The following is a 115,343-nucleotide window of genomic DNA, read 5'->3' as shown; positions in this document are numbered from 1 at the left end:
GAATAGAAAATTGCTGCGGCCCCACGGATCGGTGTAGGCCGGCTGCTGGTATTGCTTGATGGGCAACCCGAATTTTTTGCGGTATTTGTCGCTGGTCAGTTCGCCACCGGTATTGTACCCAAAGGTTGGAAAAATACCGGTATCGAAAAACGTGCCGTTGTAGACCAGTTCACGATTTAACCCGCTGTTGGTGAAGCCTTTGGGTTGCGCCATGATCGTGATTTCCATCCGGGCGGTATCGCCGGGTTGCAGCGTTCGGGGCAGTTTATAGATGTAATACCGGAAAACGGTATCTTTCGACAACACGGTCGGACTCTGGCCGTCGATCAGTAACGTCTGGGTTTTGGCGTGATTGTATTCCGGCGAACTGAACAGCAGGTGCAGCGAATCCAGCGGTCGGGCGGTTTTGTTGACCAGGGTAAAAATACCGTTGGCCGTCACTTTTCGCTCTTCCGGCACGAGATCGATTTTCAGCTTTACGTCCGTAATCTTCGGATGGTCGGTGCGTTCGTAGCGGCTGTATTTTTTCTCGTAATCGGCCTGCAATTTCCGCAGCTCGTCGGCGGTCTGGTAGTTGTTCAGGACGCTGACGTTGTAGTAAATCCAGGCACCGGAACCTGCCCAAATGAGCAGAAACAGGCCTAAAGCCAGGGCTGACAAGCGGTTGAACCGGAGTTTGGCCAGGCGCCAGCGGGTTTTGAGGTTACTTTCGCTGCCCCGGTTCCAGAAGAGGTTGCCGATGATGAGCAGTGCAAAACCGAAGGCGGTCCAGTAGAGATTGAACCAGGCCAGGGGTTTGAGAAAATGCCCGAACCCGTTCATGTCCGAAATCCGGTAGCCGGGCGTATAGCTGTAAAAAAACAGGTTATAATCCAGTTCGGCAAAATTCCGCAGGGCGATCAGCACCACCCAGATGCCAATCGTAATGATGTGCCCCGTAAACTTGCTGTTGACCATGATGTGAACAAAAAAGGCCAGCATCAGCAGTTGCAGATACTCGGGAAACTCGATCAGGTAGAGATCGGTAAAGTACTGGCCGAAATCGTACTGGAAATAGCCTTTCAGGGTCTGGTTCAGTACCCCGCTGACAATGACGAGGTTGACCAGAAAGAAGCAGATACCGGTCAGGGCCAGAAACTTGGAACCGTACGTAACCCAGTTCGGCACGGGCAGGGCATCGGCGATGTTGTCGAACCGCACGGCTTTGTCGCGGTGGACACTCTCGCCGGTGTAGAAAATGATGAGGATGAAGACGAACAGGATGTAATCGAAATCTTTCACCTCAATCATGTAATAGGTCGTTGGCAGCGAGCGGGTGCCCATAATCTGGTCGGCAAACCAGCCATCCAGGAACAGAAACAGGACGCCACCCATCAGAATGACCAGAAAATAAACGTCTTTGATGATGTTGCCGAATTCCAGTTTGGTCAACCGGATCATATGGCCGAAATACGCGCCGTTCGAATAGATTTTCTCGGCCACAGGCAGCGTCGTGAGCGGTTTGGCTTTTTCACCGACGACTTCAGCTTTCGATTTTTTACCCAGCTTGACGGCCAGAAACCGCTGGAAGTCAAAGCGGAACAAGGTGTATAACAGGGTGACCAGCCCGATTCCGCCCCACAACAACCGGTTCAGCAGCACATTGCCTTCCAGTCCGGCGTGGAGTTCGTTCTGTTCGGCGGGTGTCCAGTATTTGGTGGCGTTGGTGAAGGTATTGAGGGCAAACGGGTCGAGCAGATCGACAATGTCCTTGTTTTCGAGATCCGATGCCAGCGTGACGCCCACCAGGTAGCCGATAAACAGCAGCAAACTGCCGGCGTAGGTCACAAACACGTTGCGCGTCAGGGCGACCAGGCTAAAAAACAGACTTCCGGTGAAAAATACCGTCGGAATCACGAAGACCAGCATCGGCTGCACATAATCCCACAGGCGAATGGGACCATAGCGTTCGATATTGTCGGCCAGATTGAGCACCGGACCCAGCAGCGACCCCAGTACAATGCCTACACAGGCGCAGCTCATGATGACGATCAGGACGATAAACGACCCCAGATACCGCCCCATCAAATACCCTTTTTCACTGATGGGATAGGAGAAGAAATACGAGCGGGTGTTGTGCTCGATGTCGCGATAAACCGGAACGCCCATGATCGCCGAGCTCATCATGGTTGCGAAAATGCTCATCAGCACCAGCAGGTACGTAATGGCGTACGGTGAGTTGACATTGGCCTTTTCGGATGCCGGGCCGTTGCCGTAAATCAGAATCAAAAACGCGTATAAAAACAGAATCAGGCCGTATAGATACGTTGCCGGTCGTTTCAGGCGGTATTTCAATTCAAACGTAAAGATGTTCCAAAACATGATCTTCGTTAAGCGTTATGAGTTAGGAATGAAGCGTTAAGACGGGAGGCATCGGCTATCCGACGCTCGTGTGGTTATGCGTTAAGAATTGGGCTAATCAAGATTTCAAATCGCCGGGCGACCCCGCTTGATTCTGTCGGTTGAGGATTTCAAATCCGCAACCGTTTCGGCCGGAATTGCAAATCCCGACCAGCGGGGTTATCGTTTAATTCTTAACTCATACTTCTTAACTCACAACTCCCAATTCCTGGTGGCTGGTGATTTTGGAGAAGTAGACGTCTTCCAGATCGGCTTCTACCGGCTCAAACCCGAGTTGCGGGCTGTCACTGTAAATATGAATCTGGGTTTTGCCACCTTTAAGCTGGGTCGAAATGACCTGATGGTTGGCTTTGTAGTTGTCGAGTTCGGGTTTCTCGATGATTTTGCGCCAGATTTTTCCCTGAATACTGGCCACCAGATCGGCGGGGTGCCCGTGGGCGATGACGTTGCCGAGGCTGATGATCGCCATGTCGGAGCAAAGGTTGGTAACGTCTTCAACGATGTGAGTCGATAGAATGACGACGGTATTTTCACCGATTTCGGAGAGGAGGTTGTGGAAGCGGTTGCGTTCGGCGGGGTCCAGGCCGGCCGTGGGTTCGTCGACAATAATGAGGCTGGGGCTGCCAATCAGGGCCTGGGCGATGCCAAACCGCTGTTTCATTCCGCCCGAAAATGTTCCTAAATTCTTCTTCTTGACGTGGGCCAGATTCACTTTTTCGAGCAGCGCATCGACAATCAGTTTGCGTTCCCGGCTGTTGCTGATTCCTTTCAGGCTGGCAATGTGGTCGAGCATGGTTTCGGCCGACACTTTCGGATAAACACCGAATTCCTGGGGTAAATAGCCTAATACCCGGCGAATGGCGTCTTTCTGGCGAAGTACGTCGATGGTTCCGATTGGGGTATCTTCCAGCAGAATCTGGCCGCCATCGGCTTCCTGCAAGGTCGCAATGGTCCGCATGAGCGATGATTTGCCCGCGCCATTCGGGCCCAGAAGACCAAACATGCCCTGCGGAATCGTTAAGGCGACGTCCTGCAAGGCCCGGACACCGTTTGAGTAGGTTTTGTTCAAACCTTGAATGGTAAGTTTCATTTCAGGATAAATTGAGGTTAAGCACGGAGTGCCGTACGGTGAACCGGTATTTTTTATAAGTGTAAGTATATCAATTATTCAGCCTTTTTCTGCCTGGTGTGTTAAATCTTTCTACGCATTTTGGCCGGAAAACTACGTATTTCAAGGCTCCGATAGGTGTGAAGTAAGAAGTGTGATAATTAAGTTGTTTTTATGAAATTCATGTAATTTTTACAAAAACTGGTTTCTATTCAATGCAAATTTTTGGAATAATTACAAAAAGAATATGAATCTACTTTTATTAAGAAGTCAATTTAGAAATTTTGATTATTTTTGAAATAACAAAATTGGATTTGGCATTACTCGGAAATAATAAAATATCATCGTAGTTTAGTACAAAAAGACTACGAACTCTACAAAATCATGGACCATCCCATCTCTCGCCGAAATTTGTTACGTACCGGTGCTTTATTAACCGCCGGCTTATCCGTTAGTCGGGCTTCCCGGGCCGGAAGTTTCTGGAATCCGGTGGCTGCGAATGCCCTGCACGAACAGACGCTCGTTACTGAATTTGCTCAGTTGGGCCGGGAAATGCCCAAGTTAAAAGCCCGCATTGCGTTCAACGAAAACCCGCATGGAATTTCCCAAAAAGCGAAGGACGCTATTGTGAAAGCCGCCGAAACCGGTAATCGGTATGCCATGTTCGAGGGCCAGGAGTTGAAACAGCTGATTGCTGCCAAAGAAGGCGTCAAACCCGAAAACATCATGCTTTCGGCCGGATCGTCGGAATTGCTGACGGCCATGGCGGTTTTTTTTACCGGCAGCGCGGCTAAAGGCGCGGGTGGCACCATCCTGACCAGCCAGTTTACCTACGATGATTTTCTGGGATGTTCTAAAAAGTTCGGAGCGAAGATCGAAGCCGTTCCGCTGACGAAGGAATACCGCTATGATCTAGCGGCCATGAAGGCTAAAATAACGCCGGATACCAAGCTGGTGTATATCTGCAATCCCAACAACCCCACCGGCACGATCATTCCGGCCGCCGACTTGGTGGCTTTCTGCAAGGAGGTGTCGCCGAAAGTGCCGGTATTTGTTGACGAAGCGTATATCGATTTCCTGAAACCGGAGGATCGCCCGGCTTTGCCAAAACTGGTGGCCGAAGGGGCTAACGTCTTTCTGACCCGCACATTCTCCAAAATTCACGGCTTTGCCGGACTGCGACTCGGTTATGCCATCGGTCCTGAAAAATTCCTGACCGAACTTCAGAACTATTCACGGGGCGAATGGAACCCGAGTGTGACGACCCTGAAAGCCGGTATTGCCAGCTACCAGGACGAAGAATGGCAGAACTTCTGCCGCACCGAAAACGACAAAGCCCGCGAACTACTCTATAAAGGCCTGAAAGAGAAGGGCTACGAATACGTTCCGTCGTACGCCAACTTCGTGTTGTTCCCGATTCGGATGAAAACCAAGGTCTTCGAAAAGGAGATGTTTGGCAACGGCATTCTCACCTCCACGCGCGAATACAATGCCCAGCCCTACTGCCGCGTCAGCATCGGTACGGTCGACGAAATGGGAATGTTCATGGATGTATTTAAGAAAATTGCTTAGTAATTATGGATGATGAACGATGAACGATGAATGCTGTGCGTCAGCCCATTCATCGTTCATCGTTCATCACTCATCATTCATTAAATATGACCCGACGGAATTTTATTGAATCAACCGGAGCTACTTACGCCACCTTACTGGCGTGGGGATTACTGAAATCGGCCCCCGCCGAAGCGTTTGATTTATCGGCCAACGGCCTCAAAGACGGAAAAGCCCGCAAAGTGGTGATTCTGGGAGCGGGTTTGGCGGGCATGACCACCGCCTACGAGCTGGGTAAACTGGGGTACGACTGCACCGTTCTCGAAGCCCGCAGCCGGTCTGGTGGCCGGGTCTGGACCGTGCGTGGCGGCACGAAGGAAACCGAAATCGGCGGTACCGAACAGGTTTGTAAATTCGTTGACGGCCAGTACTTTAATGGTGGTGCGGCCCGGATTCCCCATAACCACCAACTGACTTTGCACTATTGCCGGGAACTGGGCGTACCGCTCGAAATCTTCAACGGCTCCAACGAATCGGCCTGGCTTTACAATGACGGCGGAACGGGGTCGCTGGCCAACAAACGCATGCGCATTCGGGAATACCACAGCGACATGCGCGGGTATACGAGTGAGTTGCTGGCAAAAGCCCTCGATCAGTCGGCGCTCGATCAGCAGCTGACCAAAGAAGATGTTGAAAAGCTGATCGATTACCTGAAAAATGAGGGCGATCTCAATACCGGTAAGCTTTACAAAGGCACCAACCGCCGGGGTTACAAAACGATGCCCGGCGCAGGCCCGGTTCCCGGGAATCTCGAAGACCCGTTCGGTCTGACGGAATACCTTCGTTCGGGATACATGCAGCCGGTTTTTTACAACAACGGCGATTATACGTTCGAACAACATTCGACGCTGCTGCAACCGGTCGGCGGTATGGATGCCATTCCGAAGGCGCTGGAGAAAAAACTGGCGGGAAAAATTCTGTTCAATGCGCCGGTGAAAGAACTGCGGAAAACAGAGAATGGCGTTCGGGTGGTTTATCAGAAAGACGGAAAACCGACCGAAATCACGGCTGAATTCTGCGTTTGCGCGCTGCCCTTGCCCATTCTGAAAAAAATCGATTCGGACCTGTCACCGATGGTCAAGCGGTCGGCCGACTTTATTCCGTACATGAAAACCGGCAAAATCGGCCTGCAATTCAAACGGCGGTTTTGGGAAGAAGACGATGCGATTTACGGCGGCATTTCCCGCACCAACCTGGATATCAACCAGATCTGGTATCCATCGTTCGGCCTGATGGGCCAGAAAGGCGTGTTGATCGGGTATTATAATTTCTACAACCGCGCGGGGGCAGTTGGGGATCTGTCGCTCCCGGCGCGCGAGAAAATGGCGCTCGAACAAGGCTATAAAATTCACCCGCAATACCCGCAGGAATTTGAAAACTCGTTTTCACTGGCCTGGCAGAAAATCCCTTACAACGAAGGCGGTTGGGCCTTGTACGACGATGCGGTACGGAAAAAATACTATCCGTCGCTGCTCGAACCGGACGGCAACATCTACTTTGCCGGCGAACACACAACGTACCTGACGGCCTGGATGGCGGGGGCGTTTACCTCGGCCCGGCGTGTAGTCGATTCACTGCACGCCCGCGTTGGCGAATACACAAAGAAGTAATACCCACGGTCGGACGGCCGCTGCCGCTTTGGGCCGTGAATCTGGGTACCCGAGTTTCCTGAATAGACTTCTAAATAAAAACACGGACTTCAGTCCGTGAGTACGTTAACCAATCACATCCATGAAAACTAGCCTACTCCGAAAATGTCTACTGGTATGTTGCGTGCTGGTTGCGCAACTGGTTTCTCAACGCGTATGGGCCCAAACGGCCACTGCCAGCATGTCGCTGGATCAGTTGAAAGCGGTCAAAGCCATCAAAATCGGTAATCTGGAGAAAGATACCTACTTCAAATCCGGTGATTTTATTCTGGACCGCTACGAAGAACGACCCGCCTACGTCTTCAATTACAGCGACGGTATTCCCCGCAAAATCTACCTGTATAAAATCTTCACAGCCGCTGATACCAAAGAACTGGGCTTGCTGGCGGTTTATGAAAATGGCAAAACGAAGGAAATCAAGCCGTTCGTCATTCCCGGTGCCAGCGCCGACCGCAAGGCGTGGGATGCCTACATCGACGATCTGAAGTACGTCGGTGAAAAAGAAGCCGGGCTGATGTCAGCGCTGGGGTTTGTCATTTCCCGCGAAATGTCTTTGCTGCTGGGCGGTGGTGGCGCGAAGGAAGAAGGCGGTGACAAGAAAAAAGAAGAATACAATTTCTGCTTCCCCGCCGACGCCGTGGTGACGCTGGCGGATCGGCAGACGAAAGCCATTCAGGCTATAAAAGCCGGGGATGATGTTCTGGCCTACGACGCCAAAACCAACCTTCTGGTTCCGGCGCGGGTTCGGGAAGTGACCACTCACGCCAAGCCGAATCTGGTCCTTGCGGGCGTCTGGATTACGCCGGTTCAGGAAATTTCGGCCAGCAACACCGCTTCTCTGACCCAGCCAATTTTGCTGGAAGCTACCGCCAACCATCCTGTTCAAACCGCCACCGGTTCGAAAAAGCTGGGGGATCTCCGTAACGGGGATGTCGTGTATCGGTACGACGGAGCTACCCGTGCGGTGTCGGCGTGGAAAGTGGCAGCGGTTCAGGCCAACGTCCGGACGGTTGACAAAGTCTTTAACCTGACGACGGAACGAGGAAGCTACCTGATCAACGACGTAGTTGTACTGGATAAATAAGTGGTAGGTTTACGGTTTTCAGTTTACGGTTTACGCCGGGCCGTCGCTACAGTGGCTGACGCGTTCCAAAACATGCGTCAGCCACTGTAAACCGTAAACTGAAAACCGTCACTACATGCCCCAGGCGGTCATTCCGCCATCTACGGCGATTGTCTGGCCGGTGATGTAACCGGCTCCGGGCAGACACAGGAAGGCGACGGTGGCGGCCACCTCTTCCACTTTTCCGACGCGTCCCAGGGGCGTCCGTTTCAGAATACCCTCCAGTTTTTCGGGATTATCCAGCACGGGTGCCGCCAGTGGTGTGTAAATGTACCAGGGCGCCACTACATTCGCCCGTATACCGTCCGGTGCCCATTCAACACCCAGATTACGAGCCAGTTGGTGGAGAGCGGCCTTGGTCATGCCGTAAATTGAACCGCTGCTGGTGTGCGTCAGCCCCGACACCGACGAAACGAATACGATACTGCCTCTTCCCGACGTCTTCAGCAGCGGATAAACCGACTTGCAGAGTTCATACCCGGCCCGCAGGTTGGTGTTCAGGAGCTGGTCGAACTCCGCCGTCGTGTAGTCGATCGTGGGTTTCCGAATGTTCGTGCCTGCGTTGTTGATCAGAATGTCCAAACTGCCCCAGCGGTTTCGGACAGCTTCCGCCACCAGTTGAGCGGCATCCGGCTGGCTAATGTCCGTTGCCAGTCCTTCCACCGAAAAACCGTCCTGGCGGTATTCGTTCAGTTGCTGCTGCAATAGATCGTTGTCACGGGCCACCATAAAGACTTCAGCACCCAGTTCCAGCAGTTGTTTGACAATCGCTTCGCCGATACCTTTGGTACCGCCGGTCACCAAAGCGCGGAAGCCGTTGAGTTTCCAGAGTGAAATCATGTTGGTCAATAGTTAAAACGGCACGGTTTTCTACCGTCGCAAGAAACGAACTACCTGTCGCATTTGCCAACGCAGAACGGATAAATCCGGCGGATGAATAGCGTCACAAGCCAGGCAGGAGCGACCGATTCCGGTATGCCGCAGTTTTTCCTGGTTTTAAAGCCCATCTGTTAACTTGTGTACGGCTTGATCCGTTGATCGTATTCAGGTGCGGAAAAGCAAAAAATTAAAAACCGGTATATTTTGAAATATTTTGAGATTTATTACAAATTTGGTAATAAATTCCCGTTTAAATGTCTCTGCACGTATTGACCGATACCGAATTGTTAAGTCTGCTTCGTCATGATGACGAGCAGGCTTTCAGGGAATTATATGAGCGGTATTGGTATAAAATGTACGTGGTCGCCCACCGCAAACTCCGGCGGAAAGAGGTGGCGGAGGAACTGGCGCAGGAGCTGTTCGTGCTGCTCTGGCAGAAACGGGAGTCGCTCAAAATCCTGAATTTGCCGGCTTTTCTGGGCGTTACGCTCAAAAACCTGATGGTGGATTACATTCGCCGGAACATCCTGGAGGAACACTACCTCGATCAACTGCGGCAGTTTTTCCCGGTCGAAACGTTTACGACCACCGAAACCGTTCAGCTGAATGAACTGACGGAAGCCATTCAGAACACCCTGGCGCAACTTCCCGAAAAAACCCGCGAAGTTTTCATCCTGCGTCGGTTTGAACAGCTTTCGATCCGCGAAATTGCCCAGCGGCTGGAGCTTTCCGAAAAAGCCATTGAATACCATCTTTCCCGCTCCACGGCATTTCTACGCCAGAACCTGCGCGATTTCGTTGCGGTTTGGGTGCTGTTTTTTCTCTCCTGAGCGGTTTTAGTCACCTCAAACAAAAAAAATAAAAAAAACCGGGTTTGGCCTTAGGGACTTTTCGGAGGTATTCGTCTATGCTTTTTGAACGAACCACTCCGCCCGATGGATAGCGCAAAATACCAGGAATTGCTGGCCAAATACCTGAACGGTGACTGCTCCGAGGAAGAGCGGGAACTGATCGATCAGTGGTATGCGTCGCTGGATACGGAGGTTGAGTTGCCGGCTACGGCCGAAGCAAAGAAGCAACTGCTGGCGCGAAACTGGCAGGGGCTGGCTAATCGCACGCTGAAAACCAAACCCGTCCGACGGATCGATTTCCGGCCCTACTGGGCAGTCGCTGCGGTAGTGGCGGTTCTGCTTGGAATTGGCTGGTACTTTCTAGTTGCGTCAACGGATCGTGTAGCGACGCCGTCAAACGTGATTTCCGCCGTCAAACCGCTCCTGATCGAGAAAATAAATACCACTTCAAAACCCGAACGGGTAATCCTGAGCGACCGCAGTGTGGTGACGCTGGAACCCGGTAGCAAAATCCGGTATCCGGCCACGTTTGCCGCCCGGAACCGGGAAGTGACCTTGACTGGCGAAGCTTTTTTTGAAGTCGAAAAGAACCCGAATCAGCCGTTTCTGGTGTATTCAAACGATCTGATTACCAAGGTTTTGGGAACCAGTTTTCGCATCAAAGCCAATCTGGCGAACCGCAACATCACGGTTTCGGTTCGAACGGGGCGCGTATCCGTTTATTCCCCCGTGCTGACTACCGCAGCCAAACCCAAATCCGATCCCGAAACCATTGGCGTGGTGCTGACCCCCAATCAGCAGGTAACGTACCTGAACCAGGAACACCGGCTGGTGAAAACGCTGGTCGAAAAACCGGCCATACTCGTTCAGAAGGCCGAACTTCCCGCGTTTACCTTTCAGAATACGCGGATTTCCGTGCTGATGACGGCCATCGAAAAAACGTACGGGGTCGATATTGTGTACGATGAAGAGGTGATGAGTAAGTGCTTCATCACAACCTCACTGGAGCAGGAAGATCTGTACGACAAACTCAACATCATTTGTAAACTGCTGGGAGCAAGTTATAAAGTGATCGATGCCCAGATCGTCATTTCCGGCCCCGGTTGTCCCTGATGAAAACAGGTGTTTGATTTGGGGGTAGGTAAACGGCTAATTTGCTGACGAACAGAGGCTTACTTTCTGAAAATTTACGCCTAATCCATAAGCTCGACGAACGATTCTTAACAGAAAACTTTAAACCATAACTTCTAAACCGTAAACTAAAAACCAAAAAAGAAGGTCGGCGATGGGTCCAAGCATCACCGACCGGATCAAGCCCCAGCCGCCGGATCGTGTTCCGACGCATCTTTTCAGATGTGCAGGGCTTCTTTGTCTTTGCCTAAATCCTCAAACAAAAACACCCAAAGGTATGAAATTACCTCGAATCTCTCACGCATTCGTCCTTACCCTTATGCGTATCACGTTTACCCAACTGATTTGCACGTTTCTGGTGGTGGGCGTAACCTACGCTAAAACCGTCAAAGCCCAGGCTCTGCTGGAACAGCCTATTACCTTGTCAATTGAAAATCAGGAAATTAGCGTTGTTCTGTCAAAAATAGAAAAGGTAGCGAAAGTTACTTTTTCGTACATTCCGCAGCAGATTCAGTCCGACCGGAGGGTATCGATCACCGTCGCAAACCAGCCGTTATCCACGGTGCTGGATCAGCTTTTCCGAAATGCGGCCGTTACGTATGAAGTTGTGGGGCGGAAGCAGATTTTGCTCAGCAAACCGCCGGTTTCTCCCCCTGTTCTGCCCGGTATTTCGCCGAAAAGTGCCCGTATTGACATTGAAAAATCACTGGACCGGACGATTACCGGCAGGGTTTCCGACGAAAAAGGCGAAGGCTTGCCGGGCGTCAGCGTGGTGGTCAAAAGCACGACGCGCGGCACCAGCACCGACGCCGACGGGCGGTTTAAACTCAATGTTCCGAATGAGGCCGCGACCCTGGTTTTTTCGTTCGTCGGCTACCTGAGTCAGGAAGTTGCGATTGGCAACCGCCCGGAGCTGGATGTTAGCCTGAAAGTGGATACCAAAAGCCTGGAAGAAGTGGTGGTGGTGGGCTACGGAACCGTCAAAAAAAGTGACCTGACAGGTGCGTTGTCGCAAGTGAAAGCCAAAGAATTAAATGCTTTTCCGAACGGAAATGTGTTGCAGGCGTTGTCGGGCCGGGCGGCCGGGGTCCAGGTTTTGCAGAATACGGGCGCGCCGGGGGGAGGAGTCAGCGTCCGGATTCGCGGAACCAATTCGATTCAGGGGAGCAACGAGCCGCTGTATGTCGTCGACGGTTTTCCGATTTCGGGCAGTAATCCAACCGCACTCAACAATGCCGATATTGAAAGCATCGAAATTCTGAAAGATGCGTCGGCCACCGCGATTTATGGTTCCAGAGGGGCCAATGGCGTCGTTATCATCACCACCAAACGGGGTAAAACCGGTCGAACCAGCGTCGATTTTGAGACCAGCTACACCAGCCAGAAACTGATCAAAAAGCTGGATCTGATGAATGCGAAAGAGTATGCGACGTTCTACAACGAGCAGGCTGTCAACGATAAGTTAGCCCCCTATTTTACCCCGGCGCAGATCGACAGTTTTGGCGACGGTTTCGACTGGCAGGATCTGGTTTTTCAGAAAGCCCCTATGGTCACCTCGGCGCTGAATATTAGCGGAGGAAACGAGAAAACGCAGTTTTCGGTGTCCGGGAGTGTTTTCAATCAGGCCGGAATCGTGAAGGGCAGCGATTACAAGCGGTATTCGCTGCGGGCCAATATCAATCATGAAATCAGTAAGAAGTTCAGTGTCAGCCTCTCCAGTACGCTGACCCGCCTGAATACGGGCCGCAAAGACAGCGGGGGCGGGAGCCGGGGAAATTCGATGATTTCGGGGGCCATTTCGGCTCCGCCGACGCTGACGCCCTACAAGGATGACGGTACGTACCGGGTGCTGGCAACTTCGTATCCGTTTGTGGCGACGGATTTGATCAATCCGCTGAATTTCATCAACGAGCAAACCGACGAAATTAAAGCCAACCTGGCGCTGGTGAATGCGGCTTTGATTTTCAGGCCCATTCCCGATCTGACCATCAAGATTGCGGGGGGAGTCGAAAACCGGGACGACCGGACCGACTCGTACCGCACCCGCAATTTTGTCAACTCAACCGGTGTGGCCAGCATCAGTACCAATCAGATTACCAGCCTGTTGAGCGAAAATACGATCAGCTACACCAAAAGCTTCCAAAAGCACTCGGTTTCGGCGGTAGCCGGTTTTACCTACCAGGATTTTGTGAACACCTCGCTGTTGGGGAGCGGCAACGGATTTCTGAGCGACATTTTTGGAACGTATGATCTGAGTGCCGCCATCACGCCGGGCATTCCCAATTCCGGCTATACCAAATCGGTTTTACTGTCGTATCTGGCGCGGGTCAATTACAGCTACGACAGCAAATACCTGGTAACGGCCAGTTTCCGGCGCGACGGTTCGTCGAAGTACAGCGAGGGCAACAAGTGGGGCGCTTTTCCGTCGGCGGCCCTGGCCTGGCGCGTCTCCAACGAGGATTTTTTGAAGGAAAACACGTTCATTTCGGATCTGAAACTCCGGGCCAGCTGGGGTTTGACGGGCAGCCAGGCCATTAACGCCTATGCGACCTTGAATCAACTTACGTCGGGCAAAACCGTGTATGACAACACCTTATACAACACTTTTTCGCCCGGCACGCGTCTGCCCGGAAATCTGAAATGGGAAACCACGGAACAGAAAGACATTGGCATCGATCTGGGTGTCCTGAAAAACCGGGTCAATCTGACGCTCGATTATTACGTGAAAAACACCCGCGATCTGCTCAATACCGTCGTGCTGCCGTCGTCGCTTGGCTTCACGAGTACGATTCAAAACGTGGGGCAGGTGCAGAATAAAGGGTTTGAAATCGGTCTGGATACCCGGTTGTTCACCGGCGATTTCAAGTGGGATCTGAATGCCAATGTTTCGTTCAACCGCAACAAAGTCGTGAAACTCCAGGGGGCCGAAGACATCCTGGGCGGAAACATCAACGTGGTGGCCATCAATGATGTAACGAATATCCTGCGCGAAGGTCAGCCCATCGGGCGGTATTGGGGCTACGTGGAGGCCGGTTACGACGATAAAGGCAAAATCAAGTACCAGGATATCGACGGCGACGGGGTCATCACCATCAAGGATAAAACCTACATCGGCAACCCGAATCCCACTTTTACGTTTGGCCTGAATTCGGCCATGAGTTATAAAAACTTCGATCTGACCATCTTCCTGCAGGGCGTTCAGGGCAATGATTTGTTCAACGCTAGTTCGATTGTCAACACGATGGACTACGGTTTTGGCCTCAACATGCCGAAGGAGGTTTTTTACAACCACTGGTCGCCCACCAACCCGAATGCGAAATACCCGATTATCAGCAACGCCAGCCGGACCAGTGTCTCAAACCGGTACATCGAGGATGGCTCGTATCTGCGGTTGAAAAACATTCAGCTGGCTTATAACCTGCCGCTTCAAACCTGGGGCGTCAACTGGATTCGGAGCGCCCAGATTTACGCCAGCGGACAGAATTTACTGACCCTCACCAACTATTCGTGGTGGGACCCGGAAGTGAACTCCAGCGGAGGACCCAATTCGACCAATCAGGGCTTTGATTTCAACACCTATCCGTCGTCTAAATCCATCACCGTCGGCGTTCGCGTTGGGTTTTAAAATTAATTAGTGATTGAGTGAATGAGTGAGCTGCCGGTGTGGTGGTTTGTCAGTATGGCGACCTCTTAACTCATTCAATGACTTCTTTTCACTCAATTGCCCATCACACAATCGCCATTGAAACTATGAAAAAGATACTTCTTCTCCTCACAATACCCCTGCTTCTGACAGCTTGCGAAGACGCGCTGGTGGAAGCGCCCAAATCCCTCGTTGTCGAGACGTTTTTTAATACGGCGAGTGATGTTGAAACGGCGGTCAATGCTATTTTTTCACCCTTGCGGAATTCCAATTACGCCGTTTACGAGGCCACGCTCGAATGCCAGGCCGATTATGCGTATGGCCGCGGAAGCTGGGCGCCGTTGCACGATTTCCAGGGTTTAAACGATGCCAATATCACGCGGGTGGCCGGTTTATGGAACGCGTTTTACCTCAGCATCCGGAATGCGAACCTGGTGATTAAAAATGCGCCCACCGGCAAGGCCATCAGCAAAGCCGATGTGGACCGGTATGTGGCCGAAGCCAAGTTTCTGCGGGCGTTCAACTATTTTCAGCTGGTGCGAAACTGGGCGGGCGTACCCCTGCGGACGGAAAGTAACATGACCGATATCAACCTGAAAAGAAGCTCGGCCGATGAGGTGTATGCCCTGATTCTGGCCGATTTAAAAGAAGCCGAAACGAACCTGCCCGAAAAACCGGCCCAGATTGGGCGACCCACCAAATGGGCGGCCAAAACGATGCTGGCGGACGTGTATTTACAGGTCGGTAAATTTGCGGAAGCCCGCGATAAAGCCGATGAAGTAATCAAATCAAACCAGTTTTCGCTGGTTCCGGCGACAACGAAAAGTGACTTTCAAAACAAGATTTATGGCCCGGATCTGGTGTCGACTACGGAGGAGATTTTTTACCTGAAATACGCCCGCCAGGTCAATCAGGGCAATTATATGCTCTGGATCAGCAACCACCCGGATACGAAATTATTCAACTTCGGGGGCGCGTATGTGATTTACGTCGATGTCACGAGTCCATACTATAAAACCTGGGATGCCGGTGATATCCGCAAGGGTCTATGGGACTTGATTAATTTCGGTCTGGGGGCCAATACGCTCGTGAGCTCGAAGTTTATCGACCAGGCCGCGGTGGGTCAGAACGGGGCCGGAAATGATGATCCGGTCTACGGGTATTCGGATGTGTTACTGATCTACGCCGAGGCTTCGGCCAGAGCCGGTAACGGCCCCACGGCCGCCGGTCTGGAAGCGCTGAATCAGGTGCATCGCCGGGCGTTCGGCAAAGCCCCCGCTGTTGCGTCAGCGGTCGATTTCAAACCGGGGGATTACAACGCCACCACCTTTGTGGACCTGGTTTTGAAAGAACGGAGCTACGAATTTCAACTGGAAGGCAAACGCTGGCTGGACCTCAAACGGACGGGAACCGCCAAAGCCGTGATTCTGGCGGCCAAAGGGAAAGTCGTCGCCGATAAACACCTCGTGTGGCCCATTCCGGTTTCGGAAATGAACTATAACAAAGCACTTAACCCCGCCACGGATCAGAATCCGGGGTATTAATGACCGGTTTCCGGTTTTCAGTTTACGGTTGCCGACGCACGAAATAAGAAGCGCAAAAGAACGCGTCAGCTACCGAAAACCGTAAACTGAAAACCGTAAACTGAATACCATAAACCCAAAACTGAAAAACCATGGAAAAAATAAAAAGAAGATCGGCTTTAACATCGCTCGGCGCACTGTCGCTGGGCATGGCCGCACCGACTTTGTCGAAAGGAGAAAGGCTGAGTGAGCCTTACCAATTGATTCAGCAAACCCTGAAAACCGACATTCTGGTGATCGGGGGCGGCACGGCGGGCGTGGTGGCCGCTATCCAGGCGGCCCGGGCCGGACGCAAAACCATCCTAGTTGAAAACGGGAGCCAGCTCGGAGGTACCACCACGACCGGCGGGGTGAATTATCCGGGCATCTTTTTTGCCTGGGGCAAGCAGGTGATCGGCGGCATTGGCTGGGAAATGGTACAGGAAGCCGTTGCGTTAAATGATGATACCCTGCCCGATTTCTCGATTCCCCACGGCAAAAACCACCCCCGGCATCAGGTTCGGGTAAACGGACAATTGTATGCCCTGTTGATCGAGGAAAAAGCCGTGGAAGCGGGCGTGCAGATCCGGTTTTATGAAACGCCAACCAGCGCGACGTTTCAGAAGGGAAACTGGACCGTTCAAACCGTAGGAAAAGGAACCAGTACGCAGATTGTCTGCAACCAGTTGATCGATTGTACGGGGAATGCCTATGCCGCTTCGCTCGCCGGTTTTGACCTGTTGCGGGAATCCGTGACGCAGCCGGGAACGCTGATGTTTAGGCTGGAAGGCTACGACTTTAATTCGCTCGATTTAAAGACCATTAAAAGCCGGTATGAAGAAGCCATCAAAAAAGGGGAGCTCGTAAAGTCTGATTTCCGGAATAATATTGTTGGGCTGTTAAAAAGCAAAGGCGATAACATTCAGCACGTTCTAGGTGCCGATTCGACAACTTCCGAAGCCCATACCGTTGCGAACTTAAAAGGCCGATCGTCCCTGTTGACTACCCTGCGGTTTTTGCGAACCCTGCCCGGGTGTGAGAAAATCCGGCTGGCTGACGTGCAGAACGAAACCGCCGTCCGCGAAACGTATCGCATTGACGGTCATTATAAAATCACGCACGAGGATTACGTTACGGGAAAAGTATTCGACGATGCGGTTTCGTATTCCTATTATCCCATCGATGTCCACGACGAAAATGGGGTGGTTCCCGATCATTTAAAAGAGGGCGTTGTGGCCACCGTTCCGCTTCGGGCGTTGATTCCGAAAAACAGCCGGAATTTTCTGGTCGCCGGGCGAATGGTGAGCAGCGACCGGCTGGCAAACTCCGCGCTTCGGGTGCAGGCATCGTGCATGGGCATGGGCCAGGCCGCCGGAGCCGCAGCGGTTTTGGCCAGTATGCAGAACAAAACACCGCTGGATGTATCGATGAAAGACCTTCGGAAACTGATTGAAGAACACGGCGGAATTGTGCCGGTTTCGAGTCAAAAAGGCTGACATTCCGGGTATGCGAAGTGGTCACAAAGTTGGTTTACTCAACGCGGTTTTTATCCTTCTACTCCTGCTTCCGGCGCATCGGAAGCAGGACCGAATTCGCTATTTTAATGCCCCAACCATTCCGCTAAAACCGGACACGGTTCAGGCTTTTGTGAGCCATTTTAAAGACGATGCGGGCAACGATACGCTGTTCCAGACTCGCTCGAAAGAAGGCTATCCGGTATCGTATTTCCGGAAAATTAAAACGAGTGTCTGCTTCGATAATAAGTGCCGGTTACTCGACATTGTGCTGTATTGGAATGTCACCGGGCGGTATCTGGGATTTGAATTGCCGGAAGGTGAATTTCTGAGTAAAACCGAACACGAACCGTTTAAACCGGAAGAATATGGGCGACTGAACGAGCTGCTGGCCGATCCGTTTTCGCCCCTGGCCAACTTTTCGTATGAAGAACTGGTGCCAAAAGCCGATCTGGCGGCTTCCGGATTGGATGCCGTTTCGTCGGCGACGTCGAAAAATGTGTTGGATTATGTGGTCGAAGGCGCGGTTTATACCACCTACAAAATGTGGCATTTTGTGTATGGAGCCACGCAAAAAGAAGTGGTGAGTTTAACGGAAAAACGGTTGTCGCCCGGTTTCGTATTAAAAATTCTGGAAAGCCCGGATTCCGGTGATAAAATCTGGGCGCTCAACCACATTCGGGGCCGGGTCGAGCTGACGTCCGGTCTGCGAAATACCCTCCTGAGTTTCATCGATAACAACCGGTTTAATCTCGCCGAACGCGCCATAAATGCCTTAAGTCCGGACGAACTCAAATCGGATTCATTGCAACTGCGCTTGTTTGAAAAATTTCCCCAGACGAATTACGCGCTTAAGAATCTGATCGTTACCAAATTCAAGGAAGCTCCGCATCTTAACCCTCAGGTAAAAACCGCGTTGGCCAGGGCTTTAAAATCGGCCAACGGCGAATTACTAAGCAACATTCTCGATCTCTTCAAACTGCACCGCGTTACGGATCGGGAAACCGGGCGGATCATCGCGGACCTCCTCCAGAGCCCGAATAATTTCCTCTCTCAAAAAGCGTTTATCTACCTGAAAAGTGCGAATATTGACGACAAAACCGTCGTGAAACAGCTCAATGACTACAAAGCGAAGCATACTTTATAGCCCAACAAACCCATGAAATGGCTGGTACTGCTAATCGTACTGGTTGCGTTTGGGAGAACACCAACCGAGTCGCACCCAGGGGCAGAAACGCCGGTGGTCAGCCTGGAAGGTGAAGCGCAGGGAACTACTTACCACATTAAGTACGTCGACGAACGCCAGCGAAATTTTAAAAAACCGGTCGATTCCCTGCTCACCGAAATCGATTTGTGCCTGTCAACCTACCGGCCTGATTCGGAGATCTCGCAGTTTAACCGATCCGACTCCCACCGGTTTCTGCGGCCTTATTTTTACCCGGTCCTCAAAAAATCCGAAGACGTATACCGGGCCACCAATGGAGCGTTCGACCCGACGGTAAAACCGCTGGTCGACGCCTACGAACTGGGTAAAAAATCCCGCGACCTCTGGTTGCCCAATGTCGATTCGCTGCTGCAATACGTTGGCTTTCAATATATTTCGTACGACGCGGTTTCGGTTAAAAAGCTAAAAAAGAACGTTCGGCTGGATTTTAATGCCCTGGCCCAGGGCTACACCGTCGATGTGCTGGCGGTTTTCCTGGAATCGAAGGGCATTGACCGCTATATGGTGGAAGTGGGCGGGGAGGTTCGCTGCCGGGGAGAACGGAGCCCCGGACAGTGGTGGAAGGTCGGAATTGAAAGCCCGGTTCGGCCCGGCGGACTTCAGACGTCGGTTCGGATGGCCAACCGGTCGATGGCGACGTCGGGAAATTACCGCAACTTTTACCGGCAAAATGGGGAAATCTTCGGGCATATCATCAATCCCAAAACCGGCTTTTCAAAACCGGATGCGTTGCTGAGTGCAACGGTTTTTGCCAGAGACGCCATGACTGCCGATGCCTATGCAACCGCTTTTCTGGTGATGGGTTTGCAGGAAACGCAACGCTTTCTGAGTAAACAACCTGATTTAGATGCTTATTTGATTTATAAAGCAGAGACAGGGAGCCTGCAAACCATGGCAACCGATGGGATCAGGGAATTTATTCGCTAAAATGGTAAAAAGCGAGGAGGGAGCGGATCCGAAATCTGCCCAATGAAACGCATCTGTTCGGGATTCGGTAAGGTAACATTTGGGTTTTCTTGCTACATTTACACGTTTTATTCCAACTCTTACAAACCTTACGGGTAGTTTATGAACTCAACTCGTTACTCTTCTCTTTTCCGGTTGTCAGGGCGGGCCTTAGCCTGGTCGGCAGCTGGTCTGATTGTCGGTGGTGTCCTGGTTGGCGCCTGGCAAAATGATAACCTGAATCAGGCTTCCCGCGCGTACCTCGATCGGCTGTTTGCCGGGCTTTCAGATGATGACAAGCATGATCCAAAATATGCCGTCGGCAGTCTGAATGTGGCACCGGGGCTGGAAGCGAAACTGTTTGCGGCCGAGCCGATGCTGACCAATCCGACCAACATCGATGTCGATGCCAGAGGCCGGGTTTGGGTTTGCGAAGCGTATAACTACCGGGCGGCTATCAACGGCAACCCCACCCGCCCCGAAGGTGACCGGATTCTGATTCTGGAAGACACCAACGGCGATGGGCAGGCCGATGTTACCAAAACGTTTTACCAGGGGCCGGAACTGGTTTCTCCGCTGGGCATCTGGGTGCAGGGGAACAAAGTGATTGTGTCGGATAGCCCGAACGTGTTCGTATTTACGGACGAAAACGGCGACGATAAAGCCGATAAAAAAGAACTGCTGTTCACCGGATTGAGCGGAGCCGACCACGACCACGGCATGCACTCGTTCGTTTTTGGTCCCGATGGCAAGTGGTATTTCAACTTTGGCAACGAAGGCAAGCAAATCCGCGATAAAAACGGCAAAGCGCTTTTCGACCGCAATACCGGCAAGGAGATCGATCTGAACAACTACCGCCAGGGGATGGTTTTTCGTTGCAATCCCGACGGCAGTGAGATGGAAGTACTGGGCCAGAATTTCCGGAATAACTACGAAGTGGCGCTGGATTCATACGGAACCATGTGGCAGTCGGACAATGACGACGACGGCAACAAGGGCGTTCGGATCAATTACGTGATGGAATACGGCAATTACGGTTATACCGACGAGATGACCGGCGCGGGCTGGCGGGCTAACCGCACCAACCTGGAAGCCACGATTCCGCAGCAACACTGGCACCTCAACGATCCCGGTGTGGTGCCGAACCTGTTGCAAACCGGCGCGGGTTCACCAACCGGTATTATCGTTTATGAAGGTAAATTATTGCCGCAGGTATTTCAGGGTCAGATTATTCACTGCGATGCGGGACCGAATATCGTTCGGTCGTATCCGGTAACGAACGACGGCGCGGGCTATAAAGCCACCATTGTGCCGGTGCTGGAAGGCGTTCGCGACCAGTGGTTCCGGCCTTCGGATGTGTGTGTGGCCCCCGACGGCTCATTGCTGGTTTCCGACTGGTACGATCCCGGCGTGGGTGGTCACCAGGCGGGTGATCAGAACCGGGGGCGCGTCTACCGGCTGGCTCCGCCGAATACGCCCTACAAAATGCCGAAAGTCGATCTGGCCACGCCAGCCGGCGCCGTTGAAGCGCTGCAAAGCCCGAATATGGCCATTCGGTATGCCGCCTGGAACAAACTGCACGACTGGGGTACCAAAGCCGAAAAAGACCTGGCCAAACTGTATAAAAGTTCGCCGGACCCCCGCATGAAAGCCCGCGCCCTGTGGCTGCTGAGCAAACTGGATGGGAAAGGCCGGAAATACATCGAAACCGCCCTGAAAGAGTCGGACCCGAATTTGCGGATTACGGGGTTGCGCGCGGCCCGTGAATTGAAAATGGACCTTATTCCGTATGTCAAGCAACTGGTGGCCGACGCCGATCCGCAGGTTCGCCGGGAGTGCGCCATTGCCTTGCGCCGGAATACGTCGCCGGAAGCGCCGGATTTGTGGGCGCAGTTGGCCGCCCGGCACGATGGCAAAGATCGCTGGTATCTGGAAGCCCTCGGGATTGGGGCGGATGGGCAGTGGGACGCCTATTATTCGGCCTGGCTGAAACGTTCGGGTGCCAATCCGATTGGAACCGACGGCGGTAAAGACATCGTCTGGCGGGCCCGCACCAAAGAGGCTGTTCCCTTGCTGGCGCGGCTGGCGGGTGATTCGCAGACCGATCTGGCGGGCCGGTTGCGGTATTTCCGGGCGTTCGATTTCAATCCGGGGGCTACCGAAAAATCCAGTGCGCTGCTGGGTATTCTGAAGAGTAATGCGAACGATGTCCAGATCACCAAACTGGCCCTGCGTCACCTGGACCCGAACTTTGTCAAAAATTCGCCGGAAGCCATGGCGTCTCTGACCAAACTCCTGAACGAAACGTACGGCAAGCCTGAATACGTTGAAATGGTGGCCCGGTATGAACCCGTCGCCGAGAATCCGCGCCTGCTCGCGTTGAGTCAAAAGCTGTTCAATGATCCGACAGGGCGTGATGCCACCCGGCAGTTACTCAAACAAGGAGGTGGTAAACTGGTGTGGGACGTCCTAAACGGAAGCAACCCGGAAGCCGCCGTCAATATGGCTTCGGCCCTGCGTTGGGTCGGCAACAAGGAATCCCTGGAGATGTTGAAAACCGTAGCCCTGGACGAAAACCGCCCGGCCCCGCTTCGGAAGGAGGCTACACGCGCCATTGGTGGCAGCAACGATGGGGAAGAAATGATTCTGTCGCTGCTCCGCTCCGGACAGATCAAGGATGACTACAAAAAGGCGGCTGTTCAGGGGGTAAGCAATTCGTGGCGCAAGAAAGTCCGGATGGAAGCGGCCAGTTACCTGGACGGAGCCAAAGGGGCTGAAGGCAAAAAAATGCCTGCTATTCCGGATTTATTGGCCATGACCGGCGACGCAGGCCGGGGGGTGAATGTCTTCAAGACGAATTGTTCAATTTGCCACCAGGTTAACAGTGATGGGATGGATTTTGGACCAAAACTATCCGAAATTGGCAGTAAACTCCCGAAAGAAGCGCAGTACCTTTCCATCCTTTACCCCGATGCCGGTATCAGCTTCGGGTATGAAGGCTTTGAAGTTAAGTTTAAAGACGGAAGTACCGTTTCGGGAATCGTTTCCAGCAAAACGGAAACCGATCTGCAAATGAAATTTCCGGGTGGTGTGGTGACCAACTACAAAATGAGCGACGTCGTTTCCATGAAGCAGATGGATGCATCGATGATGCCCGCAGGCTTGCAGGAAAATATGTCGACCCAGGAATTAGTGGATTTAGTAGACTACTTATCAAGTTTAAAGAAAAAATAAAAATCTTTCTCTGGCGGAGGTCAGCAGGGCACCTTTATTCTAGTCCTGCTGACCTCCGGTTAGACACTTTTAACCTTCCCTACTCATGATTCAAAGACGCGATTTCGTCAAATCAACTTTAGGCCTTGCCGGTGTCACCCTGGCTGGTAATGCACTGGCCGGTAAGGAGTCTTCACGACCTGCAACTGGGGCTAAAAACCAGTTCAAATTACAGTATGCACCCCACTTTGGCATGTTTACGAACAGTGCCGGAAAAGACGTCATCGACCAGTTGAAGTTCATGGCTGACAACGGTTTTACGGCCATCGAAGACAATGGAATGATGGGCCGGCCCGTTGAAGAGCAGGAGAAAATCGCGAAGGAAATGACCCGGCTGGGGATGAAAATGGGCGTTTTTGTCGTCGACAAAGGCGGCAATGGCCAAAATACGCTCGCGGCCGGGAAGCAGGAGTATATCGATATCTTTCTGGCGGGTTGCAAAAAAGCCGTCGAAGTGGCGAAACGCGTGAATGCGAAATTCATGACGGTGGTTCCCGGTGATTTCCAGCGGAATCTGCCAATCGGGATTCAAACCGGACACGTGATAGACGCCCTGCGCCGGGGTGCCGATATTCTGGCGCCCAACAACCTGACCATGGTGCTGGAACCGTTGAGCGATACGCCCAATCTGTTTTTACGTACTTCGGATCAGACCTACGAGATTTGCCGCGCGGTCAACAGCCCGGCCTGTAAAATCCTGTTCGATGTGTACCACATGCAGAAAAATGAGGGACACATCATTCCGCACATCGACTGGTGCTGGAGCGAAATCGGCTATTTTCAGATTGGCGACAATCCCGGCCGGAAAGAACCGACGACGGGCGAAATCAACTACAAAAACGTTTTCAAGCACGTTTACGAAAAAGGCAAAGCCGAAAATAAAGACTTTATCTGGGGCATGGAACACGGAAATTCGTTGCCGGGTAAAGAAGGCGAAATAGCGCTGATTAAAGCCTACGTCGAGTCGGATAGCTTTACGGTTTAACCTACCCACGGTGGGTACGAAGAAGCCCGGCCAACTGGTCGGGCTTTTTGTCGTTCGTATCACTTCTCTTTACCAGTTCGGGGTAAACGGTTACAAAACCACCACCGAGTTTTCATCCGCTGAAACCCCACTGGTAACAAACTTATCCGCTTCTTCATCGTTCAACCAGGTTGCCCCGTCGATGAGGTAGCGGAACTGCGTTTCCTGACCAACGGGTAGTTCAACCGTTGTTTTGTAAGAACCGTCTTTTTGTTTCTTCAGAGAAGTAGCCGAAGCATCCCAGCCGTTAAAATCACCAACCAGAGCAACCTCCTTCGCGCCATTAACGGCGTCGGCAGGCAGCGTAAACGTTACTTTGCAAATTGTAGGCTTGCTTTTTACATACTGTTTTGCAAGTGCCATATAGAGTAGAGTGTTTGGTTTACGGTTGTAAATTTATATGTAAAATTTAGTAATTCAATGGTTATCAAACCGTTAAATACAAGCTTTCTTCTAATCGTTCTATTCTTCGATGCAATAATTTAATAAAGCCGAATCCGGAAACGACTTTTTCAGATAAAACGGCATTACCGGTAAAATGTTTAGTAAGACGCTGGTGCGCATTTAACAGCAAGGACACGGTTTGCCAGACAATGGTTGCAATCCCGTTCCGCGTTATTTTCCACCGGAGAAACCGCACTAAAATCCGCGGGCTGGTTCGAGTGCCTGCCAGAATCCAACCGGATTGGCCCTCGTCATTCGGACTGAAAACCGTAAAATGCGGGTAATTTTTTGTCGGTAAACCGGCAATCAGTACCTTGCTCATTATAATAAGTTGGCAACTGAATTCGGGCGCAGTTGAGCACCACTGGCACTGAAATCTGACCGGCTTTATTTCGTGCCGGCTTCGTTTCACACGATCAGTATTTCAATCTTTTGTCCGGAAAACTAGTTACAACCGGTTTGATAACTTACATTTCTTGTTTATTAATTCTTAAATTCCTCTATTCTTTATGCGAAAAATTGCCATGCTGGGTTCCGGTTTTATCGGCCGGTTCTACGCCGAATCCATCCACGGACAACGGGGGCGCGACCGCGTAGTGGCCATCTACGCCCGTCGGGAAGAAAGTGCTAAAAAGTTTGCGGCCGATTACGGGTGTTCCATCTGGGGCACCGATATGGAGTCGGTAATTGCCAACCCGGAAGTTGATATGGTTTGTATTGCACTGCCCAATAATATTCACGAAACGGCCGTTCTGCTGTGTGCGAAATATAAAAAGGCGGTGGTCAGCACCAAACCGCTGGGACGCAATGCCGACGAGGCTCTGCGGATGATGAAAGCCGTGGAAGAAGCCGGTATTTTTGCCGGTTACCTGGAAGACCTCTGCTACACACCGAAATTTCTGAAAGCCCTGGAAAGTGTGAAAAATGGCGCGCTGGGCCGGATTCTGTGGGCCAAATCCCGCGAAACGCACCCGGGTCCACACAGCGACTGGTTTTGGGACAAAGAACAGGCCGGTGGCGGCTGTATGCTCGATCTGGGTTGCCATTGTGTCGAAATTTCCCGAAATTTCATCGGCAAAGACGTCCGGCCCGTCGAGGTGATGTGCTGGGCGGCCACGCAGGTGAAACCCATCGATGCGGAAGATCACGCCATTGCGCTCGTAAAGTATGAAAACGGCGCCATTGGACAGTTTGAAGTGAGCTGGACATTCCGCGGTGGGATGGACCTGCGCGACGAAGTGATGGGTACCGAAGGCACGATCTGGATCAATAACTTCCTGCGCACCGGTTTTGAGATGTTTACCACCGGCAAAGGGGCCGATTATGTGGCCGAAAAAGCGGAAAGCACGTCCGGCTGGCTGTTTCCAGTGGGCGACGAAGTGAACGATCTGGGCTACAATCACATGTTTACGGACATGTTCAACGCGGCTGATGAAGGACGCGAACCGGCCGAAACGTTTTATGATGGGTACGTCGTCAATGCGGTTCTGGACGCGGCATACCGCTCCGCCGAAACCAAGCAGTGGGAACCGGTGAACTTGCCCGTCTGGCGTGGCCGGGAAGGATTGACCCAGGAATCGACGCTGGTGGATTATGATGAGAATTTCTATCTGATCAAAGAAGAGGTGACGCACGATGGTCGGCACAAGGTGATTTTGAAAGACAAAGAAACCGGGCGGATTTCGGAGCGGGATTTGACTTGAAATACGTATAAACGAACTAGTTATACCGTCTTGGTAACGCCCGATAGCCCGGAAACCGGTTCCGAAGAACTGGCCTTTGCGTATTTACCCGGCTTTGCTCAATTCCTCCTGGATCACCACCTGGAGGAATTGACGGCCGAGTTCATCCGTTTATTCTATGAAGTGAAGCTTCCGATGCTGGCCTATTTTAAGTCCATGTCGGACGACCAGCTGTTCGAGCTTTCCAGAAAAGCGACCACCCAGCTTCTCACGGCTTTCGCCGAAAACCGGACCATTGAAAACATTGAGACCACCGTTGTCCGCTGGGCGCAGGATCTGCTGCCGGTTATCGGCCGGAATCAGGTGGCAACGAATGACATTGGCTTGATCAGCTACGTTCGAAAACAGGCCCTGATTGCTTTTTTGCCGCAGTACACGGTTGATCCGGCGGTTTTCCTACCCATTGTCCGGGAACTCGACCGGTATGCGCTCGAACTGGAAAACCGCATGGTGAAGCAGTACATCAGTCTGTTGAACCAGAATATAACCGATCAACTGTACTTTAATGAAAAAGTAACCGATACGTCGCCGGGTGTTATTTACGTATTCGATCTGCTCAACCAAAAAGAGCTATTTTCCAACCGGAAAGTCGAAACGATGCTGGGTTATACACACGATGAAATTCATGAGATGGGCGATTCGTACCTCATGATCATGCAGCATCCGGACGATATTCCCCGGGTAATTGCTCATTTTGAGGCCTTTGCATCGGCAGAAGACGGTGAGGTACGAACGTTGGAACACCGATTGAAAGATAAAAGCGGCCGGTATCGCTGGATCCGGAATTACGAGTCGGTTTTTCGGCGAACACCGGACGGTAAACCCTGGCAGATTATTGGTCTCGGACTGGACATCGACCTCGAAAAAAAGAGCATTCAACTCGTTGAGGAAAAACAGAATTTTATTCGAAAAATAACGGATGCCGCTCCGGCTATTATTGCCACCTACAACATTCATACGGGCCAGTATTTGTTCATCAGCCAGGGATTTGAATTATTGCTGGGCTATTCACCCCAGCGCGTACTGGATGAGGGCATCGGCTTCCTGCTGACGATTCTGCATCCCGACGATCTTGCCAACTTGATGGATGAAAATGCCCGGGCGCTGGAAAAGGCCAACCAGTCGCCCGGAAACAGGGACACTGAACCCATATCGGAGTTTAAATACCGGATGCGGCACCAGAATGGACAATACCGGTGGTTTCAGACCTACGGCACTATTTTCGACCGCAACGCTGACAATGCCGTGGAGCATATCCTGAATATCTCGCTGGATATTACCGACAAAGTAGATGCAGAGCTTCAGGCACAGGAAAAAAACCGGCGTCTGGAGCAGTCAAACGCCAGTTTGCAGGAATTTGCCTACATCGCCAGCCATGATTTGAAAGAGCCGCTACGGAAAATAACGACCTTCGGCGACCGGTTGCTGATGAGTCAACAGGGAAAACTGGATGAAGAAGGCCAGCTTTATCTATCGAAAATTATCGATGCCGCCCAGCGAATGCAGAACCTGATCGGTGATATTTTGTCCGTTTCGCTGATTTCGGCCAATCAGGCTTTTGAAAAACGGAGCTTAAAGCAGATTTTGGACGACGTTCTGCAATCCCTGGAATACGAGATTGAACAGAAAAAGGCGGTCATTCACGCCGACAATCTGCCGGCGCTATCGGTTATCGCTTCCCAGTTTCGGCAGGTTTTCCAGAATCTGCTGACGAATGCGATTAAATTTGCCCGGACAGACACGCCACCGGTTATTTGGGTCACGCACCGGTTTTTACCGGCGAGCGAGGTTTCCAGGCCCGGCCTGACGCCCGCCCGGCGGTATCTTGAGCTGAAGATTGCGGACAACGGCATCGGGTTCGACAACCGGTATGCCGGTAAAATTTTTGCTATTTTCCAGCGATTACACGCCAAAAAAGACTTTGAAGGCACCGGAATCGGTCTGGCAATCTGTAAAAAGATTGTTGAAAACCACGGCGGTATCATCACCGCGGAGGGAGTGCCCAATCAGGGTGCCACGTTTACCATCATCATTCCGGGCTGATCTTAAAACCGTCCGTGCAGAATGTACCGGTCTGTTTTTGCGTAGAGAGACGAGTAAAAACTGAAATCCGGCCGGTTGGTGTCGAGTCGCTTATCGAGCCGCAAAACCGGGCTGCCCATGGTAACACCCAATTGACGCGCCAGATCGCCGTCGGCGGCCACCGCCAGTACTTTCTGTTCCCCGCCCTTTACCAGCAAACCGTACTTCGTCCGCAGCAAATCGAAGAGCGAACGGTTTTCCAGCCGCTGGCGCGAAAAACCGGGTAAATACCGGTTGGGCAAGCTTACTTTTTCAAAAAAAACCGGTTCTTCATCCACCGCCCGCAGTCGTTCCAGATAATAAAATCCTGCTTTGGTGTCTTCTTCGGTTGGCGTAAATAAAAAATCTTCCGGAAAAGAATGCAGCCGCGGTTTGGTCAAAATGGTGGTCGACATCCGCTCGGCCCGGCTGGTATTGGCGGTATTGGCGAGCCGTCCGACAATCGACATCACGCCCAGACCGATGGGTAGGGGCTGAACAATGCTGCCTTTTCCCTGGTGTTTGCGGATATACCCGTCCTGCACCAGCAGCCCCAGCGCCTGACGAATGGTTGGTTGCGTGAGCCGGAACTGGTTTTGGAGGTCTTTTTCAGAAGGCAACAGATCCCCCGATTTGAAATCGCCCCGGATAATTTGCTGCCGTAAGGATTCGTACAGATACTGGTACTGTGGTATGCGGGTTGGCCGATCGTTCATAGAGATTGGTTGTTGATGAACAAGTATACGAAAATCTCTTTAATCCGAAACTTATTATAATAAGTTGTTGCAATACTAAATCCGGCTTTATACCTTCGTCTTTCGTAATTGAAATTTTCGTCTTACAACCCCTAAATCCCCTAAAGGGGACTTTCTGCATCCGGCATTTGCTGTGTCCAAGTCCCCTTTAGGGGATTTAGGGGTATAAAAGGATTTCAACAGACTATTTTTTCAGCATGGATCAACTCTGGTTAGCCAACAAACGGATCGTGGTCATTGGCGGTACAACGGGCCTGGGGCTGTCGGCAGCGCACGCGTTTGTCGGTCAGGGTGCGCGCGTGGTGGTGGTGGGTCGAAATGAGGAAAGCTGCAAAGCCGCCGAAGCCCAGCTGGGCGGTTTTGGCCTGGCATTAAACGGCGACGCCACCGATCCGGCCACGGCCATTTCGGCCATTGCGCTCTGTAAAGGCGAATTGGGCGGTTTCGACGGCCTCTATCACGTGGCGGGTGGCAGCGGTCGGCGGTTTGGCGACGGCCCCCTGCACGAGCTGACCCTGGAAGGCTGGAACCGAACGTTTGAACTGAACCTGACGTCGCTCATGCTGTCGAATCAGGCAGCCATCAATGCTTTTCTGGAGCAAAATACGGGCGGAACCATCCTGAACATGGGCTCGGTGCTGGGATATTCGCCCTCGCCGAAATATTTTGTGACCCATGCCTATGCCGCCACCAAATCCGCGATCATCGGGTTTACCAAATCCGTTGCGGCCTATTACGCCCGGAACGACATTCGGATCAATGTTCTGGCACCCGGTTTGGTGGAAACACCGATGGCGCAACGGGCGGCCAATGACGAGACCATTCTCAAGTTCGTTGCCACGAAACAACCGCTGGAAGGCGGTCGGATTGGTCAGCCTGCCGATCTGGACGGCGCAGCGGTCTATTTTATGTCCGATTATTCCCGCTTCACGACCGGCCAGATCCTGGCCGTCGATGGGGGCTGGACCGTGAGTGAAGGGCAATATTGAGAACGGTTTATGGTTTTCAGTTTACGGTTTTCGCCGGGCCGTAGTGGCAGCACGTTTAAACTAAAAACTATAAACCGAAAACCGTAAACTAGCTAGAAATGAACGCAATCGGCATCGACATTGGCGGCACCCGGATCAAAGGCGTGCTGATCGACCCGAAAACCGGCGAGGTTCTGCACCGGGTCGTTTGTCCGACCAATGACGGGCAGGACGGCCAGTGGAAGACAGCGGTATTCGATACGTTTCAGCAACTGCAAGCGGTTGCTCAGGGGAGCGTGTCGGGGGTCGGCTTGTCGGCACCGGGTTTGCCAACTCCCGCCAACGACGCCATTGCCTGTATGCCGGGCCGTTTGCCGGGGCTGGAAAATTTCAACTGGTCGGCGTTTCTGGGTGTGCCGGTTCGGGTTCTGAACGATGCCCATGCGGCTTTGATGGCCGAAGCCCGGTATGGAGCCGCCAAAGACTGCCGGAATGCCCTGATGCTGACGCTCGGTACGGGTGTGGGTGGCGGTTTGCTCATCAACGGGAATCTCTACCAGGGCTATTACCAGATGGCGGGTCATCTGGGCCATGTTTCCGTCAATGCTGACAGTAATCACCTGGGAATCACGAATATGCCGGGCAACCTGGAAGATGCCATCGGGAACGCCACGGTAGGCCGGCGGTCGTTCGGCAAATACCAGACCACCCAGGAACTGGTCGATCAGTATCGGCAGCAGGAACCGCTGGCCACGCTGGTCTGGCTGACGTCGGTGCGGCAACTGGCCGTCACGATTGCCGGTTTTGCCAATGCATTTTCGCCGGAAACCGTCGTGTTGGGCGGGGGCATCACGCAAGCCGGCGATTCGCTGTTCGGGCCGCTGGAATCGTTTCTGGAGGTGTTTGAATGGCGGCCGGCGGGAAAGAAAACGACTATACGAAAAGCCCATTTTGAAGATTGGGCCGGTGCCATCGGCGCTGCGGGTTTTATTGCAAACGAATCGAGTGAGATAGAAATAGTATGATACAGACCTATTTAGAAAAATGCCGGCAACTGATCGACACGGTCGAACAGCAAACGGAGCAATTGCAACAGGCCGCCCAATGGTTTGCCGACACGATTCTGGCGGGCCGGATGGTTCACGTTTTCGGCTCGGGCCACAGCCGGATCATGGTCGAAGAAATGTGGCCGCGCTACGGTTCGTTTCCGGGTTTCAACCCCATTGTCGAGTTGTCGCTCACGTTTCATAATCTGGTGGTGGGCGCCAATGGACAGCGCCAGGCCATGTTTCTGGAGAATGTCTCCGGGCTGGCCGAACGGATTCTGCGCAACTACGACCTTTCGGAGCAGGATACGGCTTTGATCATTTCGTCAAGCGGCTGCAACGTCGTGCCGGTTGAAATGGCGGAAGAATTTCAGAAACGGGGGGTGAAAGTGGTCGCTCTGATTACGAAGGAACATTCGGACCGAAGCACCAGCAAACGCAAAGACGGCTTGAAACTGAGCGACTTCGCCGATCTGATTCTGGACACCGGTGCGCCCGTCGGCGATGCGATGGTAACCGTTCCGGGTTTGGAAACCCCCGTATCGCCCGGCAGCACGGTCGGTGGCGCTTTGATTGTCAACAGCATCAAAGCCGAGCTGGCGCGCCTGCTGACCCAGGCCGGGCAACCACCCAAAGTGCTGACCGCCACCGCATTGGTGGGTTCCGAACGGGCCACTGAACTCTTTGAATCTGCCTACGATGAACATGCGCACAGGCTGGCGAAACTGTATGCCGAGGTCGGCAAAAAGACTTTCGTTAGCTAAAACCCCTGAATGACCATGAACCGTCGTGACTTTCTTGCTTCCAGCACCCTGACGCTGGCTATACCGGATGTTTTTTCGGCCGTCGATCGCAAACCCGTGGTCGGGCTGCACGTGTGGGTCTATTCATCGGATAAACCCGCTTATGATTGTTTTCCGGTTTTAGATCAGGTGTTTGCGGACGCAAAATACGCCGGAATTGAAGCCGTCGAGTTGATGGAAGTCAACGTGCGGCACGATGACGCCGTCGACCGGATTGGCGATAGTTCCCAAAAGAGCGGGGTAGCCGTCATCGGGGCCTCGTATAGCCAGCCGATGTGGGATAAAAGCAAACAGACGGAGATTCTCGATGATGCGGAAATGGTGGTCGGGCGCCTGAGTAAACTGGGTGGCCGAACGCTGGGCATTTCGGTCGGGAACACTCCGAAAAAGAAAACGCCCGAACAGTTCGATGTTCAGGCCGAAACCCTGAAACAAATTCAGGCCATTTGTCGTAAAAATAAGGTCGTTCCCAATCTGCACAACCACATTTACGAAGTAGCCGATGATTTGTACGACCTGCAAAACACCCTGCAGCGCGTACCCGACATCGCCCTTGGCCCCGATCTGGACTGGCTGTTTCAGGCCAAAGTGGACGTTCTGACTTTCCTGCAAAAATTTTCTGATAAAATCGTTTACCTCCACCTCCGTGACCACCTTTGGACGGGAACGCGGTCGGAGGCTCTGGGCGAAGGCATCGCCGACTGGGGCGCTGTGGCCCGGCAATTGAAGAAAAACCGGTTTGCGGGTGATATCACCGTTGAACTGGCGTTTCCCCCCGGTTTTAAACCAACGCGGCCCATTCGGGAAAGCCTGAAAATGAGCCGTGATGTAATTCGTCAGAAATTTGGAGTCTAATGAGTCGATGAGCCGTCAAATGCATCCATTCGTAAACCCTACCCAACTGCCGCTCCTGGCGGAAACAGACATCCTCGTCATCGGCGCGGGTTCGGCGGGCTGTGTCGCGGCATTATCGGCGGCTTCCCAAAAGCGGTATTCCGTGATGCTCGTGGAGCGGTACGGTTTTCCGGGCGGGACTTCGACGCAGATGCTGGATACGTTTTACGGTTTTTTTACACCTGGTCAAACGCCCCGCAAAGTTGTGGGTGGCTGGCCCGATCGGGTGGTCAATGAACTCGCTAAAACCGGTGCTATTTTTCTGCGGCCCAATACGTACGGAGCCGGAACGGGCGTCAACTACAATCCGGAACGGCTGAAACGCGTGTGGGATCAATTGATTCTGCAAAGCGACATCCGGTATTTGTTGCACACCACCTTAGTCGATGTCCATACGGAAGGCGAACGGTATGCGTGTATTTTCTGGAATAAAGCCGGTTTTTGCAAGGTAATTGCCAGACGGGTAATCGACGCGTCGGGGGATGCCGATTTTTGCCATCTGGCGGATTTTGCCTACGAAACCGCCGGTGAACGCGAACCTGCCCAGAGCATGACCACGACGTTTCGGATGAGCAACGTCGATCTGGACCGCTACGAACGCGAAGGCGGCAAGAAAATGCTGGCTGCCAAAATGCGGGTCGCCGTTGAAACCGGGCAACATCCTTTACCCAGAAAAGAAGGTTCGGCACACGAAATGAATGCGAAGGGCTGTATGTCGACGGTGGCCGTGAAAGTGACCGGTTTGTCGGCGCTGAACGTCGAGGAACTGACCCGGGCCGAGGTGGAAGGTCGTCGCCAGGCGTTTGTGTACGAAGATTTTTTTCGGGATGCCGTCCCCGGTTTCGACCAATCGAACATCATCGGGTTGTCCCACCAGATTGGCGTTCGCGAAACCCGGCGCGTATACGGCGAACACCGGTTGACCAAGGAAGAATGTCTTTCGGGAAACCTACCCGATGACCGGATTTTTCTCTGCGGAGCACCGATTGAAGATCACCGGCAGGGAAAAAACGGAGAAGACGAAACCTACTGGGAGTATATTCCCGGCGCGGGGGTATATGGCGTTCCTTACGGTACGATTGTTCCGAAAGGCAGTCAGTCGGTCTGGGCGGTTGGCCGGTGTTTTTCCGCTACCCACGATGCCCACGCGTCGTGCCGGTCGATGGCCCAAACCATGTCGATGGGGCAGGCTGCGGGGCTGGCCGCGGTGCAGTCCCTGGCGAACGATGAAGCAGCTAATGGGTTAGCTATAAGTCAATTGCAGGAAATTTTGTACGGAATCGGGGCGGTTTTGGAGCTGCCGGATGAGGTAGCCGATACGTCAAGAATGGGTTGGAAAAGATGAACTTCGTTAGAACCGTACTGGGCGATATTGACCCGGAGCAGATGGGAATTACGTATGCGCACGAGCATATTGTGATCGAGGAAAGTTTTCCGACGCGCAGCAATCCGGATTTTTTGCTGAATGATGTCGGTAAAATTTCGGACGAATTGCAGCGGGTTTATGACGCGGGCGGGCGAACGATGGTCGATACGATGCCCGCCAATTGTGGCCGGAACGTGCTGAAACTGGCCGAGGTATCCCGCCGAACCGGTATTCAGATCATCGTGCCGACCGGTATTCATTTGGAGAAATATTATCCGCCCGACCACTGGCGGTATCACTATTCGGAAGATCAACTGACGCGCCTGTTCATCGCCGACATTGAGGAGGGCATTGACGCGTATGATTACGGCGGTCCGCTTGTGGAACGGACCCCTCATAAAGCCGGATTGATTAAACTGGCAACGGGCGACGAACCGATTACCAAACACCAGGAGACGGTTTTTCGGGCGGTTGTCAATGCCCATCGGGCGACCGGTATTCCGATTCTGACGCATACGAACGAGGGGAAACACGCGCTCGAACAGGCGGAATGGTTCGCCAGATTGGGGGCCGATTTACAACATGTAGTCCTTTCGCACGTCGATCGGTTTAAAGACATAGCGTATAACCGGGCGGTTTTGCAGACGGGTGTCCGGGTCGAATACGACAGCGGTTTTCGGTGGAAACCGGACCAGCAAAACTGGACGTACACGCTCCTGCAAGCGTTGTTGCCCGAATTTCCGGATCAGATTACCGTCGGCATGGACGCGGCCCGTACGACCTACTGGCAGTCGTACGGCGGCAAACCCGGTTTGACCTGGCTTCTGACTACTTTTCGTGACGATCTGCGACGGCTGGATTTAGCGGACTATTTTCAAAATCTATTCATTGATACTCCTAAACGACTTTACACATGCAACCCAACCCCATCCGTACCACCGTCATCGGCAGCTACCCCTTCCCGGGCTGGCTAGAATTTGCGTCTCAAAACCTCGATCAGTTTGGGCAGGCCGACATTGAAGAAATGATTGAAGACGCCGTGGTGGCGGCTGTTCACGACCAGACCACCGCCGGACTGGACGTCATTACCGACGGCGAACAGACGCGGCTGGATTTCAATCTGTCGTTTTACGGATACATCAAAGGCTTGCAACCCAATCATTCCGAAACGCGGAAATTCGGCCCGCCCGCCCACGACCAGCGCGGAAAACACTCTATCGTGGAAGAACTGACCGCCCCCCAAGGCCTGGGTGCCGTCAAAGAATTCGAGCGGCTGAAAAGGCTGGCACCCGCCGGCCCAACTTTGAAAGCCTCCATTCCGGGGCCGTATACGCTCAGTGGCCGGATGTTGCCCAATGAGCGGTATAAGGACCGGTATGACATTACTGAAGCACTTCTGCCGTTTGTTCGCCAGGAGCTGGAAGATTTGGTCGCGGCTGGCTGTACGGAAATAACCGTCGATGAACCGTCGATGTCGTGCTATGCCTACAAAGAGGACACCAAGCGGTTTGTCGATATTTTTAACCGGACGGTAGCGCCGGTGGTGGGGAAATGCCGACTATCCACGCACCTTTGTTTTGGTAACTTTAAGGGACGCCCGGTCGGGTACCGTAAAATTCATCCAATGCTGCCGGATTTTCTGGATTTAGCGGTCGATGAAGTGCACGTCGAAATGGCCAACCGCGAGTTTGATGAGATTGAACTGATTGCCGAATTTGCCCAAAAAATGGACGTGGCCGTTGGTATTATCGACGTTAAAAATTATTACATCGAAACCGTCAAGGATGTGATTAAGCGGATTGAAAAGTGCCTCAAATACATCCCAGCCGAGAAGCTGGCCGTTGCGCCGGACTGTGGACTGAGTCAAACCGCCCGCTGGGCCGCACGTCAGAAACTGATCAATATGGTGGCCGGAGCCCGGCAGGTACGGTAATATTCCAAAACCTAAGCACCGGGTTGTTCGTTGTTGCTGAAAGAATCAACGCAACGTGGAGTATGGAAACGGCCTGTGGAGTAAGTTGTATAATTCCGTTTTCTAACGAAGGAGAACGCATTTTTTCAGTTTTACAACAAGTTACCAGTTTAGACGCATTTGAGCAGGTCATCTGCGTCGATGACGGTTCGGACGATGACACACTGGCCCGGATTCGTGCCCGCTGGCCCCGGCTTACAGTGATTCGATTGCCGGAAAATCAGGGAAAAACGGCCGCAGTCAAGCGGGGGTTGCAAGCGGTTGAGTCGCCGTATGTAATGCTGATGGACGCCGATTTGCGAAATCTGGAGCGGGATGAACTGGCCCGGATTGTTCAGCTGATGAGCACGTGTCCGGATGTCGACCTGCTAATTCTGCGTCGTCTGAATGCCGAATGGTTCGTTAAGATGAACCGCGCCGATATTCTGTTATCGAGCGAGCGTATTCTGCGAACCGACGATCTGCGGGCTATTCTTGAAAAACCGGTCGATGGTTTTCCGCTGGAAATGGCGATCAACGAATACATGTGGAAGCACCAGAAAGTGGTCCGCTGGGTGCCGTGGTCGGCTACGACTGCCTATAAAATGGCGAAACGCGGTCCGGTGGAAGGACTGCTGAAAGATTTTTTGCTGTATGCCAACCTTGTCCAGTATGTCGGCGTGGTCAACTTTGTGCGACAAGTAGCCGGTTTCGCCCGAAAACCGCTGCCGGGAAGGTAACTTTAAGGGCGTAACCTGTTTCAATCCTCTTTATGACCAATTTAATTCCTGCCTTTCAAAAAGACCAATCCTTCCTTTCGGATCTGGAAACCGCCCGTTTCCAGCCCGATCAGCTGCACATCTGGTGGTTGGGACAAAGCGGTTTTTTGTTGCAATGGCAGGGGCGTCATCTGCTGTTCGATCCGTATTTGTCGGATTCGCTGTCGGTTAAATACGCTAAAACGGATAAGCCCCACGTCCGCATGTCGGAGCGCGTGGTCGATCCGGCCCGTCTGACAATGATCGATGTGGTAACGTCGAGCCACAACCACACCGATCATCTGGATGCGGAAACGCTGATGCCGTTGTTTACTGCAAATCCGGTCCTTCAGTTTGTAATTCCCGAAGCCAACCGAACTTTCGTGGCTGATCGGATCAAGCGCGACCCGTCATTTGCCATCGGACTGAACGACGGAGAAACCGCTGAAGTGGCCGGATTTACGTTCCACGGCGTTCCTTCGGCTCATAATGATGTGGAGCGCGACGATCAGGGTCGGTGTAAATTCATGGGTTTCGTGGTACAGGCCGGGCCGTGGTCGATCTACCACAGTGGCGACACACTGTGGTATGAAGGAATGGTTGATACGTTGAAACCGTTTCAAATCGACATTGCGTTTTTACCGATCAATGGCAACAAACCGGAACGGCGCGTGGCCGGAAACCTCAATCCCGACGAAGCCGCGCGGTTGGGCAAGGCAATCGGTGCGCGTCTGGTTATTCCGCATCATTACCACCTGTTTGAATTCAACACCGAAGATCCCGCCAACTTTGTCCGCGAAGCCGAACGCCAGCAAATACCCTACAAAGTGTTGCAATTGGGTGAGCGGTGGAGCGGGAAAAAGGAATAAGCAGGAATTATTGACTATTGTAGAACGAATTGCGAATATTGAAGAAAGTCAATCCTGAACCCTCGCTTTCTTCTTCATGAAAAAAATAGCCGCCTTCCTTCTGCTCGCCGTTCCGCTCTACGCCCAGCAGCCCAACTTTAAGCTTCAGGTTGTTGATAATCAGATCGATATTGGGTACGGGCTCGCCATTGGTGACGTCGACGGTGACAAAAAGCCGGATATTCTGATGGCCGATCAGAAAGAAATTGTCTGGTACCGGAATCCGGGCAAACCGGCCGACGCCTGGCAGCGGTACGTGATGGCCCGGAATCTGACTCCGCAGGACAACGTCTGTCTGGCCGCCCGCGACATTGACGGCGATGGCAAAGTGGAGGTGGCCGTCGGCGCGGGCTGGAATCCCTCCGAAACCAGTGATACGACCAAATCGGGAGCGGTATTTTACCTCATTCGCCCGACAGATCCCACCCAAATCTGGGAAGCCGTTCGGCTTCACCACGAAATAACCACCCACCGGATGCGCTGGGCGCGGGTGTCACCTAATCGCTATCAACTTATTGTTGTTCCTTTGCACGGTTTGGGTAACAAAAACGGCGAAGGCCGGGGTGTACGAATTTTGGGCTACGAAAAACCGAAAAATCCGCGTGATCCGTGGCGCATGCAACTGGTCGACTCGACGATGCACATGACGCATAATTTTGAAATTTGGGAGGATGCCGCCGAAACCCGGATGCTGATTGGCAGCAAAGAAGGCGGTAAACTGGTAGCATACCGCAATCAGAAATGGAGTCCGGTTGACCGCTGGATTGGAGCCGGCAATGGAATGGGAGAGGTACGTCGCGGTTTTCAGACTGCTAAAATGCCGTTCGTAGCCGCTGTCGAGCCGATGCATGGTAACAAACTCGTGGTTTATAAAAATGGCCCCCTTGCCGATGCGCCGGATAAACTGATGTACGGTGTTCAGCAAACATTGACGGAGCAGCTGAGTCAGGGACATGCCCTAGCCTGCGGGGACTTCCTGAAACTTGGGTTTGACCAGATTGCCGTGGGCTGGCGAAATCCCAATGCCGATAAGAAAGTGGGCGTCCGGCTTTTCGTTCCCGACAAAACGCTGCATACCTGGCAGGAACACGCTCTCGACGACAGCGTCATGATGGCGGCCGAGGACCTGCAAGCTGCTGATTTAGACGGCGATGGCGATCTGGACCTGATAGCGTCCGGTCGGGCAACGTTGAATCTGTTGATCTACTGGAATCAGCGGTAGGAGTTGGATAGAAAGCGGAAATCCGTGTTAGCGATTCAATACAAAGCCGGATGCAAAACCGCTTAGCCTGATGACACGTAAAGCCGGAAATTTCCTATGCGTATTCCGGGCTGCTCATGTGCATCACCTTAACCCTGGAAGGGTTGCCTGTTAATAGATTTGCCGTTTTCGGTTTTTATAAGCTCCGGAGGAGCGTACTGGAAAAAGGTCGCTCCTCCGGAGCTTAATAAAAACTGAAAGCGGCAAACTATTAACAGGGTGCCCCTCCGGGGCAAATTGGAATTCCTGCACACTGATTAACTTAATCCGGCTTCTCACCATAAGACGCGGTAAGCCATCCTCCGAGGCAAATTGCAAGTTCTTCACGCTGATTAGCATATACCATGAGCCATTTTCGTATCCCCTTCAAACGGTTCATCGCGTCCTCATCCTAGAAAGGTTTCCTGTTAATAGGCATTTTGTTTTGCAATGGGAAACGTACGGTCGCCCACTGTGTCCTCAATCCTGCAAGGGTTTCCTGTTTATCGTCATTACCGGTTCAAACGGTTTATATCTTCCTAACTCTGAAAGAGTTACCCTATTTATAGTCATAACCGGTTTAAACGGTTCATTTCTTTATAAGCCTGCAAGGATTTCCTGTTCATAGCCATAACCGATTCAACTGGTTCATCTCATTATAACCCTGGAAGGGTTCCCTGTTAATAGCCACAACCGGCTATAAAAATTTAAGCTCCGGAGGAGCGTACTAAAAAATGGAATCTCCTCCGGAGCTTTGACAAACCTGAAAGCCTATTAGCGGTATGCCCCGCGGTGGCTAACTTCTCACCATTATTTATGCAAATTTTGCTAAAAAGTTGGTTGAAGAAAATTTGTTTCCTATACTTGCGTAAGTACTTACGTAAATTAAAACATAAAAGTTTGCCCGTATGGATTTAATGGCTCAGTTAGGCCCATTGGCGTTTGGAAGCCGCCTGCGACGTCTTAGTGATTTGATCACGAAACAGGCTTCAGCGGTGTATGAATCGTTCGGGCTCGATTTTGATCCCAAGTGGTTTACGCTTTTCTATTTGCTTTCGAGAAAGTCACCCCTGAGTGTAACCGAGATTGCGGATGAACTCGGTTTTTCGCATCCTGCCATTATTCAACTGGCACGAGAACTGGAGCAGGCCGGTTTGATCGTTTCAGAAAAATCCGGAAAAGACAGCCGTAAGCGGTTGCTATCGCTCAGTGATAAAGGGCAGGAATTGTTGCCGGAACTGGAGAAAATCTGGCAGGCCATCAACGAGCTAAATACCCAACTCATTACTAAACAGCGCCATAACCTCCTGTTTGCGATGGAAGAAATGGAGGAAACGCTGGCGCAGGAGCATTATCTCAGCCGTTTTAAAACCTATTTCAAAATGAAACAGCTCGACGAAGTGGAAATCATCGATTTTGACCCGGCCTACCGGGAACAGTTTAAGCAGCTGAATCTGGCCTGGATCGAGAAGTATTTCAAAGTAGAAGAGCCCGATATCCGCACCTTGAGCGACCCCGAAGGCTCTATCATTGCCAAAGGTGGACGGGTGTTTTTTGCCCGGTATCGCAATGAAATCGTTGGAACCTGCGCACTGCTTGCCGCTACGAATCAGGTTTTCGAACTGGTTAAAATGGCAGTAGCGCCGGAAGCCCAAGGCAAACAGATTGGTAAGAAACTTTGTGTTCACGCGATTGAAACGGCCCGGCAATTAGGTGCCAGACAGGTCTACCTGGAGTCGAACACCAGCCTGACTACGGCGCTCGCGCTTTATAAAAAAGTCGGTTTTTATAAAGTAGAATCCAGCCCGTCGCCTTACCAGCGTTCGAATATCAAGATGCAGATCGACCTGTAAAAACCCGTTTATGACAAGTGATCGCCGGTATTTCGCAAGGCCGCTGCCAGGCCCTGCAACTGCGAAGGAAGCTCGCCTTCTGGGCCAACCTGAGCGCTGAATTCGTCGGTCGCATCGGCAATTTCGTTCAGAATACGCTGAATGGTAGCCGTTTCAACAGAATCCTTCTGGATCGCATCACTGAGTTCCCGCAATTTACGGCTCAGGGGCTGGGTATTTTCGCTCTGGTTCAATACGTCAATCCATTTCTGAAGCAGGTTGGAACTATCATCGCCGGGTTGGGGAGTCGATTCGCTGCTTAAGATTTCAATCGTATCATCGAGCAGGTTGGTCGTATTTGCCAGGGTAGCCATATATTATAAGGAAGAAGCCAAGGTCTGAATTGCGTTCGACAGATTGCGCAGGGGCTCGTGAAAATCGGAACCGTCATTGGAGGCCAGCACACTAAGCTGCTCCGACATATCGATCATGATGGCTTTGACGGATGTCGGATCAGGATATTCACTTTCCAACTGGCTTTTCAGCTCGGTGAGTGAGGTAAGCACCTGCTGGGTGGAAGGCGAAGGCGAACGCTCCAGCGTTTCAATCCATTGGTCAATTAATTCAGGCCCATCGACGGGCACGATGCTCGTTATTCCGCCGTCGTTCAAAGCCGAAATGGTGGTGTTGATGAGTTCAGATGATTGCTCGGTTGTCATAAAGTGAAAGTTAAAGTACGAAGGTAAGGCTTCTGATCGTCCAGAGTAAACCTCACAACTGACTGCTGAAATTAAGTAAAGTATCGACAATTTGCTCGAGTTCGTTGACCCACGGGCCTTCATACGACTGGGCTAGTTGATGGGTGTTATCGGCCAGATCAACCAGCAGCCTTTTCAACAGGTCGGTATCCGGATTGGGCATCTGGAGCATCGAACGAAGTTGCATCAGCCCCTGAAATACCGGTTCACTTGGCTTGCTTTCCTGCAAAACTTTCAGCCAGTCGTCAATAACCGAAAGGCCGTCGCGGGGTGACAGATCGGTCGTATCCAACTCGCCGTCGGTGCCGCTCTTAAGGGTGTTGAGCGTCGATTTTATTACTTTTTGGGTGAGTGCGTTTGAAGGCATCTTTTTATCGGTTAGAAGACCGACAGGTTGAACGCGATCGCGTTCAACCTGTCGGTCCTGGGTTATTTTACGCTAATTGATTACCAAAATTTCGGAGGGCAACAGCCAGACTCTCCAGCCGAACCGGAAATTCGCCACCGGCTTGCGTGGCCCAGCGCTCGGCCTGATCGGCCAGTCCGAACAACAAATCCCGGACGTGGGCATTGTCGATCATGGGACTTTCCAATGCGGTTTTGAGCTTTTGCAAGGTATTGGCTACGTTGTCGGCTTCCGACGTTTTTAACGAGCGGATCCAGTCATTGATGAGCGAAATGCCCTCCTGAATCGATGTATTGAATGGTCCACCGTCGAACGATTCCACCGTTGAGTCAATCAGAGTGGTAGCGTTGGCGTGTGGCGCCTGTAAATGCTGACTTGCCATACGGGTCTAAAAATCTAAAGGTTTACGGTTTTGAGTTGCCCAAAACGGTTCTTTCAAAACTGAATAGATACGGGAAAGTTTAAATCTGGTGACTATTGCCACCACCTTCGCCGGTTGAGGTGCGGGTCGTGCGCGTGTCGGTTCCGGAATTACTACGCCCTGATTCGCCCGACGATCCGGTTCCGTAACCTGAGCCATAGGAGCCACCGCCCTGAACGTTGCCTTCATCGCCGGTACCCGCATTGCCGGAAACAGCCGGGTTCACGCCCGGATTTCCGGCCGCGCTGCCCGTTCCGGTTTGGGTAAAAATCTGCGCCCGACCGTGCTTTTCCTCAATAGACCCGCCTTCGCCGTTAATCACCCGACCAAAGTCCCGCAGCGTCTGAACCAGTTCATTCAGTTGCATCTTTTCCTTGTCGTCGGCCGATTGGGCCGCCTTTTCCGTCTGGTCAGCCAGGTCATTGAGGAGCGCTTTGATCTGACCGGAATCGGGGTCGCTTTCCTGCAATTGGGTCTTTAACTCACTGAGAGTGTGAGAAATAGGGTTGGTGGCTTGATCGGTTTCTCCACTGCGAAGCGCCGTCAGCCAGGTATCGATTAATGAAATACCGTCAAGGGTAGAAATCGACGTGGTATCCCCGTTGAAGGTTTCCATGGTCGAGTTAATCAAAGCATTTGCCTGTTGATTTGCCATTGGTTTTGTGGATAAAGGTGAACGATATGCTATTTGGCCATAGCCCGGCTGAAGTCTTTCAGATTCTCGACCAGCTGATCCAGGGCCTGGCGTTGTCCGCCCGTTGCATTCTGAGCCACCACGGCCGTCTGGCTGGCCAGGTCTTTCAAAAGCAACTGAACCGCCACCAGATCGTCGGCGTCCAACGCATCCCGAAGTTGTTCGAGCGTTGGAACCACCGTTGCCCATTCCGGTTGAGTGCGCAGAATGACGATCCAGTCTTCGGTTAAATTGACACCTTCCGCAGTGGTTGACGACGGAGAACCCCCGCCCAATACGGTATTGGTATCTTCGAGCATGGTTTCAATTTTTTCCCGATGTGCCATAGCGTTTATCTGGTTTATTTTCGAGTACAAGATTGAACAGCCGGTACGCGGGATTGTTTGTACCTTTGCTAAGTTTTGAGCTAAAATGGACCCAACGAGACTTTTTCCGGAATTACAATTTCAGTTTGCCCGCAGTGGCGGCAGTGGTGGACAGAACGTCAATAAAGTGGCAACGAAGGCCGAACTCTATTTCGATATCCCCAATTCGGCGGTATTATCGGACGAAGAAAAGGCGGTTTTGCTCGAAAAACTGGTTACTAAAGTGACCACCGAAGGCGTGTTGGTGCTCTATCACCAGACCGAGCGAACGCAGTTGGGTAACCGAGAAAAAGTAACCGAAAAATTCTACCAGCTCATTCGGAAAGCATTTGAGAAAGAAAAGCCCCGAAAAGCCACGCGGCCGACGAAGGCATCGCGGGAAGAGAAACTGGCTCAGAAAAAGAAGCGGGGAGCCGTGAAAGAACAAAGAAAAAGGGTTGATTTTGACTAAACGCCCATGGACCGTCTTCTCAAACAAACCGTTTCGGCGGAGCTGCGGAATCTTTTTGGCGACCGGGTGACCGAAAACACCGAAATCAGAAACGAACACGGCGCTGGCTACAGCTATCACGCCTGCATGCCGCCGGATTGGGTCGTTTTTCCGCGTTCGACGGAAGAAATTGCGGCCCTCGTTTCCATTTGCGGCACGCATCAGATTCCGATTATTCCATTCGGTGCCGGCACTTCGCTGGAAGGCCACATTCTGGCCCTGAAAGGCGGAGTCTGCGTCGATCTGCGGTTGATGAACCAGATCCTGGAGATCGACACCGCCAACATGTGCGCTACCGTTCAGGCGGGAGTAACCCGCAATCAACTGGACGAAAGGCTGGCGGGCAGCGGTTTCTTTTTTCCGATCGGCCCCGGCGTCAATGCCACCCTGGGCGGTATGGCCAGCACCCGGGCATCGGGCACGAACGCGGTGCGCTACGGCACGATGAAAGACAATGTGTTGTCGCTGACGGTGGTATTACCGGACGGAAAGGTCATAAAAACCGCCAGCAAAGCCCGCAAATCATCGTCCGGTTATGACCTGACCCGTTTGTTTATCGGGTCGGAGGGAACACTCGGTATTCTGGCCGACCTCACGATCAGATTGCACAGCTACCCGGAAGCGATTTATGCCGCCGTTTGCTCTTTTCAGAATGTGGAAGCTGCCGTGAATACCGCCATCAAAACGATTCAGGCGGGGGTGGCGATCGCAAAAATTGAGTTGCTGGATGATTTGCTGATGCACGCCGTCAATCGCTATTCCGGACTCGCTTATCCGGAAAAACCGACTTTGTTACTGGAATTTCAAGGTTCACCCGCCGAAATAGAAGCCCAGATCACGGCCGTACAGGCGTTCGCCCGCTCGTTTGGCGCAACCGATTTTATTTGGGAAAAGGAGGAAGTTGCGCGGATGAAACTGTGGCAGGCCCGGACGGATGCCGCTCCGGCGGCCCGGGCCATGGTGCCCGGTTCTAAACTGATGTCGACCGATGTGTGTGTGCCAATTTCGCGGCTGGCAGAATGCATTGTCGATACACAGGCCGACATTGCCGCAACCGGACTTTTTGCACCCATTCTCGGACACGTGGGCGACGGCAATTTTCACCTGTCGATCCCCATTGACCCTGCTGTTCCCGGCCAGTTCGAGAAAGCAAAAGCATTGAACGAGCGTCTGGTTCAGCGGGCGCTGGCCCTGGAAGGAACCTGTTCGGGTGAACACGGAATCGGCGTCGGAAAACTGGCGTATCTGGCTCAGGAACACGGCGAAGCCCTCGAGGTGATGCGGGCGATCAAGAAAGCGATCGACCCCACCAATCTCATGAATCCCGGAAAATTGTTGCCACCGGTTTTGTAATAATCTTGAAATCAGTTCTTTACTTGTGCTGCGATTTGTAATGCTCCGCCAGCACATCCTCGCCAAAATCACTGGTTAAATCCCGCACCACCGTGTGGGTATGGTTGGCCTGATTCTGCGCATTGTCATATTCGATCAGCAGCGTGGGGCCGTGAATGCGGTAATATTGGCCTTTGCCGGGACCATAACCGGGTTGCCGGTCGCCCGCCCAGGCAAACACCAGTTTGTCCAGACCCACTTTTTTCAGCTTGTCCATCTGCTGGTTTTTCAGCGTCACGTGGTAGTTGTTGAGGTAGGTATCCAGCAAGGACAAAAAGGTTTTCTGCTGACTTTCTGTTAGTTGCGGAAACGGAATGCCCTCCATTTTTTCGATGGATGCTTTCCGAACATTGGTGGTGAAGATTTCCTGCGGAGAGGTTTCGCTGATGAGGGCCATCTTCAACTGATCGCTGTTCAGCGAGTTAACCAGTGCCAGCCCCAACTCGGCTTCCTGCTTCAAAATTTGTTTGCCTTTTTGCGGCACATCGACCCGAACAATGTCCGGATTGCTCCCCAGAAAAGTAGGCGTCATTCCCGATATTTTGCCCGTCAGAGACGAAAATTGCCACAATAAATGGTGCCCATTGAGCCGCCAGCCCCAAGGTTCTTTGCTGTTGGGTTCGCCAAAAAACGTGAAAAAGTAGTTGATCGGATCCCGGTGGGTGTCGTTCGGTGGGCGGTTTTCCTGCACGCGCAACACATTTTCCATGTCCATGATGGCGGTTGTTTTCTCGTATCCCTGCTCACTCATGGCTAGTTTTACCAGCGCCATGGCGGCTTTTTGCTGGTCGGGATTCATTTTTTTCATGGATAACCCTTTGCGCGGCACCGGCGTGTAAAACCAGACAAACCGTTCATCGTCATTGAACGGATAGAGCGCCAGTTTGCGCTGTTCTTCGTCGAGGCTTTTCAGGAAAGACGTCACCGCTGAGGCCATTTCCTTGCCGAGGGGTTCGCGGGAAGGCGGGGTAAAGGCCAGCAAAAACCCGGTCAGGAGAATCAAATACTTTTTCATGTAGGCTTAGGAATTTTACGGGGAAGATACGGAATTTTGCGGGTTATGGAACAAATCCGGTAGAGACGCGATTCATCGCGTCTCCTTCTCCCAATCCCCAAATCCTATATCTGAATCCGGATGGCCATTCGTGGCACCCGGACATTTTTAAATTTAGACGCGATGAATCGCGTCTCTACAATTCGCGAATCCGGATGTTGCGGTACCAGACCACTTCTTTCGGGCTGTGGTTTTGCAGCGCAATCTTGCCTTTGGCGTGCGGTTTTACGTACGCCCAGTCCTTAAATTTGCTGGCGTTGGCCATCTTCTGCCACTCGTCACCGCCGTAGTGGTATTCCACCACTTTCTTGCCGTTGAGGTAGTGCTCGACGTGGTTGTTGTTCACCACAATCCGGCCTTTGTTCCACTCTCCGGCGGGTTTGTTGACGGTCAGGTCGCTGGGCGCAATCAGGTCGTAGTTAGCGCCGGTCAACTGGTTGCCTTTCAGCTTGGCACCGTCGCCCAACTGGTAGCCCGTGTCGTCGATCACCTGGTATTCGGGGCCGGACCAGTACGTCGATTTGTTCGCCGGATCTTCAATTACTTTGTAAACGACCCCGCTGTTGCTTTTGGGCGGCAGTTTGAACTCGAACTCCAGATCGAAATTTTCGTATTCCTTGTCCGTTACGAGGTCACCACCGGTACCGTCGGGCGTAAGGGTTCCGTTCTCAATGTTCCAGCCTACTACTTTGTCTTTCAGGTAACTATGCCAGCCGGTAACGGATTTTCCGTCGAAGAGTGTTACCCATTTGCCGGGTTTCGAGCCAATGGTAGAAAGGCTCATGAGGGTAACTAGACCGGCCAGCAGGCCGATGACGAGGGATGTTTTTTTCATGGTTTTGTAGGGTTTGTAGTTTTCGGTATACGGTTTTCCGTTTACGGTGGCTAACGCATGCGACTAAGAACGCGTCAGCCACCGTAAACCGTAAACTGTATACCGAAAACCTAGACTGCGTTCATAATTTTCATGGTATTCGGATCCCAGTTCACAATCTGCTTCTTGAACAGGCTGATATTGCCGCATTGGGTTGGTCCACAGGCGCGTAAGCCGAACGTGGCATCTTCAACCACCGGTTTCTGATTGCGAACCGAATCGAAGAAGTTGACAAAGTGTTCGTAACGATCACCTTTGTAATCCTTCGGCACTTTGTAGATCATTTCCCGCGGGCCTTCCATTTCGGGGCGCTCGGGATACATTTTCTTGTATTCCTTCAGATACGCTTCCTGCTGGTCTTTCGGGAAATTGCCGATTGACATACCCGGCGCTTTGGGTAGTTTGTGGTGCCGCACCGTCAGGCTATCCCAGCCAACCGAAAGATCCCCTTCTGTACCCACCAGCCGAACCAGATAACCGCCCCCGCCACCATCGACGAAATTGCTCCGCGTGGTCAGGTTAAACTCCGGATGCTCCGGCGTCTGGGGATAATCGAAAATCGCGAGGTGAATATCGGGAACATCGCGGCCATCTTTCCAGAACCGCAGTCCACCGCTGGCATACACCCGGTTGGGGCCTTTGGAACCGGTAATGGTATGCAGCGTCGTCAACAAGTGAACATAGAGATCACCGGCAACGCCCGTTCCGTAATCCTGGTAGTTTCTCCACCGGAAAAACCGCTTTGGGTCCCACTCGCGTTTCTTGGCGGTTCCTAAATAGGTATCCCAGTCAACGGTTTGGGGCGATGCATCCGGCGGAATGGAATATTGCCAGGCACCCATCGCGCTGTGCCGGTCGTATTGCGCTTCGGCAAAAACCAGCTCACCGATGTCGCCGGCTTTCAGGAGTTCTTTGGCTTTGGCAATGATGATTGAGCTGGCAAACTGGCTGCCCACCTGAAACACCTTGCCGGTTTCTTTCTGAACCTTGATCAGCGTATGGCCATCTTCCACTTTCTGCACCATCGGCTTTTCACAATACACGTGCTTGCCTTTGCGCATGGCATCGGTCGAGATTTTCTCGTGCCAGTGGTCGGTGGTGCCGTTGATAATCACATCGACATCCGAGCGTTCGAGCACCTGGCGGTAATCTTTGGTGGTGAACAAACCGTCGCCCCAGAGTTCTTTGGCCCGGCGCAAACGACCATCGTAAAGATCACAGGCGGCAATCACTTCGGTACCTTCGACCATCAACGCCGTTTCCGTATCGCCGATGCCCATACCGCCCGTACCGATCAGCCCGATGCGGACTTTGTCGTTCGCGGCTGTACTGCTATGACTTTTTACCAGATTAAGATACATCGGTGCCGTTCCGGCATTGGCAAGCGAAGAAGGAACAGCCGCAGCTGCGGTTCCGGCCAGTCCTAACGTTTTTAAAAAGGACCTCCGGGAAGGAACCTGTTCAGGGTTTTCCATACAGTTAAAATAGGAGTTTACAGGAGCCGTAATTTACGACTTTTTATAATAAGTAGATAAAAAAGACCCTGTGAAATGAGGTGATTGGGCGGTCGATGGTCTTATTAAGGAGAAAAGTAGTAGTATTGTAAAGCTTACCCGGAAGCCAGAATTAGGTGGTGTTTCCGGTTTTCCAGCCATTATTCAGTGTTCACTAGTATCATTCGATAGTGAAATAAATGATTGACACGAATGCAGTGTAACGAACCCTGCACAGCGAAATATAGAGAATGACGAAAGCTGTAATACAACCCGCTTCAACGAAATTGACGAGATGGAATTAAAAAAGATACCTTCAAGACGTACGTTTCTCAAAAACTCGCTGGGAACCCTGGCGGCTTTTACCATCGTTCCCCGCCATGTGTTGGGGAAAGGGTTTCTGGCACCCAGCGACCAGCTTTCCAAAGGCATTATCGGCGTTGGTGGCATGGGCCGGGGGCACATTCCGTACGCGGGGACGCGCGTCGCGGCCATTTGCGACGTCGATACCCGGCACCTGGAAATAGCCAAAGGCATCATCAAAGATCCGGGGCTGAAAACCTTCGGTGATTACCGGGAACTGATCCAACTGCCCGAAGTCGATATTGTCCACATTGCGACGCCACCCCACTGGCACGGAATTATGGCAGCCGAAGCAGCCCGCGCCGGGAAAGACATCTGGTGTGAAAAACCGATGACGGCCACCATCGGCGAAGGCAAGCGCGTCATGGAAGCCGTTCAGCAACACGGCCGGATTTTCAGGCTCAATACCTGGTTTCGGTTTGAAGACAATTTCTACGGCATGGGAACGCCCGTTAAACCCATCAAAAAGCTGGTAGACAGCGGTTTGTTGGGCTGGCCGCTGAAAGTGACGGTCAGCAAACACACCGGTTTTGACTGGAAATTTTACTGGGTCGGGAAAACGAATCTGGAGCCAATGCCGGTGCCGCCCGAACTGGATTACGAAACCTGGCTGGGTCCGGCACCCTACAAACCGTATAACGAACACCGCGTTCACAATACATTCCGGGGGTATTGGGACTATGACGGGGGCGGTCTGGGCGACATGGGCCAGCATTATTTAGATCCTATTCAGTATTTTCTGGGGAAAGACGACACCAGCCCGGTTTCGGTGGAAATCGACGCGCCCCAGCAACATCCCGACGCCGTCGGCACCTGGCGACGGATCGAATATACCTACGCCGATGGCTGTAAAATCATCCTGGATGGCGAGGGCAAAGACGTCAACATGCCGTATATCGAAGGCCCGAAAGGAAAGCTGTACCCCGGTTTTAAGTCGGACATTCCGGATTTGCAAAAGAAACTGGCGGCTTTTCCCGAGCCCCTGCCGCAGCAAACCGACTTTGTAGACGCCGTTCGGGGCCGCAAACGGTTTGCCCTGAACGAAGCCAACGGCTACCGCTCCTGCACCCTGATCAACATGGGAAAAGTGGCGTTGCAGTTGGGTCGTTCGCTGAAATTTGATCCGGTCAATCAGGTATTTGTTGCCGACGAAGGCGCTAATCGGCTGATTGATCAACCCATGCGTGCACCCTGGACAATTTGACGCTGGCCCTTCCATAACCTCTTTATCCTGTCATGAAACTACCCGAAGTTGCCTTTCTGGGCGCTCTTTTACTCAACACATCTACCTGGGCACAGCCCAAGCCCGATCAACGTCCGCTGCAAAACCGGGTGGCCGACGCCGTGGCTCAAATGCCCGCTTTGGACAGCAAACAGTTGATTACCAGCATGGATGCCATTGCCTCGCTTGGCCCAGGCGGTATTCAGGACCTGGTGATGCTGCTGGTGGCACCCGGCAAAGGGGATAACACGGCGGTGCACTACGCGTTGGGCGGTTTTTCGTATTACGTCACCAAACCCGGCAAAGAAGTGCAGCGGGCGATGGCCGTTCGTGCCTACGGGCAGGCGCTGGAAAAACTGACTGATCCGGAAAGCAAAGCCTTTATGATCAGTCAGTTGCAGATCGTGGGCAAGGACGATGCGGTAATTTTTCTGAAACCGCATCTGACGGACGAGCGGCTTTGCGCTCCGGCGGTTCGGGCGCTGGTCAAGATCAATACACCGTCGGCGCAGAAAGCGGTTTTGCAGGCGCTGACCGAGTCGCAGGGCGCGAGCCGACTATCTTTGGTGAAAGCCCTGGGCGACAGCCGCTATCAGCCCGCAGCATCGGCTTTGATTCCGCTGGTACAGCCAGACAACAAAAAACTGAGCAAAGTAACCTTGTATGCGCTGGCTCGTCTGGCGGCTCCGACTGCCGGACCGGTTCTGGCCAAAGCCGCCGAACAAAGTGGCTATACCTATGACCCAACGGAGGCCACCGCCAGTTACCTGGATTACATTAAACAACTTGCCGTTTCCGGGAAAAAACCGCAGGCCGACGCGCTGGCGCGGAAACTGCTGGAACAATGTATCGATGAGAAGCAGGTGCCTACCCGAACGGCGGCTCTGAAAATTCTGGTCGATGATAACCGGGAAAAAAGTTTACCCCTTCTCACGGCAGCGGTTCTGGATCAGTCTCGCTCTTATCGGGTTGCCGCCCTGAAACTGGCAACGGGTTTGAAAAGTAAAGCCGTCAACTTACAACTGGCTAAACTGATTGCAAAAGCCCCCGGCGAAGTGCAGGCGGATTTGATTACCCAGTTGGGTATAACCGGCGATGCGGCTTTGAAACCGGCCTTGTTGCCGGGCCTGAAAAGTGCGGATCAGGCGGTTCGGCTGGCGGCTGTTTCCGCCGTGGCCCGCACCGGTCAGCAAACCGCTTTGCCGGATTTGCTGGCGTTGATGAAGCGGGGAACTTCGCCGGAAATTACGGCGATTCGGGATGCGGTTTTGACCCTAAAAGGCCCGGAGGTCGTGGCCCAGATCACGCACGCGCTGCCCAGTATGCCCGCCGAGGCCCGGGTGGCTTTGCTGTCGGTGTTGGGTAGGCGGGCGGCTGAGGCCAGTGTGCAGCAGGTGCTGGCCCAGGCGCAGGACAGCGATACCACCATCAGCCAGGCGGCAGCCGCAGCCTTGCCTTTTATGGTCGGGCAGGACCAGCTTCCCCAGCTGGTGACGCTTTTGACCAACACGACGCAGCCCAAAACGATTCGTTCATTGCAACAGGCCCTTGCGGCCGCAACGGTTTCGGTTGGCGATTCCATTCAGCGGACTGATCTGTTAATTAGTACAATGCAACAGGCTGCGGCCGCAAGCCAGCCACGTTTTCTGGGGGCATTTGCCGGAATCGGCGGTCCGAAGGCGTTGCAGGTTGTTCAGGAAGCTTTTGGAAAAGGGGAGGGAATCGCACAGCCTGCCGCCGTTGCGGCTTTGTCGGACTGGCCGACGCCCGATGCCGCCCCGGCTTTGCTGACCATCGCCCGCCAGAACAGCGTAGTGGCCGAATCGGCCCTCAGCGGTTATATCAAGTTAATTGACCGGTCCGCTTATTCTGCCGACCAGCGGTTGTTGTTACTCCGGGATGGGATGGAAGTGGCCCGGAATCCGCAGCAGAAAATTGAAATCCTGAAAGCGGTGAGTCGGTGCCGGACGTTTTTAGCCCTTGTTTTTGCCGGCAATTACCTGGATGATCCGGCTTTGCAGCAACAGGCTGCGGCCACAGTGCTGGCAGTTGCCGCATCCAGCCGGGATTTTACGGGAGATGTCGTGCGGAAGTTGCTGGAAAAAGCCAGTCAGGTGATTACCGGCCCCGAAAGTGACGCCCAGCGTCAGGCCATTCAGCGACGGTTGCAAACGATGCCGGCCGGCGACGGTTTTGTTGCGCTATTCAACGGGAAAGACCTGGCGGGCTGGAAAGGCCTGGTCGATAATCCGGTCAAACGCGGCAAAATGAGCGCGGATTCGCTGGCGCTGAAACAGCAGAAAGCCGATGAAATCATGCGGAGCGGCTGGTCGGTCAAAGATGGTTTACTGGTATTTAACGGACACGGCAACAACATCTGCACCGCGAAACCGTATCAGGATTTTGAGATGCTAGTCGATTGGAAGATTACCAAAGAAGGCGATGCCGGTATTTACCTGAGAGGTACGCCACAGGTGCAGATTTGGGACCCGGCCCGCACGGATGTGGGGGCGCAGGTAGGTTCGGGCGGCCTGTATAACAACCAGAAATTTGCCAGCAAACCGCTGAAACGGGCCGATAATCCGGTGGGCGAATGGAACACCTTCCGCATCATCATGAAAGGCGAGCGGGTAACAGTTTATCTCAATGGTGAACTGGTGACGGACAATACCGTGCTGGAAAACTACTGGGATCGCAGCCAGCCGATTTTTCCGTCGGAACAGATTGAACTTCAGGCGCATGGAACCTACGTGGCCTACCGGAATATTTACATCCGGGAACTGCCCCAGCCCCAGCCGTATCAATTGTCCGAAGCCGAAAAACGCGACGGCTTTCAGTTGCTTTTCAATGGGACCGATTTCAGCCAGTGGACCGGCAATACGAAAGATTATGTCGCCGAAAATGGTGATATTGTCTGGTACAACAACGGTGGAAAAGGCAATCTGTATACGAAGAAAGAATACGCCGATTTCGTGTTCCGGTTTGAGTTTCAACTGACACCGGGCGCCAACAACGGGTTGGGCATTCGGGCCCCGCTGGAAGGTGACGCGGCTTATGTCGGCATGGAATTGCAGATATTGGACAACGACGCGGACATCTATAAAAAGCTGGAACCGTATCAATACCACGGTTCGGTATACGGCGTGATACCGGCGAAACGCGGGGCGTTAAAACCGCTCGGCGAGTGGAATTATGAGGAGGTAACCGTGAAAGGAAATCAGATCAAAGTGGTGCTGAATGACATTCAAATCCTGAACGGCGACATTGCCGAAGCCAGTAAAAACGGAACGATGGATCACAAAGAGCATCCCGGTTTGCAGCAGACTAAAGGCCACATCGGCTTTCTGGGGCATGGCTCGGTGCTGCGGTTTCGGAATATTCGGATTAAGGAGCTTTAAAAAGGAATGCTACCTGTAAACCGGGTTAAGATGCACCTGGCTCCTTAACCCGGTTTACAGGTAGCATTCTCTTCTTCGAAAGACTAAATCACATCTTCCCGGGCGGCATCCGGATCGTTGTATTTCCGGTCGAGCTGATCGGTCGATTTCATATCCGAAGTCGCCTGAGCCGTTGATTCCTGCATCGGGGCTTTTTTTATGGCACTTTCGTCCAGCGTTTCCTTTGGCTGATCGAGCATCTGGGCGGTTTCCTCCGGACGTTCGGCCGACTGATAGTCGTGCGTATCTTTGGCGTTGGCGTCATAAGGCCGGGCCGATGTGCCGGTATCCGGTTTTTCCTGCATGCCTTCTTCGGGATGCTGCAAACGGTCGGTGGTTACGGAATCACTGGTGTTTTTTTTTGTGGTAGTTCCCAGAAATTCGGGAAGTTCTTCATTTTTAGCCGGGTCCTGGCTCTGCGTCGGCACATCCGCGCCGGGCATCGTGTCCACAAGGCTGCTGGTTGGTGTATCCTTCGTCGTGCCCTGGCTGGAAACCTGATTGTCCGACTTGCCGCTGTTGTTCACTTCGTGCGAACGACCGGGTTCGCTGGGTTCCGTGATTTCGGGCGTACCCGGATGTGGAGTCGAAGGCAGGTCCGGAATTTCAGGTCCGGGCGTGTGTGGAGTTGGCGGATTAGGTGAATCGGGCGACGCCGGAATTGGATTGTTCGGGTCGGGTGTCGACGGTAATTCCGGAATCATATCGGCTTGCGGATGTTCCGACTGAATGTCGACTACATCATACGTCCGTTGATTGGGCGAATTCAACCCCCGTTCTTCGTCGTTGGCATACCGATCACTCAGATCGTCGGTAACTTCCGTTTCGAGATTGGCGGTAGAAACCAGCTTCCCATCGACCAGTTTAACCATATGCGTTTCGGCCTGATCCTGGCCGTATTTGGTATCAGCGTTTTCGTTGGATACTAAGTCCGCTTGTTGCGAATCATGAAACACATTCGATTCCATACTGTTTGTTACGAGTTAGTGAATAGATACAACTAATAACTGATGCTGCCGGAAAAGGTTTTTTGAGAAAACGGATATGGGCAGGAAAGTCAACGGTACTGGGAAAGGACTTTACTGATAAATCCGGCTGGATGGGGTGGAGGCTATGCGGAGCCAGAAATTGCAGAGATCTTCCACAACCGACTTATAATCGTTGAACGAAGACGGTTTTTTTACGTACGAATTGGCGCCGAGTTCATACGCCCGGTCGATGTCAGGTTGTTCGTTCGATGTGCTGAATATCAGGACGGGCATCAGGTTATACCGGGGATCAGCGCGCAATGTTGCCAACACCTCAAAACCGCTCATGAGCGGCATATTGAGATCAAGCAGCAAAAACGAAGGTAAAATTGGCAGGGTTTCTAGCCGTGACAGCAGATCCATTCCACTGGATGCAATTACCACTTTCTCCTCTTTCAAACACACCTTAAAAGCTTCCTGTATTAAAAATAGATCATCTTCGTCATCATCGACAACGGCTATGACAGGTCTGTTTCTCATACGTTAGTAACGAGAGAAACCGCCATCAGATTAGGGACTGATGTCCAAACTGAAACTCAGTAAGGGGTGCGATTGCTCAGATTCGAATAAGAGTTTGATGATGAAATATCCTCTGCTTTAATAGCCGGCAGGGCGACGTGTTTTTTCCAATAGGAACAAAAAGGAGCCATGGCTGCCTCCCAATTTGGCGGTTTGGGCATGTAACAGGTTGCGCCCAGACTATAAACCAGCTTGACTCGGTCGGGGTCGTTGCCATGTCCGAAAATAATAACCGGAATTCGGCGAAGCACCGGATGAGGTTTCAACAAGGCCAGAATTTTTTCCGGTTCGCAAGCGTCTATATCCAGCATAATCAGCGTTGGCACAAACATGGCGTCGGCCAGGCCCTGCTGGAAATAGAAATCGAGGGCTGCTTTTCCCTCCGCCGGTAAGTGCCGGTGCGGAACGCCATAGTTACGAAGTGACTGCTCCAACTCGTGAAGTTCAGGCGTTTCAGTGCTAACGATTAATACAGATAGTGGGCCGGTCATCGTTTCGAAAGATGATTTGTAAGGATACCAGTTTTCAGAAACAAAACTATCCTGTGGAGGAAAAGTTATACAAAACCAGTAGTTTTCCAGGCATCTTCGATTTTATGTTATCCTAACCTTCTTATAATCAAACTGTTTACTAAATCGTAAAAAGCTACCGGTTTGAGGGTGCGCCAGTTGTCGATCTCGTCCAGCGTGCCGCCAAAGTTCATGTAATAATCCAGCCGGTAGCGTTTCCATTCGCTCTCGACAAAGTCCCTGAAATTGACGGCGGCAATCCAGCCATCCTCCACATCTTCGAACCATTCTTCGTAGTAACTATCGTCGGACCCGTGAAAATTCAGGATGTTTTCGCCCACCAGAATGAACTTGTTGATGTTTTCATTCACCAGCGGATCGATCACCTGCCGTTTGAGGTACATGATGTCGTTGTGCAGCGTATCGTTCCACTCCCCGAAGAGTTCAATGACGACAAACCGGCGCTCGTAATCGGCAAAGAGAATCTTGCAATACAGCGTTTCCGAACCGATTTCATCCCAAAGCGGGTGAATGTAATAACCATATATGGTATTGGTATACTGGGTCATGTTATAGACGCGGCCAAAAAAAGGCGAATTGGGGTCATCCGACGCGGTATACCATTTTTCCCAATTGTAAAAAGGCTCAATCTCGTGCATAAAAATCCGGCTGTCTAGGAATAAACCGGCTCATACAAAGATAACGAAAGTATTTCGGCCGACCGTTTATAAACGGGGCCGTCTGATAACGAAAAAGTCCAGTAGCTGAGCCTCTGGACTTTCTGTCGGAAACGTGTATGGCTGATAAAGCGCACTACCTCCATAGTGCTCTTTACCGCGTGTTCAATACTTACGAACGAACCCGATGTTTAGATTGCGGAGGTTTTAAAAAAACTTGAAAAAATTATTCTGGATCTATTCCTTGTCTACAACTAGTTGATAATCAGAAAATAAATCAAGAAAAATATTTTTCACTGGTACTGAAAAAAAGCCGTCACCTCCGAATCTTTGTTGCATTTGAACCGAATCCAGCGGGCCTGGAAACTTTTCGGAAACGCATAGTTGAAGGGCTGGCCGGGTGCCACCGTCACTTCTTTATAAACCATCCACGGACCATTGCCCACCGGGTCCACTTCGATGGTGAAGGTAACGGGTGCGGTAGACGTGTGCGAAAGTCGCAGGCTCCGCCGGTCGTAGAAACCGATCAGAAACGGGTCGGAGAATTCGTTGGCTTTAACGGCGGTATTTTTCCAGGGACCGCCGTGGCCGGTGGGTTTTCCCAACTTCCACAGATCATCGATCGCACCGGCCCAGACGGCGGCTTTTTGGTCGTCCGACACCACAATATGCTCGTTCCGGGAAGCCAATTGGGGGTTAACGCCGGTCATGACCAGCAGCCCCCGGTACGAAGCGTAATCGTTGATGCGGAGGTTGTGGGACGAAACCGGCCGGATTTTGGCGTACCCATCCGCATTTTCGGCGGGCAATTCATAAAACGTTCCGTGGCAATTGAACAGGTCGCGCTCGGTGGCCACTTCCCGGCAAATCCGCAAAGCCGCCTGGTTGGTCAGACCCGTATAGGCGTCATGGCCGAGCGGGAGCCGCCAGCGCCGTCCCTTGTCATCCACCACCAGAACCGATGATTCTTCCACGGTAACCGCTTTTTGCGGAATAGCGAACTTGCTCTTAATGAACGACATGGCCTTATCATCTGCCTTGCGAATCAGCTTCATATCACCATCCAATTCGTAATACCCAACTTCGGACGGTTGTCCGCCGGTATACTCCTGTGCCGCCATGCCCAGCACGCGCCGGTTATCGCCCAGTCCGTAGATCAAACCGCCGGCTGTTTTGGTGGAAGTAATTGAACTTAAACCGGCAAAAATCGAATTGGGCGTGGCGGTCCGGGTGTCGTTCGCGGAATAGAAAAAGTGTGCGGAGGCCGTGGTGGCTTTGTCGGGCCTGATCCGAATCCACTCACCGGCTGCGTCGGCGGCAAATTCTACATTCAAGGCACTTTTGGGCGCAATTTTTACGGTTTTCAGCGCCGTCCAGGTGCCGTTACCGGTTTTGTCCACTTCAAACGAAAAGCTCACGTCCGCGTCGCCATTGTTCTGCACCCAGGCCGAGCGATTGGGCCAGCCCGCAAACAGGAAAGGCTCCGACGGCTCGGCGGCCCGAACGGTTTCGTTGAGCCAGACGGCTCCTTCGGCGGTATTGGGGCCCAACTGGTCCGGCAAACTGGTGGACGTAAACCACAGGTTGGAATTGGATTGGCCGGGGCCTTCAATGTTGCCTTTGGCCCCGCGTTTGTTCAAAAACTCCTTCTGTGCCGAGTCATCGCAGCCAAAAACCAGCTGATCGTTCCAGCGAGTATAGTCGCCGATGACTTTCAGGTAGGCCGACCGGGGCCGGATTCCGGCCGTATTGCTGGCCGAAAACTGACCGGGAAACCGCCAGAACAAACCGTGCATGGTCATGAGGTAATCGGGTTTTTGGGCGGTTCCCACGTCCCGGATGCGGGGCCATTCGGTGTTCCAGCCGTGGGCACCGTCGTAGCTGTGGCTCGCTTTCGGCAAGCGGAAAAAGCTCCATTTTCCGGCATCACGAACGCCCAGCAACACCGATTTATGATCCCAGCCCGTGGCCCAGATTGGATCGGTTGCCGGGTTTTTGTTGCCATAGATACCGCCCGGTCCGGTCACCTCCACAAACTGGTTCCGGCGGACCACCTTCCAATCCTTGCCGTTCCATTCCGACAGCGAACCAGCCTCGATGTCGAACTGCTTGAGCGCCTGGGGTCCCGGCTCTCCGTTGTTGGAATAAACCAGCACGCCCTGGCCCGAATACAGCCCTTTGCCGTGCGCACCGGGGAGCAGCGCACCGGCGTGGTTATTTGACTCGTCAGCGCCTTTTTTGGTTTTTACGTTCCCGTCTTCATACAGCAGGGTAGGCGTTAAGGTTTTGACATCCACCTCATAAAACCCTTCTTCCATCGTTCCGTAATAGATTTTTCCGGTCGGATCGGTCAGGTGCCGGGCGTTACCGGTATGGCGGCCCGGCATTGTTTTGTAGGGCATGACCCGCACGTTGCCCTGCGCATCGATGGCGTAGGGGCCGATGAAAAGCTGGTTGCTTTCCGGGTGAATCATCCGGTTGGCCGGGGTGCCGCCAATGCTTTCGGGGTGGACGATCTGTTTCAGATCCGGCGTTATCTCGTACAATTTATCCGACGAACCAAAGGGCAGGTGCGGACCGTACGTGACGGCCCAGAGCTTACCGGCCCAGGGCACCACCGCGCCCGTTCCGCATTCGCCCTCGTTGTTATACATGGCCAGGTGCGGATAAATACCGCTGTACGATTTTCCGGTTTTGGCCTGGGCGTTTGCCTGGTAATGGCTGATCGTTCCGGCGAGTAGCGTGCCAATGAGACAGGCAGAAAGAAAGTTTTTTCTCATCCTTGAAGGAGGAATAGATTAGTAAAGTAAGATTTTGGATAGGAACGCGGCCGGGCCGTGTTCCCATCAAGTGTCAATAACCGGGGTTTTGAACCAAACCGCTGGTCAGGACTTCTTTCGATGGAATGGGCCACAGGTATTGCCGGGTGGCGTCGAACTTCCGGATGGTCAGCTGCTTGATCAAACCGGCCGTGAACATCGGAGTGAAATCCGCCACGCCGTCGTCGTCGATCTCCGGTTTTTGCGGGAAAAACCAGAGGCCCGGTTTCACCACTTTAGCGCGCAAATCGGCGGGATCGAGCAAACCAAAATTGAGTTTATTCAGTACTTTTTCGGCGAGTTTCCAGCGGATCAGGTCCATGTAGCGAATCCCTTCCAGGGCAAACTCCATCCGTCGCTCGATGCGCAGCGCCTTGCGCAATACCGCCTGACTACCAGTTTTCACCGCCGGATACGTCGTTGCCGTCAAGCTTACGCCATACGCCCGCGCACGAACCGTGTTGATGGCGTCCACAACCGACTGATCGATTTCGTTGAGTTCAATTTTCGCTTCGGCATACATCAGCAAAACATCGGCGTAGCGGATGATGATTTTGTCGGGTTCGGTCGTCCACGAGTTCAGCAGCCAGTCGGCATCGATTCCCTTTTTCCAGATCAAGCCATTGAACGAAGCAAATTGGGCAATCGACCGCGTGTCGTTGTTGTTTACCAACGTATTGTTGCTGGTTCTCAGAACTTTGAGTGAGTCCGGGTGTGGCTGGAAAATAAAACCGACGTGGGGCGTCTGGAACTCGACAATCGTGGCGGTGCAACGCGGGTCCCGGTTCAGGAACGGTTTTCGGGGGTCGAAGAGTGGCGATTCGTCGATGGGCAAACCGTCTTTGCAGAGAAACGCGCAGAACAGATCCCACGAAGGATCTTTGGCCGCATAGCCCCCCGCATTCCGGGGAATGTAGTTCTGGGCGTCATCCTTCACCACTTTCAGCGCAATCGAACGGGGAAGACCGAAAATGGTTTCGGGCGAATTCTTGGTCTTCGATAAAAACAGATTGTCGAAGTTGTCGTGCAACTTGTAGATTTTCAGATCCATGCAGGCTTTGGCAGCATCGCGCACGGTTTTCCAGTCGCCCATATGCAGCGCAATCCGGGCCTTCATGGCGTAGGCGGCTCCGGCCGTCGCCCGTTTCAATTCCGCACTGCCGAAGGTGGTTTTCAGTTTGGATGCCGCAAAATCAAAGTCGGCATAAATCTTTTGCAGCACCTCTTCCTTCGGCGATTGCTTCAGCGCCAGAGCCTCTTCGATGCTCAGGGCGGTTTCGGTATAAACGATGTTGCCGTAATGCGAAAGCAGCCGCGAATACTGGCAGGCCCGAATAAACCGCGCTTCGGCGGCATACCGGTCAATCTGCTCCTTGGACAATACCGCAGCGGCCCGGTCGACACTCTGAACCACGATGTTTGCCCGGGCGATGGCTTTGTAGGTGTTTGTCCACCAGGTTCCGACAAAGTCGGTCTGGCCGTTGATCGTGGCTCCGGTAATGGCCGTGGTGGCATCCCGGTAGGTCCAGTCGTCGGTCCATTCGTCCGAGTCCTGCATCCAGAACGCATCTTTGTAAAGCCCGTTCAGCGACATTTCGATTTCCTCGGCATTGGAATTCCAGGTTTCGCTGGAGCCGTCAGACAAGGGATTCAAGTCCAGACTGCCGCAGGCGGTCAGGAAAAACAGCCCGAAAAGGAAGATGGAGATAGTCAGTTTCATAAGGAATCGGGTTAGAATTTAACGGAAGCGCCAAAGACAAAAGACGTGGTGATCGGATAGCCCAGGGAGGTCATCTCGGGGTCCCAGCCTTTGGGAAACCGGCTGATGGACAGCAGATCCGTGACGGAACTGTAGACGCGAATGCTCTGCATTTTCAGTTTCTGAGTTACGGTTTTGGGAATATTGTAGCCCAGGCTGATGTTTTTCAGCCGGAAATAACCGCCGTTGATCAGCCAATAGTCCGACATGGCGTAGTTGTTACCGGATGACGTGTTCGAATACCGGGGGTATTTCGCCTGCAGATTCTGCTCGGGCGTGTTGTAGGTACTCCAGGTCGCGCCGTCCAGAATGGTGGGAAATGTTCCGAAATTTTCGCGCAGCGGCTGAACGATGTCCAAACCGAGTCGGGAGTTCTGTTTAGCCACGCCCTGAAGCACCAGCGAAAAGTCCCAGTTTTTGTAGCCAACATTGAAATTGGCTCCGAAGGAAAGCCGGGGTAGCGATCCTCCCAGCAGCACGCGGTCGTACTCGGGCGAAATCTTTCCGTCGGGCACTCCATTGGGACCGCTGATGTCTTTATACCGAACATCGCCCGGTTTAACGTTAGCGTTCAGTTTGGGCGAGTTGGCCACCTCGTCGGCGGTCTGGTAAAGACCGTCGGAAACGTATCCGTACCATTCGTCGAACTGGCTTCCGCGAATTTTGATCTTGTCGCCAAAAAATACCGTACCGCCGAGGTCACCCATCGTTGATTTGAAGTCCGAGAGGTTAAACGACGCGCCGTAGCTGAGGTCGCCTTTGCGGTCGTTCCACGATGCCTGCGCTTCCCAGCCCGTGGTATACATCTTGCCGGTATTCTGGTAGGGATTATCGAAGCCGACATAATCCGGAATTTCAATCTGGAGTAGCATATCCCAGGTGGTTTTTTTATAGTAATCGCCCGACACCTGCAACCGGTCGCGGAAGAAGTTAACATCAAGTCCGAGGTCGAAAGAACTGGTGGTTTCCCAGGAAATATCGCGGATGGCGTACTGAAACTGGGCCGCAGCCTGGGCCGCCAGAACGGTATTTCCCTGGTAGAACAACGAGTTGTTTTCAAAATTCAGGATCGCCTGATACGGGTATAAGTTGCTGCCAATCCGCTCGTTCCCCAGCGAGCCCCACGACGCCCGGAGCTTCAGATACGACATCCAGGAGGCCACCGGTTTCATGAATGACTCTTCCGAAACGACCCAGCCGGCCGAAACCGACGGGAACGAACCCCAGCGGTAGGCCGAAGCAAACCGGGAGGATGCATCGGACCGGATGTTGGCCTGGAACAGATACTTGTCCTTGTAATTGTACATCACCCGCCCAAACCAGGAGCGGTACGCATTTTCGTTGGCACTGCCGCTGTTGTCGCGGAAGTCGAGCGGACCGAGGTTTAAGTACGGATACGAACTCAGGATGTATTGCCCGCGTGAGGCTCCCAGTGATTCATTGAAAGCGTAAAAATATTCGTAACCGCCGAGCAGGTTCAGGCTGTGGTGGCCAAACTGGCGGCTATAATTGGCCAGTGCCTGCGTGGTGTAGCGGTAACTGTCGTTGCGGCTTTCTTCCAGTTTGGTTTGCGATTGCCCTTCAATGTACCCGGCGACGGTATTTGGACTGTTCCACAGCGTATATGGCACTTTTTTCGTAAAGACTTTGACCTTGTCAAAATTGAAGAAAGGCGACAGAACCCCGGTGATTTTCAGCCCTTTGATCGGTGTAAAATCCAGACTGATCTTGCCGCCCACCTGATTGTACCAGGCATTGTTGAAGCCGCCGTTGATCAGCTTGGCGTAAATGTTGGCGCCATCTTTCCCGGAGCCAATGCGACCGTCCGAAAACGTAGCGGCATAAATTGGCGGCATGATGCCCATTTTGTAAAACGGAAACGACCCGTTTCGGTCGTCGGTAATGGGCTGGGGCGAATACGTTCGCCGGAAATTAAAATCGACGCTGGCCGATAAGTATTTCGTAATCGTGAGGTCGTTGTTGACCCGGGCGGTAATCCGTTCATAACTACGGCCAACGTAGAGCGCTTCGGATTTGTCATAGCCGAGTGAAACCCGCGAGCGCAGCGATTTACCGGATCCCGAAATACTCAGCATGTGGCTTCGGCGGGGGGCATAGTCTTTCAGCATCAGACCGCGCCAGTCGGTATTGGGATACTGGTCGGGGTCCTGGGCGTGCAGGTTGTCGTAATTATCGATCAGCTCTTTGGCGTAGGTCGGGTATTCGTTGGAGTTGTTGCCGTTGTCGTTCCAGCGCAGCTCGTTGGTGAGTTGCATATACCGCTTCGCATTGACGTAATCGGGCAGGCGGGTTGCTTTTTCAAAACCGTATTCCGCCGTATAATCGAGACTCAACTGACCGGCTTTGGCGCGTTTGGTCGTGATCAGAATAACGCCGGAAGCCGCCCGGGACCCGTAGATTGAAGAAGATGCGGCATCCTTCAACACCGAAATGTTATCGACATCGTTGGGGTTGATCGAATTGATGTCGTCGATCGGAACACCGTCGAGGATGTACAGCGGGTTGGATTCGCTGATCGACGTGACGCCCCGCACCCGGATGGTTGCCGTGGCACCCGGTGCGCTGTTGCTGCGCGTTACCGTCACGCCCGGAATGGCACCCTGCAAAGCCTGTGAAATCTGGGTGGTTTTGCGGGCGGTAATTGCATCGCCCTGCACCGAGCCAACGGCCCCGGTGAGGTCTTTTTTCTGGACGGTTCCGTAGCCAACGACAACCACTTCTTCCAGCGTTTTCAGGTCGGGGACTAGTTTTACCGTAAAATTCGACTGGTTGCCAACGGTAATTTCCTGGTTCAGATAGCCCACAAAGGAGAAAACCAGCGTCGTGCTCCCGTCGGGAATGGAAAGCCGGAATTTACCATCCATGTCGGTCGACGTGCCCCGCGTGGTATTTTTGATGACCACACTCACGCCCGGCAGCCCTTCGTCGTTTTCGGCGGTTACCTGGCCCGTGATGGTCCGATCGACGGGTTCCGGTACGACCAGGTTGAGGTAGGCATTCGACCCGTCGTTTGAAGACGCACCCGCGGGCGGCAACTGAATGACGATCTGCCCACTGATGACGTGGTAGGTCAGGCCCAGCGGTTTCAATAACGACTCCAGAACAGCGTCAAGCTTCTGATTATGAGCTTTGATGGAAACTTTTCGGGTGGCCGGAATCGTGTTGGGGCTATACACGAAATCGACGTTGGCGAGCCGCTCCAGCCGGGTAAGGATCGTTTGGAGCGTTACCTCGTTTGCCTTGATCGAAATCGGGCGTTGGAGGAGATCCTGCGCCTTTCCGTCGAGCGCCAATGACGATCCGGCCAGCAGCAGGCTGAGGAATACATGGAAAAAACTGATTTTCATGACGGTTAGGGTGTACAAACCGAGCATTCGACAAAATTTCATACTTTTGTATGTTTTGTTGGGAGAAAATGAATGAATGCGACAAAACAAATCCCGATTCATCCTGGCAGATGAATAATGATGCGCATCAGGGGTAATTCCGGCCGGCAGTGTGTCCGCATTGTCGGCCTTTTTTGAAGAAGTAACGGGTTAATCCATAGGCTCTCAGGTTGGTGAAAAGTAGTGAATTGGTTAAGGATTACAGCCTGAACCCGTGATCAGAATACGCGTACCTTCCACTTCATACTGCGCATTGATCGACCGGCAAATCAGTTCCAGTTTGCTGTAAAGCGGCTGATTGGCGATCTTCCCCGTAAACCGGCAGTTGTTCAGCGAATCATTTTCGATCTGCATCTCAATCCCATACTGCCGTTCGAGTTGTTTCAGCACCTCTGGCAAGGTGCTGTTGTCGAACACGAATGGACCCGGTTCCGGGCGAACGGGATTTTGAATCGGCTCCGGTTGATCGATCAATCCGCGGGTCAGGCGGTTTTCTGCCACAAAAAAGGTTACCTTCTGATTAGGTGTCAGCACCACCGACGCTTCATTCACATTCACGTCTTCGGCTTTGCTGGTTGATTGCAGCTCCTTTTTGAAAACCGCCACTTTGCCGGTATGAACCGCCACCTCGACCGTCGGCGCGTTGGCGGGGGCCGTAACCCAGAAACTCGTTCCCAGCACGCGCGTGACGATGGTGCCGCTGTAGACCAGAAACGGGCGGCTGGCATCTTTCTGCACCCGAAAGAAAGCCTTTCCTTTGAGCCAGATTTCCCGTTTGTGGGGTGCAGACCGGGTGGCGTACTGAATCGTGCTGTGCGGTTGCAGGTGAACCAGGCTGCCGTCTTCCAGCGTGATCACTTCGGGCTTCGCACCGGTATTCGTCCGTTCGATCAAGCCGTTGTCCGAGGCCATCTGATGGGGCTCAGTAGACAACGGAACCGACCCATACCGGTACAAGAGCCAGGAGCCAAATCCGATCAGCGTAACGACGGCTGCGGCCGCCACCCACCGCCGGAAAAGCGGCCGTTGAATTACGTTCGTTTCCGGTAGCCGACTCGGATCTTTGTAGTCACCCGTTTGTAAATCAATTTGTTGCCAAAGTTTTTTCTTCAAATTCTGCCGATCTTCTTCGTTCAACGCAAACGCGGTGTCAGTCCCCAGGCGATCGTACCATTGATCAATCAGCCTGATTTCCGCTTCGGTGCATTGCCCCTTGTTGTATTTGGTGAGCAGTCGGACGAATTCTTCTTTTTGCATTGGCTGTGGAACCGGTCGTTTGCTGTAGTGTCGACAAAGCCGCCCGTTTACCCTAAATGGTTTTATAAAATAGTGGATTGTTTATATAGATTGGCCAAAAAAGTTGTAAGATTATTATTTTTATGCAATTGCTAGTTTGTCTTTGCGAAGAGGCCGGTTTACAATCCTGGCACTTTTTTGTAAAAAAATAGTAATTTGGTGCTTATTTAATTCGACGCTGGTTAACGCATGGCGGCAGATGTACGACTTTCTTCGCTGAAAGAGTGGGACGATGATCAGGTACTGAGCGCGATGTCTGAAGGCAATCGGCTGGCGTTGGCGGAACTGTACGAACGGTATTGGTATGTCCTCTACCGGGTTGCTTTTCAGAAAACGAAATCGTCCGAAATGGCCGAGGAGCTGGTGCAGGATTTGTTCGTTCAGCTTTGGCAGAAACGGGCGTCATTGACCGTTCGCCGGGTCGATTCGTATTTATTCGGAGCGTTGAAATATTCGGTTATCGACTCCATCAAAAGCCGGATCGTCCACGAAAAATTTCAGGAATACCAGCAATTCTTTGCCCCGCAGGTCGATTCATCTACCGAAGATCAGCTGGCGTACAGCGACTTACTAGGAACGATCGAAACCGAGTTGCTGAAACTGCCTCCCAAAACGCAGGAAGTGTTCCGCATGAGCCGGTTTGAAGGCCAGACCATCCCGGAAATTTCGCAGAAGCTCGCCCTGACCGACAAAGCCGTTGAATACCACCTCTCAAAAGCCCTCAAACTGCTCCGTACGCAGTTGCGGGATTACAGTTTTGTGTGGTTGCTGATTTCATTTGGACAATTGTGAAAGGTAAATACCGATTCGTATGTTACCAGAATGCGAACCAGGACAGTATTCCTTGTCGACCATTTAAGTGCCAGCGGCACGTAATGTTACTAGCAAATCGGTATTCTCCGGGGTCGATAATCCCAAAGTTCATGACCCTTCTACGCTCAGAAATCAGGATCAACACGCCAATCTGGTTTTTGCCAATCCGGTTATTTTTGGCTATTTTTAGAAAAAGATTGAAATTATGACGCTGGTGTTGGACATACCGGAACAGAAAGTACGGCAAGCCGAAGCGGTTGCTCAAGCCGAAGGCAAAACACTTCAGCAGGTTTTGGAGGAGTTTGTAGACGGATTAGCGCAACAAGGTACGCAGTCCACTTGGGAAAATCTTTCGAATCGTTTGCCCGATATTGCTGAACTTAAAGAGAGTGATATTGAGGCCGAAATAAAAACCGTACGTGCTGATCGCCGGAAACACACCCAGGCGGAATGAGAATCGTTCTGGATACGAATATTTACATTAGTGCTTTAATCAATAAAAACTTCCGGCAAAGGCTTGCCCGGATTTTCGAAGATTCGTCAATTGCCGTTCTCACGGACGCCTTGCTATTGGCCGAGATAGACGACGTATCAGCCCGACCTAAAATTGCTAAGTATCTTACTCCTGATGAACGGGCGGATTTTTTGAAGTACTTGAAAAGCCGTTGTGAACTGGTTTTGGTTACGTCTACAGTCACCGTCAGCCCCGATCCAGATGATGATTTTCTGTTGGCATTGTCGAAAGATGGGCAGGCGGAGTTCTTAGTTACGGGCAATAAGCGTGATTTACTTGATCTGGTAGCGTTTGAGGGTACGAAAATTGTCACATTGAGCGATTTCTTAGCGTTGTTGGTTTAAAACGAATATTCGTCAGATTGCACGATCTTCCTCTCAATACGTCTTCGTCATATCCGACGGAATGTGCAAAATGAAGCTTGCCAGATTTTGGTTGGCTTTGTCCGGTTTAGCCACGTCCGGCACTTCGACCGACGCAATGGTTACAATTTTAAGGTCCGGCTGTTTCTGACGCAGATACCAGATAATTCCCTCAAAATTATTGGAATGATACGAACCGTTGAAATGCAGAAAGGTATTGCCGGGCTTGCGGTTTTGCAGGATAAAATACGCCATAGTCGCGTCTTTGATGGCTTGCGCCCGGGCAAAATTGGCTGCCTGGTCGGAAGGACCTTTGCCGGTCGAAGGCGCAGCCGCATCGCCGTGCATCATGTCCAGCATGGCTTTGTAACCCGGTAAGGTCAGATCGACGGTAATGGGCAAAGGCGCAATCCAGGCTTTCTGAGATGCCGGAACGGTGTCGAGCGACGCCAGACCCTGCCGGGCCACGGCGCTGGCATACCGGCGCGGCACATTGGTTGCAATCATCGCCAGCTTGTGTTCGCGGGCGAAATCGACCAGCGGGCGGTAGTCGGTCTTGTAATTGTTCCAGAGCCGGGCCTGTTTGGGAAATTCCTTGTCGGTGGTTTTTCCAGAAACATAATCGGATAAAGCCGTCTGATTATCCGCTTCAAACATCTCGGCGCCCAGAACTAACTGCTCTTTTTTCTGTTCGTGCAGATCCTTCGTCAGCTGCAATTCCAGCCAGTGGCAAATCGGATTGTTATGCAATTCCCCAAAAAAAACAATGTCGGCGTCAGCGGCTTCTTTCAGAACCTTCTGATAGCTAACGGTTTTTAGTTTCTGGGTGTAAAACTGATAAGCCGGTTTATCGCTGGTGAAGGCCAGGCAGGACAGTATGAACAGAAGCAGGTATTTCATAGAAACTGGTTATTTAGACGCAATATAAACAAGGAGTGGCAATAAAAAGGGTTATTTCGCCGAGTTTAGCGGAGAACGTCAGAGGTAACAGAGAAAAAACTCTGCGTAACTCTGATTTCCTCCGCTAAACTCGGCGAAATAACCCTTTGTTACTCCGTAATACCCTTACAGTTCCCGGATCCAGATATTCCGGTAACCCACCGGATTGCCGTGATCCTGCAACAGCAGCGGGCCTTTTCCGTGGGGTACGATTTTCGGATACCCGATGTATTCCGTTGTGCCTTTGATGTTGGTATTGTTCTGAACCAGAATTCCGTTCATTAACACCGTCACTTTACCTTGTTCCAGCATCATACCGTCTTTGTTGAAACGGGGAGCAAAATAGATGATGTCGTAGGTTTGCCACTCACCCGGTTTCCGGCTCGGATTGACCAGCGGAATCGCCTGTTTGTAGATGGAACCGACCATCCCGTTCGAGTACGTGGGGTTGTTGTAACCGTCCAGCACCTGCAATTCATACCGGCCCTGGAGGAAAATACCGCTGTTGCCGCGTCCCTGCCCGTTGCCTTCTACTTTGTCGGGTGTCCGGAACTCGATGTGGAGCTGAAAATCCTGGAATTCCTGCTTCGTCCGCAGGGAAGCGCCTTTGGCCGAAAACATCGCACCATCCCGGATTGGCCACGTATTGGAACCTTCCGTTACACCACTCCAGTTGTTGGGATTGTAGTCTTTAACAGACACCCACTTGCTGCCGTCTTTGCCATCGAACAAGACAATCGCATCAGAAGGCGCCGTTGTGCCGGAGGCCGTTGCGGGCGACAAAACACCCGGAGTGACCACCCGCGGAACCGGTTCCCAAATTTCGGAAGATTCCGGATTTTGTTTGGGTTTCTCCTGAGCGACTGCCAATTGGGCCAGTCCCAGAAGCAGGGAAAGGGCTAAAATACTTTTTTTCATTCGTAAAAATAGGATTGTGTGAACAATGGTTTGCACGAAATACCGCCTTCAAAGATAGCGAAATGTCAATGCATTGCCCGCTTTACCTCCATAACTTGCTTGCCATTGTTGTTGATCAGGAAGCGGGAGACTTTCTGGTTGGGATCTTTCACAAACTCCACCTGAAAAGGATATTCCCGCATAAAGAAGGTGGTCTCGGCCTGCGGATAAAGCGAAGCCGTTATAAAATCCTCTCCCGATAGCTTCAACACCTTGTTTTCCCGGGTGATCCGGACGTTTTTACCGTTGGGCAACACATACGTTCCAACGTAGGCATCAATGATCGCATCGGAGAGCTTGATGAGCCGGTAATCGAACGTGGGGTCCGGTTTTATTTCAAGCCCTTCCAAATCTTCCAGGCGGGCAATCGCACCCCAGCCAAAAAAATCATTGGCCAGGCCGATGAGGAGTTCGTTATGACCTTCTTTCAAGGGCAAAATAAAGGACGTATTTTCGATGGAGCAACGCCCTTCCGGCTTTTTTTCAATGGGGCGTCCCTGCAGGTTTTTGTCTACGTACGCAATCTGTCCATTTAAAAACACCCAAACGTCGTCGCCAAACCCGAAATCGACCCGCTTCTTCTGCGCAGTGACCGATTTGATTTTTACTTTCAGCCAGACCAGCCGCCGGGGGTCGCTCTTGCCAAAGGTGCGGGTCAGGTTGATCAAGCCCCGTCGCTCGGCTTCCAGAATTTGCCAGCCGGTTTCCGGTGTTGGTAAAAAATCATAACTAAAATCCACATTTTTTGGCGTGGTAATCGGTTCGCTCACGGCCCAGGTACGGATATACCGCGGGTCTTGCCGGGTGGGATCGACGCCGGGCCGGGCAGAAAGTTCTGCCACCTCGCCGGGCCTGATGGTGAGGTTCGAAATCAGCATATCGCCTTCAAACGCAACGGTACCACTGCCGGTGTTGCCCTCCAGCCGATCAATTTCCAGGGTGGGCTTATCGGGGCTATTGATATAGAGCCGCATCTGAACCCCGGAAATGACCAGCCTGACATGGTTCCAGTCATCTTTAAAGAAGGAGGCATTGGTCTGGTAATGACCGTACATATCCCACATGTTCACACCGTCGATATAAGGGGTATACTGCACGGCATCAATCGCTGTCGGATTTCCGGCCCGGCCCATCCGAAAGTAAAAACACTCGTTTTCACGGGCATCTTTGTATCGAAAATAAAACGACAGGTTGTTGGGTTTGGTGTCGAACTCGATGGTTCCGTCTGAGAAAGCAAGGTCTTTGGCAACCACCTTGCCGGCCCCAAGCGGGATTTTCATGACGGTTTTACCGTTTTCCTGCATAAACTCCACTTTCTGGGAGCCAGAGGTCCATTTTTCGGCCACTAACAGCTCCGGAGTAGGCTTTTTGGGCTGGGCATTTGCCAGGAGGCAGACCAGAAAAAAGGGCAGTAAGCAAAGGTGTTTTTTCATCGTCTTCACCAGTTTTGTCGGTACGGTTTGGTATTCGCTACCCCTTGAGCGGGCAGCGGGAACCGTTTGTCAAAGCTGGAAAAGGGAAGAAAAAACGACAACTCATCTCCTGTTCAAAATTGGGTCAAGTGTGTTCAAAATTGTAGGGAGGTCATTGTCACGGGTTTAGATTAAAAGCCGGTTTTGTTAAAATTGTGATCGATAGGTAAGGTATTGGTATTTTAAAATTGTATATTGAATAAATACTGTTTCACTGGGAGAGGAATCTATATTTTATAAAATTTTAAAAATATGGTACCTTTCCGATTCAAAACAAAAACCAATGAAGTCAACCTCTATGAACACAACGTTTGCCCGTTTGGTGATGGGTGTCGGGTGGGTTTTGGGTGGTGGTCTGGTGATGGCCCAACCGAAAGCCGACCAACCGGCCGCCCTTCCGCTGAACGATTTGAGTGCCTTTCAAAAACCGGGCAGCAACTGGCGGATTGTCGGTGACGTTTCCGCTGATCTCAACCAGAAGGATGTCCTGAAAAGTATGCTTGGAACCGGGATACTGGCCAATTTGCCCGCCAAAGACGGCAACATCGATCTGGTGTCGAACTTTCAGCACGGTGATGTGGACCTGGATCTGGATTTTCTGATCGCAAAAGGATCCAACTCCGGCATTTATTTGCAGGGTCGCTACGAAATTCAGCTGCTCGATAGCTGGGGAACCAAAAATCCCAAGGCGGGCGATAATGGCGGTATTTACGAACGCTGGGACGACAGCAAACCGGATGGACAGAAAGGCTATGAGGGCCACCCGCCCCGCCAGAACGCCAGCCGGGCTCCGGGTTTGTGGCAACACCTAAAGGTTTCGTTTCAGGCACCACGATTCGATGCCAGTGGCAAGAAAATTGAAAATGCCCGCATGCTGCTCGTGGAACTGAACGGCGTGGCGATTCACGAAAACGTGGAATTGTCGGGGCCAACCCGGGGCGCACTCGGCAACAACGAGGTAGCTAGCGGACCGCTCCGGATTCAGGGCGACCACGGCCCGGTGGCGATTCGCAACATCGTCATCAAGAATTACGACAAACCGCGTCCGGAACTGATGAATCTGAAGTATGCGGTTTACAAAGGGAAGTTTCAGAAAGAACCGGATTTTAGCAAACTGCCGCCCGAAGCCGAGGGTTCGTCGGTCTTGCTGACGGCCAATGTAACCCGGATTCCGAACGACTTTCTGATTCGCTATACCGGTACCCTGCGCGTTAAGGAAGCCGGGGATTATGCCTTCAATTTGGGCGCTGCCGGTGGGGGCGGGATGATGAAAATCAACAACAAAGCGGTCATTACGCCCGGCGACCGTCGACAACGCGGAAGCATCACGTTACCCGCGGGCGATGTACCGTTTGAATTGCTGTACGCCAAAATGGAGGACTGGGCCAAACCGTCGATTGGTCTGGCCGTAACCGGACCCGGTATTCGCGAGTACGTCATCAGCGACGCCAGCAGTGCGGCCAATGGCGATCCGACCGATCCGATTCTGGTCGATGCATCATCCAATACCATCCTGCGGAGTTTTATGGATATGCCCGGTTATAAAAACGCTCAGGGCCGGACGTTGCGCGTGGTTCATGCGGTTTCAGTAGGAAGCCCCGAGCAGGTTCACTACACCTATGATATGGACAACGGCGCACTGGTACAGGTCTGGCGGGGTCAGTTTTTAGACACCACGCCGATGTGGCACGAGCGGGGCGATGGTTCGTCGCGGCCGATGGGCATGGTGCAGCGGCTGGGTGCACCGGTATTGGGGCTGGCTAAATTGTCGTCTCCGACGGCGGCCTGGGCCACCGACACCACCGGCAGCGGGTACCGGCCGAGAGGCTATGTGCTCGACGAAAGCGACCGCCCAACCTTCCGGTATCAGACGTACGGTGCCACGGTTACGGATGCCGTCCGCGTGCTCGAAAACAGCCAGGGGATTCGCCGGGAACTGACGGTTCAGAATCCGGCCGGTGATCTCTACGCCCGTCTGGCCGAAGGCAGCACGATTGCCCCGATGGAAAATGGGATGTATATCGTTGACGGAAAGGCATATTACGTACGGATCGACGATGCCGGGGGCGCAACACCCGCCGTGCGGAAAGTGGGCGACCGGCAGGAATTGATTGTTCCGGTGAAGGGAAAATTGACTTATTCGATCTTGTTTTAAATCCAGATGAAACCATTCTATACATCCATTCTTCGCCGGGCGGTGGTTGGCACGATGCTGTCAACGGCTGCTTTTTCGGTAGGTTGGGCGCAGGAATCGCCCAAGGAAGAAGATTTTTATAAAATCCTGAAAGTGTCCGCACCGGAAGGGACGTTGCTGGAAGTGGGCGGTTTGGCCGTGCTTCCCAACGGTGATCTGGGCGTGGCAACCCGCCGGGGTGATATTTTTATTGTCGAAAACCCGACCAGCCGCCGTCCGTTTTTCCGCAAGTTTGCTTCCGGTCTGCACGAAGTGTTGGGACTGGCCTACAAAGACGGCGCTCTGTATTGCGCCCAGCGCGGTGAGCTTACCAAACTGGTCGATTCCAACAAAGACGGAAAAGCCGACATCATCGAGACAGTTACCAACATTCCGGTTTCGGGTCACTACCACGAATACACGTTTGGACCCAAGATTGCGCCCGACGGTTCGTATTTCATATCGGGCAACGTGGCTTTTGGCGACGAAAAATGGTGGGCGGGCGAAAGCCGCGTTCCGTGGCGCGGCTGGATTATGCACATCACCAAAGACGGTCAGATCGAGCCCTGGGCAACGGGCGTGCGGTCACCGGCCGGTTTGGGCATGATCGATGGTGAGTTGTTTTACGCTGATAATCAGGGCGACTGGATTGGTTCGGGTGGCGTTTGGCACGTGAAAAAAGGTGCCTTTATGGGCCACCCGGCGGGTTTACGCTGGAGCGGTGATCCGAAGTCGCCGGTCAAACTGACGCAGGAACAATTGTATGCCAGAATCAATCCGCGCGATAACCGCGACGAGCAGGGCCGGGCGATTAAACCGGAGAACGTCATCGACGAGAAGTATTTCACTCTCTTCGAAATGAAAAAAGAATTTCCGGAAATTCAGTTGCCTGTCGTCTGGTTGCCTCACGGGATTCAGGGGATTTCCAACTCGGAAATTGTAAAAATTCCGGAAGGTTCATTCGGGCCGTTTGCCGGACAGGTGCTGGTGGGTGATCAGGGCCAAAGCAAGATTACGCGCGTGTTCATGGAAAAAGTGAACGGTGAGTTTCAGGGGGCTTCATTCGATTTCCGCAGCGGTTTTCGCTCAGGAGTTCTGCGGATGGCCTGGGCCAAAGACGGTTCGTTGTTCGTCGGCGAAACCAACCGGGGCTGGGGCTCGGCGGGGGATGCCGATGAAGGGCTGCAACGCCTGACATGGAACAACCAGATGCCGTTTGAGATGCGGGCGGTTCGCGCCATGCCAGACGGTTTTGAAGTGGAATTTACGACGCCGGTGGATCGCAAATCGGCGGAAGATCTCGCTTCGTATTCGGTTGAAAGTTTTATTTACAAATACCACCCGGTTTACGGTAGCCCGACAGTGAACAAGGAAAGCTGTTCGGTGAAAGGCGTGAAAGTGTCGCCCGACGGCTTGAAAGCCCGCGTGATTGTTGATAACCTGCGGCAATATTACATTCATAACCTGACGCTGGACGGCGTTCGGGCGGCCGAAGGTTCCTATTCGCTGGTGCACCCGACGGCCTATTACACGCTGAACAACATTCCGGAAGGCCCGAAACTGGCCATGAGCGGTGTCAGTACGTTCAATTCGTCGGCATCCAAAACCGCTCCGGCCAGGAAGGGCGTTCCCACGAAAGCGGGCGTAAAAGCTGGTGCAAAAACGACGGCGGTTTCCGGTGCCAAATCCGGTACGCTGATTGCCAAAGCACCAACGTTTGAGGAAGTGAAACCGCTGCTAAACCGCCATACGTGCGCGGCTTGCCACAATGCCGAAAAACGGCAGGTTGGTCCGGCGTTTGCCGATGTGGCCAAACGCGGGTACAGCAATGAAAAAATTGTGGAACTGATTTACAATCCAAAACCGCAGAACTGGCCGGATTATTCGACTGAAATGCCGCCGATGCCGCAGGTTCCCAAAGCCGATGCGCTCAAAATTGCCGCCTGGATCAATTCCCTGGCACCCGGTAAAACCGCTGCCGCCAAAAATGCAGATGAGCCTTAACCACACGACCTGACAGGTTTTTTCAACCTGTCAGGTCTACCAATTGCCTGTAAAAATAATTGCTTATAAAAAACACATCCAGGACCTGACAGGTTTTTTCAACCTGTCAGGTCGGAAACAGGAAAGCCCGGCCAGTGGTCGGGCTTTCCTGTTTCCGGGGTATTGATTAATCGCTAGATCGTACTACGTCGGCGAATCGCTCCGGCGGATTTCCTTCAGTTGGTACCACCAACCGGTTTGATGGGAATAGAAATTGAAGCGACATCCCAGGCAATCGATACTTCCGACTCCGTTGGAGTGATCGTCAGTTTCTCAACCGGTGTAGCGTTGGTCTTGGCCGGAACCTTGATCTGGGCGACGTCTTTCTTCTTCAATTCAGCACCTTTTACCGGGTCAATGTAGTCATAAGCGCCCCATTGGCCCAGTTTGCTATTCAGAATGACCGTCCATTCTTTTTCGTCAGGGATGGTAAAGAGCGTATACGTACCGGCTTTCACCATTTTGTCACCGAACATCACATCTTTGGCAAACGTAATTTCGGTGGCTTCATCAGCGCCCGTCCGCCATACCGTACCGTACTTTTCCAGACCGTTAGCCCCAAAGATGACACGGCCCCGTTTTGAAGGTTGTCCGTAGACGACTTTAACACTTTTGCCGGGGCTTTCAACTTTCAGGTGTGGGCTCTTTGCCTGCGCAAAAACCAGGGTAGAGGTTGCGGTAACCAGCAACGCAATGATGACTAATAATCCCTTTTTCATAGGTAATAGAAAGTTTTTGGTGAATGATTCATCACAAAGAAAACGAAAGTTAGAGCAAAAAGATACAGCACTGGTTTAATCGGTCGAGAAAATAAGTTAAACGGGAAGTCGAAATATTTCAATCATCTATACTAATACTACCAAAATCGATGGTGAAAAATAATCTCTTTCGCCTTTCCTTCCATTTGATTTTCCCGTTGCCGCCGAACCGCTTACCTTTGTGTTACTTCTGAGAATTACTATGCCGCTGCTTTTTCCGTCGGATTACCGCCCGCCCGCTCATTTGTGGAACGGCCATTTGCAAACCATTATTCCGGCTTTGTTCCGAAAAGTCAGCGTATCCTACACCCGCGAGCGCATTGAAACCCCCGACGACGATTTTCTGGATCTGGACTGGAGTTATGGAAATCCTTCAGGATCTGGACACCTACACCTGTCAGGTTTTGAAAATCTGACAGGTGTAGGTGTCCAGACCCTGAAGGATGTAAGAACGCTGGTCATCCTTTCCCACGGCCTGGAAGGCGATTCGGGGCGGCAATACCTGGCGGGCATGGTTCGGCACCTGACGGCCAACGGGTTTGATTGTCTGGCCTGGAATTACCGCAGTTGCAGTGGCGAAATGAACCGGCAGGCCCGGTTTTATCACCTCGGCGAAACGGGCGATCTGCAACTGGTGATCGATTATGCCTTGCAGAAAGGCTACAAACACATCAATCTTCTGGGATTCAGTGCCGGCGGCAATGTGACCTTAAAATACCTGGGTGAGCAGGGGAAAGCGATTCATCCGGCCATCGAAAAAGCCGTGGTGTTTTCGGTACCTTTGCACCTGACCAGCGCGTCGCGCCGACTGGAAGCCTGGGATAGCCAGATTTATAACCAGCGCTTTAACCGGACGTTAAAGCGCAAGGTTTTTGAAAAAGCCGCCCTCATGCCGGGCGTTATTCATACGGAGGGATTACAAAAAGTCCGTACTTTGCGGGAGTTTGACAACCTGTTTACGTCACGCTTGCACGGGTTTCGCGATGCCGAAGACTATTATGAACAGAGCAGCGCGTTGCACTATCTGGATAAAATCGCGATTCCGACCCTGATTGTCAATGCCAAAAATGACCCTTTTTTGTCGCGCGAATGTTTCCCGGAAGAACTGGCCCGCCAACTGCCCAACGTCTGGATGGAATTTCCGACGCAGGGCGGGCATTGCGGTTTTACACCCGCGGGCCCAAACCGAACCGTTTACTGGTCGGAAGAACGGGCCTTGCGGTTTTTGAGAAATACAAACTGATTAGCTTATGATAGCGCAACATGCCGTTATTCACCCGTTCTTTACCAATCCACCTGTACAACGGGCTTATTTGGTTGGTTCGAAAGCGCGGGGTGAATCCCGGCCTGACAGCGATATCGATATTCTGGTCGAGTTGGATGAGCGGGTCGATATTTTCCAATTTGCCAACACGAAGATTCAATTGGAAAGCCTATTGAAGCAGGATGTTGATGGCGCTGGTCAAATTGTTGGAAATTAGTGGAGAAGCGGCCAACTTTGTTACAAAAGACACACCGAATAAAGTTACCGAAGTGACGTAGAATACGTTGTATGTCGTGCGGAACATACTGGTTTATGCGTACTTCAGAATTAATTATGATAGTATTTGGCAGGCAAGTATAGACAAAATTCCAACGCTAAAAATCAAGTAGAAAGCGTACTACAGCAGTTGTCTATTGATAACGGGTAATCCTCAATTATGTTAACCAAAACACTCGAACAAACGTATTTCGTCATCGACTTCGACAGTACTTTTACCAAAGTCGAAGCCCTGGATGTATTGGGAGAAATCTCACTGGCGGGTCACCGCGACCGGGAAGCAATTCTCGAAAAAATTAAGATCATCACCGATCGGGGTATGTCGGGGGAAATTTCCCTGTCCAAATCGATCGAATTGCGGCTCGAATTGTTGCAGGCCCACCGGGATCATCTGCCCGCGCTGATTGAAACGCTGAAAACCGAAATCTCGGATTCTTTCCAGCGCAATCGCGGGTTTCTCACTGAACACGCCGATCACATCTACATTGTTTCGAGCGGGTTTAAAGAATTTATCGTGCCGATTGTAACCTCGCTGGGAATCAAGGAAGAAAATGTGTTCGCCAACACGTTCGTCTACGATGCCGACGGCAACATTGTGAGTTGTGACTGCGAGAATCCACTCTCGACCGACAAAGGGAAAGTGAAGCTGATTCGGAACCTAAATCTGGAAGGCGACATTTACGTAATAGGCGATGGGTATACCGACTACGAAATCCGGGAGTCCGGGTTGGCGAACCGGTTCTACGCCTTTACCGAAAATGTTATGCGACCCAAAGTAATCGAAAAAGCCGACCACGTTGCTCCGTCTCTCGACGAATTTTTATACCATAATAAGCTGAGCCGCAGTCAGTCATATCCAAAAAGCCGGATTAAAGTCCTGTTGCTCGAGAACGTGCACCCCGTGGCGGTGAAGCTGTTTGAGAGCGAAGGCTTCAATGTGGAAATCCTGAAAGGTGCGCTGGATGAGGACGAGCTGATCGAGAAAATCCGGGATGTTTCCATTCTCGGGATCCGGTCTAAAACCCAGGTAACCAGCCGCGTACTGGAACACGCCAACAAGCTCATGTGCGTTGGGGCCTTCTGCATTGGCACCAACCAGATCGACCTGAAAACCTGTACCGAAAAAGGCATTGCGGTTTTCAATGCGCCCTACAGCAACACCCGCTCCGTGGTCGAGCTGGCCATTGGCGAGATCATCATGCTGGTGCGGAACATCGTTCCCAAAAGCAATAAAATGCACGAGGGAACCTGGGACAAATCGGCTAAAAACAGCTTTGAAGTTCGCGGTAAAAAACTCGGCCTGGTAGGCTACGGCAATATCGGCACGCAGTTGTCGGTGGTGGCTGAAGCGCTGGGCATGGAGGTTTATTTTTACGACATTATTGACAAACTGGCCCTCGGCAATGCCCGGAAATGCAAAACGCTGGACGAATTGCTCGCCATTTCCGACTTCATTAGCCTGCATACCGACGGTCGGGCCAGCAATAAAAACCTGATCGGTGCCCGGGAATTTTCGCTGATGAAAGAGGGAGTTATTTTCCTGAATCTGTCGCGCGGTCACATTGTCGATATTCCTTCGCTGGTCGACGCCTTGAAAAGTGGTCGGGTGGCCGGTGCGGGCGTCGATGTATTCCCGTACGAACCAAAAACCAATAATGAGGAGTTTATCAACGAGTTACGCGGTTTGCCGAACGTGATTTTGACGCCACACATTGGCGGGAGTACCGAAGAAGCACAGGAAAATATTGGCAACTTTGTGCCCGGAAAACTGTTAGAATACATCAACAATGGCAGTACGTACGGAAGTGTCAACTTTCCGGAAGTACAACTGCCGCTGTTGAAAGATTCGCACCGGTTGTTGCATATTCACGCCAATGTGCCGGGTATTCTGGCAAAAATCAACGCCATTTTTGCCAATTACCACATCAATATTCAGGGACAATACCTGAAAACAACCGAACAGGTCGGCTATGTCATTACCGACATTGCCAAAGATTATTCGGATGAAGTGGTGAATGAACTGCGGAATATTGACAACACGATCAAATTCAGGTTGTTATACTGATAAACGGGTAACTGGATGGGAGAGGAAGTAACAGAGAAACGCATGGAATGGCCACCATCGAAAGTGATTCTCATGGCTTTTACTCCTGTCTTGCTTGCCCTGGCAGCCGCCCCAAAGCTGTATACCATTTACGAACGAAAGCAGATCCAGAACGATCAGGCCTTTACGGTTGGAACCATCGAACGGTTTAACTATGAAAGGAGAAAAGTCAGGGATGTCTACCGCGTTGACGTCCAGTACAACGTTGACGGAAAGGTGTTTACGGCGAAAAGCCGGGCTTTCTGGAAGCTTACGAAGTGGCAGCTGGACTCGGTGATGAAACAGAAATTGCCGGTAGTTTATGAAAAGAGCGATCCTTCGAATAGTATTGTACTCTCAACCGAAGAACGGTTTGGGCAATTTGGGTTAATGTTGCCGGATAGTTTGATCTGGACAAGGCAGTATTTTTATTAAACCATTATGAAACAAACCTACTTCACCGCCGGGCCAGCGGAGTTATATCCGACTGTTTACCAACACCTCCAAACGGCGATGGATGAGCAGATTGGGTCGATTTCGCACCGGAGCGCCAGGTTCCGGAGCCTGTATCAGTTCTGTGTTGAGCAATTGCGCGAGCTTTTGACGATTCCGGAGTCGCACGGGATTTTCTTTACCGGTTCGGCGTCGGAGGTGTGGGAGCGCATTATGCTCAATTGCGTCGAACACGAAAGCTTTCACCTGATCAACGGGTCGTTTTCGAAGAAATTCTGTGAATACGCTACCGGGGTGCATAAGTATACCCACAAGCAGGAAAAACCGTTCGGCGAGGGGTTCGATTACGGCGAAATCGTGGTGCCTGACTACGCGGAACTGATCGCTGTTACGCACAACGAAACCAGTTCGGGCGTACAAATGCGGCCGGTCGATATTCACAAACTGAAGCGCAGCAATGCCAAAAAGCTGATTGCGGTCGACATCGTTTCGTCGGCACCTTTTCCCGATCTGGATTTCTCCCTGATCGATACGGCTTTCTTTTCCGTTCAAAAAGCCTTTGGCTTGCCCGCCGGACTGGGCGTCTGGATCGCCAATGAGAAGTGTCTTGAAAAAGCCGAGCTGCTGAAGCACGGCGATCAGCACATTGGTGCGCACAACAATTTGCCGACGCTCTGGAAAAACTTCAAAACGTATGAAACACCGGCTACGCCCAACGTTTTACTGATTTATTTGCTGGGGAAAATTGCGCAGGATTTCAACCGGATTGGGGTCGAAACCATTCGCCGGGAGACTGAAGAAAAGGCGAAGATGCTGTATAAATTCATCGAAAGTCATCCGCAGTTTTCACCGTTTGTGAAAGAAGACCGCCACCGTTCCCGGACGGTCGTCGTGGCCAGCACCCAAAAACCATCTTCGGAAATCATCAGTCTGGCCAAAGACGCCGGTATGGTGGTTGGCAGCGGGTATGGTCAGTTCAAGGATTCGCAAATTCGGATTGCCAACTTCCCCGCAACCGACGCCGGGCAGGTTGGCCGGTTGATCGACGTATTGGCAAAAGCCTAGTCTTTTTTATAGCTCAATAGCCTGTTTTTTTTACCGGACAACCGCAGCAAAGTGTCTGCGATTTCCGGTAAAAAAACAGGCTATTTGCATTTGGACAAACTTTATACGGCCGGTCTGGTTTTAAATAGACAACTCAGCGTAATCCAATGAAAACGTATATAAATCGACTCCTTCTATTCTCTGTTTGTCTGACAACCGGCCTGGTGGCTCAGGCGCAGGAAACCGATACGCTCAAAAGCGATACCCCCGCTCCAAGTTCGCTGGCTACTCCACCCGCAACGGAAGAAGTGCGCTCCGACTACCGAAGATCCTATTTTGACCGCTCCGACTCCCCCTGGTTTCGCTCTGGCGCTTTTCTGGTGGGTGTTTCTCTGGGCTTTGCAACGGGAAAGGGCCAGGGTTTGTATACGGTTTTTAATCCGCGGGTCGGCTATTTTATCAAACGCGGTTTGGCCTTGGGCATCCGGGGTGCGTTTGAGAGTCGGGCATCGACCAGCTACCGGGCCAATTCCGGGGGGGCTTTTGTTCGGTATTACCCGATTCGGAACACGTTCTACCTCTTCGGCGAAGGCGGTTTAAACATCGGAAAATTCCGTTCCAGCGATGTTGGGCCCAATGACCGGCGCGGATTCAGCAGCCTGAATATCGGTCTGGGTGTGGGCCTTAAAGCGATGGAAAAGTTGAGCTTCGAGCTGATGATTGAAAATAATTATTACGATAAAGCGCCGGTTTTTGCGGGCAACAACCGCGGGCCGCAAGTGAAATTGGGGGCCAACTTACACATTGGCGGCCGACGGCGGTATTAACGTACCTGCGGTTTAGTCCGTGTTAAACAAAAAACACGGACTAAACCGCAGGTACATACTTACCAAATCCGGGTTTGATCAACCTCCGGTTTATACATTTTTTCGCCGGGTTTGACGTTGAAAGCCTGGTAGAAAGGGGCGAAGTTGGTCAGGGGGCCATTGACCCGGTATTTAGCCGGCGAGTGCGGATCGGTCTGTACGCGAACCCGCTGGGATTCGTCCCGAATCACGGTACGCCAAATCTGCGCAAAGCCGAGGAAAAACCGCTGCTGGGGCGTGAAACCGTCAATTTTCTGATCAGTTTTCCACTGATCCGTCAGTTTGAAGGCGTCGAAGGCGATGGCCAGACCGCCGAGATCGGCGAGGTTTTCGCCCAACGTCAGACGACCGTTCAATTTCAGGTTGTTCAAAACCGTGTAGCTGTTGTACTGGTTGACCACCTGGTTAGCTTTAGCCGTAAATTTGTCCGCATCGGACTTTTGCCACCAGTCGCGCAGATTCCCTTTAACATCATACTGGCGGCCCTGATCATCGAAAAGGTGAGTCATTTCGTGTCCGATCACCATGCCAATACTTCCGTAATTAATGGCATCATCGGCATCTTTATCAAAAAACGGAAACTGGAGAATACCGGCCGGAAAAACGATCTCGTTGAACGACGGATTGGCGTAGGCATTCACCGTCGGGGGCGTCATACCCCACTCGGTCCGGTCGACCGGTTTTTCAATTTTCTCCATATTCTCCTTGTTCTCGTGTCGGCGGGCGCTTTGGATATTTCCGAAATAATCGTCCCGCTTAACCTCCACATCCGAATAATCTTTCCATTTGTCCGGATAGCCGATTTTATTGGCAATACCGTCCAGTTTTTCCAGCGCAATTTTCTTTGTTTCAGGCGTCATCCAGTCCAGTTTCTCGATGCGGTTTCGGTAGGCTTTCTGAAGGTTGGTCACCAGCGTCAGCATCCGCTCTTTGGCTTCAGGCGTAAAATATTTCTTCACCCACAACTGCCCCAGCAATTCGCCCAGATACGCATCGGCATTGCCAGCCACGCGTTTCCAGCGTTCCGACAGCGCCTGTTGGCCGGAGAGCGTTTTGCCACTGAACTCAAACTTGGCCATCACGAACGGTTTGCTCAACAGCGAGGCATTGTTATCGATGAAATTGAACGCCAGGTGGTCCTTTAAAACCTCAATCGGGGTCGTGGCAAGCAACGTATTCAGGGCCTGATAATATTCCGGTTGTCCCATCAAAACCGTGTCCGTTTTCGCCGTCATCGTGCTCAGAAAGGACTTCCAGTCGATATTGGGCGTCAGTTTAGCCAGTTCATTTACCGAATACTTGTGGTAGTTTTTGATGGGATCACGGAGGTCGGCGGCCGCCTTGTGAGATTTGGCCAAAGCCGTCTCGAACGCCAGGATCGCGTCGGCTTTTTTGCGGGCTGTCGTGGAATCGACGCCGGTTAGCGTAAAAAGTTTAACGATATACTTGACAAAAGCTGTCCGTACCTTCTTGGTTTCCTCGTCATTATTGAAATAATAATCTTTTTCCGGCAGGCTCAACCCACTTTGGACGAAATTGATCCGGTTGATATCGCTTTTGCGGTCATCCGCTCCCACATACAGCCCAAACAGGTCGCCACCCCGGTTGGCTTCGTCGGCGGCCAGGTAAGTAATAACCTGCTTATAATCCCGCAAAGCGGCAATTTTAGCCAGTTCGGGCTTTAGCGGATCGTAGCCTTTTTTCTCAATCGTAACGGTATCCATGCCGCTGGCGTAGAAATCGCCCACTTTCTGTTCCGTACTGCCTTTTGCGGCCCCGGCGGCTGCGGCTTCTTCCAGAATCGACCGGGTTTTTTTCTGATTCTCTTCGTATAAGGTGTAAAATGAGCCCCAACCGCTCTGATCGGCCGGGATCTTGGTAGTCTTAACCCAGTTGCCGTTGGCGTAGGAGAAAAAATCGTTGCCGGGCGATATGGTTGTGTCCATGCCCGATTTGTCAAAAAATACCGTCCGGGCATTTTCTTCTTTTTCAGTTTTGCAAGCGGTAAACAACAGGGTTCCGCCGACCGCCAGCAGGAGAGATTGTGGGAGTTTCATACAATGGTTCGTTCGTTGACTCAAGCAGAAAGGGATAAAAATACTTTTTTTACTGATTCTGACGACTACCGTAAACCGGGGGATATTGACCGTTGGTACAATTATCCGGACCCAATACGATACAATTGCCTCACCGCTATCGGTCTGGGCCGAAATAAGTGGAAAAAGAACCGCTTTGGATGTATCTTTACAGCGGTTTAAAACAAAGGCCGCTGCACACTTCACTTCTTTCCGGCTTCCTGCCTGGACTGGTTTATTGATTGATTAGTCCGGATCGTTCATCACTTTTCTGGTGGTGTGCTATTCTATTGTCTTTACTATCAATCATTTACCAGCTACTCCAATGACTTCTCTTTTTTCAAAACGGTTGCAATTAATTCCATTACCCCTAACGGATCTCGACCAATTGGCAATCAGCCGAACTACGCTGGAAACGGCCCGTGGACTGGAAATTTCGGACCTGAAACTCAGTGGCGATTACGATTTCATGGCCGAATTTCAGGATGCGCTCCCGCAGTATATCATCCCCGGTGTTATCGCTCATCCGGACGACTGGTTTTGGTACACCCATTGGCTGATTGTTCATCGCGAATTGAATCTGACTATTGGTGGCATCGGCGTAGCCGGAACCCCGGATGCGGATGGGCAAACCCTGATCGGTTACTTTATGGATCAACGATTCGAAGGGCGGCAGTTCACGACCGAAGCCGTGGCCTGTTTTCTGGAATGGATTTTTGAACACCCCGACGTGAAGACGGTGGTGGCCGATACGCCAGCCCACCACATTGCTTCGCAGCGGGTGTTGCAGAAAAACGGATTTCTACTGGTTGGCGACGTAGAAGAAGGAGTTCGCTGGAAACGCACCCGCTTCCCGTCAGATCAGGTATAGCGCCAGGCCCACCAGATCAGGAGCAACTGAAGCGGAAGCCGTCCCCAGCGAATCCAGGCCGGTATTTCAGCGAATTTATCGGCCGTAGCCATGTACAGATTGGCCGGGAAAATAGCGATCAATAACAGAATCAACCCCCAGGCTGCCAGCGATCGGGTTGCCGGAAACAGCAACCCGACGCCCAAAACCAGTTCGGCAATCCCGCTGAGCACCACCATGAGCGCATGGTAGGGAATGTAGGGCGGCATGATGCGGAGGTAAGGGTCGGGCCGGAAGAAATGCAGAAAACCGGATACGATGTAAATGGCGGCAATGCTGTAGAGACTCAGGTTATGCATGTACGGTGGAAGTGGTTAGAAGGGAAGCAGCCTGGGTTTTGAACGCGTCCCCAAATGTGCATTTACTAGAAAGTTTGAAAAGATTGACCTGATTTTCTAACAAAAAGAACCATGCGCGGGTAGATTAAGCAACAAGCAACATAATCGGTCGACGCCATGATGAGTCAAGATAGGGAATTTACCGGAAAAGTAGCATTGGTAACCGGAGCCGGTTCGGGAATCGGGAAAGCCGCGGCCCTTCTGCTGGCCCGAAAAGGAGCCCGGCTGGCCGCTTTGGGCCGTACGGAAGACGAACTGCAGGAAACCGTCGACCAGATTCGGCGGGAGGGAGGAGAAGCTATTTCTCTGCTGGCCGATATAGCAAGTGCTGACGAAATGCAGCAGGCGTATGGCGAAATCCGGAAGCAATGGGGCGGATTAGATATCGTTTTTGCCAATGCCGGGGTCAACGGCGTGTGGGCGCCCATCGAAGAACTGGAACCCGACGAGTGGGACAAAACCATCAACATCAACCTGCGCGGTACGTTTCTGACGGTGAAATATGCCATTCCGATGTTGAAGGAAAACGGCGGTTCGATCATCATTACGGCTTCGGTGAACGGTACCCGAATTTTTAGCAACACGGGCGCAACGGCGTATTCGACGACCAAAGCTGGTCAGCTGGCTTTTACCAAAATGGCCGCGCTGGAACTCGCCAAACACCGCATCCGGGTGAACGTGGTATGCCCCGGGGCCATCGAAACCCAAATTGAAGACAGTACCGAAAAGCGCGACCTGGAGTCGGCCAAAGAACCCGTCGAGTTTCCGGAAGGCAAAATCCCGCTGACCGATGGCAAACCCGGAACCAGCGAACAGGTGGCCGAACTCGTGGCCTTTCTGGCGTCCGAAAAGGCGAGCCACATTACCGGCACCCCCATCTGGATCGACGGCGCGGAGTCGTTGTTGATGGGCTGATTTATTCCACCACGTGTCCGACAAACTGCGCACCGTTGTCCAGAATGACGCCACCACGTCGGTAGCCCAGACCGCAACTCTCGCCCGCGTAGAACACACCGGCCTGATACCGCTTTCCGGCTGCATCCGTCGGTAAATCGACGTATTCCTGGTAGATTTTCGGGTAATCACCATATTCACCTTCAGCTTCGGCCGTAACCCGGCCTTGCTCGTCCAGAATGCGGACGTTGGCCCCTTCGCGACCGAACAGCACTTTCTCCACGTAGGGCCGGTCGGTTAACGGGCGGGTTTCGGTCTGGAGCAGGAGCGGGTGATACGGATACAATTCCCACAATATTTTCAGGATGTATTTTGATTGAAACAGCAACGAATAAGCCGGATTCAGGACCACGACCTGCCGGCGACGCACGGCTTCGGTCAGGATGTGCGCCAGATCGGATTCTTCCTCACCAATGTATTCCCACGGAATTAGTTTGAACCAGAAATCGAATTTGTCGAAGTGACCGGTTTGGGGATTTTGCTTGAAAACACCTTCATCGACCGAGAATTCAACCTTGTCAATGTACTCGAATTCGACGGTGAAGCCGGCTTCACGGGCGGCTTCTCCCAAAACCGCCACGTTGCTGTCGTCTTCCGGAAAACCGCGCAGGGCCGATAGCAGCAACGTGGGCTGAAGGTCCTCATTTTGCAGCAGGATGTCGCGGAATTGCCCGACCAGCGTTTCGTAAACGGAATTGAACTGACGCTCTTCATCCAGGCCATTCGCGAGCAGGTGGGCGTATTGTACGACGGCCGTTTCGGGAATGCAGGTCGCCGTATCGGCATTGAATTCAATCAGTTTAATCGGTTGCCCGGCGATGCCGCCTGCCAGATCGAAACGGCCGTACAATTGAATATGCCGGTCGTCGCTCCAGGAAAGTTTGATCAGGTCAACGAGGTTGGCCGGGATGCCGAGTTCACTAAATCGATTGGTATCGATCACGTGCTGCCCGGCTTCCACCAGCATGTCAAACAGTTGGTTGGCCGCTTCATAATATGCATCAGCCTCGGCGGGTTTAACCACCACCACTTCATTGGTCAAATACGCCAGCGTGTCGGTTCCGAGCATCCAGTTCCAGCCGATGTTGCGCAGTTGTTGATCCGGCGAAACCGGTAAGGGGCGGGTTTGTATCATATTCGTTAGGGTATTCGGTTTACGGTTTTCGGAGGCTGACGCATTTGAAGTCGCTTGCGTCAGCCTCCGAAAACCGTAAACCGAAAACTGAATACTGACGTTGGTTTGGTAACAATAAAAAAAATGGTTAAACCGGTCAAAAGCGCCGACAGTCCTTCACGAATGGGCCATTCGGGCGAAAAGAAAATTCGGCTGCGCTGCACCACCGCCCGGGGTTCGCCATCGGGGCTGCTCCAGAGCCAGCGGCTGCGAAATAGGCCGGAAGAATGGAAGCGAAGTTGGCGCCCGTCGTCAAACGTCAGGTAAAGATGCCCCCACCAGCTGGTACGAATGGTGGCAATGGGCGAACCGGTGAGATCGGTAACGGCGATGTTGGTAAACTTCGTTTGCCGTTGAATCCGGTAACTGCCAAACCGGGATTCGATCATAGCCTGTTCGGGTCGGGCAATGGTCAGAACGGCCTGAGGGATACCCAGTTCCGAATAAATTTCATACCGTTCAGCGGGGGAGGGCTGAATCCAGTTCAAAACAGTTCGGTGCTGGCGAGCGGGGGACATGGGTAAAAAAGAGTGAATAGTGACCAATGAACAACGAATCACCCCGTTTCGATAGTCTGTCGTTCATTGGTCAATTCTTAAAACCAGCCCGCGCCGGGAATCCGGAAAGGCCACGGAATGGAAACCAGAATAGCGAGCAGACCCAGCCCAAAAAAGATAAAAACCGTGCGGTGTTTCTGAACCGGACCACTGATCCGGCGCGATTTCGACCGGCCAATCGTAATGAGCACGACGGCAATGAGCATTCCGACGATGTGTTCGATGGTATAAAACCGGTATAGGGTGGTGCGCATGATGGTGCCGAAGTCAATTCCGGAATCGAACAAAGGCACTTTAGGACTCATAAAGTACAAAATCAGCCCAATCAGAAATTGCGTATGCGTAGCAATTAAGGTAAAAAGGTACAGTTGGTTGTTACCGGCGGTGTACTCATCGCGGCCCTGCCATTTGCGAAATGCCGTTATGATGGCTGCGATCAACAGAATCAATACAATCCAGCGAAGGCCCGAGTGGGCATGTACCAGTATAGTGTAAAACATAAGTGAGGAGGTTTGTCGTACGGCAAAGAAACAACATTTGCGGCTAAGACGAATGAGAATAGCTGCAAGATTAAGGACAAAAAGGACGAATTTGCTGTTAGACTTTCCGGGAGGCTCAATTTCGTTTATCGAATACGCGCCCTGTTTTCGCTAATTCACCGATTAAAAATGATTCTTTACAACCTGACGATTAATATTGACAAGACCGTTGAACGGGAGTGGTTAAACTGGATGCGGGCCGAACACGTTCCGGCGATCATGGCAACGGGCCTGCCGTTGAGCCATAAAATCCTGCATCTGCTGACCGAAGTCGATAACGGGGGAGCTACCTACACGTTCCAGTTTTCGTTTCGCATCAAACTGGACTTTTACCGCTTTCAGAAATACCACGGGGACGACCTGATGGAGAAAATTCAGGAGCGGTTTGGTACCCAGTATGTCACGTTCCAGAGTTTACTGGAGGAGGTTTGAGTATGGGTTACGGTATTCGGTTTACAGTTTACGGTATTCGGTGGCTGACGCATGCTTGCTGGCGCAATCAGTCTAACGCGTCAGCCACCGTAAACTGTAAACCGAATACCGTAAACCGAATACCATCAACCGTAAACTGACATTACGCTGCGCTCTCGTTGTTCAGAAGTTCTCTGCGGTTTTTTCGTTTGTCGAGTGAGAGCAGAAAGGCGGGGAGTAAAATCAGGTTCGCGGCCATGCCCATCAAAAGCGTGATCGATACGAGAACACCGAGTGCTACCGTTCCCTGGAACGTTGAAAAGGCGAAAATGGCAAAACCGGCAAAGAGGATAAAAGCCGTATAAATCATGCTGATACCGGCCTGATGAATCGTGGCAGTAATGGCTTTGGAAATGCTCAGCCCACGCCGAAGCTCCTCACGATAGCGGGCAATAAAATAAATGGTGCCGTCGGAAGCAATTCCAAAAGCCACGCTGAAAATCAGAATTGTCGACGGTTTTAGCCGAATGCCGTAATAGCCCATAATTCCCGCCGTGATGATCAGCGGAACGATGCGGGGCAGCGAGCAAATGAGGATCGTTCGAATATCGCGGAGCAACAGAGCCAGCAAACCCGTGATCAGAATAACCGCTAGGTAAACGCTTTCCTTCAGATTATCAACGAGATACTCGTTTCCTTTCGTAAAAATAGTGCTGCTGCCCGTAATCCGTACGTCGTACATGTCGCCGTTCGAAACGCGTTTCCCGGTTTCGCGGTCGACATTAAAAATGGAATCGACTTTGGGTTGCAGGGTCGTCAGTAACTGGCGGATGCGCACCGTTCCGACGTCGGCCATCTGGAAACTCACGCGGGTGTAGCGACGGGTGCTGTCGATAAACCCTTTGAAAAGGTTGGCTTTGCCCTGCATCGGGGGCGCGTAGCTGGCTACTTTGGCTATTTCCAGCGCGCCCGGCAAAACGTAGTATTTGGGATCTCCTCCACGATAGCCCTGATACAGAAATTTAGCCGCTTCAACAATGGAAAGGGGACGTGTGAACTCCGGGTATTTTTCAAACTCGCGCTGCAAAAGCCGCATTTTGGTCAGCGTCTGGGGGGTCAGCACCCGGCCCGGCTGGCGCGAATCGATGGACACCTCAAAAGGGAGAACGCCCCGAAAGTTTTTCTCGAAAAATTTCAGATCAGTATAAATCGGATCATTCTTCGGTAAGTCATCCACCACATAGCCAACGGCCTGAATGCGCAGCGCGCCAATGAGGCTGATAATCACCAGAATACCGATGAAGGCGTAGATGGCACGACGGCGGTGATGAACCGTGTAATTGACCCAGCTCAGGAAGGAAACCACCCAGCGGCTTTCCAAGTGGCCCCGCTGCCGGGACGATGGTTCGGGCAAATACCCAAAAACAATTGGAATCAGAACCAGGCAGAGGGCGTAAGTAACCACCACGCCTAAAGACGCCACCAGACCAAACTGGGCCAGCATGGGGCTGCTGGCGAAATAAAAGACAAAAAAACCGATGGCGGTGGTGACATTGGCAAAAAACGTCATCTCGCCAATGCGTTCCGTTGCCGTGTTCAGCGCCCGCGTTTTGTCGCCGTGGTGGCTGAATTCTTCGAAGTATTTATTGATGAGAAAAATGGTGTTCGGAATTCCGATCACGATGATCAGGGGTGGCAGCAAGCCGGTCAGGAGCGTAATTTTATAGCCAAATAGCACCAGAAAGCCCAGCGACCAGACGACGCCCACACCAACGATGCTGATGGCGGCCAGAACGGCTACGATCGAACGGAAGAAAAACAGCAGAATAATGGCCGTTACGCCAAAGGCCAGGGCCATGAACAAAACCATTTCACTGCTCACTTTCGCCGTAAACTTGGTGCGGATGTAGGGCATTCCGGACATGTGAACCGGGATCTTGAATTTTGCCCCGAACGCTCTTACTTTTCGCTCAATATCCGCCACATAGCCCAGGCGGTATTTCGTATTCAGCTTTTTCTGATCGAAAGTGACGGCCATCAGGTGCGACCGGCCGGCGCTGTCGGACACAAAGCCGCGGTAGAAAGGTAGTGACGCCACCGTCGAACGGATGCTGTCGACTTCAGCCTGCGTTGCGGGTGCACGGGGGGCCAGGGGCAAAAACTGAAACTGCTTGATGCTGTCGTTGCGAACAATTTGAAATAAACTGGCCGCCGATAAGACGGTTTGAACACCCGCTGATTTTTTAATGTCCTGATTCAGAGCATGCCAGCCGTTGAAAACCGGTAACGTATACAAGTCGGGCGTTTCGATCCCGATCACCATCACGCTGCCGTCTTCACCAAAGCGCTTTTTAAACGATTCGTACAGTTCGAAGTCGGGGTCGTTGGAGGGCAGAATCCGGGCAATCTCGTAGGAAAGTTGAATGCGGGTGGCCTGGTACGCCATAAATACCGTTCCTGCAAAAATGATAACGAGCAGGAGAAGGCGATTTTTTAATATGAAATCCGAAACGCGGTGCCAGAACATCAAGCCAGAACAGAAGGTAAGCGTGCAAGGTACTAAATTGGGTTAGTTTTTGAAAATGACGGGCCACTGAACGCGGCTGGCCGACCGCTACCCGAGAAGTGCCAACCTGATCCGGCGACTTGTATATATGCTATTTCCGGTATAAGCAAAAGTAATAGCGTTCTGAAGGGCTACAGCGGCAAAATCCGGCGCATTTCTGCTTAAATCTCCGGTTATGGTTCCGCTTGGAGAAAAAACAAAATACGGCGAAACCGGTCCTCAGGGTTTTAAATCCAAGCAAATTTTAAACAATAGCGGCCGTTGGCGTGTTTTCTTACTGGCTTTACGTACGTGCGATTGATACGCTGTTGTTAATCGAAATTAGTTGCCCGCCAGGATAATTTCTCTACTATTATTTCCCCGTATAATTATGAATTACGCTCCACTACAAAACGTGACCCCCAGTGTGCACATGCCCACAAGTGTTGCCTTTATAGGCGATTACCTACCCCGGAAGTGCGGGATTGCCACGTTTACTGCTGATTTATACAAATCGTTTACAACTTTTTATCCGGAATCGTCGGCTATGGTTGTATCAGTAAACGATGTTCCGGAGGGGTATGATTATCCGGATGAAGTTCGCTATGAGTTTTACCAGCATGATCTGAATTCATACAAAAAAGCCGCCGAGTTTCTGAATTCCATGAACACCGAAGTGGTGTGCCTTCAGCACGAATATGGTATTTATGGCGGCACGGCCGGAAATTACATTCTGACCTTGCTTCGGAATCTGACGATGCCGGTTATTACCACGTTTCATACCGTGTTGCGCAATCCGGATCAGGATCAGTTGATGGTGTTGAAAACCATCGCCGATCTGTCGGCTCGGGTGGTGGTAATGAGTGAAAAAGGCCGCCAGTTCCTGAAAGATATTTATGACGTTCCGGAAGATAAAATCGATGTCATTGCCCACGGGATTCCCGACATGCCGTTTGTCGATCCCCATTTTCATAAAGACCGGTTTGGCATCGAAGGAAAACAAGTCCTGCTGACTTTCGGGCTGTTGTCGCCCAATAAAGGCATTGAAAATGTCATCAAGGCGTTACCCCGGATTGTCGATAAATTTCCCAACATCGTCTACATTGTGCTGGGAGCAACGCACCCGAATCTGATTCGGGATCAGGGCGAAGTATACCGCGATAGTCTGAAAAAACTGGCTGCCGATTGCGGAGTCAAAAATAACGTGATGTTTTTCAATCAGTTTGTTGAACTCGACAACCTGATTGAGTTTCTGGGTGCGGCTGATATTTACATCACGCCGTATTTGAACCCGGCCCAGATTACGTCCGGAACGCTTTCGTACGCTTTTGGGTGTGGTAAGGCGGTCGTCTCGACTCCCTACTGGCACGCGGAAGAACTGCTGGCCGACGGGCGGGGCGTTCTGGTGCCATTCAATGATTCGGAAGCGGTGGCCGACGCGATTATCAATTTGATGAACGACGAACCGCTGCGACACGGGATGCGCAAAAAAGCGTATTTACTGGGTCGGAGCATGATCTGGGAACGCGTCATGGAACGCTACGTCGAATCGTTCGTTCAGGCCCGCCAGCAGCCGATTGCTCTGCCCGGCAGTCCTTTGTCGCTCCTGAATGGCAATGGAAGTGGAACGTATAAATTGCCGCCAATCCGGCTCGATCATCTGTATCGTTTGACCGATTCGACGGGAATCATCCAGCATGCCCGCTACCATTTACCGCACTATGAAGAAGGCTATTGCACGGACGATAATGCCCGGGCTTTGATCCTGACGGTGCTGGTGGAAGAGGCCGGTCAGGGCGATCGCAAACTGGCGAAACTGACCGACGATTTTGCCGCTTTCCTCAATTATGCCTACATCCAGGGCAGAGGACAGTTTCGGAATTTTATGAGCTACAACCGGCAATGGCTCGAAGATGTTGGCTCCGATGACAGCACGGGCCGGGCCATCTGGGCGCTCGGAACCTGCGTCGGGCGGTCGTCGGACAAAAACCTGATTACCTGGGCAATGCCGATGCTGCACCAGACGCTGCCTGCGCTTGTCGACCTGCCTTCGCCCCGTTCCTGGGCTTTTGGAATCATGGGGGCCTGCGAATACCTGAAACGGTTTGGTAACGACCGGCTCGTAAAAACGATTTTGCAACAACTGGTCGATAAACTCATCGTTCGGCATGAGGACAGCAAATCCAAAGAATGGCCCTGGTTTGAAGACTACCTGACGTATGATAATGCCAAACTGCCCCACGCGCTGATTTGTGCCGGTGAGACGTTGCAGGACAGTACCTTAATCGATCTGGGCCTGAAAACGCTGGATTGGCTGATCAGCCTGCAGATGACCGGCAGCGGTATTGCCAGCACCGGCTATTTTCAGCCGATTGGTTCCAATGGGTTTTATACCAAAGGGGGAGAACGGGCTTATTTCGACCAGCAGCCGCTCGAAGTTCAGGGCTCGGTTTCGGCCTGTCTGGCTGCATACCGGATTACGAAAGAAGCTGTGTGGGTGAAACGGGCTACGAAGATATTCAAGTGGTTTACGGGACACAACGATCTGGGCTTGTCGGTTTATGATCCCAATACGGGCGGTTGCCGGGATGGCTTACACGTCGACCGGGTGAACCAAAACCAGGGTGCCGAATCGACGCTGGCCTATCTGATGGCTTTAACGGAGCTGCATTTAACCCAAAAACAAATTTCCGACGCTGAAATTGCAAATACGGCACTAACATTGTTAGTTTAGACGTTGAAGGGCAGAGATACAGAAGGGATGAAATGAACGATAACCGGGACCATTCATTCCCTTCTTCGATAACCCTTCTGTCCGTCAACTTTTTTGAAACTTATGATAAAGGCAACCCGTACCGGCATTGTTCTGCGCCCGGACCCAACCCGCGTTCTGTTTCGGCCCTTTGAACACAGCAGTGCTACCCGTACCTTGAAAATTATCGCCCGGGTTAATGCCATGACTGAAGAAGAAGCTGAACAAAAACTCGGCGAAGTGATTCGTGAATTCGGCAGTCGGCATTATAAACTGGAGCGGTTTTTTCTGAAACGTTTCAATCATATCAAATCCCAATTGCTGACCGATGAACCGTTGACGCTGGAACGGAAATTGCTGCTGGGCGCGTATTTTACCATGGAATACTCGCTGGAATCGGCCGCGCTATTCAATCCGTCGATGGTCTGGCACCCCGACCAGACCAATGTTCCACCGGGTTTCAAACGGTTTATTCTGAGTATGCGGGCCACGGGCGAAGGCCATATTTCGTCGATTACGTTTCGGATGGGCTACATCGATCAGGATAGCAAGATTATTTTGAGAAAACCGTCGCGCTACGTCACATCCCCGGAAATCGTTCCCAACCACCGGTTTAACCGGGCGCAGTTTGAGCGGAAACTCTACGAACTCCGGTTGTCGAATCCGATTTCGGAAATGATGATGAGCGGTTTGGGCGAGGAGTTCGTGGTGGAAGAAATGGAAGACCGCCTGAAGCGCGTGCTGACGCAATACCGCCATCATGCTGAGTATGAAGCCATTGCGAGTAGCCTTCGGACGCTTTCCCGTTCCAATTATGAACTGGATTTCGATGATGACCAGAGCCTCGACGAGCGCTGTATTTTTCCGACGTCTCCCAACGAAACCAACGGAATTGAAGACGCCCGTTTTGTGCGGTTTGTCGATGATGATGGCGAAGTAACCTATTACGCCACGTATACCGCTTACAATGGTCAGGTAACGTTTCCGCAACTGCTTCAGACCAAGGATTTTACGCACTTCAGCGTCAGCACCCTGAATGGGGCCGAAGTCCAGAATAAAGGAATGGCCTTGTTTCCCCGAAAAATCAATGGTCGCTATGTCATGCTGTCGCGACAGGACGGAGAGAATATTTACCTGATGTATTCGGATGATCTGTATTTCTGGCAAACGAAGGAAATCCTGCTGAAACCGACCTACCACTGGGAATTCGTTCAGCTTGGCAACTGCGGTTCGCCCATCGAAACCGAAGCGGGCTGGCTCGTGTTGAGCCACGGCGTTGGCCCCATGCGTAAATACGCCATTGGTGCTTTTTTGCTCGACCTGAACGACCCCGGAAAAGTGATTGGCCGACTGACCGAACCGTTGCTGAGCCCCGACGAAAACGAGCGCGAAGGCTACGTGCCCAATGTGGTCTACAGCTGTGGTGGGCTCATCAACGGCAATGAACTTATTATTCCCTACGCCATGTCCGACTATGCCAGTAGCTTTGCCACCGTAAACATTCACGAATTACTGAATGAATTGACCGGTAGCCAGAAACAGGTTGAAGTCAATGTGGAAGAACAAAGTCTTTAAATCGTAGAATCCATGAAAACCGCTCCCCGACGACAGGAGCGGTTTTTTTATGCTCTTTTTTTAACCTTCAAGTTCTGGCCGGTAAGACATTGTCTGATAACAGAATAAAACAAACCGCCTTTGTGAAAGCCGAACTCCAAATTCTATCAACGACACGAAAGTAGGTATGCTATTCTGGTGGGTACTTTGGCGGAAAACCTTTCGGCTGTCAAGTGCACCCTAAGCCGAGAGACCATTGCTAAAGATCAACTCCGGATTACAACGCGAACGGCTTTCAAATGAACGGCCCACCTTTCGGTCAGACTTCATTTAATGATTGGCTAACGGGCAATTTCCGGACTCAAAAATGCGGGTGTGGCGCAGTGCTATAAAAAAAATGTAAGAAATATACTTTCATTTATGTTGCTTATGTCATGTGATATAACATCAAAATTCGGTTATAAAATATCAATATCAACTTAGTTGGAAAATGGTATAAAAATTCGTTAATTCTGTAAGTATCTGTAACATAAAAGCTTATATTTTAAATAAGCCTCTGGTGGGCTTTTCAATATTAAAATAAGATTAAAGAGCTCGTGCGATAATTAATACAAAGGTTTCGATAAGTTCAAATTAAAAATCCATTATTAATATTTTTTATTAATTGTGACCAATCAGCAGCAATTGAGACCTTACTATTTATTAGTTTTACAAAAATAATCATGTTTCTTTCCACTAAACTACCAACTCCTAATTAATCGCCGTATTAACGGTACTCAAATTCTATGGTAAAACTCTTACTACCGCAAGCCCGGCTTGGCAGGATGATGAGATTATCCATTCCTCAACTCCTACTGGCTTTTGTCTGCACAAATGTCGCTCTCGCAGCGAAAGATCCCAACGCGGGATCAGTCTCTAAAAACGCGCTGGCAACTCGTCTGGTTGACCGGACTCTTTCCGGAAAAGTGACGGATGAGACCAATTCTCCCTTACCGGGGGTCAGTATTGTCTTGAAAGGAACCCAGCGTGGTACTGTATCGGATGCCAATGGACAATACAAACTTGAAGTTCCCGAGCGGGGTGCCGTTCTGGTCTTTTCGTTTGTGGGCTATCTGTCTCAGGAAGTAAGTGTAGGAGCTCAAAGCTCTCTGGACGTAAGCCTGAAAGCCGACAATAAAGTTCTCGAAGAAATCGTGGTGATTGGGTACGGTACGGCCAAGAAAAGCGATTTGACCGGTGCCGTTGGAACGGTAAAAGAAGCCGAATTGAAAGAACGTCCGGCCGCTTCGCTGACGCAGGCGCTGTCGGGCCGTATGCCGGGTGTGCAGGTCAATACCAACTCGGGTCGCCCCGGGGGCCGGACCACCATCCGCGTACGCGGGTTTAGCTCCATCAACTCCTCCAACAACCCATTGTATGTGGTGGATGGGGTGATGTTGCCCCAGGGGAATCAAAACCAGTTCAGTTCGGCCATCGACTACATTAACCCCAACGATATCGTTTCGGTGGAAGTGTTGAAAGATGCCTCGTCCACCGCTATTTACGGAGCGCGGGGTGCCAACGGTGTGGTGCTGGTAACGACTAAAAAAGGCAAAGCGGGCGAAGGCCAGGTGACCTATAACGTCGATTTCAGCGTCAACACCATCGGACCCAACCGGCCTCATGTTTTGAATTCACAACAATACATAGCTACGGAAGACCTGGCGTGGGCCAATATGGCCAAATACGATCCCGTCGGCTGGAATGCCGGTAAATGGGCGTATCTGAACCCCAAACTGCGCCGGACGGACCCCCGGGTCTGGAACTCGGACGGCAGCCCGAAATACGATACGGATTGGCTGAAAGAGTCGAGCCAGAACAAACTCTCGCAAAACCACCAGTTGGGCTTTAGTGGCGGTAATGACCGCACGCAGTATTCGATTTCGCTGGGCTACCGGGATGATCAGGGATTGATCAAGACTTCTTATCTGAAACGTTATTCGGGCCGTTTCACCATCGATGATCAGGTCAAAACCTGGTTGAAAATTGGCGGAACGCTGAGCTACAACAACCAGTCTGAAAACATCGTGGATCAGGGTGATGCAGTGGCTCGCCAGATTGTGGAGGATTTTCCGTTCCTGCCCGTTAAATACGAAGACGGAACCTACGCCAACAACCGGGATTTCCCCTACGCAGAAGGTACGATGAGTTCGGTTCACCGTCTGATGGATACCAAATACATCCTGAACACGCAAACCACTATTGGTAGCCTGTATTCCAATATTACCTTTGCCAAAGGGCTGGAAATGCGCACGATTGTCGGGGCTAACGTCCAGACTCAGGAAAATAACATCTCGGTAACCCGGACGCTCAACATTGGCGGTAACGGGAATGCATCGGCCAGCAACCGGAAAGAATCTTTCTGGTCGTTGGAAAACTACCTGACCTACAACAAGCAGTTCAACCAGAAGCACGCTATCAACGCCCTGTTGGGGATTTCGTGGCAGGAAACGAATATTTTCAACATTGGAGCCAGCGTAAGCGGTTTTGCCACCGACTACTTCGGGTTCAATAACCTGGGGGCGGGTGCTACCAACCCCAGCGTGAGTTCGGGCGCTTCCCGCTCGGCCTTCAACTCCTACTTCGGCCGCATCAACTACAGCCTGATGGAGAAGTATTTGCTGACCTTCACGGGCCGGGCCGATGGGTCGTCTAAATTCGGTGAAAACCACAAGTTTGCCTTCTTCCCCTCGGCGGCTCTGGCCTGGCGGGCGTCCGAAGAGGAATTCCTCAAGGGCAATTCCATCATCTCGAACCTGAAAGTGCGCACCAGCTTTGGTCTGACGGGGAACTCGGAAATTCCGGCCTACTCGTCGCTGTCGCTGCTGAGCTCGAACTACTCGACCGTCTACGGCGAGACGAAAGTGTCGGGCACGGGCATCAGCCGCCTGGCGAACCCGGATTTGCGGTGGGAAAAAACCGCTCAGACGGACGTGGGGATTGAACTGGGGCTGTTGAAAGGCCGCATCAATCTGGAAGCGGATTACTACTACCGCAAGACGACGGACATGCTGCTGGATGCGCCGGTACCACGCACGAGCGGCTACGGCACGATTCGCCGGAACGTGGGCTCGATGCAAAACCGGGGCTTCGAGTTTGGCCTGAACACGGTCAACATCGACGCGGGCGGTTTCCAGTGGAACACAACGTTCAACATTTCCTTTAACCGCAACAAGGTGTTGTCGCTGGCTACCCCGTCGGACATCTTCAACGTGGGTGGACCCAACTTCACCAACCCGACGAACATCATTCGTATTGGCGAACCGGTGGGCTCGTTCTGGGGTCTGACCCGGGTGGGTGTCTGGAGCGAAGCCGAACGTGAAGAAGCGGCTAAATTCACCAGCTACCGGAACGGTTTGACGATTCTGCCGGGTGATATCAAATACCTGGATGTGAACGGCGACAAAGCCATCACGGATGCCGACCGGAGCATTATTGGCAACGGGAGTCCCAAAGCCTGGGGTGCTTTCACCAACACATTCCGCTACAAGAGCTTCGATTTGACGTTCGAAACGCAGTTCTCGTATGGTAATGACGTAATGATGATGAACCTGCACGCCAGCGAAGACCGTCAGGCTCTGGCCAACAGCTACACCTCGGTATTGAATGCCTGGACGCCGACCAATCAAGGTAGCCAAATTGCTGAAATCCGGGATACCCGGGCGGGTTACGTTACCAACGTAGATAGCCACTGGATCAAGGATGGCTCATTCCTGCGCGGTAAAAACCTGCTGTTAGGCTATACCTTCCCGTCGAATGTAACCAGCAAACTGAAGCTAAACCGCTTGCGCGCCTACGCTACCGTGCAGAACTTCTTCCTGCTGGTTCACGATCCGATCATTGGTGATCCGGAAGTGACGCCAACCAACCAGGGTGATGGAAACAGCGCCTTCTCGCAGGGGATGATGTGGCACAACTACCCCAAACCGACGACGTTCATGTTTGGCCTACAGATCGGTTTGTAATTAATTCCAAGTCATTAAAAAAAGCGATTTCACGATGAAACATATAGTGATTAAAGTGAGCAAGATCGCCCTGCTGGGGGCGGTGCTGCTGGGTCCGGTGGGGTGCAAGGATTTCCTCGATGAGCAGGCCCCCTCCAACCTGACGCCCGACAACTTCTACACCATTCCCGACCATGCCGAAGCCGCCCTGGCGGCCGTCTATGCCGACATGCGCTTTATGGGCGACGGAGCCGGCATCTTCTCCTCCAACTGGCAGTTGCTCGAAGCCCTCACCGGCACCTCTACCACCGAAACCGCCCAGAACTCGGATCTCAACAACCTCTACGGGCTGGTGCACGATGGCAACACGGTGCACGTGGTCAACTACTGGAACGGCCTCTACAAGGTCATCGCCCAGGCCAACCAGGTGCTCGACAAGGTGCCCGCCATCACCCCCATGGATGCCGCCCAGAAGACCAAGATCCTGGGCGAAGCCCGCTTCCTGCGGGCCAACGCCTACTTTACGGCGGTGCGCCTGTGGGGTGACATTCCCCTCATCACCAAACCCCAGACGGCTGCTTCGGAGGACTTCCAGCCGGCCCGTACCCCCCAGGAAGCCATCTACAAGCAGATCGTCGATGACCTGACGGCGGCTGAATCGGCGGGCCTGGCCTGGACCGATTTGACGGGTCGGGTCAACCAGGCTGCCGTCAAAACGCTGCTCTCGAAGGTGTATCTGACCATGGCGGGCTTTCCCCTGAGCAAAGGGGCGACGCATTACAAGCTGGCGGCCGACAAAGCCCTGGAAGTGATCACCTACGCCAATGCCAATCCGACGGTGATCGGTTTGTTCGCGTCGCTGGAAGATGTGCACAAGGAAAGCACGGAAAACCGCCTGGAACACCTCTTCGAGTTGCAGTACAACACGCTGGTGGCGGGCAATCCGATGGACAACATGTATCCCAACTTCAAACCGGTGACCTACAACGGTCCCTCGGGCACGGGCAGCACGGTTCCGGTTCCTTCGTTCTACGCGTCGTATGAGCCGGGCGACCTGCGGGCGAAGGATCAGGGGTATTTTTACTCGACCTACTACACCAACGGCAACGGGGCGCCCTTCGCCCTGGGGGCCAATTATGTCTTCAAGCACTTCAACCGGACTTCCAACGGGACGGCGGGGGTGGCCGGCACACGGCAGAACAACCTGAACGTGCCCCAGATCCGGTATGCCGAAACGCTGCTGATCTATGCCGAAGCGCAGAACGAGTTGGGCACACCCACGCAGGCGGCTTACGATGCGCTGAAGAAAGTGCGGGACCGGGCGGGTTTGACCACACCGGCGTTGGGGACTTACACCCAGGCGAGTTTCCGGGAAGCGGTATGGCGGGAGCGGTGGCACGAGTTGTGCTACGAGCAGATCACGTGGTTCGACATGGTGCGGTTGCGGAAGGTCTACAATGACAAGACCAACGGTTTCGACAACTTTGTGGGTCACATCAACCCCAGCTCGAACCAGCCCTTGCAGGAGAAGCACCTGTTGCTGCCATTGGGCAAGCAGGAGATGTTGAACAACCCCAATCTGAAAACTCAGAATCCGGGCTATCCGCAATAAAATAGTTTGCTAATAAAATCGCCCCGATTGACGCTGTCAGTCGGGGCGATTTTGTTTTTAGAAAAACCGGCCCGGTTACAAAAAAGGAACAGGCGAGTTGATGCGGGAGAACGTATCGCGGCAAAACAACAAACGGACTTCCGTCTGCGTTGATGATAATGGGAGTAAAACAGGATCGCTCTCTAAATGCACACTAATTATGAAAGCAATTTCATTTCTTCTCTTGATTCTAGGCTTTTGGGCAGGCCATACACAGGCGCAGTTTTTGACGCCCAATTCCAACTTTGCCAAACTTCCGACACTGCAACCCGGTGAAGCCGTGGCCACGTTTGCCGGTGGTTGTTTTTGGGCGCAGGAAGAAGCCTTCGACCAGTTGAAGGGTGTTCGGGAGGTGATTTCGGGCTATTCGGGAGGTAACCTGAAAAATCCAACCTACGAGCAGGTGGGTACCGATGAAACCGGCCACGCCGAGTCAATACAGGTTTACTATGACCCTAAAGTAATCAATTACAGCGAGCTTCTCGACGCTTTCTTTGCCAGTCATGATCCTACTACGCTCAATCGCCAGGGGCCGGATGTGGGCCGCGATTACCGTTCGATTGCTTTTTACCGCAACCCAACGGAGAAAAAAGCCATTGAAGAAGCGATTCAGCGGGTGAACGATTCCCGGCACTATCCTAACAAAGTGGTTACGGAAGTGGCTCAGTTCTCGGTATTTTATCCCGCCGAAACCTACCATCAGAATTATTGCAAACTACACCCCAATCAGCCGTACATCAGGAATGTTTCTTTGCCTAAAGTGGAGAAGCTACGAAAAGCCATGCAGGGGAAATTGAAAAAAGAAGGCAGTTACAATTCCTGATCGTGGTCGACAATGACTAGAACTCCGGCGGCCAGCGTCTTTTTCGCGGCCCGTATATTCTTCGCAACAACTCCGCGCGAACCGGACCATCCGCGCGGACCGAATAGCTGCCTTATTCGGGGCGCTTCACTTTAATTTGAAGCAATCCCCAATTTCCCCGGCCGGGTAAGGTCTGCAAAGCTCCGGCCTGTGAATCGGGCGTAAACAGCAGTTTTGCCGAACCGGTGGCCTCCGTGGGGCGCAAACCGAAGTAGGGGTGAAGGCTGGCGTAACGACCAACCGCTTCCATATGGAGAGCAGGCCCATCTTTTACTTTCGCGCTTAGGGTGTAGCGCCCTACCGGAACATTCATGATGGTAAAACCGTAATTCGAAAGACTTGCTTTCTTCCGAATTACAAACCTTTTGTTTTCGCCGTACAAACCGGGACCGTCGGGGGTCAGCGTCACCTCGATTTCGGCATTTTCCGGAATATAAGTGGGCGGGTTGAAAGAGCTTAAGGGGTCACTTACGTTGTAGGTGATGTATAAACAGCCTCCTGCGTAGTTCGTTTGGTCCCAGGGTTTCTGGCTAAGAAGGTCTTTGTTGAAGACGCCATACGATAAAAGCACGAAATTTTTCACCAAACCATCCGTGGAAGGAAAGCTTCCCAGCTTGCCATCGGAAGCGGCCAGACTCATTACGGCTCTTCCTTCCCCATAATCAATGGTATAGCCGGCGGCATAAAACTCCGTGGCACCCCACGGAATGGCAATTTCGTAGTAGCCCTTGGCATCTGTTTCGTCGGATGCCCCGGAATAGGCTCCACCCACGGCCGTTGACCGGATGCCAATAGAGGCCCCTTCCAAAGGAGTTCCGCTTAAATCGGCCACATACCCACGCACTACCCCCGGTTTTTTCGTCAATTCCGGGAAGTTTGGCATTCGGGGCGTAGTTGTTCCCATTACACTTACATGATCGTCGGCGGCATTGAGGGTAAAAGTAACTTCGCCATTGACGATCGGTAAGGCGGGCTGATCACCCCAGTTCGTATCTTCCCCTCCATCCAGTAAGGCAGGATCTTTGGAACACCCGGTCAGAACCAATAGGGCGACCGCAAGCAATCTGACATTCATAACTGAAAAACGATTTGTGTTGAACAGCCAAAAGTAGATTCGGGGAAACGTCCAACGACAGGCTGTTATGTTAATGCAATGATTGGTTATTTGAAATGCAGAATTGGAGATGTAAATGAACTGCCTGAGCTTTCATGGGTAAGTCAACTGAAAGCGGGCCGTACCGAGGCTGATTTTGTTGGAAACGATCCGTAAGAAGAACGGGACTTTGCCGGCTGATGCTGGTAACCCAACCCCTCGGAAGCGGGAAAACCGCCGATAAGTGCCAGCGGAATTTGAGCGATTCGTACGCCCGGACGGTGTTCTGTAAAATCCGGACTACCTTTGGCTTTAGCTTAACGCGAACCAGCCGATTTTGGGACGCGTAGCGGAAAAAATAAGACCTTCACGTCCCGTCCGGCGTGCTTTTAAACACAGGGAAGGAGCTTGTGGCCCTTTTTGCTACAAACCTCCCGGACCAATGACCCGCCATTCGATCACCTGATTTTTAAAATTTCACGGTCTGATGTCCGTAGATACATTAGAAAAATATGAAACAGGAAATTGCCCAGATTGCGCTGGTTGTTGATGATTACGACGAAGCCATTCACTTTTACACGCAGAAATTAAACTTCACACTCGTTGAAGATACGGTATTGTCCGAAACAAAACGGTGGGTTGTTATTGCTCCGCCGGGTTCGGTTGGCTGCCGGTTACTACTGGCCAAAGCCGCCAATGAATTGCAAAAAAGCCGGGTCGGTAATCAAACCGGCGGACGGGTTTTCTTATTTCTGCATACGGATGATTTCTGGCGGGATTATAAGCGATACGTCGAAAATCAGGTTGTTTTTGTGCGGGACCCGGCCGAAGAGGTCTATGGAACAGTGGCGGTTTTTGAAGATTTATACGGAAACCTGTGGGATTTGATCGGGCGGAAGTAAGATAAACAAGCGGCTAATTTCATAACCTTTTCCATACTGAGTTGTTATATCCGAGTGGTCTTTACAACCAACCACTCAACGGTATGGAAAAGGATAAAGCTATCAACGAGGAGGACATTGCTGCGATCGACAACCGAAATCGGCCGGAACAGGAAAACTCGGCTAACGGGATGGATAGTCGGGAAATACGCGGTGGTGAGGACGGCCGGAATGATCGGTTTATAGGCGGAAATGATATGGATAGTGCCAACGGATTATTGCGCTTCAACGACCAGGACGACAGCAATCCCGCTGATGATGTTACCGAAGCGGGAATGGAAAGCGCCGGCTCCGAAAGCAGTACATCGACGGTGGATGTGACCACCCACGGCCCCGACGATTATGCGTCAGCCGGGGACGTTCCGACGCCGGAGGCCCAGAAGGAAGCCAAAGAGCAGGACGAAGAGAGTCAGGAGGGCGTAACGGGCCGCAGCAGCGAAGACCAGGCGCAGGAAAAGACCGAGGAGGATGTGGCCCACACCGGCACATCGACGGATTATAAACCAGTTTATTAACCTTCGTTGCGACTGACTAATTCGCAACATTAACTCAACAACGTTATGAGCCTTTCAAGCAAATCCAGAAAAGAAAGTACGGAATCATATGCCGCCCAACGGATGGGCAACACGCAGGGTGTGGCACCCGCTCAAAGCCAGTTGGCAAAAACGGACCAGCCGGGCGATCTGCTGCCTTCCGAGTCGTTGGATACCAATGATGTCGAAGTAGGGGATATTCTGCCGGTTGAGGAGCAGCAAACCAAGAACCGGACCGAAACAAACCCTTCCGATACCAGTCTGGTGGAGGTTTCGGATCAGGCTTTGGCTCGTGATGAAGACGGTGGGCTAACCGATTCCAAATGGAACGAAGACCGCGTTGCGGGTGCCGACTGGAACCGGGACACGGAAGAACCAAGGGGTCATTCATAAAACCGTAAGTTGCATTTTTTTAAGCCCACTTCAGGTGGGCTTTTTTGTTGGCCGGCGATTATTCCCGTTGGTTGGTGTGGACACATTGCAAATCCGTCCTAACTTTACGGCATGCAAACCCCCTTTTATCAGCGACCGGTTTTCTGGCAACTGCTCAGCGTTGCGCTGCTGATCCCCGCTCTTTTTTCCTACCTGGGTTACCTGCCGTTAGACACCGGAACGGATGAGCCTCGCCGGGCATTGGTGGCGCTGGAGATGATTTTATCGGGTGATTACCTCACTCCGACGCTAAATGGCGAATTGTACTTCAATAAACCGCCTTTGTATAACTGGCTGATTGCCGCTTCTTTCCACCTGTTCGGAAATTATTCTTCCTTCGCTCTGCGCTTTCCGATGGCGGTTTCACTGGTGCTCTACGGTCTGACTATTTACCTTCTCGTCAAAAAACAGCTCGGCCCGCGAATTGCCTTTGCAGCCGCGTTGATGCTCGTGACCAATACCCGGATTTTATTGTACGATTCCATGTTAGGGCTAATCGACATTACGTTCTCCTGGCTGACGTACACGGCTTTTATTCTGGTGTATCAGTTTGACAAAAAGCGCAATTACTGGGCTTTGTTTCTGACGACGTATCTGTTGACAGCCTTGGGCTTCATGATGAAAGGATTGCCCTCCCTGGTTTTTCAGGGATTGACCTTACTCGCCTATTTTCTGTATACACGTCAATTCAGGAAGTTGTTCAGTCCGGCGCATTTTGCCGGTATCGGACTTTTTCTGTTGATCATTGGCAGTTATTACCTGGCTTATTTTGACCGTAACAACATCACCCCGGAAAAAATAGCGGCGGTTTTATTTGACGAAAGCGCCAAGCGGACGGTGGTCAAATTCGGCATCAAGGAGACGGTTCTCCACATGCTGACGTTTCCGTTCGAGATGCTGTATCATTACGCCCCCTGGATGTTGCTGGTCATTCTGTTGGTTCGCAAGGGTGTTTTTAGACGAGCCAGCCGCTCGACCGAGGCAGGGACGTTGGCGGAAAAACCGCTCATTACCGGACAGCCGTTCATTTTGTTCAATGCCCTGATTTTCCTGGTAAACTTTGTCATTTACTGGTCTTCTCCGCAGGTCTATGCCCGGTATCTGTTCATGCTTCTACCGCTGCTTTTTACGGTATTTGCCTACGTGTATTACGAACGGACCTCGCCCACCGACTGGCGACGCCGGGGGTGGGAAGGGTTCATGGGTTTGGTGCTGGTTGTGGTAACGATTGGTGCCTGGGTACCGTTTTTCCACCCGGAAACCAAAGTAATCCCGGGTTTGTGGTGGAAATGCAGCGTTCTGTTTATCGTTCTGGGATTTATTGTTTACCACTACATCCGCCAGCCGGAACACCGGCTGGTCATTTTGATTGCGTTTCTGGCGATGTTCCGGATCGGGTTCAACTGGATGGTCATTCCGCCCCGCCTGGCCCACCGACTGGCGTATAAAGACTCGTCGGAGCGAATTGCCCGGCAGTCACTCGGAAAGCATTTATACGGGTATAAACAGACAATCGGAAGCGACGGCCAGACGGATGTCAACAGCTTCCACATTGAAGCGGTTCGGGGCGAAATCCTGCGAAAAACCGACCGGAAACTTCCCAATACGCTGTACATCGCCGATTCGGTCAGTTTAGGACAGGAGTCGTATCAAACTCTTTCCGAATTTGACTTGTTTGACAGGCATCCGGCCAAGCTGGTCCGGTTTTGACTGTTTGCTGCCCCTTGAAAGGGCGTATTTCTTAAAAAAAATAAATTCTGTATGCAACCGTACCTTTCCATCGTAATCTGTGTCTACAACGAAGAGGGCAATATTTTTCCGATGATCGACCAGGTTGAGCGGGCGTTGATTGGGTATGATTTTGAAATGGTATACGTCAACGACGGTTCTTCCGACCGGACACTGGCTGAGCTGAGGGCTGTGCATAATGACCGTCTGGTCGTGGTTGATTTGCAAACGAATTATGGGCAAAGCCTGGCATTGGCCGCCGGAATCGATGTGGCGAAAGGGGAGTTTATCATTACCATGGACGGGGATTTGCAAAACGACCCCGCGGATATACCGATGATGGTTAAAATTGCCGAGGAAGGTGATTATGATCTGGTTGCCGGTATTCGGGCCAATCGCCAGGATGGGGCGCTGCTGCGGAAACTGCCCAGCCGGATTGCCAATTGGATCATTCGCCAAACCTCGGGCGTACATTTAAAAGATTACGGCTGCGCCCTGAAAGTATTTCGGGCTGATCTGGCAAAAAACCTGGGTCTGTATGGTGAACTCCACCGGTTTATTCCCGTGCTGGCGCGACTGGAAGGGGCGCGGATGACCCAAACGGATGTGCAACACCATCCGCGCCGAATTGGTCAGTCAAAATATGGATTAGGTCGCACGTTGAAGGTCGTCAGCGATTTGATTTTGATGCTGTTTATGAAAAAATACCTCCGAAAACCGATGCATCTTTTCGGCAACTGGGGCTTGATGGCACTCATGGCGGGGCTTTTGATCAACGGTTATCTGCTCATTATGAAGCTGCTTGGTAACCACATCTGGGGCCGGCCGTTGCTCATTCTGGGAACTATACTGGTTTTGGCGGGTATTCAACTGATTACGTTCGGAATTATGACGGAGTTGCAAATGCGGACCTATTACGAATCACAGGATAAAAAGCCGTATAAAATCCGGCGGATTTACAAATCGGAGTTGGTTTGAGAATGCCAAATTACCTGAAAACGGCCCTGAAAATTGCGTTATCGGCTTTGTCGCTTTGGCTGGTCTTTCGCAAGATTGAACCCGAACGAGTCTGGGTTATTCTGTCACGGGCCCATATTGGCTGGTTAGTGGTGGCAACGGGTTTGTTTATTTTGTCGAAAGTGGCCTCAGCGGAACGCTTGCAGGTTTTGTTTGCGCAGGCCGGTCTTCGGTTGCGCCGGTTGCCCAATTTAAAGCTCTATTGGCTGGGCATGTATTACAATCTTTTTTTACCGGGTGGTATTGGCGGAGATGGCTATAAAGTCTATTTATTAAACCGTCTGACCGGAACATCAGTTAAGGTATTAATAAGCGCAACGCTGGTCGATCGGCTGATCGGTCTTTTACCCCTGCTCTATTCCCTGGCGGTATTTGTCGTGCTGGTTCCGGAAGTGTCCTTGTGGCTGGAGTTTCAGGTTGGCTGGTTGTGGTTGATTACCATACCGCTGCTTCATTTTGCTGCCAAAAGCCTGCTGAAGCGGTTTTTGCCGCCATTTTACCCAGCCTATGAACGCTCCGTCGATTTGTCCGGCCTGGTTCAGGGGTTGCAGATGCTGCAAATTTTAGCCCTGATTCAGGCGGTTGACGCGCAGGGAAAACCCGAAACCTACGTACTGCTGTTTCTGGTTTCGTCAATTGTTGCCACAATTCCGTTCACCATTGGGGGGGCCGGGGCGCGGGAATTGACTTTTTTGCTGGGAGCGCAGGCATTGAATGTACCGGCCGACGCGGCTGTTTCCGTGAGCTTGTTGTTTTACATAATCACGGCGGTCGTATCGTTAGCCGGTCTGGTAGTTAGTTTTCAATCATCAACGTTAACCAAAGATCTGAGCTCATGAACATTTTACTGACCGGCGGGGCGGGTTTTATAGGCTCAAACCTAGCCAGGCAACTATTGAAGGAAGGCCATCAGATCATTTGTCTCGACAATCTGGATACCTATTATAATCCGGATCATAAATGGAGAAATGTTCAGCAAACATTGAATAATCGGGATTATCACTTTCACGAAGGGGATATTCGGGACTCGGAACTGGTCGATACGCTATTTCGCACCTATGCGTTCGATGCGGTGGTTCATCTGGCCGCGCGGGCGGGTGTTCGGCCTTCCGTGCAAGACCCTGCACTCTATTACGATGTCAATGTCAATGGAACGCTGACGTTGTTGCAGGCCATGCAGCGATCAGGCGTTTCAAAGATGGTATTTGCTTCATCCTCATCCGTTTACGGCGATTCGCCCCAGGTTCCGTTTGTGGAAACCGATACGGCTGATCGACCGCTATCGCCCTATGCCGCATCCAAACGGGCGGCTGAGTTGCTGTGCCATACCTTCCATCACTTGTATGGTTTTGATATTTTTTGCCTGCGGTTTTTTACGGTATACGGGCCAAATCAACGCCCCGAAATGGCCATCAGTCAGTTTACCGACAGCATCCTGAATGGGCAGGCCATTACTGTTTTTGGCGACGGTTCCACATCCCGGGATTATACCTATGTCGACGATATTGTCAGTGGCATTATCCGGTCGCTGGAGAATCTGAGGGGCTATGAAGTGCTGAATATTGGCGGCTCCGATCCCATTTCGCTGGCAGATTTGATTCAGGTTATTGAAAGGGCCCTGGGAGAAACTGCCATAATCAACCGATTACCGATGCAACCCGGTGATGTGCAGCAAACGTATGCTGATATTACAAAAGCCGCCCAACTACTTGGTTATCAGCCTACAGTTCGAGTTGAAGACGGTATTCAGCAGTTTGTCGACTGGTATCGGGCGCGTCAGGATGCCCGTTTTGTTATGCAGTAAACCAAAAGCCCCGGCTCCCGGAAAATTCGTTTCCGGGAGCCGGGGCCATTCAAAAAAAACGTTATACTATTTTATGCATCCAGCCAAAAGAATCCTCGCTGCGGCCGGTCCGCAAATCATTGAGGAAATTGAAGATGCGGTTGGCCAGTGAACTTTCTTTTGGTACTTCGTTCAGCATATAATCCTTGCCTTCGTAGCCAATCAAGGAGTAGGGAGAAACCACCACGGCGGTTCCGGCCCCGAAGGCTTCGGTCAAACTGCCGTCTTCAATACCGGCAATCACTTCCTGAATCGATACTTTCCGTTCTTCAACGTCAATTCCCCAGCTTCGGACTACCTGAATGATGCTGTCGCGTGTAACACCTTTCAGAATCGAATCCGACGTTGCGGGTGTTACCAGTTTACCATTGATAACGAACATAATGTTCATCGTTCCCGACTCTTCAATGTATTTATGTTCCGTGGCATCGGTCCACATCAATTGGTCATAGCCCGCCTGTTGAGCCAGCAGGGTCGGATACATCGATCCGGCGTAGTTGCCCGCACATTTGGCATAACCAACGCCACCGGGAGCCGACCGGATGTAGTCCGTCTCAACTTTTAATTTAGGCGGTTTGGTATAATACGCACCGACCGGACAGGTAAAAATGCAAAACCGGTAGGTTTTTGACGGCGCAACGCCCAGGAAGGTATCCGTACCAAACATATAAGGCCGGATGTACAGCGAACTGTCGGGCGTGTTCGGAACCCAGTCGGCATCCACCCGCAACAGTGCTTCCAGGCCACCCATGAAAATTTCTTCCGGAATCGTCGCCATACACATCCGTTTGGCCGATTCGTTCATCCGTTTCCAGTTTTCCAGCGGCCGGAACATCAGCACTTCACCTTCTTCATTTTTATAGGCTTTCATGCCTTCAAAAATTGACTGACCGTAGTGCAGAGAAGATAGCGCCGGACTGAGGGTAAAATCGCTGAATGGCACCACTTGTAGGTTTTGCCAGTGTCCGTCTGCAAAATCAGCCACAAACATATGGTCTGAAAAATGCTTGCCAAATGGCAGGTTGTTAAAGTCGACCTCCTCAATCCGGGAGCGTCCTGCTTTCCTTAGCTCGATGCTTACTAAGTCGGTAGTCATAATGATAGATGGCAAATCTGACCAACTAAAAAAGTCGTCAGAGGGTTGATAGTCAGCAAATGTATAGAAAACTTCAGGAAGTGTCCAGTAAAAAATAGTTGTTATGCTAATTATTTTTTTAATGGTAGAAAAAGCCGGATCAGAGGTAGCGAATCGACGGCTGAACCGCCAGCCTGCCAGGTTTACCGGATGATTTTTCTATCGATTCACACTGCTTGAGTATAAAGAAACTGCGCTTATGGTGACATCCTTGCGAGTTAAACGCGCGGTTTCCAGGCCACTTCTTCTGCTCCCAGCTCCTGCGTCATTTTCCGGCTTAAGACAAACAAGTAATCCGAAAGCCGGTTGAGATACTGAATCACCAGCGGATCGACGGGTTGTTCTTCATTGAGGGCAATTACCAGTCGCTCGGCGCGTCGGCAAACCGTACGGGCCAGGTGGCAAAACGAAACCGATTGGTGACCGCCCGGCAACACAAACGCCCGCAGTTCCGGCAGTTCGGCATCCATGTCGTCCATCGCCTGTTCCAGCAATGTGACATCCGAGTCCAGAACGACCGGTAGCGGCTTTTTTACGGTTTTTTCCGGATCGGTGGCCAACTCGGACCCAATCGTGAAGAGCCGATCCTGAACCTCTTTCAGCAACTCTTTCCGGTTTTCATTTACCGGCTGATCGCGTACCAGACCAAGGCATGCATTCAGTTCATCCACGGTTCCGTAGGCATCGATCCGGTGATGGGCCTTGCTCACCCGACGCCCGCCAATCAGCGATGTCTGGCCCTTATCACCGGTTTTAGTGTAAATTTTCATTTGAGAAGGAAAAGCTGTTTTGCAAAGATCAACAAAGGAAATCAGAGTTCATTCAGGAATTCTTTGGCTTAGTTTAAACCGGCATTGGGAACACACCGGATCAGCCCGTACCTTTGCGGCCCAAAGCCTGTAGTCAGGCAAACCATTCAAATTCATGAAAATTAGCACGTTTGCCATTCGTCTATGGCGGTTGGCCTCTTTGATAGGCTTTGCCGTCCTGCTTATTTATACGTACGTTTCACTAGAAACCAAAGTGGCCGTGAGTTTTACCCCCGATAGTCGTCCGGATGTTTTCATCAGTCGGGATTATCTGTTTTACGGCTGCGTTGCCATTTTTTTGATCAATAATACCCTCATCAACACGCTAACGAAGCTTTTTCCAAAAGTATCCGGTACGGCTTTGCCCATTCCGAACCAACAGCTCTGGCTCGAACACCGCGACCAGCTGAATGAGATTTTCCGGAACTGGTTCTACAGCCTAATGGCCGCCGTCAACACCGTTATGGCCCTTTCCCTGTATGTGCTTGGACGATTGAATACCCAGTTGGGAGCAACTCAGTTGAGCGGACACCAGTGGTTGTTGCCGGTCTGTACGGCCATCATTTTAATCGTAATCATTTCGTTACCCATTCGTTTGGCGATGAAACCCGCTGCTGAGGAGTGATGATGAAGGAATTGCAACTCAACGATTTCCAGTATGACCTTCCCGACGAACGCATCGCGCGGTTTCCGTTAGCCCAACGCGATCAGTCTAAGTTACTGGAATACCGCCAGGGCATCATTGCTCACCGGTCGTTCCGTGAATTACCGGAGCGGTTGCCGGCGACTAGTTTGTTGATTTTTAACAACACCAAAGTGATTCCGGCGCGGCTGCATTTTCAACGGTCCACCGGTGCAGTCATCGAGTTATTTCTGCTCAATCCGGTGCCCGCCGACCGGCTGGTTTCGGAAGCCATGCAGGACAAAAACCGGAGTGTCTGGCAGTGTATGATTGGCAATCGGAAACGCTGGAAACCGGACGAAATTCTGACGAAGGAAATCCGGTTTGGGGAACATACACTAGTAGTACGGGCGCAATGGCACGATATGGAGCAGTCGCAAGTCCGTTTTGAATGGACACCGGGTGATGAAACGTTTGCCGCTATTTTGCACGAAACCGGTAAAATACCGTTGCCGCCGTACCTGAATCGCGATGCCACGGAGGCCGATAAAGAAACGTACCAGACGGTTTACTCCCGAATCGAAGGTGCCGTGGCGGCTCCAACGGCGGGCCTGCATTTTACGCCGGACGTGCTGAGCCGACTCGCCCAGCACGGAATTCAAACCGATTACCTGACGCTCCATGTTGGCGCGGGAACATTCCAGCCGATTAAATCGGCGGACGTTCGCCAACATGCGATGCACACTGAGCAGGTAGTGTATGCCCGGCAGAACCTGGAAAAGCTACTGACTCACCCTGGTCCGGTCATTGCCGTCGGAACCACCTCGATGCGCTCGCTGGAAAGTCTGTACTGGTTTGGCGTTCGCTTGCTAAACAATGAGCGGGATCCCTTTACACTTGATCAGCACTACGCCTACTTGTTTCCTGAAGACCAGTTGCCGGAGAAACGGGAAGCTTTGGCAGCGGTTTTGACGTATCTCACCCAAACCGATCAGACCCACGTCATCGGCCATACCGGTATCTATTGTGTGCCGGGTTACCGGTTTCGCGTGGTCAACGGTTTGGTTACCAATTTCCACCAACCCGGTTCGACACTGATTCTGTTGGTAGCCGCTTTTATTGGCGAAAACTGGCGCACTATCTATAAGGAAGCGTTGCAAAACGATTACCGGTTTTTAAGTTATGGCGACTCCTCGCTGCTTTTACCCTGATATCGTATCTTTGCCCCGAATTATAGCTATTGATGCGTGAAAATGGAATCCGGCGCTCTGAGTGCCCATTCACCCATTCACTCATTCACTCATTCACCATTGAATTGCTAATGATCGATTTTATTGAAGAACTCCGCTGGCGGGGGATGTTACAGGACATGATGCCCGGCACCGACGAACAACTCCGTAAAGAATCAACCGCCGGTTACATCGGATTTGACCCAACGGCAGCGTCTCTGCACATCGGCAACCTGGCCACCATCATGTTGCTGGTGCATTTTCAGCGGGCCGGCCATAAACCGTTCGCTCTGGTGGGCGGTGCTACTGGTATGATCGGCGATCCGTCGGGTCGTTCCACCGAGCGCGATTTCCTGTCCGAAGAAACATTACGACACAACCAGGAAGGGATCCGGGCGCAACTAGCCCGGTTTCTGACGTTTGACGACAGTGCCAACTCGGCCGAGATGGTCAACAATTACGACTGGTTCAAGGGAATATCGTTTCTCGGTTTTTTGCGGGAAGCTGGTACGCATCTGACGGTCAACTACATGGTTGCCAAGGATTCGGTGAAAAAACGCCTGGAAACCGGTCTTTCCTTTACGGAGTTTTCATACCAGTTGTTGCAGGGCTATGATTTTTACTGGCTCTACAAAAACAAAGGCGTTCGGCTTCAGATGGGCGGTTCCGATCAGTGGGGCAACATTACCACCGGCACCGAGCTAATCAGACGGAAAGAAGGTCGCGAAGAATACCAGGCATTTGCGCTGACCACGCCCCTGATCACGAAGGCCGACGGCACGAAATTCGGAAAATCCGCCGGTGGCAATGTCTGGCTCGATCCTGCCATGACATCGCCGTATCAGTTCTATCAATTCTGGCTGAACGCAACCGATGCTGACTGTCCGCGATTGATTCGGGTCTTTACCTTATTATCCCGCGCCGAAATCGAAGAACTGGAACGCCAGCACAACGAAGCTCCGCACTTACGAATTTTGCAGAAAGCGATTGCTCAAGACGTAACCATCCGGGTTCATTCCCAGGCCGGCTACGACCTTGCCGTGAAAGCCTCGGACGTACTATATGGTAAAGCCACGATCGATACCCTGCGAACCATTCAGGCAGACGAGTTCGACATCATCTTCGAAGGGGTTCCCCAAACGGAGGTAACGCAGGCCGATTTGGCAGGCAGTAAAGACATTATCGATCTTCTGTCGGTCGCAACACAAGGAGAAATTTATGCCTCGAAAGGAGAAGCCCGTCGGGCACTGGCCCAAAATGCCGTTAGCATCAATAAACAAAAAGTAAATGACGCAACGATTCTGACGGAACTGGAGTGGTTGCAGGAGCGGTATTTGATCGTTTCAAAGGGGAAGAAGAACCATTTGATTAAGCGAGCGTAACTTATTTAAAAATTTTTAAATAGGTAACTTCTTGATAACGAAGTAACTACTTCAACCCTCAAAGGGGTTACCTATTTAATTTAGAAACAGGTCTTGACAATGGGGGAAAAAATGCGGTACTTTGCAGTCCCAAATCGGGGGAAGGCCGTAACGAAACGGATGCTAACAAGTTGGTTAGTAGCCACTTAAGAAGCCCAGGCAAAGAAACCAGTCTAAAAATATTTTTTCTTTTTTCTTTGCATTCTTAAAAACAACCGTTACCTTTGCAGTCCCAAATCGGGGAAAGAGTTAAGTAGAAATAACATACCGATTGAAACACCCCTTTTTCGGGATCTTCAGTCACCAGTTTCCCAACGGGGAAATGTGTTCTTTGACGTAGTGGACAGAAGTACCAAAACAACCAATTCGACGACATAACAGCACAACTGTTAAGTTTAAGTTATTTACAATGGAGAGTTTGATCCTGGCTCAGGATGAACGCTAGCGGCAGGCCTAATACATGCAAGTCGAACGGATACCTTCGGGTATTAGTGGCGTACGGGTGCGTAACGCGTAAACAATCTACCTT

The 115,343-nt window shown here is 52.0% G+C and carries 94 protein-coding genes and 1 rRNA gene (1 of these 95 running past the window's edge); 60 read left to right on the top strand and 35 right to left on the bottom strand.

Going from position 1 to position 115,343, the window contains the following annotated elements:
- Together EHT87_RS09400 and EHT87_RS09395 are read right to left on the bottom strand one after the other, a co-directional pair.
- Nucleotides 1-2,361 carry the 5' portion of an ABC transporter permease/M1 family aminopeptidase gene (locus EHT87_RS09400; RefSeq protein ID WP_124906281.1) on the bottom strand. It extends 1,269 nt beyond the left edge of the window, so only the first 2,361 of its 3,630 coding nucleotides appear in the window; its start codon is at nucleotides 2,359-2,361; its stop codon lies off the left edge, out of view.
- Nucleotides 2,362-2,587: 226 nt separating this feature from the next.
- Nucleotides 2,588-3,490, bottom strand: coding sequence for an ABC transporter ATP-binding protein (locus EHT87_RS09395; RefSeq protein WP_124906279.1), 903 nt, complete (start codon nucleotides 3,488-3,490; stop codon nucleotides 2,588-2,590).
- Nucleotides 3,491-3,892: 402 nt separating this feature from the next.
- On the opposite strand from EHT87_RS09395, the gene EHT87_RS09390 reads away from it, so the two are divergent.
- From EHT87_RS09390 to EHT87_RS09380, 3 genes are all read left to right on the top strand, one after another.
- Nucleotides 3,893-5,080, top strand: coding sequence for a pyridoxal phosphate-dependent aminotransferase (locus EHT87_RS09390; protein WP_124906277.1), 1,188 nt, complete (start codon nucleotides 3,893-3,895; stop codon nucleotides 5,078-5,080).
- A gap of 86 nt (nucleotides 5,081-5,166) precedes the next feature.
- Nucleotides 5,167-6,729: a flavin monoamine oxidase family protein gene (locus EHT87_RS09385; protein ID WP_124906275.1), complete on the top strand. Its 1,563-nt coding sequence runs from the start codon at nucleotides 5,167-5,169 to the stop codon at nucleotides 6,727-6,729.
- A 121-nt stretch (nucleotides 6,730-6,850) separates the two neighbouring features.
- A complete protein-coding gene (locus EHT87_RS09380; RefSeq protein WP_124906273.1) occupies nucleotides 6,851-7,852 on the top strand; it encodes a Hint domain-containing protein in 1,002 nt (333 codons plus the stop codon).
- A gap of 111 nt (nucleotides 7,853-7,963) precedes the next feature.
- On the opposite strand, the gene EHT87_RS09375 is transcribed toward EHT87_RS09380, so the two are convergent.
- Nucleotides 7,964-8,731 (bottom strand): SDR family oxidoreductase, encoded by a 768-nt coding sequence (locus EHT87_RS09375; RefSeq protein WP_124906271.1) that lies wholly within the window; start codon nucleotides 8,729-8,731, stop codon nucleotides 7,964-7,966.
- A 293-nt stretch (nucleotides 8,732-9,024) separates the two neighbouring features.
- Between EHT87_RS09375 and EHT87_RS09370 the strand changes: the two genes are divergently transcribed.
- From EHT87_RS09370 to EHT87_RS09330, 9 genes are all read left to right on the top strand, one after another.
- Nucleotides 9,025-9,600, top strand: a complete 576-nt coding sequence (locus EHT87_RS09370; RefSeq protein ID WP_124906269.1) for an RNA polymerase sigma factor — start codon at nucleotides 9,025-9,027, stop codon at nucleotides 9,598-9,600.
- A gap of 105 nt (nucleotides 9,601-9,705) precedes the next feature.
- Nucleotides 9,706-10,734, top strand: a complete 1,029-nt coding sequence (locus EHT87_RS09365) for a FecR family protein (protein ID WP_124906267.1) — start codon at nucleotides 9,706-9,708, stop codon at nucleotides 10,732-10,734.
- A gap of 337 nt (nucleotides 10,735-11,071) precedes the next feature.
- A complete protein-coding gene (locus tag EHT87_RS09360) occupies nucleotides 11,072-14,377 on the top strand; it encodes a TonB-dependent receptor (protein ID WP_124906265.1) in 3,306 nt (1,101 codons plus the stop codon).
- 125 nt (nucleotides 14,378-14,502) lie between these two features.
- The gene (locus EHT87_RS09355) at nucleotides 14,503-15,939 is read left to right on the top strand and encodes a RagB/SusD family nutrient uptake outer membrane protein (RefSeq protein WP_124906263.1); all 1,437 of its coding nucleotides are present in this window, start codon (nucleotides 14,503-14,505) and stop codon (nucleotides 15,937-15,939) included.
- A gap of 131 nt (nucleotides 15,940-16,070) precedes the next feature.
- The gene (locus EHT87_RS09350) at nucleotides 16,071-17,453 is read left to right on the top strand and encodes an FAD-dependent oxidoreductase (RefSeq protein WP_124906261.1); all 1,383 of its coding nucleotides are present in this window, start codon (nucleotides 16,071-16,073) and stop codon (nucleotides 17,451-17,453) included.
- Between the two features lie 10 nt (nucleotides 17,454-17,463).
- Entirely contained in the window at nucleotides 17,464-18,618 is a 1,155-nt protein-coding gene (locus EHT87_RS09345; RefSeq protein WP_124906259.1) for a hypothetical protein, read from the top strand.
- A gap of 12 nt (nucleotides 18,619-18,630) precedes the next feature.
- Nucleotides 18,631-19,623, top strand: coding sequence for an FAD:protein FMN transferase (locus EHT87_RS09340; protein WP_124906257.1), 993 nt, complete (start codon nucleotides 18,631-18,633; stop codon nucleotides 19,621-19,623).
- 141 nt (nucleotides 19,624-19,764) lie between these two features.
- Nucleotides 19,765-22,875 (top strand): PVC-type heme-binding CxxCH protein, encoded by a 3,111-nt coding sequence (locus tag EHT87_RS09335; protein ID WP_124906255.1) that lies wholly within the window; start codon nucleotides 19,765-19,767, stop codon nucleotides 22,873-22,875.
- 88 nt (nucleotides 22,876-22,963) lie between these two features.
- Complete coding sequence (locus EHT87_RS09330; protein ID WP_124907210.1) at nucleotides 22,964-23,899, top strand: hydroxypyruvate isomerase family protein; 936 nt, start codon at nucleotides 22,964-22,966, stop codon at nucleotides 23,897-23,899.
- 90 nt (nucleotides 23,900-23,989) lie between these two features.
- Here the strand turns inward: EHT87_RS09330 and EHT87_RS09325 are convergent, their stop codons facing one another.
- Complete coding sequence (locus EHT87_RS09325; protein ID WP_124906253.1) at nucleotides 23,990-24,301, bottom strand: isoamylase early set domain-containing protein; 312 nt, start codon at nucleotides 24,299-24,301, stop codon at nucleotides 23,990-23,992.
- Nucleotides 24,302-24,891: 590 nt separating this feature from the next.
- Between EHT87_RS09325 and EHT87_RS09320 the strand changes: the two genes are divergently transcribed.
- A complete protein-coding gene (locus EHT87_RS09320) occupies nucleotides 24,892-26,085 on the top strand; it encodes a Gfo/Idh/MocA family protein (RefSeq protein WP_124906251.1) in 1,194 nt (397 codons plus the stop codon).
- Between the two features lie 30 nt (nucleotides 26,086-26,115).
- Entirely contained in the window at nucleotides 26,116-28,167 is a 2,052-nt protein-coding gene (locus EHT87_RS09315; RefSeq protein ID WP_124906249.1) for a sensor histidine kinase, read from the top strand.
- Nucleotides 28,168-28,169: 2 nt separating this feature from the next.
- On the opposite strand, the gene EHT87_RS09310 is transcribed toward EHT87_RS09315, so the two are convergent.
- Nucleotides 28,170-28,901 (bottom strand): GntR family transcriptional regulator, encoded by a 732-nt coding sequence (locus EHT87_RS09310; protein ID WP_124906247.1) that lies wholly within the window; start codon nucleotides 28,899-28,901, stop codon nucleotides 28,170-28,172.
- Between the two features lie 236 nt (nucleotides 28,902-29,137).
- Between EHT87_RS09310 and EHT87_RS09305 the strand changes: the two genes are divergently transcribed.
- The 11 genes from EHT87_RS09305 (at nucleotide 29,138) to EHT87_RS09255 (ending at nucleotide 40,727) form a co-directional block, all read left to right on the top strand.
- The gene (locus tag EHT87_RS09305) at nucleotides 29,138-29,929 is read left to right on the top strand and encodes an SDR family NAD(P)-dependent oxidoreductase (RefSeq protein ID WP_124906245.1); all 792 of its coding nucleotides are present in this window, start codon (nucleotides 29,138-29,140) and stop codon (nucleotides 29,927-29,929) included.
- Between the two features lie 98 nt (nucleotides 29,930-30,027).
- Complete coding sequence (locus EHT87_RS09300; RefSeq protein WP_124906243.1) at nucleotides 30,028-30,933, top strand: ROK family protein; 906 nt, start codon at nucleotides 30,028-30,030, stop codon at nucleotides 30,931-30,933.
- Nucleotides 30,930-31,718 (top strand): sugar isomerase domain-containing protein, encoded by a 789-nt coding sequence (locus EHT87_RS09295; RefSeq protein ID WP_124906241.1) that lies wholly within the window; start codon nucleotides 30,930-30,932, stop codon nucleotides 31,716-31,718. The genes EHT87_RS09300 and EHT87_RS09295 overlap by 4 nt, the downstream gene beginning before the upstream one ends.
- Nucleotides 31,719-31,733: 15 nt before the next feature.
- Nucleotides 31,734-32,612 carry a sugar phosphate isomerase/epimerase family protein gene (locus tag EHT87_RS09290; protein WP_124906239.1) on the top strand — a complete coding sequence of 293 codons (879 nt, stop codon included), beginning with the start codon at nucleotides 31,734-31,736 and terminating at the stop codon, nucleotides 32,610-32,612.
- Between the two features lie 19 nt (nucleotides 32,613-32,631).
- Complete coding sequence (locus EHT87_RS09285; RefSeq protein ID WP_124906237.1) at nucleotides 32,632-33,996, top strand: FAD-dependent oxidoreductase; 1,365 nt, start codon at nucleotides 32,632-32,634, stop codon at nucleotides 33,994-33,996.
- Nucleotides 33,993-34,991, top strand: coding sequence for a phosphotriesterase family protein (locus EHT87_RS09280; protein ID WP_124906235.1), 999 nt, complete (start codon nucleotides 33,993-33,995; stop codon nucleotides 34,989-34,991). The genes EHT87_RS09285 and EHT87_RS09280 overlap by 4 nt, the downstream gene beginning before the upstream one ends.
- Nucleotides 34,931-35,950, top strand: a complete 1,020-nt coding sequence (locus EHT87_RS09275; protein ID WP_124906233.1) for a methionine synthase — start codon at nucleotides 34,931-34,933, stop codon at nucleotides 35,948-35,950. The genes EHT87_RS09280 and EHT87_RS09275 overlap by 61 nt, the downstream gene beginning before the upstream one ends.
- Before the next feature lie 62 nt (nucleotides 35,951-36,012).
- Entirely contained in the window at nucleotides 36,013-36,708 is a 696-nt protein-coding gene (locus EHT87_RS09270; RefSeq protein ID WP_124906231.1) for a glycosyltransferase family 2 protein, read from the top strand.
- Between the two features lie 32 nt (nucleotides 36,709-36,740).
- The gene (locus tag EHT87_RS09265) at nucleotides 36,741-37,595 is read left to right on the top strand and encodes an MBL fold metallo-hydrolase (protein WP_124906229.1); all 855 of its coding nucleotides are present in this window, start codon (nucleotides 36,741-36,743) and stop codon (nucleotides 37,593-37,595) included.
- Between the two features lie 76 nt (nucleotides 37,596-37,671).
- The gene (locus tag EHT87_RS09260; protein WP_124906227.1) at nucleotides 37,672-38,856 is read left to right on the top strand and encodes an FG-GAP repeat domain-containing protein; all 1,185 of its coding nucleotides are present in this window, start codon (nucleotides 37,672-37,674) and stop codon (nucleotides 38,854-38,856) included.
- 926 nt (nucleotides 38,857-39,782) lie between these two features.
- Nucleotides 39,783-40,727: a bifunctional helix-turn-helix transcriptional regulator/GNAT family N-acetyltransferase gene (locus EHT87_RS09255; RefSeq protein WP_124906225.1), complete on the top strand. Its 945-nt coding sequence runs from the start codon at nucleotides 39,783-39,785 to the stop codon at nucleotides 40,725-40,727.
- A gap of 8 nt (nucleotides 40,728-40,735) precedes the next feature.
- Here EHT87_RS09255 and EHT87_RS09250 read toward each other — a convergent pair whose 3' ends face one another.
- The 6 genes from EHT87_RS09250 to EHT87_RS09225 form a co-directional block, all read right to left on the bottom strand.
- A complete protein-coding gene (locus EHT87_RS09250) occupies nucleotides 40,736-41,080 on the bottom strand; it encodes a hypothetical protein (protein WP_124906223.1) in 345 nt (114 codons plus the stop codon).
- Between the two features lie 3 nt (nucleotides 41,081-41,083).
- Nucleotides 41,084-41,425, bottom strand: a complete 342-nt coding sequence (locus EHT87_RS09245; protein ID WP_124906221.1) for a hypothetical protein — start codon at nucleotides 41,423-41,425, stop codon at nucleotides 41,084-41,086.
- A 52-nt stretch (nucleotides 41,426-41,477) separates the two neighbouring features.
- Nucleotides 41,478-41,831, bottom strand: a complete 354-nt coding sequence (locus tag EHT87_RS09240) for a hypothetical protein (RefSeq protein WP_124906219.1) — start codon at nucleotides 41,829-41,831, stop codon at nucleotides 41,478-41,480.
- 67 nt (nucleotides 41,832-41,898) lie between these two features.
- On the bottom strand, nucleotides 41,899-42,252 hold the full coding sequence (locus EHT87_RS09235; protein WP_124906217.1) for a hypothetical protein: 354 nt from the start codon (nucleotides 42,250-42,252) through the stop codon (nucleotides 41,899-41,901).
- A gap of 79 nt (nucleotides 42,253-42,331) precedes the next feature.
- Nucleotides 42,332-42,946 carry a hypothetical protein gene (locus tag EHT87_RS09230; RefSeq protein ID WP_124906215.1) on the bottom strand — a complete coding sequence of 205 codons (615 nt, stop codon included), beginning with the start codon at nucleotides 42,944-42,946 and terminating at the stop codon, nucleotides 42,332-42,334.
- A gap of 29 nt (nucleotides 42,947-42,975) precedes the next feature.
- Nucleotides 42,976-43,311 carry a hypothetical protein gene (locus EHT87_RS09225; protein ID WP_124906213.1) on the bottom strand — a complete coding sequence of 112 codons (336 nt, stop codon included), beginning with the start codon at nucleotides 43,309-43,311 and terminating at the stop codon, nucleotides 42,976-42,978.
- 85 nt (nucleotides 43,312-43,396) lie between these two features.
- On the opposite strand from EHT87_RS09225, the gene arfB reads away from it, so the two are divergent.
- Nucleotides 43,397-43,801: an alternative ribosome rescue aminoacyl-tRNA hydrolase ArfB gene (gene arfB, locus EHT87_RS09220; RefSeq protein WP_124906211.1), complete on the top strand. Its 405-nt coding sequence runs from the start codon at nucleotides 43,397-43,399 to the stop codon at nucleotides 43,799-43,801.
- A gap of 6 nt (nucleotides 43,802-43,807) precedes the next feature.
- Nucleotides 43,808-45,193 carry an FAD-binding oxidoreductase gene (locus EHT87_RS09215; RefSeq protein ID WP_124906209.1) on the top strand — a complete coding sequence of 462 codons (1,386 nt, stop codon included), beginning with the start codon at nucleotides 43,808-43,810 and terminating at the stop codon, nucleotides 45,191-45,193.
- Between the two features lie 19 nt (nucleotides 45,194-45,212).
- Here EHT87_RS09215 and EHT87_RS09210 read toward each other — a convergent pair whose 3' ends face one another.
- The 3 genes from EHT87_RS09210 to EHT87_RS09200 all read right to left on the bottom strand — a co-directional run bounded on the left by EHT87_RS09210 (nucleotide 45,213) and on the right by EHT87_RS09200 (nucleotide 48,635).
- A complete protein-coding gene (locus EHT87_RS09210; RefSeq protein ID WP_229320958.1) occupies nucleotides 45,213-46,247 on the bottom strand; it encodes a DUF3500 domain-containing protein in 1,035 nt (344 codons plus the stop codon).
- Between the two features lie 175 nt (nucleotides 46,248-46,422).
- On the bottom strand, nucleotides 46,423-47,121 hold the full coding sequence (locus tag EHT87_RS09205; RefSeq protein ID WP_124906207.1) for a 3-keto-disaccharide hydrolase: 699 nt from the start codon (nucleotides 47,119-47,121) through the stop codon (nucleotides 46,423-46,425).
- A 110-nt stretch (nucleotides 47,122-47,231) separates the two neighbouring features.
- Nucleotides 47,232-48,635: a Gfo/Idh/MocA family protein gene (locus tag EHT87_RS09200; protein ID WP_124906205.1), complete on the bottom strand. Its 1,404-nt coding sequence runs from the start codon at nucleotides 48,633-48,635 to the stop codon at nucleotides 47,232-47,234.
- Nucleotides 48,636-48,948: 313 nt separating this feature from the next.
- Between EHT87_RS09200 and EHT87_RS09195 the strand changes: the two genes are divergently transcribed.
- Both EHT87_RS09195 and EHT87_RS09190 read left to right on the top strand, forming a co-directional pair.
- Complete coding sequence (locus EHT87_RS09195) at nucleotides 48,949-50,220, top strand: Gfo/Idh/MocA family oxidoreductase (protein ID WP_124906203.1); 1,272 nt, start codon at nucleotides 48,949-48,951, stop codon at nucleotides 50,218-50,220.
- Between the two features lie 32 nt (nucleotides 50,221-50,252).
- Nucleotides 50,253-53,636, top strand: a complete 3,384-nt coding sequence (locus EHT87_RS09190) for a DUF1080 domain-containing protein (protein WP_124906201.1) — start codon at nucleotides 50,253-50,255, stop codon at nucleotides 53,634-53,636.
- A gap of 83 nt (nucleotides 53,637-53,719) precedes the next feature.
- On the opposite strand, the gene EHT87_RS09185 is transcribed toward EHT87_RS09190, so the two are convergent.
- From EHT87_RS09185 to EHT87_RS09150, 8 genes are all read right to left on the bottom strand, one after another.
- Complete coding sequence (locus EHT87_RS09185) at nucleotides 53,720-54,643, bottom strand: hypothetical protein (protein ID WP_124906199.1); 924 nt, start codon at nucleotides 54,641-54,643, stop codon at nucleotides 53,720-53,722.
- Nucleotides 54,644-54,754: 111 nt separating this feature from the next.
- Nucleotides 54,755-55,183 (bottom strand): response regulator, encoded by a 429-nt coding sequence (locus EHT87_RS09180; protein WP_124906197.1) that lies wholly within the window; start codon nucleotides 55,181-55,183, stop codon nucleotides 54,755-54,757.
- A 56-nt stretch (nucleotides 55,184-55,239) separates the two neighbouring features.
- The gene (locus EHT87_RS09175) at nucleotides 55,240-55,713 is read right to left on the bottom strand and encodes a response regulator (RefSeq protein ID WP_221621999.1); all 474 of its coding nucleotides are present in this window, start codon (nucleotides 55,711-55,713) and stop codon (nucleotides 55,240-55,242) included.
- Between the two features lie 107 nt (nucleotides 55,714-55,820).
- Nucleotides 55,821-56,390, bottom strand: a complete 570-nt coding sequence (locus tag EHT87_RS09170; RefSeq protein WP_124906193.1) for a hypothetical protein — start codon at nucleotides 56,388-56,390, stop codon at nucleotides 55,821-55,823.
- 311 nt (nucleotides 56,391-56,701) lie between these two features.
- Complete coding sequence (locus tag EHT87_RS09165) at nucleotides 56,702-59,188, bottom strand: hypothetical protein (RefSeq protein WP_124906191.1); 2,487 nt, start codon at nucleotides 59,186-59,188, stop codon at nucleotides 56,702-56,704.
- Between the two features lie 73 nt (nucleotides 59,189-59,261).
- On the bottom strand, nucleotides 59,262-60,947 hold the full coding sequence (locus tag EHT87_RS09160) for a RagB/SusD family nutrient uptake outer membrane protein (RefSeq protein ID WP_124906189.1): 1,686 nt from the start codon (nucleotides 60,945-60,947) through the stop codon (nucleotides 59,262-59,264).
- 11 nt (nucleotides 60,948-60,958) lie between these two features.
- Entirely contained in the window at nucleotides 60,959-64,396 is a 3,438-nt protein-coding gene (locus EHT87_RS09155) for a TonB-dependent receptor (protein ID WP_221621998.1), read from the bottom strand.
- Nucleotides 64,397-64,585: 189 nt separating this feature from the next.
- A complete protein-coding gene (locus tag EHT87_RS09150; protein WP_124906187.1) occupies nucleotides 64,586-65,650 on the bottom strand; it encodes a FecR family protein in 1,065 nt (354 codons plus the stop codon).
- A gap of 228 nt (nucleotides 65,651-65,878) precedes the next feature.
- Here EHT87_RS09150 and EHT87_RS09145 point away from each other — a divergent pair, with 228 nt between their 5' ends.
- The 3 genes from EHT87_RS09145 (at nucleotide 65,879) to EHT87_RS09135 (ending at nucleotide 67,360) form a co-directional block, all read left to right on the top strand.
- The gene (locus EHT87_RS09145; RefSeq protein ID WP_124906185.1) at nucleotides 65,879-66,481 is read left to right on the top strand and encodes an RNA polymerase sigma-70 factor; all 603 of its coding nucleotides are present in this window, start codon (nucleotides 65,879-65,881) and stop codon (nucleotides 66,479-66,481) included.
- A 226-nt stretch (nucleotides 66,482-66,707) separates the two neighbouring features.
- The gene (locus tag EHT87_RS09140) at nucleotides 66,708-66,956 is read left to right on the top strand and encodes a hypothetical protein (RefSeq protein ID WP_124906183.1); all 249 of its coding nucleotides are present in this window, start codon (nucleotides 66,708-66,710) and stop codon (nucleotides 66,954-66,956) included.
- Entirely contained in the window at nucleotides 66,953-67,360 is a 408-nt protein-coding gene (locus EHT87_RS09135; RefSeq protein ID WP_124906181.1) for a putative toxin-antitoxin system toxin component, PIN family, read from the top strand. The genes EHT87_RS09140 and EHT87_RS09135 overlap by 4 nt, the downstream gene beginning before the upstream one ends.
- Nucleotides 67,361-67,393: 33 nt before the next feature.
- Here the strand turns inward: EHT87_RS09135 and EHT87_RS09130 are convergent, their stop codons facing one another.
- From EHT87_RS09130 to EHT87_RS09120, 3 genes are all read right to left on the bottom strand, one after another.
- The gene (locus EHT87_RS09130; RefSeq protein WP_124906179.1) at nucleotides 67,394-68,278 is read right to left on the bottom strand and encodes a ChaN family lipoprotein; all 885 of its coding nucleotides are present in this window, start codon (nucleotides 68,276-68,278) and stop codon (nucleotides 67,394-67,396) included.
- Nucleotides 68,279-68,443: 165 nt separating this feature from the next.
- The gene (locus EHT87_RS09125) at nucleotides 68,444-69,235 is read right to left on the bottom strand and encodes a 3-keto-disaccharide hydrolase (RefSeq protein WP_124906177.1); all 792 of its coding nucleotides are present in this window, start codon (nucleotides 69,233-69,235) and stop codon (nucleotides 68,444-68,446) included.
- Nucleotides 69,236-69,300: 65 nt separating this feature from the next.
- Nucleotides 69,301-70,707 (bottom strand): DUF3471 domain-containing protein, encoded by a 1,407-nt coding sequence (locus tag EHT87_RS09120; RefSeq protein ID WP_124906175.1) that lies wholly within the window; start codon nucleotides 70,705-70,707, stop codon nucleotides 69,301-69,303.
- Nucleotides 70,708-71,029: 322 nt separating this feature from the next.
- Here EHT87_RS09120 and EHT87_RS09115 point away from each other — a divergent pair, with 322 nt between their 5' ends.
- Nucleotides 71,030-72,901: a 3-keto-disaccharide hydrolase gene (locus EHT87_RS09115; RefSeq protein ID WP_124906173.1), complete on the top strand. Its 1,872-nt coding sequence runs from the start codon at nucleotides 71,030-71,032 to the stop codon at nucleotides 72,899-72,901.
- Between the two features lie 54 nt (nucleotides 72,902-72,955).
- Entirely contained in the window at nucleotides 72,956-74,923 is a 1,968-nt protein-coding gene (locus tag EHT87_RS09110) for a c-type cytochrome (protein WP_229321064.1), read from the top strand.
- Between the two features lie 215 nt (nucleotides 74,924-75,138).
- On the opposite strand, the gene EHT87_RS09105 is transcribed toward EHT87_RS09110, so the two are convergent.
- Entirely contained in the window at nucleotides 75,139-75,681 is a 543-nt protein-coding gene (locus EHT87_RS09105) for a DUF2911 domain-containing protein (protein WP_124906169.1), read from the bottom strand.
- 241 nt (nucleotides 75,682-75,922) lie between these two features.
- Between EHT87_RS09105 and EHT87_RS09100 the strand changes: the two genes are divergently transcribed.
- The 7 genes from EHT87_RS09100 (at nucleotide 75,923) to EHT87_RS09075 (ending at nucleotide 81,667) form a co-directional block, all read left to right on the top strand.
- Complete coding sequence (locus tag EHT87_RS09100; protein ID WP_124906167.1) at nucleotides 75,923-76,963, top strand: YheT family hydrolase; 1,041 nt, start codon at nucleotides 75,923-75,925, stop codon at nucleotides 76,961-76,963.
- Between the two features lie 7 nt (nucleotides 76,964-76,970).
- Nucleotides 76,971-77,201 carry a nucleotidyltransferase family protein gene (locus EHT87_RS09095; protein ID WP_124906165.1) on the top strand — a complete coding sequence of 77 codons (231 nt, stop codon included), beginning with the start codon at nucleotides 76,971-76,973 and terminating at the stop codon, nucleotides 77,199-77,201.
- Nucleotides 77,202-77,277: 76 nt separating this feature from the next.
- Complete coding sequence (locus EHT87_RS31835; protein WP_374756024.1) at nucleotides 77,278-77,373, top strand: HepT-like ribonuclease domain-containing protein; 96 nt, start codon at nucleotides 77,278-77,280, stop codon at nucleotides 77,371-77,373.
- Nucleotides 77,374-77,420: 47 nt separating this feature from the next.
- Nucleotides 77,421-79,325 (top strand): phosphoglycerate dehydrogenase, encoded by a 1,905-nt coding sequence (gene serA, locus EHT87_RS09090; RefSeq protein WP_124906163.1) that lies wholly within the window; start codon nucleotides 77,421-77,423, stop codon nucleotides 79,323-79,325.
- A 42-nt stretch (nucleotides 79,326-79,367) separates the two neighbouring features.
- Nucleotides 79,368-79,778: a DUF3592 domain-containing protein gene (locus EHT87_RS09085; protein WP_221621997.1), complete on the top strand. Its 411-nt coding sequence runs from the start codon at nucleotides 79,368-79,370 to the stop codon at nucleotides 79,776-79,778.
- Between the two features lie 6 nt (nucleotides 79,779-79,784).
- Nucleotides 79,785-80,861 carry an aminotransferase class V-fold PLP-dependent enzyme gene (locus tag EHT87_RS09080; RefSeq protein ID WP_124906159.1) on the top strand — a complete coding sequence of 359 codons (1,077 nt, stop codon included), beginning with the start codon at nucleotides 79,785-79,787 and terminating at the stop codon, nucleotides 80,859-80,861.
- A gap of 146 nt (nucleotides 80,862-81,007) precedes the next feature.
- The gene (locus EHT87_RS09075; protein WP_124906157.1) at nucleotides 81,008-81,667 is read left to right on the top strand and encodes a putative outer membrane beta-barrel protein; all 660 of its coding nucleotides are present in this window, start codon (nucleotides 81,008-81,010) and stop codon (nucleotides 81,665-81,667) included.
- Between the two features lie 59 nt (nucleotides 81,668-81,726).
- Here the strand turns inward: EHT87_RS09075 and EHT87_RS09070 are convergent, their stop codons facing one another.
- Complete coding sequence (locus EHT87_RS09070; RefSeq protein ID WP_124906155.1) at nucleotides 81,727-83,763, bottom strand: M13 family metallopeptidase; 2,037 nt, start codon at nucleotides 83,761-83,763, stop codon at nucleotides 81,727-81,729.
- Nucleotides 83,764-84,106: 343 nt separating this feature from the next.
- On the opposite strand from EHT87_RS09070, the gene EHT87_RS09065 reads away from it, so the two are divergent.
- Nucleotides 84,107-84,652, top strand: a complete 546-nt coding sequence (locus tag EHT87_RS09065) for a GNAT family N-acetyltransferase (RefSeq protein ID WP_124906153.1) — start codon at nucleotides 84,107-84,109, stop codon at nucleotides 84,650-84,652.
- On the opposite strand, the gene EHT87_RS09060 is transcribed toward EHT87_RS09065, so the two are convergent.
- Nucleotides 84,643-84,990 (bottom strand): DoxX family protein, encoded by a 348-nt coding sequence (locus tag EHT87_RS09060; RefSeq protein WP_124906151.1) that lies wholly within the window; start codon nucleotides 84,988-84,990, stop codon nucleotides 84,643-84,645. The genes EHT87_RS09065 and EHT87_RS09060 overlap by 10 nt on opposite strands.
- Nucleotides 84,991-85,146: 156 nt before the next feature.
- On the opposite strand from EHT87_RS09060, the gene EHT87_RS09055 reads away from it, so the two are divergent.
- On the top strand, nucleotides 85,147-85,944 hold the full coding sequence (locus EHT87_RS09055; protein ID WP_229320956.1) for an SDR family oxidoreductase: 798 nt from the start codon (nucleotides 85,147-85,149) through the stop codon (nucleotides 85,942-85,944).
- 1 nt (nucleotide 85,945) lies between these two features.
- Here EHT87_RS09055 and EHT87_RS09050 read toward each other — a convergent pair whose 3' ends face one another.
- From EHT87_RS09050 to EHT87_RS09040, 3 genes are all read right to left on the bottom strand, one after another.
- Nucleotides 85,946-87,118 carry a glutathionylspermidine synthase family protein gene (locus tag EHT87_RS09050; protein WP_124906149.1) on the bottom strand — a complete coding sequence of 391 codons (1,173 nt, stop codon included), beginning with the start codon at nucleotides 87,116-87,118 and terminating at the stop codon, nucleotides 85,946-85,948.
- 59 nt (nucleotides 87,119-87,177) lie between these two features.
- Complete coding sequence (locus EHT87_RS09045) at nucleotides 87,178-87,675, bottom strand: hypothetical protein (RefSeq protein ID WP_124906147.1); 498 nt, start codon at nucleotides 87,673-87,675, stop codon at nucleotides 87,178-87,180.
- 77 nt (nucleotides 87,676-87,752) lie between these two features.
- A complete protein-coding gene (locus tag EHT87_RS09040; protein WP_124906145.1) occupies nucleotides 87,753-88,214 on the bottom strand; it encodes a cytochrome B in 462 nt (153 codons plus the stop codon).
- Nucleotides 88,215-88,382: 168 nt separating this feature from the next.
- Here EHT87_RS09040 and EHT87_RS09035 point away from each other — a divergent pair, with 168 nt between their 5' ends.
- Nucleotides 88,383-88,685 carry a DUF4286 family protein gene (locus EHT87_RS09035; protein WP_124906143.1) on the top strand — a complete coding sequence of 101 codons (303 nt, stop codon included), beginning with the start codon at nucleotides 88,383-88,385 and terminating at the stop codon, nucleotides 88,683-88,685.
- Between the two features lie 142 nt (nucleotides 88,686-88,827).
- Here EHT87_RS09035 and EHT87_RS09030 read toward each other — a convergent pair whose 3' ends face one another.
- Complete coding sequence (locus EHT87_RS09030; protein ID WP_310587531.1) at nucleotides 88,828-91,110, bottom strand: efflux RND transporter permease subunit; 2,283 nt, start codon at nucleotides 91,108-91,110, stop codon at nucleotides 88,828-88,830.
- Between the two features lie 532 nt (nucleotides 91,111-91,642).
- On the opposite strand from EHT87_RS09030, the gene EHT87_RS09025 reads away from it, so the two are divergent.
- The 5 genes from EHT87_RS09025 (at nucleotide 91,643) to msrA (ending at nucleotide 101,972) form a co-directional block, all read left to right on the top strand.
- Nucleotides 91,643-93,943: a glycosyltransferase family 4 protein gene (locus tag EHT87_RS09025; protein ID WP_124906139.1), complete on the top strand. Its 2,301-nt coding sequence runs from the start codon at nucleotides 91,643-91,645 to the stop codon at nucleotides 93,941-93,943.
- A 102-nt stretch (nucleotides 93,944-94,045) separates the two neighbouring features.
- On the top strand, nucleotides 94,046-95,536 hold the full coding sequence (locus EHT87_RS09020) for a glycoside hydrolase family 130 protein (RefSeq protein WP_185716175.1): 1,491 nt from the start codon (nucleotides 94,046-94,048) through the stop codon (nucleotides 95,534-95,536).
- Nucleotides 95,537-96,339: 803 nt separating this feature from the next.
- Nucleotides 96,340-99,519 carry a SusC/RagA family TonB-linked outer membrane protein gene (locus tag EHT87_RS09015; RefSeq protein ID WP_374756023.1) on the top strand — a complete coding sequence of 1,060 codons (3,180 nt, stop codon included), beginning with the start codon at nucleotides 96,340-96,342 and terminating at the stop codon, nucleotides 99,517-99,519.
- 34 nt (nucleotides 99,520-99,553) lie between these two features.
- A complete protein-coding gene (locus tag EHT87_RS09010) occupies nucleotides 99,554-101,110 on the top strand; it encodes a RagB/SusD family nutrient uptake outer membrane protein (RefSeq protein ID WP_124906135.1) in 1,557 nt (518 codons plus the stop codon).
- A gap of 199 nt (nucleotides 101,111-101,309) precedes the next feature.
- Nucleotides 101,310-101,972, top strand: a complete 663-nt coding sequence (gene msrA, locus EHT87_RS09005) for a peptide-methionine (S)-S-oxide reductase MsrA (RefSeq protein WP_124906133.1) — start codon at nucleotides 101,310-101,312, stop codon at nucleotides 101,970-101,972.
- A gap of 112 nt (nucleotides 101,973-102,084) precedes the next feature.
- Here the strand turns inward: msrA and EHT87_RS09000 are convergent, their stop codons facing one another.
- On the bottom strand, nucleotides 102,085-103,086 hold the full coding sequence (locus EHT87_RS09000; protein ID WP_124906131.1) for a carboxypeptidase-like regulatory domain-containing protein: 1,002 nt from the start codon (nucleotides 103,084-103,086) through the stop codon (nucleotides 102,085-102,087).
- 530 nt (nucleotides 103,087-103,616) lie between these two features.
- On the opposite strand from EHT87_RS09000, the gene EHT87_RS08995 reads away from it, so the two are divergent.
- The 7 genes from EHT87_RS08995 to EHT87_RS08965 all read left to right on the top strand — a co-directional run bounded on the left by EHT87_RS08995 (nucleotide 103,617) and on the right by EHT87_RS08965 (nucleotide 109,559).
- A complete protein-coding gene (locus EHT87_RS08995; RefSeq protein ID WP_124906129.1) occupies nucleotides 103,617-104,006 on the top strand; it encodes a VOC family protein in 390 nt (129 codons plus the stop codon).
- Nucleotides 104,007-104,089: 83 nt separating this feature from the next.
- Nucleotides 104,090-104,560 carry a hypothetical protein gene (locus EHT87_RS08990; RefSeq protein WP_124906127.1) on the top strand — a complete coding sequence of 157 codons (471 nt, stop codon included), beginning with the start codon at nucleotides 104,090-104,092 and terminating at the stop codon, nucleotides 104,558-104,560.
- A 45-nt stretch (nucleotides 104,561-104,605) separates the two neighbouring features.
- On the top strand, nucleotides 104,606-104,971 hold the full coding sequence (locus EHT87_RS08985; protein WP_124906125.1) for a hypothetical protein: 366 nt from the start codon (nucleotides 104,606-104,608) through the stop codon (nucleotides 104,969-104,971).
- 111 nt (nucleotides 104,972-105,082) lie between these two features.
- Nucleotides 105,083-106,720: an ArnT family glycosyltransferase gene (locus EHT87_RS08980; RefSeq protein ID WP_124906123.1), complete on the top strand. Its 1,638-nt coding sequence runs from the start codon at nucleotides 105,083-105,085 to the stop codon at nucleotides 106,718-106,720.
- A 51-nt stretch (nucleotides 106,721-106,771) separates the two neighbouring features.
- The gene (locus EHT87_RS08975; protein WP_124906121.1) at nucleotides 106,772-107,716 is read left to right on the top strand and encodes a glycosyltransferase family 2 protein; all 945 of its coding nucleotides are present in this window, start codon (nucleotides 106,772-106,774) and stop codon (nucleotides 107,714-107,716) included.
- Nucleotides 107,717-107,718: 2 nt separating this feature from the next.
- The gene (locus EHT87_RS08970) at nucleotides 107,719-108,594 is read left to right on the top strand and encodes a lysylphosphatidylglycerol synthase transmembrane domain-containing protein (RefSeq protein WP_124906119.1); all 876 of its coding nucleotides are present in this window, start codon (nucleotides 107,719-107,721) and stop codon (nucleotides 108,592-108,594) included.
- A complete protein-coding gene (locus tag EHT87_RS08965; protein ID WP_124906117.1) occupies nucleotides 108,591-109,559 on the top strand; it encodes an SDR family NAD(P)-dependent oxidoreductase in 969 nt (322 codons plus the stop codon). Before EHT87_RS08970 ends, EHT87_RS08965 begins: the two co-directional genes overlap by 4 nt.
- Before the next feature lie 61 nt (nucleotides 109,560-109,620).
- Here the strand turns inward: EHT87_RS08965 and EHT87_RS08960 are convergent, their stop codons facing one another.
- Both EHT87_RS08960 and EHT87_RS08955 read right to left on the bottom strand, forming a co-directional pair.
- Entirely contained in the window at nucleotides 109,621-110,694 is a 1,074-nt protein-coding gene (locus EHT87_RS08960; RefSeq protein WP_124906115.1) for a branched-chain amino acid aminotransferase, read from the bottom strand.
- Between the two features lie 257 nt (nucleotides 110,695-110,951).
- Nucleotides 110,952-111,503, bottom strand: a complete 552-nt coding sequence (locus tag EHT87_RS08955; RefSeq protein WP_124906113.1) for a cob(I)yrinic acid a,c-diamide adenosyltransferase — start codon at nucleotides 111,501-111,503, stop codon at nucleotides 110,952-110,954.
- 154 nt (nucleotides 111,504-111,657) lie between these two features.
- Between EHT87_RS08955 and EHT87_RS08950 the strand changes: the two genes are divergently transcribed.
- The 4 genes from EHT87_RS08950 to EHT87_RS08935 form a co-directional block, all read left to right on the top strand.
- On the top strand, nucleotides 111,658-112,167 hold the full coding sequence (locus EHT87_RS08950; protein WP_229320954.1) for a hypothetical protein: 510 nt from the start codon (nucleotides 111,658-111,660) through the stop codon (nucleotides 112,165-112,167).
- Nucleotides 112,167-113,375, top strand: a complete 1,209-nt coding sequence (locus EHT87_RS08945; protein ID WP_124906111.1) for an S-adenosylmethionine:tRNA ribosyltransferase-isomerase — start codon at nucleotides 112,167-112,169, stop codon at nucleotides 113,373-113,375. The genes EHT87_RS08950 and EHT87_RS08945 overlap by 1 nt, the downstream gene beginning before the upstream one ends.
- Nucleotides 113,376-113,488: 113 nt before the next feature.
- Nucleotides 113,489-114,775, top strand: a complete 1,287-nt coding sequence (tyrS, locus tag EHT87_RS08940) for a tyrosine--tRNA ligase (RefSeq protein WP_124907204.1) — start codon at nucleotides 113,489-113,491, stop codon at nucleotides 114,773-114,775.
- Between the two features lie 445 nt (nucleotides 114,776-115,220).
- Nucleotides 115,221-115,343, top strand: a 16S ribosomal RNA gene (locus tag EHT87_RS08935); the annotation flags it as partial.

The sequence above is a fragment of the Larkinella knui genome (genome assembly GCF_003858645.1).
Lineage (GTDB): Bacteria > Bacteroidota > Bacteroidia > Cytophagales > Spirosomataceae > Larkinella > Larkinella knui.
Note: the sequence above shows the minus strand (reverse complement) of the source record. Positions and strands in the feature narration are given on the sequence as shown.

What these genes read in the sequence shown, in the direction of transcription:
- EHT87_RS09140 (WP_124906183.1), top strand. Translation starts at nt 66,708, where the DNA reads ATGACGCTGGTGTTGGACATACCGGAACAGAAAGTACGGCAAGCCGAA.
- EHT87_RS09010 (WP_124906135.1), top strand. Translation starts at nt 99,554, where the DNA reads ATGAAACATATAGTGATTAAAGTGAGCAAGATCGCCCTGCTGGGGGCG.
- EHT87_RS09280 (WP_124906235.1), top strand. Translation starts at nt 33,993, where the DNA reads ATGAACTTCGTTAGAACCGTACTGGGCGATATTGACCCGGAGCAGATG.
- EHT87_RS09230 (WP_124906215.1), bottom strand. Translation starts at nt 42,946, where the DNA reads ATGGCAAATCAACAGGCAAATGCTTTGATTAACTCGACCATGGAAACC.
- EHT87_RS09135 (WP_124906181.1), top strand. Translation starts at nt 66,953, where the DNA reads ATGAGAATCGTTCTGGATACGAATATTTACATTAGTGCTTTAATCAAT.
- EHT87_RS09305 (WP_124906245.1), top strand. Translation starts at nt 29,138, where the DNA reads ATGGATCAACTCTGGTTAGCCAACAAACGGATCGTGGTCATTGGCGGT.
- EHT87_RS09125 (WP_124906177.1), bottom strand. Translation starts at nt 69,235, where the DNA reads ATGAAAAAAAGTATTTTAGCCCTTTCCCTGCTTCTGGGACTGGCCCAA.
- EHT87_RS09100 (WP_124906167.1), top strand. Translation starts at nt 75,923, where the DNA reads ATGCCGCTGCTTTTTCCGTCGGATTACCGCCCGCCCGCTCATTTGTGG.
- EHT87_RS09160 (WP_124906189.1), bottom strand. Translation starts at nt 60,947, where the DNA reads ATGAAACTGACTATCTCCATCTTCCTTTTCGGGCTGTTTTTCCTGACC.
- EHT87_RS08960 (WP_124906115.1), bottom strand. Translation starts at nt 110,694, where the DNA reads ATGACTACCGACTTAGTAAGCATCGAGCTAAGGAAAGCAGGACGCTCC.
- EHT87_RS09265 (WP_124906229.1), top strand. Translation starts at nt 36,741, where the DNA reads ATGACCAATTTAATTCCTGCCTTTCAAAAAGACCAATCCTTCCTTTCG.
- EHT87_RS09085 (WP_221621997.1), top strand. Translation starts at nt 79,368, where the DNA reads ATGGAATGGCCACCATCGAAAGTGATTCTCATGGCTTTTACTCCTGTC.
- EHT87_RS09385 (WP_124906275.1), top strand. Translation starts at nt 5,167, where the DNA reads ATGACCCGACGGAATTTTATTGAATCAACCGGAGCTACTTACGCCACC.
- EHT87_RS09035 (WP_124906143.1), top strand. Translation starts at nt 88,383, where the DNA reads ATGATTCTTTACAACCTGACGATTAATATTGACAAGACCGTTGAACGG.
- EHT87_RS09105 (WP_124906169.1), bottom strand. Translation starts at nt 75,681, where the DNA reads ATGAAAAAGGGATTATTAGTCATCATTGCGTTGCTGGTTACCGCAACC.
- EHT87_RS09270 (WP_124906231.1), top strand. Translation starts at nt 36,013, where the DNA reads ATGGAAACGGCCTGTGGAGTAAGTTGTATAATTCCGTTTTCTAACGAA.
- EHT87_RS09215 (WP_124906209.1), top strand. Translation starts at nt 43,808, where the DNA reads ATGGACCGTCTTCTCAAACAAACCGTTTCGGCGGAGCTGCGGAATCTT.
- EHT87_RS08965 (WP_124906117.1), top strand. Translation starts at nt 108,591, where the DNA reads ATGAACATTTTACTGACCGGCGGGGCGGGTTTTATAGGCTCAAACCTA.
- EHT87_RS09350 (WP_124906261.1), top strand. Translation starts at nt 16,071, where the DNA reads ATGGAAAAAATAAAAAGAAGATCGGCTTTAACATCGCTCGGCGCACTG.
- EHT87_RS08970 (WP_124906119.1), top strand. Translation starts at nt 107,719, where the DNA reads ATGCCAAATTACCTGAAAACGGCCCTGAAAATTGCGTTATCGGCTTTG.
- EHT87_RS09295 (WP_124906241.1), top strand. Translation starts at nt 30,930, where the DNA reads ATGATACAGACCTATTTAGAAAAATGCCGGCAACTGATCGACACGGTC.
- EHT87_RS09275 (WP_124906233.1), top strand. Translation starts at nt 34,931, where the DNA reads ATGCAACCCAACCCCATCCGTACCACCGTCATCGGCAGCTACCCCTTC.
- EHT87_RS08950 (WP_229320954.1), top strand. Translation starts at nt 111,658, where the DNA reads ATGAAAATTAGCACGTTTGCCATTCGTCTATGGCGGTTGGCCTCTTTG.
- EHT87_RS09340 (WP_124906257.1), top strand. Translation starts at nt 18,631, where the DNA reads ATGAAATGGCTGGTACTGCTAATCGTACTGGTTGCGTTTGGGAGAACA.
- EHT87_RS09095 (WP_124906165.1), top strand. Translation starts at nt 76,971, where the DNA reads ATGATAGCGCAACATGCCGTTATTCACCCGTTCTTTACCAATCCACCT.
- serA (WP_124906163.1), top strand. Translation starts at nt 77,421, where the DNA reads ATGTTAACCAAAACACTCGAACAAACGTATTTCGTCATCGACTTCGAC.
- EHT87_RS09155 (WP_221621998.1), bottom strand. Translation starts at nt 64,396, where the DNA reads ATGAAATTTTGTCGAATGCTCGGTTTGTACACCCTAACCGTCATGAAA.
- EHT87_RS09000 (WP_124906131.1), bottom strand. Translation starts at nt 103,086, where the DNA reads ATGAATGTCAGATTGCTTGCGGTCGCCCTATTGGTTCTGACCGGGTGT.
- EHT87_RS09020 (WP_185716175.1), top strand. Translation starts at nt 94,046, where the DNA reads ATGATAAAGGCAACCCGTACCGGCATTGTTCTGCGCCCGGACCCAACC.
- EHT87_RS09130 (WP_124906179.1), bottom strand. Translation starts at nt 68,278, where the DNA reads ATGAAATACCTGCTTCTGTTCATACTGTCCTGCCTGGCCTTCACCAGC.
- EHT87_RS09225 (WP_124906213.1), bottom strand. Translation starts at nt 43,311, where the DNA reads ATGGCACATCGGGAAAAAATTGAAACCATGCTCGAAGATACCAATACC.
- EHT87_RS09025 (WP_124906139.1), top strand. Translation starts at nt 91,643, where the DNA reads ATGCCCACAAGTGTTGCCTTTATAGGCGATTACCTACCCCGGAAGTGC.
- EHT87_RS09060 (WP_124906151.1), bottom strand. Translation starts at nt 84,990, where the DNA reads ATGCATAACCTGAGTCTCTACAGCATTGCCGCCATTTACATCGTATCC.
- EHT87_RS09240 (WP_124906219.1), bottom strand. Translation starts at nt 41,831, where the DNA reads ATGCCTTCAAACGCACTCACCCAAAAAGTAATAAAATCGACGCTCAAC.
- EHT87_RS09070 (WP_124906155.1), bottom strand. Translation starts at nt 83,763, where the DNA reads ATGAAACTCCCACAATCTCTCCTGCTGGCGGTCGGCGGAACCCTGTTG.
- EHT87_RS09080 (WP_124906159.1), top strand. Translation starts at nt 79,785, where the DNA reads ATGAAACAAACCTACTTCACCGCCGGGCCAGCGGAGTTATATCCGACT.
- EHT87_RS09175 (WP_221621999.1), bottom strand. Translation starts at nt 55,713, where the DNA reads ATGACCGGCCCACTATCTGTATTAATCGTTAGCACTGAAACGCCTGAA.
- EHT87_RS08995 (WP_124906129.1), top strand. Translation starts at nt 103,617, where the DNA reads ATGAAACAGGAAATTGCCCAGATTGCGCTGGTTGTTGATGATTACGAC.
- EHT87_RS09260 (WP_124906227.1), top strand. Translation starts at nt 37,672, where the DNA reads ATGAAAAAAATAGCCGCCTTCCTTCTGCTCGCCGTTCCGCTCTACGCC.
- EHT87_RS09195 (WP_124906203.1), top strand. Translation starts at nt 48,949, where the DNA reads ATGGAATTAAAAAAGATACCTTCAAGACGTACGTTTCTCAAAAACTCG.
- EHT87_RS09290 (WP_124906239.1), top strand. Translation starts at nt 31,734, where the DNA reads ATGAACCGTCGTGACTTTCTTGCTTCCAGCACCCTGACGCTGGCTATA.
- EHT87_RS09145 (WP_124906185.1), top strand. Translation starts at nt 65,879, where the DNA reads ATGGCGGCAGATGTACGACTTTCTTCGCTGAAAGAGTGGGACGATGAT.
- EHT87_RS09200 (WP_124906205.1), bottom strand. Translation starts at nt 48,635, where the DNA reads ATGGAAAACCCTGAACAGGTTCCTTCCCGGAGGTCCTTTTTAAAAACG.
- EHT87_RS09395 (WP_124906279.1), bottom strand. Translation starts at nt 3,490, where the DNA reads ATGAAACTTACCATTCAAGGTTTGAACAAAACCTACTCAAACGGTGTC.
- EHT87_RS08985 (WP_124906125.1), top strand. Translation starts at nt 104,606, where the DNA reads ATGAGCCTTTCAAGCAAATCCAGAAAAGAAAGTACGGAATCATATGCC.
- EHT87_RS09165 (WP_124906191.1), bottom strand. Translation starts at nt 59,188, where the DNA reads ATGAGAAAAAACTTTCTTTCTGCCTGTCTCATTGGCACGCTACTCGCC.
- EHT87_RS09365 (WP_124906267.1), top strand. Translation starts at nt 9,706, where the DNA reads ATGGATAGCGCAAAATACCAGGAATTGCTGGCCAAATACCTGAACGGT.
- EHT87_RS09300 (WP_124906243.1), top strand. Translation starts at nt 30,028, where the DNA reads ATGAACGCAATCGGCATCGACATTGGCGGCACCCGGATCAAAGGCGTG.
- EHT87_RS09285 (WP_124906237.1), top strand. Translation starts at nt 32,632, where the DNA reads ATGCATCCATTCGTAAACCCTACCCAACTGCCGCTCCTGGCGGAAACA.
- EHT87_RS09355 (WP_124906263.1), top strand. Translation starts at nt 14,503, where the DNA reads ATGAAAAAGATACTTCTTCTCCTCACAATACCCCTGCTTCTGACAGCT.
- EHT87_RS09150 (WP_124906187.1), bottom strand. Translation starts at nt 65,650, where the DNA reads ATGCAAAAAGAAGAATTCGTCCGACTGCTCACCAAATACAACAAGGGG.
- EHT87_RS09360 (WP_124906265.1), top strand. Translation starts at nt 11,072, where the DNA reads ATGCGTATCACGTTTACCCAACTGATTTGCACGTTTCTGGTGGTGGGC.
- EHT87_RS09375 (WP_124906271.1), bottom strand. Translation starts at nt 8,731, where the DNA reads ATGATTTCACTCTGGAAACTCAACGGCTTCCGCGCTTTGGTGACCGGC.
- EHT87_RS09055 (WP_229320956.1), top strand. Translation starts at nt 85,147, where the DNA reads ATGATGAGTCAAGATAGGGAATTTACCGGAAAAGTAGCATTGGTAACC.
- EHT87_RS09050 (WP_124906149.1), bottom strand. Translation starts at nt 87,118, where the DNA reads ATGATACAAACCCGCCCCTTACCGGTTTCGCCGGATCAACAACTGCGC.
- EHT87_RS09075 (WP_124906157.1), top strand. Translation starts at nt 81,008, where the DNA reads ATGAAAACGTATATAAATCGACTCCTTCTATTCTCTGTTTGTCTGACA.
- EHT87_RS08975 (WP_124906121.1), top strand. Translation starts at nt 106,772, where the DNA reads ATGCAACCGTACCTTTCCATCGTAATCTGTGTCTACAACGAAGAGGGC.
- EHT87_RS09245 (WP_124906221.1), bottom strand. Translation starts at nt 41,425, where the DNA reads ATGACAACCGAGCAATCATCTGAACTCATCAACACCACCATTTCGGCT.
- EHT87_RS09255 (WP_124906225.1), top strand. Translation starts at nt 39,783, where the DNA reads ATGGATTTAATGGCTCAGTTAGGCCCATTGGCGTTTGGAAGCCGCCTG.
- EHT87_RS09185 (WP_124906199.1), bottom strand. Translation starts at nt 54,643, where the DNA reads ATGGAATCGAATGTGTTTCATGATTCGCAACAAGCGGACTTAGTATCC.
- EHT87_RS09170 (WP_124906193.1), bottom strand. Translation starts at nt 56,390, where the DNA reads ATGCACGAGATTGAGCCTTTTTACAATTGGGAAAAATGGTATACCGCG.
- EHT87_RS09380 (WP_124906273.1), top strand. Translation starts at nt 6,851, where the DNA reads ATGAAAACTAGCCTACTCCGAAAATGTCTACTGGTATGTTGCGTGCTG.
- EHT87_RS09065 (WP_124906153.1), top strand. Translation starts at nt 84,107, where the DNA reads ATGACTTCTCTTTTTTCAAAACGGTTGCAATTAATTCCATTACCCCTA.
- EHT87_RS09320 (WP_124906251.1), top strand. Translation starts at nt 24,892, where the DNA reads ATGCGAAAAATTGCCATGCTGGGTTCCGGTTTTATCGGCCGGTTCTAC.
- msrA (WP_124906133.1), top strand. Translation starts at nt 101,310, where the DNA reads ATGAAAGCAATTTCATTTCTTCTCTTGATTCTAGGCTTTTGGGCAGGC.
- EHT87_RS08955 (WP_124906113.1), bottom strand. Translation starts at nt 111,503, where the DNA reads ATGAAAATTTACACTAAAACCGGTGATAAGGGCCAGACATCGCTGATT.
- EHT87_RS09345 (WP_124906259.1), top strand. Translation starts at nt 17,464, where the DNA reads ATGCGAAGTGGTCACAAAGTTGGTTTACTCAACGCGGTTTTTATCCTT.
- EHT87_RS09210 (WP_229320958.1), bottom strand. Translation starts at nt 46,247, where the DNA reads ATGAAAAAGTATTTGATTCTCCTGACCGGGTTTTTGCTGGCCTTTACC.
- EHT87_RS09370 (WP_124906269.1), top strand. Translation starts at nt 9,025, where the DNA reads ATGTCTCTGCACGTATTGACCGATACCGAATTGTTAAGTCTGCTTCGT.
- EHT87_RS09250 (WP_124906223.1), bottom strand. Translation starts at nt 41,080, where the DNA reads ATGGCTACCCTGGCAAATACGACCAACCTGCTCGATGATACGATTGAA.
- EHT87_RS09205 (WP_124906207.1), bottom strand. Translation starts at nt 47,121, where the DNA reads ATGAAAAAAACATCCCTCGTCATCGGCCTGCTGGCCGGTCTAGTTACC.
- EHT87_RS09045 (WP_124906147.1), bottom strand. Translation starts at nt 87,675, where the DNA reads ATGTCCCCCGCTCGCCAGCACCGAACTGTTTTGAACTGGATTCAGCCC.
- EHT87_RS09310 (WP_124906247.1), bottom strand. Translation starts at nt 28,901, where the DNA reads ATGAACGATCGGCCAACCCGCATACCACAGTACCAGTATCTGTACGAA.
- EHT87_RS09040 (WP_124906145.1), bottom strand. Translation starts at nt 88,214, where the DNA reads ATGTTTTACACTATACTGGTACATGCCCACTCGGGCCTTCGCTGGATT.
- EHT87_RS09190 (WP_124906201.1), top strand. Translation starts at nt 50,253, where the DNA reads ATGAAACTACCCGAAGTTGCCTTTCTGGGCGCTCTTTTACTCAACACA.
- EHT87_RS09030 (WP_310587531.1), bottom strand. Translation starts at nt 91,110, where the DNA reads ATGGCGTACCAGGCCACCCGCATTCAACTTTCCTACGAGATTGCCCGG.
- EHT87_RS08945 (WP_124906111.1), top strand. Translation starts at nt 112,167, where the DNA reads ATGATGAAGGAATTGCAACTCAACGATTTCCAGTATGACCTTCCCGAC.
- arfB (WP_124906211.1), top strand. Translation starts at nt 43,397, where the DNA reads ATGGACCCAACGAGACTTTTTCCGGAATTACAATTTCAGTTTGCCCGC.
- EHT87_RS09180 (WP_124906197.1), bottom strand. Translation starts at nt 55,183, where the DNA reads ATGAGAAACAGACCTGTCATAGCCGTTGTCGATGATGACGAAGATGAT.
- EHT87_RS09325 (WP_124906253.1), bottom strand. Translation starts at nt 24,301, where the DNA reads ATGGCACTTGCAAAACAGTATGTAAAAAGCAAGCCTACAATTTGCAAA.
- EHT87_RS09015 (WP_374756023.1), top strand. Translation starts at nt 96,340, where the DNA reads ATGATGAGATTATCCATTCCTCAACTCCTACTGGCTTTTGTCTGCACA.
- EHT87_RS09235 (WP_124906217.1), bottom strand. Translation starts at nt 42,252, where the DNA reads ATGGCAAGTCAGCATTTACAGGCGCCACACGCCAACGCTACCACTCTG.
- EHT87_RS09110 (WP_229321064.1), top strand. Translation starts at nt 72,956, where the DNA reads ATGCTGTCAACGGCTGCTTTTTCGGTAGGTTGGGCGCAGGAATCGCCC.
- EHT87_RS09120 (WP_124906175.1), bottom strand. Translation starts at nt 70,707, where the DNA reads ATGAAAAAACACCTTTGCTTACTGCCCTTTTTTCTGGTCTGCCTCCTG.
- EHT87_RS09335 (WP_124906255.1), top strand. Translation starts at nt 19,765, where the DNA reads ATGAACTCAACTCGTTACTCTTCTCTTTTCCGGTTGTCAGGGCGGGCC.
- EHT87_RS08990 (WP_124906127.1), top strand. Translation starts at nt 104,090, where the DNA reads ATGGAAAAGGATAAAGCTATCAACGAGGAGGACATTGCTGCGATCGAC.
- EHT87_RS08980 (WP_124906123.1), top strand. Translation starts at nt 105,083, where the DNA reads ATGCAAACCCCCTTTTATCAGCGACCGGTTTTCTGGCAACTGCTCAGC.
- EHT87_RS09390 (WP_124906277.1), top strand. Translation starts at nt 3,893, where the DNA reads ATGGACCATCCCATCTCTCGCCGAAATTTGTTACGTACCGGTGCTTTA.
- EHT87_RS09115 (WP_124906173.1), top strand. Translation starts at nt 71,030, where the DNA reads ATGAAGTCAACCTCTATGAACACAACGTTTGCCCGTTTGGTGATGGGT.